At 43.8% G+C, this 115,343-nt stretch carries 101 protein-coding genes and 3 tRNA genes (2 of these 104 running past the window's edge); 51 read left to right on the top strand and 53 right to left on the bottom strand.

Going from position 1 to position 115,343, the window contains the following annotated elements; translation table 11 throughout:
* A protein-coding gene (locus ACXAFJ_RS19080; RefSeq protein WP_475325628.1) for a GGDEF domain-containing response regulator crosses the window boundary here: on the bottom strand, positions 1-615 show its 5' portion. Its footprint begins 345 nt before the window's first position; 615 of the gene's 960 nt are visible here — the first part of the coding sequence; the start codon lies at positions 613-615; its stop codon lies beyond the left edge, outside the window.
* Positions 616-803: 188 nt separating this feature from the next.
* On the opposite strand from ACXAFJ_RS19080, the gene ACXAFJ_RS19075 reads away from it, so the two are divergent.
* Complete coding sequence (locus tag ACXAFJ_RS19075) at positions 804-1,241, top strand: DUF3069 domain-containing protein (RefSeq protein WP_475325626.1); 438 nt, start codon at positions 804-806, stop codon at positions 1,239-1,241.
* A 56-nt stretch (positions 1,242-1,297) separates the two neighbouring features.
* Here the strand turns inward: ACXAFJ_RS19075 and ACXAFJ_RS19070 are convergent, their stop codons facing one another.
* Positions 1,298-2,761: a cobyric acid synthase gene (locus ACXAFJ_RS19070; protein WP_475325625.1), complete on the bottom strand. Its 1,464-nt coding sequence runs from the start codon at positions 2,759-2,761 to the stop codon at positions 1,298-1,300.
* Positions 2,762-2,929: 168 nt separating this feature from the next.
* Between ACXAFJ_RS19070 and ACXAFJ_RS19065 the strand changes: the two genes are divergently transcribed.
* The 4 genes from ACXAFJ_RS19065 to ubiG all read left to right on the top strand — a co-directional run bounded on the left by ACXAFJ_RS19065 (position 2,930) and on the right by ubiG (position 7,864).
* A complete protein-coding gene (locus ACXAFJ_RS19065; protein ID WP_475325623.1) occupies positions 2,930-3,439 on the top strand; it encodes a hypothetical protein in 510 nt (169 codons plus the stop codon).
* 201 nt (positions 3,440-3,640) lie between these two features.
* Positions 3,641-5,542: a sensor domain-containing diguanylate cyclase gene (locus tag ACXAFJ_RS19060; protein WP_475325622.1), complete on the top strand. Its 1,902-nt coding sequence runs from the start codon at positions 3,641-3,643 to the stop codon at positions 5,540-5,542.
* Positions 5,543-5,696: 154 nt separating this feature from the next.
* Positions 5,697-6,911 carry a glucose-1-phosphate adenylyltransferase gene (glgC, locus tag ACXAFJ_RS19055; RefSeq protein ID WP_475325620.1) on the top strand — a complete coding sequence of 405 codons (1,215 nt, stop codon included), beginning with the start codon at positions 5,697-5,699 and terminating at the stop codon, positions 6,909-6,911.
* 224 nt (positions 6,912-7,135) lie between these two features.
* The gene (gene ubiG / locus ACXAFJ_RS19050; protein ID WP_475325618.1) at positions 7,136-7,864 is read left to right on the top strand and encodes a bifunctional 2-polyprenyl-6-hydroxyphenol methylase/3-demethylubiquinol 3-O-methyltransferase UbiG; all 729 of its coding nucleotides are present in this window, start codon (positions 7,136-7,138) and stop codon (positions 7,862-7,864) included.
* 193 nt (positions 7,865-8,057) lie between these two features.
* On the opposite strand, the gene ACXAFJ_RS19045 is transcribed toward ubiG, so the two are convergent.
* Entirely contained in the window at positions 8,058-8,942 is an 885-nt protein-coding gene (locus ACXAFJ_RS19045; RefSeq protein WP_475325616.1) for an AraC family transcriptional regulator, read from the bottom strand.
* A gap of 128 nt (positions 8,943-9,070) precedes the next feature.
* Here ACXAFJ_RS19045 and ACXAFJ_RS19040 point away from each other — a divergent pair, with 128 nt between their 5' ends.
* Positions 9,071-10,219 carry an iron-containing alcohol dehydrogenase gene (locus tag ACXAFJ_RS19040; protein WP_475325614.1) on the top strand — a complete coding sequence of 383 codons (1,149 nt, stop codon included), beginning with the start codon at positions 9,071-9,073 and terminating at the stop codon, positions 10,217-10,219.
* 63 nt (positions 10,220-10,282) lie between these two features.
* On the opposite strand, the gene ACXAFJ_RS19035 is transcribed toward ACXAFJ_RS19040, so the two are convergent.
* Positions 10,283-10,816 (bottom strand): GNAT family N-acetyltransferase, encoded by a 534-nt coding sequence (locus ACXAFJ_RS19035; protein WP_475325613.1) that lies wholly within the window; start codon positions 10,814-10,816, stop codon positions 10,283-10,285.
* 233 nt (positions 10,817-11,049) lie between these two features.
* Between ACXAFJ_RS19035 and ACXAFJ_RS19030 the strand changes: the two genes are divergently transcribed.
* The gene (locus tag ACXAFJ_RS19030; RefSeq protein WP_475325612.1) at positions 11,050-11,505 is read left to right on the top strand and encodes a methylglyoxal synthase; all 456 of its coding nucleotides are present in this window, start codon (positions 11,050-11,052) and stop codon (positions 11,503-11,505) included.
* 28 nt (positions 11,506-11,533) lie between these two features.
* Here ACXAFJ_RS19030 and helD read toward each other — a convergent pair whose 3' ends face one another.
* Positions 11,534-13,681 carry a DNA helicase IV gene (helD, locus tag ACXAFJ_RS19025; RefSeq protein ID WP_475325610.1) on the bottom strand — a complete coding sequence of 716 codons (2,148 nt, stop codon included), beginning with the start codon at positions 13,679-13,681 and terminating at the stop codon, positions 11,534-11,536.
* Between the two features lie 121 nt (positions 13,682-13,802).
* Here helD and yccS point away from each other — a divergent pair, with 121 nt between their 5' ends.
* The 3 genes from yccS to ACXAFJ_RS19010 all read left to right on the top strand — a co-directional run bounded on the left by yccS (position 13,803) and on the right by ACXAFJ_RS19010 (position 16,603).
* The gene (gene yccS / locus ACXAFJ_RS19020) at positions 13,803-15,986 is read left to right on the top strand and encodes a YccS family putative transporter (RefSeq protein WP_475325608.1); all 2,184 of its coding nucleotides are present in this window, start codon (positions 13,803-13,805) and stop codon (positions 15,984-15,986) included.
* A gap of 102 nt (positions 15,987-16,088) precedes the next feature.
* Complete coding sequence (locus ACXAFJ_RS19015; RefSeq protein ID WP_475325606.1) at positions 16,089-16,271, top strand: hypothetical protein; 183 nt, start codon at positions 16,089-16,091, stop codon at positions 16,269-16,271.
* 44 nt (positions 16,272-16,315) lie between these two features.
* Positions 16,316-16,603, top strand: a complete 288-nt coding sequence (locus ACXAFJ_RS19010) for a hypothetical protein (RefSeq protein WP_475325604.1) — start codon at positions 16,316-16,318, stop codon at positions 16,601-16,603.
* Here ACXAFJ_RS19010 and ACXAFJ_RS19005 read toward each other — a convergent pair.
* The 6 genes from ACXAFJ_RS19005 to ACXAFJ_RS18980 all read right to left on the bottom strand — a co-directional run bounded on the left by ACXAFJ_RS19005 (position 16,600) and on the right by ACXAFJ_RS18980 (position 22,772).
* On the bottom strand, positions 16,600-19,152 hold the full coding sequence (locus ACXAFJ_RS19005) for a LuxQ periplasmic sensor domain-containing protein (protein ID WP_475325603.1): 2,553 nt from the start codon (positions 19,150-19,152) through the stop codon (positions 16,600-16,602). The genes ACXAFJ_RS19010 and ACXAFJ_RS19005 overlap by 4 nt on opposite strands.
* A gap of 9 nt (positions 19,153-19,161) precedes the next feature.
* The gene (locus tag ACXAFJ_RS19000; protein ID WP_475325602.1) at positions 19,162-20,289 is read right to left on the bottom strand and encodes a substrate-binding domain-containing protein; all 1,128 of its coding nucleotides are present in this window, start codon (positions 20,287-20,289) and stop codon (positions 19,162-19,164) included.
* Positions 20,290-20,312: 23 nt separating this feature from the next.
* Positions 20,313-21,464 (bottom strand): conjugal transfer protein TraF, encoded by a 1,152-nt coding sequence (locus tag ACXAFJ_RS18995; RefSeq protein ID WP_475325600.1) that lies wholly within the window; start codon positions 21,462-21,464, stop codon positions 20,313-20,315.
* A 79-nt stretch (positions 21,465-21,543) separates the two neighbouring features.
* Positions 21,544-21,840: a GIY-YIG nuclease family protein gene (locus ACXAFJ_RS18990; protein ID WP_475325598.1), complete on the bottom strand. Its 297-nt coding sequence runs from the start codon at positions 21,838-21,840 to the stop codon at positions 21,544-21,546.
* Positions 21,840-22,481 carry a YceH family protein gene (locus tag ACXAFJ_RS18985; RefSeq protein ID WP_475325596.1) on the bottom strand — a complete coding sequence of 214 codons (642 nt, stop codon included), beginning with the start codon at positions 22,479-22,481 and terminating at the stop codon, positions 21,840-21,842. The genes ACXAFJ_RS18990 and ACXAFJ_RS18985 overlap by 1 nt, the downstream gene beginning before the upstream one ends.
* Before the next feature lie 99 nt (positions 22,482-22,580).
* Complete coding sequence (locus ACXAFJ_RS18980; RefSeq protein WP_475325595.1) at positions 22,581-22,772, bottom strand: hypothetical protein; 192 nt, start codon at positions 22,770-22,772, stop codon at positions 22,581-22,583.
* Positions 22,773-22,941: 169 nt separating this feature from the next.
* Between ACXAFJ_RS18980 and ACXAFJ_RS18975 the strand changes: the two genes are divergently transcribed.
* Positions 22,942-23,271 carry a DUF496 family protein gene (locus ACXAFJ_RS18975; protein WP_475325593.1) on the top strand — a complete coding sequence of 110 codons (330 nt, stop codon included), beginning with the start codon at positions 22,942-22,944 and terminating at the stop codon, positions 23,269-23,271.
* A 250-nt stretch (positions 23,272-23,521) separates the two neighbouring features.
* Positions 23,522-23,770: a hypothetical protein gene (locus tag ACXAFJ_RS18970; protein ID WP_475325591.1), complete on the top strand. Its 249-nt coding sequence runs from the start codon at positions 23,522-23,524 to the stop codon at positions 23,768-23,770.
* Positions 23,771-23,859: 89 nt separating this feature from the next.
* Here the strand turns inward: ACXAFJ_RS18970 and ACXAFJ_RS18965 are convergent, their stop codons facing one another.
* The 3 genes from ACXAFJ_RS18965 to ACXAFJ_RS18955 all read right to left on the bottom strand — a co-directional run bounded on the left by ACXAFJ_RS18965 (position 23,860) and on the right by ACXAFJ_RS18955 (position 26,810).
* Positions 23,860-24,390, bottom strand: coding sequence for a GNAT family N-acetyltransferase (locus ACXAFJ_RS18965; protein ID WP_475325589.1), 531 nt, complete (start codon positions 24,388-24,390; stop codon positions 23,860-23,862).
* A gap of 48 nt (positions 24,391-24,438) precedes the next feature.
* Positions 24,439-25,956, bottom strand: coding sequence for a glycerol kinase GlpK (glpK, locus tag ACXAFJ_RS18960; protein ID WP_475325801.1), 1,518 nt, complete (start codon positions 25,954-25,956; stop codon positions 24,439-24,441).
* A gap of 299 nt (positions 25,957-26,255) precedes the next feature.
* Positions 26,256-26,810, bottom strand: a complete 555-nt coding sequence (locus ACXAFJ_RS18955; RefSeq protein ID WP_475325587.1) for an N-acetyltransferase family protein — start codon at positions 26,808-26,810, stop codon at positions 26,256-26,258.
* Positions 26,811-26,991: 181 nt separating this feature from the next.
* Between ACXAFJ_RS18955 and ACXAFJ_RS18950 the strand changes: the two genes are divergently transcribed.
* Positions 26,992-27,477, top strand: coding sequence for a DUF192 domain-containing protein (locus ACXAFJ_RS18950; protein ID WP_475325585.1), 486 nt, complete (start codon positions 26,992-26,994; stop codon positions 27,475-27,477).
* Positions 27,478-27,549: 72 nt separating this feature from the next.
* Here the strand turns inward: ACXAFJ_RS18950 and ACXAFJ_RS18945 are convergent.
* Both ACXAFJ_RS18945 and ACXAFJ_RS18940 read right to left on the bottom strand, forming a co-directional pair.
* A tRNA-Gly gene (locus ACXAFJ_RS18945) sits at positions 27,550-27,624 on the bottom strand.
* A 508-nt stretch (positions 27,625-28,132) separates the two neighbouring features.
* Positions 28,133-28,588, bottom strand: coding sequence for a GNAT family N-acetyltransferase (locus ACXAFJ_RS18940; protein WP_475325584.1), 456 nt, complete (start codon positions 28,586-28,588; stop codon positions 28,133-28,135).
* Positions 28,589-28,671: 83 nt separating this feature from the next.
* Between ACXAFJ_RS18940 and ACXAFJ_RS18935 the strand changes: the two genes are divergently transcribed.
* Positions 28,672-29,061 (top strand): MerR family transcriptional regulator, encoded by a 390-nt coding sequence (locus ACXAFJ_RS18935; RefSeq protein WP_475325582.1) that lies wholly within the window; start codon positions 28,672-28,674, stop codon positions 29,059-29,061.
* Between the two features lie 112 nt (positions 29,062-29,173).
* Positions 29,174-30,727, top strand: coding sequence for an OpgC domain-containing protein (gene opgC / locus ACXAFJ_RS18930; protein ID WP_475325580.1), 1,554 nt, complete (start codon positions 29,174-29,176; stop codon positions 30,725-30,727).
* Positions 30,728-30,779: 52 nt separating this feature from the next.
* Here opgC and ACXAFJ_RS18925 read toward each other — a convergent pair whose 3' ends face one another.
* Both ACXAFJ_RS18925 and ACXAFJ_RS18920 read right to left on the bottom strand, forming a co-directional pair.
* Positions 30,780-32,114 (bottom strand): helix-turn-helix transcriptional regulator, encoded by a 1,335-nt coding sequence (locus ACXAFJ_RS18925; protein WP_475325578.1) that lies wholly within the window; start codon positions 32,112-32,114, stop codon positions 30,780-30,782.
* A 120-nt stretch (positions 32,115-32,234) separates the two neighbouring features.
* Positions 32,235-33,713 carry a transporter substrate-binding domain-containing diguanylate cyclase gene (locus ACXAFJ_RS18920; RefSeq protein WP_475325576.1) on the bottom strand — a complete coding sequence of 493 codons (1,479 nt, stop codon included), beginning with the start codon at positions 33,711-33,713 and terminating at the stop codon, positions 32,235-32,237.
* A gap of 440 nt (positions 33,714-34,153) precedes the next feature.
* On the opposite strand from ACXAFJ_RS18920, the gene ACXAFJ_RS18915 reads away from it, so the two are divergent.
* Entirely contained in the window at positions 34,154-35,398 is a 1,245-nt protein-coding gene (locus ACXAFJ_RS18915) for an L-lactate MFS transporter (RefSeq protein ID WP_475325575.1), read from the top strand.
* A gap of 96 nt (positions 35,399-35,494) precedes the next feature.
* On the top strand, positions 35,495-37,138 hold the full coding sequence (locus ACXAFJ_RS18910) for a VRR-NUC domain-containing protein (protein ID WP_475325573.1): 1,644 nt from the start codon (positions 35,495-35,497) through the stop codon (positions 37,136-37,138).
* Positions 37,139-37,151: 13 nt separating this feature from the next.
* Here ACXAFJ_RS18910 and ACXAFJ_RS18905 read toward each other — a convergent pair whose 3' ends face one another.
* Positions 37,152-37,823 carry a M23 family metallopeptidase gene (locus ACXAFJ_RS18905; protein WP_475325572.1) on the bottom strand — a complete coding sequence of 224 codons (672 nt, stop codon included), beginning with the start codon at positions 37,821-37,823 and terminating at the stop codon, positions 37,152-37,154.
* A gap of 242 nt (positions 37,824-38,065) precedes the next feature.
* Here ACXAFJ_RS18905 and ACXAFJ_RS18900 point away from each other — a divergent pair, with 242 nt between their 5' ends.
* The gene (locus ACXAFJ_RS18900) at positions 38,066-38,251 is read left to right on the top strand and encodes a hypothetical protein (RefSeq protein WP_475325571.1); all 186 of its coding nucleotides are present in this window, start codon (positions 38,066-38,068) and stop codon (positions 38,249-38,251) included.
* Positions 38,252-38,260: 9 nt separating this feature from the next.
* Here ACXAFJ_RS18900 and ACXAFJ_RS18895 read toward each other — a convergent pair whose 3' ends face one another.
* From ACXAFJ_RS18895 to ACXAFJ_RS18885, 3 genes are read right to left on the bottom strand one after another with little or no spacing between them, the layout of a single operon-like run.
* Complete coding sequence (locus ACXAFJ_RS18895; RefSeq protein WP_475325569.1) at positions 38,261-39,523, bottom strand: sigma-54-dependent transcriptional regulator; 1,263 nt, start codon at positions 39,521-39,523, stop codon at positions 38,261-38,263.
* On the bottom strand, positions 39,513-41,897 hold the full coding sequence (locus ACXAFJ_RS18890) for an ATP-binding protein (RefSeq protein WP_475325568.1): 2,385 nt from the start codon (positions 41,895-41,897) through the stop codon (positions 39,513-39,515). Before ACXAFJ_RS18890 ends, ACXAFJ_RS18895 begins: the two co-directional genes overlap by 11 nt.
* Positions 41,898-41,905: 8 nt before the next feature.
* Positions 41,906-43,240: an ABC transporter substrate-binding protein gene (locus ACXAFJ_RS18885; RefSeq protein ID WP_475325566.1), complete on the bottom strand. Its 1,335-nt coding sequence runs from the start codon at positions 43,238-43,240 to the stop codon at positions 41,906-41,908.
* Between the two features lie 321 nt (positions 43,241-43,561).
* Between ACXAFJ_RS18885 and ACXAFJ_RS18880 the strand changes: the two genes are divergently transcribed.
* The 3 genes from ACXAFJ_RS18880 (at position 43,562) to msrB (ending at position 47,753) form a co-directional block, all read left to right on the top strand.
* Positions 43,562-44,938: an MFS transporter gene (locus ACXAFJ_RS18880; protein WP_475325565.1), complete on the top strand. Its 1,377-nt coding sequence runs from the start codon at positions 43,562-43,564 to the stop codon at positions 44,936-44,938.
* Positions 44,939-45,003: 65 nt separating this feature from the next.
* Positions 45,004-46,485, top strand: coding sequence for a pyruvate kinase (gene pyk / locus ACXAFJ_RS18875; protein WP_475325563.1), 1,482 nt, complete (start codon positions 45,004-45,006; stop codon positions 46,483-46,485).
* Positions 46,486-46,679: 194 nt separating this feature from the next.
* On the top strand, positions 46,680-47,753 hold the full coding sequence (gene msrB / locus ACXAFJ_RS18870) for a peptide-methionine (R)-S-oxide reductase MsrB (protein WP_475325800.1): 1,074 nt from the start codon (positions 46,680-46,682) through the stop codon (positions 47,751-47,753).
* A 74-nt stretch (positions 47,754-47,827) separates the two neighbouring features.
* Here msrB and folE read toward each other — a convergent pair whose 3' ends face one another.
* Positions 47,828-48,481, bottom strand: a complete 654-nt coding sequence (gene folE, locus ACXAFJ_RS18865) for a GTP cyclohydrolase I FolE (protein WP_475325562.1) — start codon at positions 48,479-48,481, stop codon at positions 47,828-47,830.
* Positions 48,482-48,721: 240 nt separating this feature from the next.
* On the opposite strand from folE, the gene ACXAFJ_RS18860 reads away from it, so the two are divergent.
* Both ACXAFJ_RS18860 and ACXAFJ_RS18855 read left to right on the top strand, forming a co-directional pair.
* On the top strand, positions 48,722-49,012 hold the full coding sequence (locus ACXAFJ_RS18860; protein WP_475325561.1) for a hypothetical protein: 291 nt from the start codon (positions 48,722-48,724) through the stop codon (positions 49,010-49,012).
* A gap of 54 nt (positions 49,013-49,066) precedes the next feature.
* Positions 49,067-49,903, top strand: a complete 837-nt coding sequence (locus ACXAFJ_RS18855) for a sulfurtransferase (protein ID WP_475325559.1) — start codon at positions 49,067-49,069, stop codon at positions 49,901-49,903.
* A gap of 69 nt (positions 49,904-49,972) precedes the next feature.
* Here ACXAFJ_RS18855 and ACXAFJ_RS18850 read toward each other — a convergent pair whose 3' ends face one another.
* Positions 49,973-51,283, bottom strand: a complete 1,311-nt coding sequence (locus tag ACXAFJ_RS18850) for a glycoside hydrolase family 18 protein (protein ID WP_475325558.1) — start codon at positions 51,281-51,283, stop codon at positions 49,973-49,975.
* 153 nt (positions 51,284-51,436) lie between these two features.
* Positions 51,437-52,414: a sugar-binding transcriptional regulator gene (locus ACXAFJ_RS18845; protein ID WP_475325557.1), complete on the bottom strand. Its 978-nt coding sequence runs from the start codon at positions 52,412-52,414 to the stop codon at positions 51,437-51,439.
* 339 nt (positions 52,415-52,753) lie between these two features.
* Here ACXAFJ_RS18845 and tal point away from each other — a divergent pair, with 339 nt between their 5' ends.
* Together tal and tkt are read left to right on the top strand one after the other, a co-directional pair.
* Positions 52,754-53,704: a transaldolase gene (gene tal, locus ACXAFJ_RS18840; RefSeq protein WP_475325555.1), complete on the top strand. Its 951-nt coding sequence runs from the start codon at positions 52,754-52,756 to the stop codon at positions 53,702-53,704.
* A 130-nt stretch (positions 53,705-53,834) separates the two neighbouring features.
* Positions 53,835-55,826 (top strand): transketolase, encoded by a 1,992-nt coding sequence (gene tkt / locus ACXAFJ_RS18835; protein ID WP_475325554.1) that lies wholly within the window; start codon positions 53,835-53,837, stop codon positions 55,824-55,826.
* Between the two features lie 76 nt (positions 55,827-55,902).
* On the opposite strand, the gene ACXAFJ_RS18830 is transcribed toward tkt, so the two are convergent.
* Positions 55,903-56,526 carry an OmpA family protein gene (locus tag ACXAFJ_RS18830; RefSeq protein WP_475325553.1) on the bottom strand — a complete coding sequence of 208 codons (624 nt, stop codon included), beginning with the start codon at positions 56,524-56,526 and terminating at the stop codon, positions 55,903-55,905.
* A gap of 140 nt (positions 56,527-56,666) precedes the next feature.
* On the opposite strand from ACXAFJ_RS18830, the gene ACXAFJ_RS18825 reads away from it, so the two are divergent.
* The 10 genes from ACXAFJ_RS18825 (at position 56,667) to ACXAFJ_RS18780 (ending at position 66,775) form a co-directional block, all read left to right on the top strand.
* Positions 56,667-57,281 carry a thioredoxin domain-containing protein gene (locus ACXAFJ_RS18825; protein ID WP_475325551.1) on the top strand — a complete coding sequence of 205 codons (615 nt, stop codon included), beginning with the start codon at positions 56,667-56,669 and terminating at the stop codon, positions 57,279-57,281.
* A 14-nt stretch (positions 57,282-57,295) separates the two neighbouring features.
* Positions 57,296-57,772, top strand: coding sequence for an FKBP-type peptidyl-prolyl cis-trans isomerase (locus tag ACXAFJ_RS18820; RefSeq protein WP_475325550.1), 477 nt, complete (start codon positions 57,296-57,298; stop codon positions 57,770-57,772).
* Between the two features lie 202 nt (positions 57,773-57,974).
* Positions 57,975-59,738, top strand: a complete 1,764-nt coding sequence (locus tag ACXAFJ_RS18815; RefSeq protein ID WP_475325549.1) for a methyl-accepting chemotaxis protein — start codon at positions 57,975-57,977, stop codon at positions 59,736-59,738.
* 182 nt (positions 59,739-59,920) lie between these two features.
* Positions 59,921-60,817, top strand: a complete 897-nt coding sequence (locus ACXAFJ_RS18810; RefSeq protein ID WP_475325548.1) for an ROK family protein — start codon at positions 59,921-59,923, stop codon at positions 60,815-60,817.
* Between the two features lie 204 nt (positions 60,818-61,021).
* Positions 61,022-61,906 carry a Fe(3+) dicitrate ABC transporter substrate-binding protein gene (locus ACXAFJ_RS18805; protein WP_475325546.1) on the top strand — a complete coding sequence of 295 codons (885 nt, stop codon included), beginning with the start codon at positions 61,022-61,024 and terminating at the stop codon, positions 61,904-61,906.
* A complete protein-coding gene (locus tag ACXAFJ_RS18800; protein WP_475325545.1) occupies positions 61,906-62,943 on the top strand; it encodes a FecCD family ABC transporter permease in 1,038 nt (345 codons plus the stop codon). Before ACXAFJ_RS18805 ends, ACXAFJ_RS18800 begins: the two co-directional genes overlap by 1 nt.
* Positions 62,936-63,913, top strand: a complete 978-nt coding sequence (locus tag ACXAFJ_RS18795) for a FecCD family ABC transporter permease (protein WP_475325544.1) — start codon at positions 62,936-62,938, stop codon at positions 63,911-63,913. The genes ACXAFJ_RS18800 and ACXAFJ_RS18795 overlap by 8 nt, the downstream gene beginning before the upstream one ends.
* 5 nt (positions 63,914-63,918) lie before the next feature.
* Positions 63,919-64,728: an ABC transporter ATP-binding protein gene (locus tag ACXAFJ_RS18790; RefSeq protein ID WP_475325542.1), complete on the top strand. Its 810-nt coding sequence runs from the start codon at positions 63,919-63,921 to the stop codon at positions 64,726-64,728.
* A 166-nt stretch (positions 64,729-64,894) separates the two neighbouring features.
* The gene (gene ylqF, locus ACXAFJ_RS18785; RefSeq protein ID WP_475325541.1) at positions 64,895-65,839 is read left to right on the top strand and encodes a ribosome biogenesis GTPase YlqF; all 945 of its coding nucleotides are present in this window, start codon (positions 64,895-64,897) and stop codon (positions 65,837-65,839) included.
* Positions 65,840-65,917: 78 nt separating this feature from the next.
* Positions 65,918-66,775: a ribonuclease T2 family protein gene (locus ACXAFJ_RS18780; RefSeq protein ID WP_475325540.1), complete on the top strand. Its 858-nt coding sequence runs from the start codon at positions 65,918-65,920 to the stop codon at positions 66,773-66,775.
* Between the two features lie 15 nt (positions 66,776-66,790).
* On the opposite strand, the gene ACXAFJ_RS18775 is transcribed toward ACXAFJ_RS18780, so the two are convergent.
* Positions 66,791-67,759 carry a CobW family GTP-binding protein gene (locus ACXAFJ_RS18775; protein ID WP_475325538.1) on the bottom strand — a complete coding sequence of 323 codons (969 nt, stop codon included), beginning with the start codon at positions 67,757-67,759 and terminating at the stop codon, positions 66,791-66,793.
* Positions 67,760-68,366: 607 nt separating this feature from the next.
* Here ACXAFJ_RS18775 and ACXAFJ_RS18770 point away from each other — a divergent pair.
* On the top strand, positions 68,367-69,323 hold the full coding sequence (locus ACXAFJ_RS18770; RefSeq protein ID WP_475325537.1) for a TDT family transporter: 957 nt from the start codon (positions 68,367-68,369) through the stop codon (positions 69,321-69,323).
* Between the two features lie 13 nt (positions 69,324-69,336).
* Here ACXAFJ_RS18770 and ACXAFJ_RS18765 read toward each other — a convergent pair whose 3' ends face one another.
* From ACXAFJ_RS18765 to ACXAFJ_RS18755, 3 genes are all read right to left on the bottom strand, one after another.
* Positions 69,337-72,387 carry an AAA family ATPase gene (locus ACXAFJ_RS18765; RefSeq protein ID WP_475325536.1) on the bottom strand — a complete coding sequence of 1,017 codons (3,051 nt, stop codon included), beginning with the start codon at positions 72,385-72,387 and terminating at the stop codon, positions 69,337-69,339.
* A gap of 7 nt (positions 72,388-72,394) precedes the next feature.
* Positions 72,395-73,525 (bottom strand): exonuclease SbcCD subunit D, encoded by a 1,131-nt coding sequence (locus tag ACXAFJ_RS18760; RefSeq protein ID WP_475325534.1) that lies wholly within the window; start codon positions 73,523-73,525, stop codon positions 72,395-72,397.
* A gap of 133 nt (positions 73,526-73,658) precedes the next feature.
* Positions 73,659-74,744, bottom strand: a complete 1,086-nt coding sequence (locus ACXAFJ_RS18755) for a beta-ketoacyl-ACP synthase 3 (protein WP_475325533.1) — start codon at positions 74,742-74,744, stop codon at positions 73,659-73,661.
* Positions 74,745-74,904: 160 nt separating this feature from the next.
* On the opposite strand from ACXAFJ_RS18755, the gene trxC reads away from it, so the two are divergent.
* Positions 74,905-75,339 (top strand): thioredoxin TrxC, encoded by a 435-nt coding sequence (gene trxC / locus ACXAFJ_RS18750; protein ID WP_475325532.1) that lies wholly within the window; start codon positions 74,905-74,907, stop codon positions 75,337-75,339.
* An 82-nt stretch (positions 75,340-75,421) separates the two neighbouring features.
* Here trxC and ACXAFJ_RS18745 read toward each other — a convergent pair whose 3' ends face one another.
* A complete protein-coding gene (locus ACXAFJ_RS18745; protein ID WP_475325530.1) occupies positions 75,422-75,667 on the bottom strand; it encodes a nitrite reductase in 246 nt (81 codons plus the stop codon).
* Positions 75,668-75,817: 150 nt separating this feature from the next.
* Positions 75,818-75,891, bottom strand: a tRNA-Cys gene (locus tag ACXAFJ_RS18740).
* Between the two features lie 263 nt (positions 75,892-76,154).
* Here ACXAFJ_RS18740 and ACXAFJ_RS18735 point away from each other — a divergent pair.
* The gene (locus ACXAFJ_RS18735) at positions 76,155-77,027 is read left to right on the top strand and encodes an NAD(P)-dependent oxidoreductase (protein WP_475325529.1); all 873 of its coding nucleotides are present in this window, start codon (positions 76,155-76,157) and stop codon (positions 77,025-77,027) included.
* A 58-nt stretch (positions 77,028-77,085) separates the two neighbouring features.
* Here the strand turns inward: ACXAFJ_RS18735 and ACXAFJ_RS18730 are convergent.
* From ACXAFJ_RS18730 to ACXAFJ_RS18710, 5 genes are all read right to left on the bottom strand, one after another.
* Positions 77,086-77,172 (bottom strand) — tRNA-Leu (locus ACXAFJ_RS18730).
* Positions 77,173-77,471: 299 nt separating this feature from the next.
* Complete coding sequence (locus ACXAFJ_RS18725; protein WP_475325528.1) at positions 77,472-79,373, bottom strand: beta-N-acetylhexosaminidase; 1,902 nt, start codon at positions 79,371-79,373, stop codon at positions 77,472-77,474.
* 241 nt (positions 79,374-79,614) lie between these two features.
* Positions 79,615-81,504 (bottom strand): diguanylate cyclase, encoded by a 1,890-nt coding sequence (locus tag ACXAFJ_RS18720; protein WP_475325527.1) that lies wholly within the window; start codon positions 81,502-81,504, stop codon positions 79,615-79,617.
* Between the two features lie 117 nt (positions 81,505-81,621).
* On the bottom strand, positions 81,622-83,079 hold the full coding sequence (gene viaA, locus ACXAFJ_RS18715; RefSeq protein WP_475325525.1) for an ATPase RavA stimulator ViaA: 1,458 nt from the start codon (positions 83,077-83,079) through the stop codon (positions 81,622-81,624).
* 9 nt (positions 83,080-83,088) lie between these two features.
* On the bottom strand, positions 83,089-84,747 hold the full coding sequence (locus tag ACXAFJ_RS18710; RefSeq protein WP_475325524.1) for an ATPase RavA domain-containing protein: 1,659 nt from the start codon (positions 84,745-84,747) through the stop codon (positions 83,089-83,091).
* A 304-nt stretch (positions 84,748-85,051) separates the two neighbouring features.
* Here ACXAFJ_RS18710 and ACXAFJ_RS18705 point away from each other — a divergent pair, with 304 nt between their 5' ends.
* From ACXAFJ_RS18705 to ACXAFJ_RS18695, 3 genes are all read left to right on the top strand, one after another.
* Entirely contained in the window at positions 85,052-85,582 is a 531-nt protein-coding gene (locus ACXAFJ_RS18705) for an NUDIX hydrolase (RefSeq protein ID WP_475325523.1), read from the top strand.
* A gap of 72 nt (positions 85,583-85,654) precedes the next feature.
* The gene (gene ltaE, locus ACXAFJ_RS18700; protein WP_475325521.1) at positions 85,655-86,671 is read left to right on the top strand and encodes a low-specificity L-threonine aldolase; all 1,017 of its coding nucleotides are present in this window, start codon (positions 85,655-85,657) and stop codon (positions 86,669-86,671) included.
* A 319-nt stretch (positions 86,672-86,990) separates the two neighbouring features.
* Positions 86,991-88,844: a 5'-nucleotidase C-terminal domain-containing protein gene (locus tag ACXAFJ_RS18695; RefSeq protein WP_475325520.1), complete on the top strand. Its 1,854-nt coding sequence runs from the start codon at positions 86,991-86,993 to the stop codon at positions 88,842-88,844.
* Between the two features lie 92 nt (positions 88,845-88,936).
* Here the strand turns inward: ACXAFJ_RS18695 and ppiC are convergent, their stop codons facing one another.
* Positions 88,937-89,215 carry a peptidylprolyl isomerase PpiC gene (gene ppiC, locus ACXAFJ_RS18690; protein WP_475325519.1) on the bottom strand — a complete coding sequence of 93 codons (279 nt, stop codon included), beginning with the start codon at positions 89,213-89,215 and terminating at the stop codon, positions 88,937-88,939.
* 232 nt (positions 89,216-89,447) lie between these two features.
* Between ppiC and ACXAFJ_RS18685 the strand changes: the two genes are divergently transcribed.
* Positions 89,448-90,362, top strand: coding sequence for a chemotaxis protein (locus tag ACXAFJ_RS18685; protein WP_475325517.1), 915 nt, complete (start codon positions 89,448-89,450; stop codon positions 90,360-90,362).
* A 172-nt stretch (positions 90,363-90,534) separates the two neighbouring features.
* Entirely contained in the window at positions 90,535-91,551 is a 1,017-nt protein-coding gene (locus ACXAFJ_RS18680; protein WP_475325798.1) for a GGDEF domain-containing protein, read from the top strand.
* 102 nt (positions 91,552-91,653) lie between these two features.
* Here the strand turns inward: ACXAFJ_RS18680 and ACXAFJ_RS18675 are convergent, their stop codons facing one another.
* Both ACXAFJ_RS18675 and ACXAFJ_RS18670 read right to left on the bottom strand, forming a co-directional pair.
* Positions 91,654-92,586 carry an exopolyphosphatase gene (locus ACXAFJ_RS18675; RefSeq protein WP_475325516.1) on the bottom strand — a complete coding sequence of 311 codons (933 nt, stop codon included), beginning with the start codon at positions 92,584-92,586 and terminating at the stop codon, positions 91,654-91,656.
* A 271-nt stretch (positions 92,587-92,857) separates the two neighbouring features.
* Entirely contained in the window at positions 92,858-93,799 is a 942-nt protein-coding gene (locus tag ACXAFJ_RS18670) for a YdcF family protein (RefSeq protein WP_475325515.1), read from the bottom strand.
* Between the two features lie 325 nt (positions 93,800-94,124).
* On the opposite strand from ACXAFJ_RS18670, the gene ACXAFJ_RS18665 reads away from it, so the two are divergent.
* The gene (locus ACXAFJ_RS18665; RefSeq protein ID WP_475325514.1) at positions 94,125-95,495 is read left to right on the top strand and encodes an L-serine ammonia-lyase; all 1,371 of its coding nucleotides are present in this window, start codon (positions 94,125-94,127) and stop codon (positions 95,493-95,495) included.
* Between the two features lie 107 nt (positions 95,496-95,602).
* Here the strand turns inward: ACXAFJ_RS18665 and ACXAFJ_RS18660 are convergent, their stop codons facing one another.
* Positions 95,603-96,499: an EamA family transporter gene (locus tag ACXAFJ_RS18660; RefSeq protein ID WP_475325512.1), complete on the bottom strand. Its 897-nt coding sequence runs from the start codon at positions 96,497-96,499 to the stop codon at positions 95,603-95,605.
* A complete protein-coding gene (locus ACXAFJ_RS18655; RefSeq protein ID WP_475325511.1) occupies positions 96,496-97,191 on the bottom strand; it encodes a GntR family transcriptional regulator in 696 nt (231 codons plus the stop codon). The genes ACXAFJ_RS18660 and ACXAFJ_RS18655 overlap by 4 nt, the downstream gene beginning before the upstream one ends.
* Positions 97,192-97,369: 178 nt before the next feature.
* On the opposite strand from ACXAFJ_RS18655, the gene ACXAFJ_RS18650 reads away from it, so the two are divergent.
* Positions 97,370-98,056 (top strand): helix-turn-helix transcriptional regulator, encoded by a 687-nt coding sequence (locus ACXAFJ_RS18650; protein ID WP_475325510.1) that lies wholly within the window; start codon positions 97,370-97,372, stop codon positions 98,054-98,056.
* Here ACXAFJ_RS18650 and ACXAFJ_RS18645 read toward each other — a convergent pair.
* Entirely contained in the window at positions 98,053-98,928 is an 876-nt protein-coding gene (locus ACXAFJ_RS18645; protein ID WP_475325508.1) for a LysR family transcriptional regulator, read from the bottom strand. The two genes, ACXAFJ_RS18650 and ACXAFJ_RS18645, sit on opposite strands and share 4 nt — an antisense overlap.
* 106 nt (positions 98,929-99,034) lie before the next feature.
* Between ACXAFJ_RS18645 and ACXAFJ_RS18640 the strand changes: the two genes are divergently transcribed.
* Entirely contained in the window at positions 99,035-99,256 is a 222-nt protein-coding gene (locus ACXAFJ_RS18640) for a DUF2798 domain-containing protein (RefSeq protein WP_475325507.1), read from the top strand.
* 67 nt (positions 99,257-99,323) lie between these two features.
* Here the strand turns inward: ACXAFJ_RS18640 and yjjG are convergent, their stop codons facing one another.
* Positions 99,324-99,998: a pyrimidine 5'-nucleotidase gene (gene yjjG / locus ACXAFJ_RS18635; protein WP_475325506.1), complete on the bottom strand. Its 675-nt coding sequence runs from the start codon at positions 99,996-99,998 to the stop codon at positions 99,324-99,326.
* A 102-nt stretch (positions 99,999-100,100) separates the two neighbouring features.
* On the opposite strand from yjjG, the gene ACXAFJ_RS18630 reads away from it, so the two are divergent.
* Positions 100,101-101,021 carry a LysR family transcriptional regulator gene (locus ACXAFJ_RS18630; protein WP_475325504.1) on the top strand — a complete coding sequence of 307 codons (921 nt, stop codon included), beginning with the start codon at positions 100,101-100,103 and terminating at the stop codon, positions 101,019-101,021.
* Positions 101,022-101,058: 37 nt separating this feature from the next.
* Here ACXAFJ_RS18630 and ACXAFJ_RS18625 read toward each other — a convergent pair whose 3' ends face one another.
* From ACXAFJ_RS18625 to ACXAFJ_RS18605, 5 genes are all read right to left on the bottom strand, one after another.
* Positions 101,059-101,841 (bottom strand): DUF4123 domain-containing protein, encoded by a 783-nt coding sequence (locus ACXAFJ_RS18625; RefSeq protein WP_475325797.1) that lies wholly within the window; start codon positions 101,839-101,841, stop codon positions 101,059-101,061.
* A 74-nt stretch (positions 101,842-101,915) separates the two neighbouring features.
* Positions 101,916-104,027, bottom strand: a complete 2,112-nt coding sequence (locus ACXAFJ_RS18620) for a type VI secretion system Vgr family protein (RefSeq protein ID WP_475325503.1) — start codon at positions 104,025-104,027, stop codon at positions 101,916-101,918.
* Between the two features lie 209 nt (positions 104,028-104,236).
* Complete coding sequence (locus ACXAFJ_RS18615; RefSeq protein ID WP_475322272.1) at positions 104,237-104,755, bottom strand: Hcp family type VI secretion system effector; 519 nt, start codon at positions 104,753-104,755, stop codon at positions 104,237-104,239.
* Between the two features lie 211 nt (positions 104,756-104,966).
* Entirely contained in the window at positions 104,967-105,641 is a 675-nt protein-coding gene (locus ACXAFJ_RS18610) for a class I SAM-dependent methyltransferase (protein WP_475325502.1), read from the bottom strand.
* 91 nt (positions 105,642-105,732) lie between these two features.
* The gene (locus tag ACXAFJ_RS18605) at positions 105,733-106,407 is read right to left on the bottom strand and encodes a hypothetical protein (protein WP_475325500.1); all 675 of its coding nucleotides are present in this window, start codon (positions 106,405-106,407) and stop codon (positions 105,733-105,735) included.
* Positions 106,408-106,851: 444 nt separating this feature from the next.
* On the opposite strand from ACXAFJ_RS18605, the gene ACXAFJ_RS18600 reads away from it, so the two are divergent.
* On the top strand, positions 106,852-107,133 hold the full coding sequence (locus ACXAFJ_RS18600; protein ID WP_475325499.1) for a hypothetical protein: 282 nt from the start codon (positions 106,852-106,854) through the stop codon (positions 107,131-107,133).
* Here the strand turns inward: ACXAFJ_RS18600 and ACXAFJ_RS18595 are convergent.
* Positions 107,125-107,451, bottom strand: coding sequence for a 4a-hydroxytetrahydrobiopterin dehydratase (locus ACXAFJ_RS18595; RefSeq protein ID WP_475325498.1), 327 nt, complete (start codon positions 107,449-107,451; stop codon positions 107,125-107,127). The two genes, ACXAFJ_RS18600 and ACXAFJ_RS18595, sit on opposite strands and share 9 nt — an antisense overlap.
* Positions 107,445-108,251 (bottom strand): phenylalanine 4-monooxygenase, encoded by an 807-nt coding sequence (gene phhA / locus ACXAFJ_RS18590; RefSeq protein WP_475325496.1) that lies wholly within the window; start codon positions 108,249-108,251, stop codon positions 107,445-107,447. The genes ACXAFJ_RS18595 and phhA overlap by 7 nt, the downstream gene beginning before the upstream one ends.
* A gap of 231 nt (positions 108,252-108,482) precedes the next feature.
* Between phhA and ACXAFJ_RS18585 the strand changes: the two genes are divergently transcribed.
* Complete coding sequence (locus tag ACXAFJ_RS18585; protein WP_475325495.1) at positions 108,483-110,489, top strand: acetoacetate--CoA ligase; 2,007 nt, start codon at positions 108,483-108,485, stop codon at positions 110,487-110,489.
* Between the two features lie 75 nt (positions 110,490-110,564).
* Here ACXAFJ_RS18585 and ACXAFJ_RS18580 read toward each other — a convergent pair whose 3' ends face one another.
* A complete protein-coding gene (locus ACXAFJ_RS18580; RefSeq protein WP_475325494.1) occupies positions 110,565-111,134 on the bottom strand; it encodes a class I SAM-dependent DNA methyltransferase in 570 nt (189 codons plus the stop codon).
* Between the two features lie 245 nt (positions 111,135-111,379).
* Positions 111,380-113,740, bottom strand: coding sequence for a Lon protease family protein (locus tag ACXAFJ_RS18575; RefSeq protein WP_475325492.1), 2,361 nt, complete (start codon positions 113,738-113,740; stop codon positions 111,380-111,382).
* A 467-nt stretch (positions 113,741-114,207) separates the two neighbouring features.
* Between ACXAFJ_RS18575 and ACXAFJ_RS18570 the strand changes: the two genes are divergently transcribed.
* Positions 114,208-114,702 (top strand): hypothetical protein, encoded by a 495-nt coding sequence (locus ACXAFJ_RS18570; RefSeq protein ID WP_475325491.1) that lies wholly within the window; start codon positions 114,208-114,210, stop codon positions 114,700-114,702.
* A 12-nt stretch (positions 114,703-114,714) separates the two neighbouring features.
* On the top strand, positions 114,715-115,343 hold the 5' portion of the coding sequence (locus ACXAFJ_RS18565) for an ABC transporter ATP-binding protein (protein ID WP_475325490.1). The gene runs 994 nt beyond the window's last position; the window shows 629 of its 1,623 coding nt (coding positions 1-629); its start codon is at positions 114,715-114,717; its stop codon lies beyond the right edge, outside the window.

Raw genomic sequence — 115,343 nt, 5'->3', positions numbered from 1 at the left:
GATGTCAATCAAACAATGATCCCCTTCCAGGTGACCGAAGGTATCATTGAAGCGCTTAAAATGATCAACGTCCAGTAAGATAAGAGTAAACGGCAAATTGTGACGACCATGAAAAGCGATAAAATCATCGAGTTTGCCATCAATAAAACGGCGATTGAACACCGAGGTTAAGCCATCCAAATTCGCTTTTTCTGATAACTGGCTGTTGAGTTCGCCAAGTTCCCGCGTGGTATTCTTCAACTCTTTTCGCATCAGAGCGATACGTTGCATCGCTTTTAATTTTGCCAACAATACAAGCTGCTCAACTGGCTTCACCAAATAATCATCACCACCTGATTCGATTGCTTTAGCCACCATTTCTGGCTCATCATGACCGCTAAGAAAAACAATAGGAATCCAATCCAAGTTTGAAAGCCGAATCTGCTGCGCAACTTCAAATCCGTTGACGTCGGGCATATTGATATCGAGTAACACCAGCTCTGGTTCGAACTCATAGATAGTAGACATGATGTTCTTACCCGAAGACAGTGCCGTCACCGTATGTCCTTGTTGTTCAAGCCGTATAGTGAGCTGCATTCTTTCGAAGCGCGCGTCATCTACTAACAGAATCTTCATAACTGGTTTGGTCCCTTAACAAACTTGTCGCTGAGTAGTGCACATACCAATATGCACCTAAATGATTATAGTTTTTATTTGTTCACATGGTAGTGACTACCCAAGACTATCAAACCCCCGAGCACTTTGTTGACATTGGCGGGAAACAAACTAGGATGACGGTCGAATAATATTTAGGGAGTCGACCCATGTCACAAGAAACCGAAAACCAAGAGCAAGTAGTTGACCTTGAAACTCTTTCTACAGAGTTACAACAAGTTATTAAATTTGATGATGTCCCTAAAGAGATGTTTGCTATGGTTGCTTCCATTCATGAAGTTTCCGAAGAAGCGGTAAGAGAATCGTGGGATGCGTTACCAGCTAGCGCTCAAAACATTCTTGATAACTTTGAGCAGTTCCATGCTTTAGTATCGGTAAGCCAGGCTTTTGCTGGTGTTTCCGTAATGGAAGAGTTCGAAACCAAAGGCAAACCTGATCACATTTCAGAGGAAGAGTATCAAGACTACCGCGCGAAAACACTCGACAAAGTGCTTTATGACTGCGTTAAAGATATGAGTAAGCAGCTCAAAAAAGCTCGTCGAGAACCGCTTCTGAAAAAAGATTTTACCGACGTTTTTAGCAAGTAAAATTCAAATGGCCGTTGCTCAATCAACATAGCAACGGCCTATTTGTTACCGCGTAACTATATTTTGAGGAATTCCAAGTCTAGGTTAGACTCAACCGCTTCTGCAATCATGTCGATTGCTCTTTCTTTGGTGTCGTTATGGTTTTTAGCCTTTAAGTTGGCTAAACCTGCCCATTCAAAAATCAATTTAGTTGCTTCAACTGTATCAAAAATCCCGTGCAAGTATGTACCAAAGACTTGGTTATCTTGGTCTAGTGCTCCATCGAACTTGTTTGAATCCAGCTTTATTGGAGAAACGCCCTGCACTTTTGATTGACCAACATGAATTTCATATCCAGAAACGTCGCAGGATTTACCATTGAGGTTTAATGTCCCACGAGAGTGGGTTAGAGATTTTTCACCTGTCAATACGGTTTCAATATTCAGTAGCCCTAAACCCTGGCTCGACCCTAACTGGCTTTCAACACCATTGGGATCATGAATAACGGTACCCAACATTTGATAGCCACCGCAAATTCCCATTACCTTACCGCCAAAGCGCAAATGACGGTAGATGTCCTTATCCCAACCCTGTTCTTTTAACAGAGCCAAATCTTGCCGTGTAGACTTACTACCGGGCAAGATGATCAAATCGGCTCCTTGTAACCGCTCGCCCTTTTTGACAAATTTGAGCTCGATGGCAGGATTGACTCTTAGTGCATCGAAGTCGGTATGATTGCTAATTCTTTTAAACACCGGTACTGCGACAACAAATGGGCGCTCAAGCGTGCTATCGGTTGAAACCGCTTGCATTGTCGCTACTGCGTCTTCTGCTTCTAAATGAAATTCATGTAGATACGGCAAAACACCCAGGACAGGTTTGCCTGTTTTTTCTTCCAACCACTTAAGACCTGGTTCAAGAATTTTAATATCACCGCGAAAACGGTTGATTACAAACCCCGCTACCCGGTTTTGTTCAGATTCTGATAACAGAGCTAACGTACCATACAAGTGAGCAAACACGCCGCCTCGATCTATATCCGCAACAATCACTACAGGGACATCAGCGGCTTCCGCGAAACCCATATTCGCAATGTCGTTTTCTCTGAGATTGATTTCAGCAGGGCTACCCGCCCCTTCAACAACGACAAAGTCAAAATCATCACACAATTTTTGAAAAGACTCTAACACGTAAGGCATCGCCTTCTTTTTATAATTGTGATAACTCCAGGCTTCCATATTGCCGACAGAATGGCCCTGAACAATGACCTGCGAACCGACATCTGAATTAGGTTTGAGTAAAATTGGGTTCATGTGAACATTGGTTTCGACGCCACACGCTTGAGCTTGGGCGGCTTGAGCTCGGCCGATTTCACCGCCATCAGCCGTAACCGCACTATTTAGCGCCATGTTCTGTGGTTTGAAGGGGGCAACGCGTATGCCTTTCCTTTTTAACACTCGACATATGCCGGCAGCCAATGCGCTTTTGCCTGCATCCGATGTCGTTCCTTGAATCATTATTGCGCGATTAACTGATTTCATTGATTTGTATTTAGATTCTTCTCGTTGAATTACATTAACTTGTATAGTTAGTGTACATGATGCTCAATTAACCTTCGGTTCGATTACAATAACCAATGGTTAGTTGGAATACATATTGCAGCGCATGTTAGCATTAATAAAAAGAATTCCGGAGTGGAAACCGTGAACATGAATAGAATCGTTGTCTTAGGCGCTTTGCTACTGCCTACCGGCGCGTTAGCAAATAATTTTAGTTATAACTACATAGAGGCGCGAACCGCGATTAACCCTGAAATGTCAGGTACTGAGTTTGTCACCCAGTTTACCGGAAACTCTCATCTGGTGTTTCGTGGGGACAGTCAATTCGACAAAGACTACGACGTGGCAACCGGTGTGGGGTTCAATGGTCCTATAGGTCAGTTCGCCGATATCTATGGGCAGCTTCTAGTGCACAATACCAAGTACACCGAAAAAGACGGTGCTGAGCGTGAAACGGAAATTGAATTTAATCTAGGGTTACGAGCTTGGATTATGGATCAAATCGAGCTCACTGGAAGAGTTGGACGCTTTGATGATGCGTCGATTTTTCATGCCGGAATTCGTTTTCACAGCACAGAGCAACTCTCACTCTCAGCAGAAACGCGTAACAATGGTATTTATGGTCCGCAGATCCACATGTCGGTTCGTTTTCAGTTCTAATTTTGTACCACAATCGTCCTATCACGACTGAAAATAGCCATTTGTCGTTTTTTTGACGCCGCTCTTGAATCTCTGTTAAATAATTGTCAAATCAGCAATAAATTCAGATACACACTATGCAACCTCGCATAGTTGTGTATTATTTGTCCCGTAAAAATACAACAAGCTGAAAATCAACTTTTAACGCTATTTCGAGATAAGATGTTGGCCGAAAAAATCCGCTTACCAATCCAATTCGTCATCGTCTTCCTATCCCTAGCTGTGTTACCTGCTCTGTATTTTATTGATCAATACCAGAGCCTAGAAAAGCAAGCTCGAGAATATGCAGTACAAAACCACGACGCCAACCTAGAATTCAGCCTACGTGAACTACACAGTTTTGCGGGAAGAATGACGCGCTCAGTCAGAGATTTGTCCAACAACAGTGCCCTGCACAACGCGATTGAGTCACCTACGCTTGCCAATTTAACGACCTTGTCTGACTTTTGGACCTTGGTAGCACGCAGCCAAGGTTACTTCTCACAACTACGTCTACTCGATGTCACGGGGATGGAGATTGTTCGAATTCAATCAGACATCACCGGAACAAGTCAGACACCAAAAAGAGAGTTAGAGTCGTTCGCTGAACATGAATTTTTTCAATTCGCAACATCGTTAACATCGCCATCATTGGCCAGTTACGGTATTGATTTAGAGATGGACAACGGAGTTCTGGTTCGTCCTTTGAAACCTACGATCCGGATGATCAAACCCATTTACAATCGTGGTACGCGGGTGGCTTACTTTGTTGCCAATATAAACCTGTTTAACGTCTACCCACAGCTCGCTTACAACCATCAGTGGGAGCTGTTACCCGAAGTCGTCAATGAATCTGGTTACTTTGTATTGTCAAAAGTATCTGATCGGGTCCTAGGTAATATCGCTCAAGAGAATGAGCAAGAAACATTGGCCAATCAGAGCCCTGAGCTATGGCAACACATCCAAAATAATACAGTAGGTGTGTTCAATCACGATGGAGATTGGACCGTATTCAAGCAACTGGTCTTAGATAACTTACCGCAACCTATCACTTTGCATTTAATGCTAAAAGTACCTAGAGAAGAAATAAGCCACGCATTAGAAGCTGAACGACAAATGGTCCTCACTCAAGGTACAACCATATTGGTATTTCTTCTGTTTTTGGCGTATGGATTTGTCATGTGGAATCACAGGCACGAAAAAAACAGTATCGAAAGCGAAATTGCAAGGGCAGCTATTGACGGAATCTCTGCCGTTATCATCACAGACAAGAACAACCGCATTGTTCAGGTCAATAACGAGTTTACCCGTCTAAGTGGCTACAGTGCCGACGAAGTAATTGGTCGTCGCCCGTCTTTTTACGACGCAAAATCCCATCCGCAGTCCTTCTACCTAAGCATATGGAGAACTCTGCACAGAGAAGGTTTATGGCAAGGTGAGGTAGTAAACCATCGCAAAGACGGTGTAAGACTGACTCAAATTCTGCGCATTCAATCGATCAAAGATCGCAATGGGATCGCTCAGTATTACGTTGCCTCATTTGTCGATATAACCGAGCGCAAGGAGCTAGAGAATCGACTTCGCGATTTAAGTGAAAAAGACGCACTCAGCAACACTTGGAACCGAAGAAAGTTTGATGGCGAGCTCAAAGCACTATGCGGACGAATTAAACGCTATGGAAACTTTGAAAATGCGTGCTTGGCTATCTTAGACATCGATCACTTTAAACGCATTAATGATAACCATGGCCACGATGTAGGTGACACCGTGATTCGCGCGGTTGCGGATACACTTTCAGAGTTTGTTCGGGAAACCGATTTTGTTTCTCGAATCGGCGGTGAGGAGTTTGCCATTTTGATGCCTCATACCGAGGTTAATCAGGCTCACGTTATGCTTGAGCGGTTAAGAGAATCGGTTCAAAACAATAGCCCATACCAAGTTACCATCAGCACTGGGTTGACAGATGTTTGTGGGAATAGTGTTGAGACCTACAAACGGGCTGACGTCGCCCTATATGAAAGTAAATCGACCGGAAGAAACAAAACGTCTGTCAACACGAGTCAAGTTGCGCAACGTCTTGCCTAGGGGTTGCTTTCTCAGGTCTGTCTGACAAAACTTACTTCATTGCATTCCAAATCCAAATTCTTGTACTAGTCTTAAATTGCTGTTCAAACAAATATTTATCTATGTCTTGTTCACAAATGAACAACGACTAGCAAAAGGCTTATAGGAACAAGGAATGCAAGATACACTCACCGTTGTGTTGGCTGGTGGTATGGGATCTAGATTGAGCCCGCTAACTGATGACCGCGCCAAACCCGCCGTTCCATTTGGCGGTAAATATCGAATTATCGATTTTACGTTAACCAACTGCCTGTATTCAGGACTCCGTCAAATCTTAGTGCTAACCCAATACAAATCCCATTCTTTGCAAAAACACCTACGAGACGGTTGGTCTATTTTTAACCCTGAACTTGGTGAATTCATAAGTGTTGTCCCCCCTCAACAAAGAAAAGGCGGAAAGTGGTACGAAGGCACTGCAGATGCCATCTATCACAACTTGTGGTTGCTAACACGAAGCTCGGCCGACTATGTGGTCGTGTTGTCAGGCGATCACATTTACAAAATGGATTACGCTGAAATGCTCAGAGAGCATAAACAACACGAAGCCGAACTTACCATTGCGTGTATGGATGTGCCCAGAGAAGAAGCGCATGCTTTTGGTGTAATGGCAACGAACGAAAATGACCAAATCACTGCGTTTGAAGAAAAACCCATTGATCCCCCTACTATGCCAAATAAACCAGATAGAAGTTTGGCCTCTATGGGGATCTACATATTCAATATGTCGTTGTTAAGAGACATTCTTGAGGAAGATGCCAATAACCCGGAGTCTAGTCATGATTTTGGTAAAGACATCATACCCAAACTTATTCCGCGCGGACGAGCTTTTGCCTATCAATTTTGTTGTGAAAGAGGACGGGTCATTAAAGATTGCTACTGGCGAGACGTTGGCACCATTGATTCCTTCTACAACGCCAACATGGACTTATTGCAACCTGTACCTCAGTTTAACCTGTATCAAAAGAACTGGACGATAAGAACCTATGAGGCTCAATACCCACCAGCGCGAACCGTTCCAGCCGCTTCGGGTAACGAAGGTATTTTCATCAATTCAATTATTGCTAACGGTGTGATCAACTCAGGAGGCTCGGTACAAAATTCGATTGTCTCTTCAAATTGTCGAATCTATGACAGCGCCACTATTGCTGACAGCATCCTATTTGACGATGTGGAAGTCGGTGAACACTGTGAGTTGGTTCATTGCATCATCGATAAACACGTAAAGATTCCACCCTACACACAAATTGGAATCAATCGAGAAGAGGACGAGCGACGGTTCAAAATCTCCGAAAACGGTGTCATTGTTGTACCTGAGAGTTATCAGTTTTAGTTACACCCAAGTAACCTCAAGATGCGAGGTGCAGCGAGAGTTAACTAGTCTTCGGACATGGCGTTGATTTGCAGATCTAGTCGCTGTGCCGTTTCTGAGTTTTGCAAGAGCAAAGCTCGGAAATTTTTACGAACATGATCAGTAACACTTAACTCATTCTTTTTTAATACAGAGTCGGTAAATTTCCGTACTATTTCCCATGTGTTATCTAATTGATTATTGCCGTGACAAAATCAACAAATCCTCTCAGAAACCCAGAATCTAAGACAAGTAGTCAATTCGACAGCTTAGCGGATGCATGGCGTGATCCAAATGGTCCTTTTAAACATGTACTAGCTTTCAACCAGTGCCGGTTTAAAGCTATTGAACGCGCACTTGCTAAGCATCAACTACCCTCTCGTCCGATACTATTAGATTTGGGTTGTGGCGCGGGCGTGTTAACTGAAAAATTTGCCAAAATAAACATAGAATGTTTAGGAATAGACACCAGTTCAAAGAGCATTGAAATCGCAAAAACACATGCGAAACAACAAGAGTTGAACAACCTTAAATACGTGTACTCGGCAATAGAAGACTTTAACTGCGATCGGCAATTCGACATCATTTTAAACACGGAAGTCATTGAACATGTCGACGATCCAGAAAAGTTGATTGCCAAAACATCAACGCTTTTAAAACCCGGTGGAGTTTTGGTAATGGCCACGTTAAATCGCACCCCCAAATCCTTCTTGTTTGGCATTATTGGTGCGGAATATATATTGGGACTGCTCCCCAGGGGTACTCATCAATGGTCTAAGTTTGTCAAACCCAAAGAAATGATTAACTGGGCGAAAAATGAAGGGCTAGTTCACTGTGAAACTATCGGTATGAGTTACAACCCGTTTAACGGCAGTTGGAAAGCGAGCACGGATACCGGTATCAATTACGTTAGCCTGTTTATCAAAGATAACTAAAAGCGGAAGCCCCGCAAAAAACTTGCGGGGCTTCACAAAGGAGAGTGACTAATTCTCCTATAGGGGTAACGTATTGTGACTCAGTTTGCATAAAAGAAAAACAGTAATTTGTTTGCAAAGTGTTTCCCCTTTTCATCACACCATGCAGTAACCCAAATTCAGCTATCGCTATAAGCATGACTATAAGTAACGCTTAGTTCTGTATTCCATTTGCGGATTTAGGTGTTACGTTGAACAAACGTTTATATTCTCGACTGAACTGAGATGTGCTGGTGTAACCCACTAATTCAGCGGCTTCGCTAACCCTTCGTTTTTGCCCAATGATTAACTCTTTAGCTCTGTGCAGTCGAACATGCTTAATGTATTGAATTGGTGTACTCGAGGTTGTCTCTTTAAACACTTTATGGAACAGCGACACACTCATACCTGCTTGCTTCGCTAGATGGTCGACTCTTAGCTCCTGAGCGAACTCGGAATGCACCACTTTTAGTGCCTGAGCAATTTTGGCGTAGTTTGAATTCTGCTGAGTTAATTCGAAAAGGACATTTCCCTGATCAGATGTCAGCGTGCGATAAATGATTTCATTAACGATTGACGGACCAAGTAATTTGGCTTCCACAGGGTCACATAGACTTTCGACCAACCGGCTAAATGCATTTTCTGATGATTCAGTATACTTAACAGCACCAATGCTAGACATAGGCTGCTGAGTGAGCTCGGTTAGTTTGATTTGGTCAAAATGCGATATTTGCTCTGCGATACTCGATGTCTTTATATCTATCGCGACACCTAATGCTGGCTTGCCATCTTCCACTATGGCTTCACATTCTAATGGAAGCGGAACACCGAGAACCAAAAACTGATTCTCGTCGTATCTGTACTGGTTACCCCCGTAATATATATTTTTGGCACCTTGCGCTAAGGCAATGATCCCGGAATTATAGTGAAACGGGGAGCGCTCACACCCTTGGCAGCTATGATAAATATAAACACCGGGTACGTATGTTTTGACCACCCCATTGTGGTCATGTAGACCAAACTGGTTTACAAAATTTTCCAAGCTTTGTTTTAGGCTCATTGTGTAGGATTAGGCAAATAATTTGGAGGATATGGACTTATTACTACCACAAACAAGAGTATCATGCATAGACAAGTGAGACAGTTATCACTGATATAGAGACTCCTACACATTAAGAGAGGCACTGAATGAACTTTACCTACAGCAATCCGACAAGGCTTTTTTTTGGACAAGGCCAGATAAAATCTCTTGAAAATTCGGTTCCAGCAGAAGCACGCGTTCTAATGATATACGGTGGTGGATCAATCAAAAACAATGGCGTCTACGAACAAGTAAAAAACGCGTTATCCTCTCACTCTTGGCAGGAGTTTTCAGGAGTTGAGCCAAATCCAACGAAAGAAACACTCGATAAAGCCGTAGAGCTGTGCAAACGCGAGAAGATTGATTTTATTGTTGCTGTCGGTGGTGGCTCGGTAATTGATGGCTCTAAATACGTCGCGGCAGCGGCAATGTATGAAGGTGATGGTTGGGACATCTTAACTCGCAAGCACATTGTCGATGGAGCGATTCCAATCGGTGCTGTGCTTACATTGCCAGCGACTGGCTCCGAGTCAAATCAAGGTGCGGTGATCACCAAGGCAGAAACCCAAGACAAGTTGGCGTTTCTATCTCCTTATGTACTGCCTAAGTTTGCGGTCTTAGATCCAGATGTCGTTTCCTCACTTCCAGAACGTCAAGTAGCCAATGGTATTGTAGATGCTTGGGTACATGTCTGCGAGCAGTACATAACAAAACCACATGGATTTGACGTGCAAGATGGTTATGCTGAGGCGCTACTAGTTGCTCTTAAAAATTTGGCTGACACCTTTGAACAAAGAGATGATGATACATGGCGTGCAAACCTTATGTGGTCTGCAAACCAGGCCTTGAATGGGCTGATAGGTGTTGGCGTTCCACAAGATTGGGCTACCCATATGATTGGACACGAATTCACTGCGCTGTGGGGTGTCGATCATGCAAGATCATTAGCTATCGTGCAGCCTTGGTTATTAAGAAATCAGATAGAACACAAGCGCTCGAAGTTGGAACAACTAGGAGTTCGAGTGTTTGGTTTAGCTGAAACTCCTTACTTAGCAGAAAGAGCTATCGATGAACTTGAAAAGCTTTATCAATCTGTTGGAGTGGAGACAACATTTTCAGACTACACAGGAGAAAAGTCTGACGCAATTTCGGCAGTTATTGACCAACTGCAAGCACATGGCATCACAATATTGGGCGAGAACCAAGCTATTGATCATGCAGCAATTCGAGAAATTTTGAGCCAAGCTATACGCTAACGGTCCATGTTTTTGAAATGAATAAAAACCTAAGCTAGGTGCCAAAACTGTGCCTAGCTTACATCACGCTCGGTCGTTGACCAATAACCGATAGATTAAATCATCGTAAAGTTTACCATTGATTTCATAAGCTTCCGGGTCTCTTTGATAAAGCTCAAAACCTGATTTTTCTAGGACTTTACAAGATGCAATATTGCCATCGGTAACGATAGCCTCTATCTCTTCAACGGGAAACTCATTAGCAATATACTTTACCAACGCGACAAGAGACTCTGTTCCATAACCAAGACCGTGAAACTCAGGTAATAATAGGTAGCCAATTTCCACTTTACTCTGGTCTTCGTCATTTATTCTCAGGCCAGTAACCCCGACTTCACTACCAGTCTCTAACTCAGTAATTGTTAGACATAACCAATGCTCACTTCCCCAAGTCCATTTAGGTAAACGGCTTTCAAATCGTTCTCTTATTTCTTCTTCGGTTGGTTCGTTAAAGGCATATTGAATGACCTTTTCTTCTTGATTTAGTCGACGGAAAAGAGACCAATGTGACTCTTCAATTTGTGCCATTGCCAATCTTGAGGTTTGAATACCATGCATTGCTATTTGCTACGTCAATCTATAGATAGGAGATACGCCATCATGCCTCAACCTTTGGTAACCTTCAAATTAAGCAACAAAAATGTGGAAACCAACCTATGTGAGACCTTCTAGTACGGAGAAATTGATTGTCAAGCTCCCGTATATTGGTCTAATTAACGCATAAAGGATGACACAAGGACCGCATGGCGTTACCTTTGTGAGATAAGTAAGATGTTGAAACTGAGGTCAAAATGCAAAAAACAACTCGCACTATGCCAGCTCACAAGCATGTCGCATTGGTTGCTCACGATAACTACAAGCCTGAACTTCTGCGTTGGGTACAAGAGAATAAAGACAAGCTGCAAAAACACTTTTTATACGCAACGGGAACCACCGGTAGCATGCTAAGCAAGGAAACCGGGTTGGCGATAAAGTCGATGATAAGCGGCCCTATGGGCGGCGACCAGCAACTTGGTGCTTTAATATCAGAAGGGAAAATTGATGTGTTGATCTTCTTCTGGGATCCACTCAATGCCGTGCCACACGACCCTGATGTAAAAGCATTGCTGCGTATTGCTAGTGTTTGGAACATCCCTGTGGCCACAAACCGTGCGACCGCAAAATTCCTATTTTCTTCAGAACTTATTGAAAAAGAAGTCGACATTGAAATCCCAGATTACGAAGCGTATCTAAAAGACCGGACTTAATCTGTCACAAAAGCGCAGATATCCTTGCCTATACAATGTCTGCGCTTGTTGACTCTTTTCCGACCAGTCGTTTCGAATTCTTAGGCTTGTATCTGCCAACCAACTCTTTGTATTGAGCTATTTCACTAGCGAATTCAGAGCCGTTTCCAGAATAGGTAATCCATACCTGTTGTTTTGCTCTTGTCAGCGCAACATAGAATAGTCTTCGTTCTTCAGCATATTCAAAACTGTCTTTGTCAGCCAACATAACATCGCAAAGACTTTGATTCTTTTTCCGTGATGGGAATTGGCCATCATCAACCGACAGTATGATGACAAAATCGGCTTGTTTGCCCTTACTTGAGTGACAAGTCATAAAGTCGATATCGAGATTACTGTATCGCTTAACCCAAGAAGCATAGTCATCAGGCTTGTGATAATGGTTTCTACCCAATAATAAAACTGTCGCGGAATCATCGACCTCTTTCTGTAATGACTCACTTATGTCTAGCAGCACCAACTCGACCTGCTGCGTTTTTGCCAACCAGACCGATTTACCGCGTTTAGATATTTGGTTGCTATGGCTTTCTATCGACTTTTCAATTTGATTGGGGTTCTGCATAACAAATTGACTCGACAACATAGCGATATCATCGTTGAAACGATATGTTGTGGTGAGAGAATGCACACTGGTGTGTGGAAAGCGCTCGACAAAATCTGTTGTTAACGAAACATCTGAACCAGCAAACTGATAGATAGACTGCCAGTCGTCACCCACGGCAAACAACTTCGCCTTGGATTTATTGTCAGAGTCTGTACACAATCCATTTAACAGCGACAACCGGTTCGGCGAGATATCTTGATACTCATCAACCAGAATATGCGTCCAAGGCGAATTAAACCGATTGCGTTTTTGCGTGAGTTTTTTCACAGCCATTTCGATCATAAGATTGAAGTCTAAGGTTCGAGACGCTTCAAGCACAGAAATCCAAGCTTTGTAGCATGGCCATACCAAGGACAGTTCACTGTTTAGACGGCTGTAATCGTCATGCTCAACGATTTGTTCTTGAATTGATTTTTTGTTTAGTCCAGCGCTAGATAGCACATCAATCTGTCTCAAAATCCATTCGATCAACTTAGGGTTTTCAGATTGATGAATGAGTTCATCATCACCGGCAAGATATGCTATTGGCCATTTAATCAGGTGCTTTTGCCAGCGACGGTAATTGGTGCCTATTTGCCAATGGTCTTTCAGCCATTCTGAACACCAATGTTTGCGTTTGTTCTCATCGACTGCCAGCTCGCTAACCGAATAGCCTGATTCTTCATTTTGATTGATAATACGCAACGCCAATTGGTGAAAAGTCATCACCTGCACTCGCTCAGCCTCCAACCCCAAGCGCGATTGCAAACGTTCTTTCATTTCTTCGCAAGCTTCACGCCCAAATGCAAGCAACAATATTTGGTCAGGTTGCGCTAAATGACTTTGGATTAAGTAAGCCACTCGAGCTACGAGAACACTGGTTTTTCCGGTGCCAGCTCCCGCTAGAACTAAGTTGTTATCATCATTAAGAAGCGCTGCAGTTTGCTGCGACTCATTGAGCGGTTGAGGTTCAAGCTGTTCAAACAAAACTCGCCAATTTTCTTTTTCTATGCTCAGCCATTTTTCATTACGCTGTAACAATTTATTTTCGGTATCGACATACCAGTCGCCAACTTTGCCGATTAAATTAGGTAATAGTTGCTTAGCTTCATCGAAGGTGACTTCAGCGGACGTTAACGTTTGCGTTACGTTATCACGCCAGTTGATGATATCTGAATGACACAAATAGCTAGGTAATGTCTCCAGCTGAGTTAGTTCATCTAAAAGACTAGGTATGGCATCAATCAGCTTCGAGGAGACTTGGCCATACCATGTCTCGTAGTACTCGACGTATCGCCTCGCGAAGTCATTGGCATTGGATTTGGAGAAGCCAAATGCTATCCACCTAGTTTCTGATTCAAAGTGGTAAGTGGTGAGCGTGATACTACTCCATAGAAAGCCATGATCAATCTCCACTTTCCCAGCAAGATGGGTATACGGGATATGTTCTTCTATTGAATTAGAGCAGACAACAACGCCTTCAGGATACAAGGTAAGACTGTTAAATTCGTTTTGTACAAAAAAACGGGCCATAGAACTCGCTTTAAACTGCATATGGACTGGTTCTCTAATTGGGTTTTAGCGGTACAAAACCATTTATTATCTAAGATCAGATCGTTACTATAAAAGGAAGTTTATCTTGCCTAAACCCCAATTTCGGAAAAGTTAGCCATACGTGCAAATATTCAAACAATTACGCTTGCTCTGGTCAGTTAACGCGGTCAACTACGGTGCGCTAATTTGCGTCATTTTTACTGGTATTGTAGTTTTCACCAGTTTTTATCAATTAGATTCGTGGATTGTTCCGTTAATCTTGGGGGTAATTGCTGCCGCGTTGTCAGAAAGCGACGATAATTTTTCAGGGCGATTACGTCGAATTGTAGTTACTCTGTGTTGCTTCTCGTTTGCGTCAATTTCAGTCGAACTGCTTTTCCCCTACCCCTGGTTGTTTGCGCTTGGCCTCGCCATCTCTACCTTTGGCTTTGTTCTACTAGGAGCAATTGGTGCTCGTTATGCCAGCATCGCTTTTGGTTCAATCTTGATTGCCATCTATACCATGCTCGACGCTGAAAACAGCACTGCCATTTGGTTTCAGCCAACTCTTTTGATTGCGGGCGCTTCTTGGTACTACTTTATGTCATTGTGCTGGTCGCTACTTTGGCCAATGCGTCCGGTTCAGCAAAGCTTATTTAATGTGTTTGATCTGTTGTCTCGGTATCTAACCGCAAAAAGTGAGCTGTTCCATCCTCGAAACTCGCTTGACCCTCAACCGTATAGACTGGAACAAGCCAAGCTCAACGCCCAAATTGTTAATGAATTAAACCACTGCAAAGGTTTGTTGATTAACCGCTCAAGACGCGGTGTGGCCGATACTACGAAAGATCGATTTCTTAGCGTCTACTTTATTGCTCAAGATATTCACGAGCGTATTAGCTCGACCCACTATCGTTACCAAGAAATGTCTGATCATCTACAGCATTCGGATATCCTATTTCGCTTTAAACACTTACTCCAACGACAAGCCCAAGCTTGTCAAGCGATAGCACACTCTTTGAGGCTTGGAAAATCATTCGACAGTGATTCAAACAACAGCGAAGCAATACATGATGTCAATCATTCGCTAGAACATATAAAACAAGACCAATCCCTCTCGTCAGCGCTAGTGACGCAACTAAGCTTTTTGCTTGGTAACCTGACTTCCGTATCACAACAACTCACCAATGTTTTAAACCCAGATGTTAATAAACAAGAAGATAAAGAGCTTGCCGATTACGAGGCGCACAATCTGAAGTCAATGTGGTACAAAATTCAGGCAAACTTAACTCTACAATCGCCGTTAATGCGGCACGCAATTCGGCTATCTATGGCTTTGTTGTTAGGCTATGGCGCAGTGCAGTTATTGCAATTGCAAGAAGGTTTTTGGGTACTGTTAACCACACTGTTTGTTTGCCAGCCTAATTTCAGTGCGACACGTCAGAAGCTAGTCGGAAGAATTATTGGTACCTTTGTCGGGCTCATCGCTGGCTACGGCTTGCTGTTTGTTTTTCCATCTACTTTGTCGCAACTCTTTTTTATTGTGGTGTTTGGTGTAGCATTTTTCGTTGCCAGAATGGTGCACTACGGATATGCGACGGCATTTATCACTCTATTGGTCCTATTTTGTTTCAGCCAACTAGGACAAGGTATCGATATTATTGTACCGAGACTCATTGATACCCTAATTGGCTGTTCGATTGCAGGCCTTTGTATTTGGTTTATTTTTCCAGATTGGCAAAGCAATAAACTGTCAAAAGTCATGTCAGAAGCCATTTCAGCCAACCAGACTTACCTTGCTCAAGTGATTGGCCAATATCGCATCGGTAAAAAAGACACTCTTAGTTATCGCGTTTCTAGACGAACTGCTCATAATCAGGATGCACTGGTTACTACAGCAATCAATAATATGCTGATTGAACCTGGACGCTACCGCAGTTGCGTCGACGAAAGCTACCGCTTTCTTGCACTTAGCCATTCGATCTTAAGTTACACTTCAGCACTTGGCGCTCACAGAACCCAATTGGACGATGTGCATACACATCAACTTATTTCGCAAGCTCATAGTTTCATTCACCTCGAATTGAGTGAATTAGCAACTGCATTGGTTGATAAACGTGAAACGAAAAATCTTCACGAGCAAGAACGCGGAGAAATTGAAAAAAGATTGAAAGTTTGGCGCGAGGACAGCCCCGAATCAGTAGCTCTCGTACTACAGCAGCTGTATCTAATTTTTAGGCTTTTGCCTGAAATGCATAGTTTAGTATCAAAAATCTCCACCCGAACACGTCTCAGTACTGAGAACAGCACTAATCAAAATCGTTAACATTTGATTAAACCTTGACACATATCGCCCAACCGAATTCAATGGGTTGCATATTTATTGAGCACCCGGACGCTCTAAAATCAATTGCTAAGGATTTGTGTTGTGAATACCGTTGTGACAATGGGAGAACGTTCAAAAGTTGAGCAAGTAATAGACTTGATTAGGGATTTAGATCCCAAGCAAGTCCAGCTTGTTCGTTCGGAAATCGATAAAGTATCACAACGAGAAGCTATTTCTCTTGATTCTGACGAATATCAGTTCCTTCAAGCGCTGTTTACTTCTTGAACTTTGGTGAAAATCAACTAAAGTTTTAATGAGGAGGTACATTTATGTCAGTATCACTCGTCAACAACGGTTCCTCAATCTTGCAGCAGTCATCAAAACTGTATGAGAAAGCTGCGTCTGAAGTTCAACAACAATCCTCAAATCAACCACTTTCAAACCAAAATGATGGACTGGTTAAAACTGAGCAAGTCGAACAAACCAAGTCTAAAACACCTGACTACACTCAGCCTATGGTCACCCTAAGTCAAGCCGCACAATACAACAAAGTTGGAACAACAGTCATGCAGAAGGAGCAAGACATGTTAGGCACTTTATTGGACATTCAAGTCTAATTGAGGGTTTTTTCGCGATTCGCTTTGAAAAACACTAGGGCTTGATTGAGAACTTTTTCTTTAATCGGCTTAACGATGATGTAGTTCGCCCCTACCGAGATAAACTGCTCATGCACTTCTTTCGAACCGTCCGCCGTACAAGCATAGATTGGAATTTCTTTATCGAATTGTTCGCGAATTATCCGAGTCGTATCAATTCCTCCCAAATGAGGGAGCTGATTGTCCATCAACACCAAATCAGCGTGACGATTTTCTTTGAAAAACTCAATAGCCTTCAAACCGTCTTCTACCCAGTGCACAACCATGCCATACTTTTGACAAAAAGCTTTGGCTATAAACGCGTTGGTCGCGTTATCTTCCACCAGCAAGACATGCAGCTCTTCGTCAAACAATTCCTCAGGGTTGATAAAATCAGGCTCTGGTGACTCAGTCGTTTGATTTTGTTTTACCTCAATAGGCAGTGTTAAAGAAAACTGTGTTCCGCTTCCAGGATGGCTGGTGACCGTCATATCCCCGTGCATTAGTTCAACCAAAGAATCCACAATGGCTAAACCTAGACCGCTGCCCCCAAATTCTCGGGTCGTGTTGTCCTCGGCTTGTACAAAGGGTTCAAAAATGTGTGATAGTCTGGAATGTTCGATACCTATACCAGTGTCTTTCACTACCAATTCAAGTAAGTACTCGGAATTTTTTTCATGCAGTTTAATTGTCACTTCAACCTTGCCGCTTGAAGTAAACTTCACCGCATTACCAACAAGATTGAAAAGAATCTGATTTAGCCTCACTTGATCGCCATGCACCACACACAAGTCAGTGACATTGGTCACCATTTCAAATTCAACGTCTTTTTTAATGCACAGCGGCTCGAAAATGCTGCTGACGACGGTGACAATCTCGCGCAATTTGAAATCTTGACTTTGAATGAGGAACTTACCTTGCTCGATCTTTGAATAGTCTAGGATATCATTAAGTACTGCCAGTAAATGTTCGCCACTGCTGCAGAGAACCTCTAAATGTTTTTTGCCTTGCTGACTGGACACATGTTCGCCCAATAACTGAGAAACACCTAAGATCCCATTTAAGGGTGTGCGCAATTCGTGACTCATTTTGGCCAAGAAATCCGCTCGTAACTGTGCATTCTGCTCTGCCTCTTGACGAGCTAACTCACTTTGGCGCTCTGCATTTACATAGCTAGTGACGTCTTGTCCTTGAGCTATGATAGTTGTGGTTCGCCCTTCGATCGTTACGGCGGAAATATTCCAACGGTAGACGTGCTCACCAATTTCTACATTCACGCTTGAAACTGAGTCACTTTGGGCACATTGCCTGACGCTTTCTGCTAAGTGTTGAACTAACAGGCTTTCTACTTCCTGCAGTTCATCAGTCGACTTAAACGCACTTAACGCCGCAGGGTTCATTTGCAACAAGTGACCATTTTTGTCCCAAAGCGTAATTGGAGACAAACTATAGTTAAACAAATCAGAAAACTGTTTCTCTTGTTCGTTGACCCGCATAATTGCTCGTTCAAACGACTCCCCGATCTGGTGAAATTCCTGAATATTAGAACCACCAAAATAGGCATGATTGCGGCTGGAAGATGCTTGATTAGTAAAATCAGTGAGCTTGTGAAGCTCGGACGATACCTTCTTGTTTAACCAATAACGATTAACCAATGCGATCACAAAGATCATAGCAAGTGCAGCCATCACCCATAAATAGTGGCTGCGAACCATCGTGCTCAATCGATTGTTATTTTGAACAGCGTAAAGAGCCACGTAAGTATCTACACCGTTGATACGCAGGTCAGTTTTTGCGACCACTTTATCTTCAGGATCGAGATCATAGGTAAGATGTTCCAGCCATTCAGTGTGTTGATTTGCATCCATTTTTTCGCTGCCAGAAATCACTTGTGACCCAACGGCCATGTAGACTTGATCTACATTGCTGTTACGCTGCAGTGCCTGAACTAGAGCTTGATTATCATTGAGGATCACACCCACATGTAAATGACCAATCAATTCGCCAGTTTGTTGTATGACAATCGGAGTTTTTCTTAGCAGCGAATAACGAATACCAAATACAGAGCTCGTCTGCGTGAGTGTCCATTTTCTAGATGAAGTGCTCGCTAAGTTGGTGCGATGAAGTTCAGGTAGCAGCAACCCATAGAAGTGGTGGTTACCATCATCCCAAACTATCTCATTACGTATGGTGGCAAAGCGAATATCGGGGGATAGGCTTGGATCAATTTGATCATAACTTAAAAAGAACAAATCTAGTGCATCAAAATTCCCGCCTGACATAATCGACGACAGCTGCTCGTTGCGGCTTGTCGCATCCTGACCGATTTCGATACTTTTTAAATGGAATGAGAAAACTTGCTGCAACAAAGCCGACGTTTGCTGTTTAGAGCGCGCCACTTCTTGTTCCACCACCTGTTTGTTTACTTGATAATCTTGAAGTAAAACAATCAGCGTCAGAACACATATCGTAATGTAAACTGATCTGGCTATCAGGGACGCTAGGCGTCTCTTCTTTCGGTTAAGTTTCACATTTACCTTTTATAGGTCAGAATAGCGAAATGCTCGCTTTTTGAGAGCATCAATTCGATTCTTCGAGTCTTCTTTTACCACAACTTCCATGGCGCCCGAGTAAACGATTGGAACTTCTTTACCTTCAAGATCCCAACGTATCGCATCGGCCATCGCAACTCCCGTATCATCGTTCATACGCATCACGGTGACATCCAGCGCGCCTTGTTCTATTGCATCAAGCTCCGCGCTACCTCCACCCCAACCGTTGATGATAATGTCTTCGCGATTAAACTCTTTAAGTGCATCAACTCCACCAAACGCGACATCCGTTGAACAAGCGTAAATCATAGAGACATCAGGATCTTTTTGCAGAATACTCTTTGCTGATTCGTAAGCCAGTTGTCGATCGGCTTTAGTGTAAAAAGCGGAAGTCAAAGAGAATTGATTAGTCTTAGCTAGACTGTCAATAAGTGTATTGCCTCTGGCATCACTTACGTATCCTTGAGAATGGTATAGCACGCCATAACGAATCGCATCATTGTTGTTACCATTGCTTAGCATGGTCTTCTGGTAAAAGTCGCTGAGCATAAGTGCGCCAACCTGATGGTCAAATCCGGTGTACATAAATGGCTGCTTACCATGCCAATCTCTGACAGGTGTCGTAATATTTTGCAGTATCACTTTGGTATCAGTCGACGTGATCACATGCTCGATAAACTTATGATGCCTTGTGGTATTCAAGGTAAAGATCAAATAATCGGTATCTCTGTGAATTGCTTCTAATAAAGAAACGCTTTGTTGGCGAATGTCTATCGTTGGGCGCGTGTGGACTTCATTGATGACATATTCAATTCCCATTTCATCGAGACGTTTCTCAAAGGCTTTTATAACTCTGACCCAATAGTCAGACAGTTGCTGCCCAGGTGTAACCACAGAAATTGAGACGGGTTTAGATTGTTCAACGGATAAGGTGATTGCGTCAGCCTGAACTGATTGATCCAGTGCTTTTGTTAGCGCCTTCTGCTCAGGAAACGCGTCCAAAAAGTGGTCGTACTGCCAATAGCCGTTAAGAACATCAATTTTGTCATCTGCAATAGCAGTTTGAGAACAAAGACTACCAAATATCAAGCTTAAGCTGATGAACCATTTAGTCATGAGCAACGTCCCTTCCCTAATCTTTAAAACGTAAACGCAAGGTTTGCTGAAGCGCCAAATTGATTGTCTCCCGCATAGCTACCTGAAAAATCTAAGCTAAACACGCCAAAGGGGCTAATACCAAAACCGGCGGTAATGGAGTTGTCTAACGTGTCTTGCATTTCGACTTCATACCCTAATCTAAGTTGAGCCCAATCATATGCATTTCCTTCTACACCAAAGCGAAGAAATTGGGTGTCGTCTTTGTTATCCGTAAATCTTGCTTGCTTAGTCAAATCCCAATCGACAGTACCAGTAACATATTGAGTTGCGTATGCGCCTGATATGGTTAGTTGCGTATCAAGTTTGTATTGATTGGCACCATCAAAGGTTTTCAACTCTTTAGAAAACACATCACGCACAACCACGCCTGCTCGAGCCGGGCCGCTCAACCACACCGCGCCGATATCAAGGTTGACAGCATTGTCTTTTGCTTCGCTCTTCTCGTAGTCGTCCAACTCAGCCGTTTTAACATTGATATCGTGTTTGTAGGTCTTAAAGCTTTGAATCTTAGGAGTAATACCCAATGATATTTGCTGACCTTGTAAATCAAAAATTTTTGACGCCGACAATCCCGTTTCGGTGTAACCGAACGCCAAAAAAGAAACTGAAGAATTTTGATAACGGGTCTGAACCGCAGCTGCACCTGAACCGCCATCCGCCGCTATGTTCGCTTGAGCGATAATATCGGCATAACCACGACTCATAAAATTAAGAGAGATTGTTTCTATTGGCAATGCAATCGCTATACCCGCACCTCCGGTTGCGCGGACAGGTCTATCATTTGCAAGCAGGTTTAAGTAGTTATTCATCGTAGCAGCTTGACCCGCGTCAGAACTACCGCCCGCTTCAAAGGCGTCAATGGTATCTTGCAAGTCGTCGAGTGTGCTTAAGGTTTCATCAACATCACTCACCACAACGCCTACGGCAGGAATCAAGAGACCAAAGCGATCATCGGTGGTGTGAATCGCCCCAAGCGCCGGGTTATAGAACGGAGCCAATAGGTAGTCTGCAGAAGTGACACCCGTATTCCCCATGCCGTTACCACGAGCATCAGCAACAACAGCCCCCGCGAATGAATGAAAAGACCAAAAGCATGTAATTAAAACCAGTAAAAAACGCAAATGAGTATTCATCTTCATATCAACCTTATTGCCTAGCCACATAGAAAGGTTAATACAAGATCACTGGTTTTACTGAAATTGTTCAATCTAATCATTCGAAAAGCGATAATGCCAACTGAGTTTGCTGTAAAACCATGTCTTCTTTCTTAAATTTGCTAAATGATTTGATCTTCAGCTCAACCTTACTTGCAAGGGACTTACTCGGCCCAACATTTTGGCTCCACTCAAGTGTGATTGGGCCTTTGCCTCGGAGCGCTTTGGCCCCCGTCCCATCGTTGTGCTGCTTAACTCGCCTGTCCAGATCTACGGTGATTCCGCAATATAAGTGGCCTTTGCAGGAGCGAACGAGATAAACAAACCAATCACTCGCGTGTTTTTCGACTGTCATTATCTCGCTTTCAATTGTTCGACTTCAGCAATAAGTGCCGCAACTTGCGCTTCTAGCTCCGTGACGCGTTGATTTAAATCCGATTGTGGCTCGACTTGAGGAGAAACAGATACAGTCAGATCTTCAACTTGAACATCAGAAAAGAGATGTTGATAACGACTTTCTCGCTTGCCTGGTTCGCGCGCTAGTTGGACGACCAACGCACCATCTTCACGACTAGCCATTTGAGATAGGACGGCTTCCACCTCCCTAACATCAGAGAAGCTGGCAAGGCGGTTAGTTCGCGTTCTAAGTTCACCAGGAGTTTGCGGCCCACGAAGCAACAGACAACAGACAATGGCTTTTTCTTGCTCGGTGAGTTTTAAGTCGCCAAACTCAGTGTTGCAAAAGCGGTGTTGGAATTTGCTTGCGCGGCTGTTAAATCCGCTTTCATCGCTAACTAATCGTCTTGAAATCAAGTCGTCAAGCGTATTCCTAACTTCAGATTCTTCCAGTGCCATCACTGGCTCGCGGTTACTTTTTTGGTTACATGCAGCCGTTAAGCTATTCAATGTTAGAGGATAATAGTCTGGCGTGGTCACTTCCTTTTCGATGAGTGCACCGATTACACGAGCTTCCAATTGAGACAATTTAATTGACATTAGTGCTTCCTCTTTAAACTACAACAACTTTACTGATCTTAAATAGATGTGGATGCGAAGTGAACTACTTAGCTAGTCAGGACAAAAACGGGTTGAATCTCAATGTTCCAACAGAAAGGGAACTCTCACGAAGTTTCCATCAGCATCAATCATCATAATTTTTGAACGACTTAGCTCGACTTCCGTCGCTTCTAATCGAATTCGCTCGTCTTGGTAACCCACCTTAACACGCTCAGAACGATGCTCTTCGGCCGCCTGATTGTTTTTAACAATGATCTGTGACTCTTTCATATGCGTTCAAAGTTAGATACGGGTTCCAGATAGTACCCCTTTACTCAATGGGACTCAATTCAACTACTTGTTGTTTGATGAGAATTCCGTCAAGACAATGTAATGATTGATCTTAATACTGTTATAGGTCGATTCGTTATGGTTTAATCAAAGTCAATTGGTTCTCAATATGGAAAATTCGAAAATGAGTGGTGTATTTGAAATTGTTGCTCAGGCACGTCGCAAGAACAAGCTTAAGCGTGAGTTGGTAGATAACGAGAAGAAAGTCCGCGATAACAATAAACGCGTTGAGCTACTTAGTAACCTACTAGACTACATCAAACCTGAAATGACTCACGATGAAATCGTAGCGATTGTTAAAAACATGAAAGCTGACTACGAAGACCGCGTCGATGATCACATCATTAAAAGTGCTGAGATCTCTAAACAACGCAGAGAAATCAGTAGAAAGATTCGCGAGTTAACAGAGCAAGATAAAAAAACTCAAGGTAAGAAATAGGCTCAATGTTTCTGATCGCAAGCCCGCCAAATTTGGCGGGCTTTTTCGTTTTTATATTTCCAAATCCATAGATTTTTTGGATAAACGTTTGCGTAATCGCTAACCTTCTACCTTTTTAAAATATAGACTTTCATCACGTTTTTGCCGTGTTATATTGTCGCTAGTTTAATTAAGCCACTCGAGGCATGGAGCTCCCTCGTGACTCTCAAGATGAGAAGTGTGGTGCAAGTAGTATCAAGCGAGGTTAGTAATGGAAATGAGTATGGTTGAATTTTTCGGGTATGCGGCATCAATTATGGTAGCGATCTCTTTAACAATGAAAGACATTGTTAGATTGAGAGTTCTAAACTTTATTGGTTGCGCACTGTTTACCGCATATGGTCAGATGATCGATGCATGGCCAGTAGTTTTAACAAACGGCTTTATCGCCTGTGTTAACGTCTATTTCCTCGCCAAAATGTATCAAGAAAAGAAACAACGAAGCCCACAAACGGCATAGTTGCTCTTGATAAGGTATCAATTGAGCGTCAAGCTTGGTTGATACCGACAAGCGACGGCTTAGCTTATTCATTTTGCAATACCTTAAAGCTACTCATCGTTAGCAGTTAGTACTTTCTGCATTCTTACCAGATCCCAATGTGTATCCCCGACCAGATACTTCTCTGGTTGAACATCATAAATTTCAAATCCCAAGGAAAAATAACAATTTTTCGCCGATTTGTTGTGAGCAAAAACTGCCAATGAAACAACATGAGCGTTAAATTCATGCTTAGCTTTTGTTATCAGCAGTTCAAGCATGTTTTTCGAAAGACCTAACCCACGATATTCAGGAGAGACAAAAACGCGACAGACCCGATACTCTCTCACATTAACTTCAAACAATTCACACGTGCCAACAACACTATTATCAACACAAAACACATACGGCTTAGATTGGGGTTTAGAGTAGTGGCTATTAAGTTGACTGGAAGTGAGTGGGAAATCAAAACTTGGCCCACCCCATAATAAGTTCAGCTCTGCCGAATCTATCCATTTAAAAAGCAACGAGTAATTGAGTTCGTTCAAAGGCTTTAAACTGGCCTCACCTCGTAAACGTGCATTGTCAATCTGCAAAATCATTCCCCTAAATCAAAGCTTGAATAGCACCTAGCTAAGCCGCTGAGTGTATCAAACTGCGCTGTCGTCACAACTTGTATTTGCCCAAAACTGAGCAGTCTTAATAGCTCGACGCCAACCTGATAGTCGGGATTTTTGTTTGTCTGGAGATTGTTCGGGGTAAAAGGTAGTAGATATAGTGTTAAGTCCTTGCAGTTCGCTGGCCGATTCCCAGTGACCTATACCAATTCCAGCTAAATAAGCGGCTCCTAATGCAGTCACTTCGATATTCCGAGGTCTATCTATAGCCTTTCCAAGCACATCGGCTTGAAACTGCATTAGAAAATGATTTTTGCTAGCGCCACCATCTACCTTAAGTGTTTTCATTGGTATCCCAGCATCTTCTTCCATTGTGGCAAGAACATCATTGACCTGATAGGCAATACTCTCCAACGTCGCTCTAACAATGTGCTGCTTGTTAGATCCTCTCGTCATGCCAACAAGCGTGCCGCGTGCTTCTTGGTCCCAGTAAGGAGCACCCAATCCGGTAAACGCTGGAACAAGATATACACCATCGCTGCTACTAACCTTTTGAGCCTCATACTCTGAGTCCCTGACGTGCTTAATCAGTTGCAATTCATCTCTCAACCATTGCACCGATGCACCACCCATAAAGACGGAGCCCTCAAGCCCGTAACTTGGTTTACCGTTTCTGTCACAGCAGAGCGTGGTCAACAAGCCACGATTCGAAGTTACTTTTGTTTTTCCTGAATTCATCAACATAAAACAACCCGTACCATAGGTTGTTTTGGCTTGCCCTTTATCTACGCATAATTGACCAAACAATGCAGCTTGTTGATCGCCGGCGACCCCAGTAATAGGTATCTGCACACCGTCTATAGTTGCGAATCCAAAATCACCCGCAGATGGCTGAGTATCAGGAAGAGTTGTCGGAGGAATATCGAAAACGCTAAGCAGGTCAGGATCCCACCTCAAGTCATCGATGTTAAACAAGCTGGTTCTAGAGGCGTTGGTGTAATCGGTAACATGCTTTTCCCCTTGAGTAAGATTCCAAATCAACCAAGTGTCAATGGTTCCAAAGGCTAATTTTCCATCTTTGGCAAGCTCGCGAGCATTTTCAACATTGTCTAATATCCAAGCTAACTTCGAGGCCGAAAAATAAGGATCAAGTAACAGACCTGTTTTATCGGAAATGAGGCGCTCTATATTCTCTTGTTGTTTGAGCACTTGGCAGTATTCTGAAGTTCGCCGACACTGCCAAACTATGGCGTTATATATAGGCTGGCCCGTTTCCCGATTCCAGACCACTGTGGTCTCTCTTTGGTTGGTTATTCCAATTGCTGAAATATCTGATAGAGCAAGATTTGCAGATTCAATTGCAACTTTGATTGTCTTTAGCTGGCTTTGATAAATCTCGATTGGGTCATGCTCTACCCAACCGGGTTTTGGATAAAGTTGTTTTAACTCGATTTGTGCTTCGCCAACTCTTTGGCCTTTAGAATTGAACACATGTGAACGGCAACTGGTTGTACCCTGATCAATCGCCAAGAAGAAACTGTCTGACTCCATCATATTTGTACCAACTTTGCTGAAAATAGGGTTTATACCCAAGTGACGTCAAGATAAAGAAAGTGAGCTCCCAGATGCACTAGGGGCGAGTTTAACGGACTCTCCTACTGTGTTATTGATTCTAGATTTAGAGCGACCACAGCTTCAATTCGATGCCTTGCCTCAAAGCCAGTTAGCTCTCGCTGAAACTCGTACTTTGAAGTTACTTGGGTATATTTTCTACCAGACCAAATGTAATAGATATGTTGGATTTCTCACAAATCGAGTCAGACCTGACTCAATTTGCGAGAAATTTGAGATTAGTTGGCGAAGGACTCGCTTTTGTTCGTAACAGAGAGGCTAAACTTGTTGGCTGACTTCCATAGACAAATCTTGTCTTCTAGAACTACACCTGTTGGTGTATTCCATTGTCTAGATTCACCCAGTTCTGCTCCTAAATGCTGATAAAATTCGATAGCTCGCTGATTGTCTGTAGAAATGCGAGAATAGACACCGCGATCAGAGAAAAACTGCTCAACCCATTTCGCTAACGCACTCAGCAATGCTCTACCGACACCTTGGCCAAGATAATTTTCATCAATATGGAGCGCTTCAATATTTGTACCCAGTTCAAAATCGTGATTACCGAACCCAGCAATAAAACCACAGGGTGCGCCATTTTGATAGGCGATGAGAACTTGTTGATTGATCGGCGGATTAGTAAGTCGCGTTTGCCAGATTGCTAGTTTATCTTCTAAAACATCCTGTTCGAGATATTGCTTATCTAGTATTTGGCTATAGTGATTTTGCCAACTCTCAGCATGAAGTTTGGCAACCACCTCATAATCACTATTTTCTGCTACTTTTATTTCCATATGTAGTCCCTTAAATCTTCCATCAATATCAATTGCAACATTATCTCCAACAATTTGCAAATACTTGAATTTTTCACCTGATAGGCAAAATGTTTCCTTTAGTCATAAGCCTCTAATTCTATTCCTATTTACCTATTCAAGCCTTACTATCTAATTAACTTGTCTTACTTATCCAAATTCAATGAACACTAGAAACCCAAGCTTTAGATATCCTTTATTCGCTCTTTGCATAGCAACTGGATTTCTTCCCTCAACGCAAGCTCATAGAATCACACACACCGCATCGATAGATTGCATTTTATTTGGCTATCAAGAACAAAAATGGCTGGTTGAACATGCTGATACGGATCGAGAAAGAGGGGTTGGTTTGATGAACAGGAGTTCAATGTGTCAAAACTGTGGGATGTGGTTTAGCTTTGAAAAACCTCAGAAACTTAGCTTTTGGATGAAGAATACGCTTATCCCATTGGATATCGCTTTTATCGACAGTAATGGTGTTATTGAGTCTATAAAATCCATGAAACCACAAGACCTGACCAGTGTTCGGTCAAATGGCCCATCTCAATACGCATTAGAGATGAACCAAGGTTGGTTTAAAACCAACGGTATCGACGCGGGTGACAAATTAGGTTTTTCAGTTGGAGAATGTCAAAAGCTCAATAAGTAGGCCGGTCTCAACAGTTAAACACTAGAGAACGCGCGATAGGTCGAGAGGGTTCTTAAAATGATAAAACGAACTTGGAGCGTGCAGCGGGAATCGAACCCGCATCATCAGCTTGGAAGGCTGAGGTAATAGCCATTATACGATGCACGCACATCGCGGAAGCGAGGTCTACTATGCCATAAGACATTTAAAAGAAAAGTCTTTTTTGCCCATCTGAGTCTGAACGCATACAAATCAATCAAAGCGCTGATCATTTGCCCATCGATGTTTAGTTATAAACATTTCTATCAAGCGTTATCGCTTTAAATTCAGTTATCAATTTGAAACAGTTTTCTTCAGAAATTTCAGTCGCAATAAGAGTGTGATCAAATCTCTGTATTATTTATCAGCAATCGAATTTTCACCTCTTGCGCCGATCAAATTTACTGTTTTAGAATCCGAACTGTTGTATTAGTTTCTGTTAAATGACTCATACCAATTGGTTAGTTTTTAACACGTTTTAGACTGAATTGTAGTAAGAAATGCCAAAGAACAAAAAGCACTCTATGAGTTTATGGTTGGCGGTTGTGTACGCTTTTATTATCTTTGCTCCCGCCCTTTGGATCGGTTACGCGCTGGGCTATTAACTTGAATGCAAATTAGACTAGGATCTTTACTGCTAAAGGTCCTTCTTTAACATCACCATGTCTATGCACTGAATACCATTTTCCAGTATCACGTCAGTGTAGTCTTTGAAAAAATCCTTCTTTATCGAATCCATACGAAATCCACATTTTTGATACAAAGCCAACTGGCCCAAACTTGAATTGCCTGTTCCAACAACCATGTTTTTTGCACCAGCAAGTTTTGCCTCTCGCTCTGCGTAGTGAATCATTTGCTTAGCGTGACCTTTACCCTGCTCTGAGTCTGCAACGGCAATATTGCAAAGCTCACATTGATCACCATCTAACGTAATCACAGCAATAGCAATCACTTGTCCATTTTGAATACCTAGGTAAATTTGCCCTTTATTTAAATATTGCTTAACGTTGCCCCAATCAGGATCTGCGTTTAACAGCAAGTCTTTTGATTCTTGCGAAAGAGACTTACTATCGAGTTCGTGAATTATTTTCATAGATTCTCTCAAACTAATTCGGTTCGGGTAAACTACTACAAATCGTATATATTTCAAAAGCTAAAAGTCATTGGATTCACTATATGGACATAGCAATGCTCGCTTCACTCACCAATGTAAAAGTATCTGCGATTCGCTACTATGACGAAATTGGACTAATACAGTCAAATGGTCGTCACGGCTTAAGGCGTCAATTTTCTGAATCAGCTGTACAACAAGTCCAATTCATTAAAGCCTGTCGTCTTGCGGGTTTCTCATTAGAAGAGATTAAACCCATGATGACACTCAATGGAGCAAACGTTGATAAAAGTCTGCTGACCGCAAAAGCGGAACAACTCCAAGCAACCATCTCACAGTTGACCGCTATTAGAGATGGTCTAATCCATGCCTCGAATTGTGATCAGGAAGACCAGTGGCAGTGCCCCAAATTCAAACAGTTATTACGAGTGGCCAATAGAACTTGTTCAGAATAACAGCAGAATAGTAAATACAACCTATTTCACATTTTGCTGAGTCATTGCACTTTTGGTCAGTTTTCAATAACTAAGCCCACCTACTCTTTACTTCTTTAAGTAAGGAGTCGTTATGAATCGAAATCACAGTATAGATGCCATTCGCGGCATGCTTTTAGTCTTAATGACGCTGAATCACTTTATGTGGAATATGCAGGCACAAAGTATATTGCAGCTTTTTACCCTGCAACCATTAGGTCAAGTGAGCGCGGCAGAAGGGTTTATTTTTATTTCTGGTTTAATGGTAGGGCTTGTTTACGCCAGAAAGTCGTTTGATATAGCCAAGAGTAAAATTCTGACCAGAACGTTTCAAATCTATCGGTATCACTTTTTGGCACTTGCGCTCGGCTTTGGTATTGCTTGGGTAGTTGTACAGCTAAATCCTGACTGGATAGGTTTACTCCATTTTATTTTTCCTTTTTTGTATAACTCACCAGTTGAAGCTGTAGCTTGGTCAATACCACTCATTCACAAAGCCCCCTACTATGACATTTTACCCATGTATGTCGCCTTTATGTTGGCAGCGCCATGGGTCATTAAACAATTAAATGCCGGTCGTATAGCGGTCGTCATCGCATTAAGTGTGGCGTTGTGGTTACTCTCTGATTATATCGTTCTAAAAGATCTTTTAACCAAAGCAGGTGCGACAGATTCGATTAACACGGGCTTCTTTAGTTGGTTAGCGTGGCAGTTACCGTTTTTTGCTGGGGTCGCGCTGGGTTTCTACAAAGACAAAATACAGTGGTTTGCTAATAAACTCGTCACTGCTGTTGTTGCGTTGATCGCTGTCGTATTGTTCCTTGCACACCATAACTTTTTTGTAGAATACGGAATTCATCAGGGAGTCTTATTCAATTACGCCGACAAAGCCTATATTGGTTGGTTAAGGCTGCTGAATCTAGCCGTTCTGGTCTACCTGTTTGGTTTTATTGTTTCGGTTAGACCAAGTTGGTTATCAATTCGACCATTGGCACTATTAGGTCGCCATTCGCTGCAAGTGTTTACCTGTCATTACGTTGTAATCATGGCCCTACCGCCACTTGTTGCTATGCTGCCGAGTATCAATGGCCTATTTGAAGTAGCCGTTTTGGCGTCGTGTTTTGTTTTGTTTGTACCAGCACTTTGGCGTGAACGTCAAAAAGTGAAAGCCTTTAAATTTTCTCAAATGTCAAAGCGCAGCGTCGCCTACACAATGTCATTGCCCGTTCTTGCTGCACTAACGATTTATTTAAGCCAAGAAGAGCCATTGCCAGAAATAGCCAGCGATTCGTCTTACGACTTAACTGTTGAAATAGCGCAATACAAACAAAGCGGTGGAACAGTGCTCGCTCAGTTATTTACTGAATCCGACCAGCAAGGACAATTTGGTATGGTTAAGGTTAGTGATCTCGAGAATAATCAGGCATCCGGCATAGTTTTTGAGAATCTACCAGGTGGTTACTACGCGCTGCGTGTATTCCAAGATTTGGATGGTAACCAAGAGCTCAACCTCGATGGGTTTATGCCTCTAGAACCCTTAGGGTTTTCAAACGATCCAGTACTTCAAGGGCCACCTGAGTTCAAAGATATTCGGTTTGCGGTTGACCAAGCCAAAACCGTTAAAGTGACTTTAGTTCACTACAACTAAGTTTCAATAACGCTATGGTCAGTGCCGTGTATTCGGTACTGCCCTTTATTTTTTATCTTTTTCGCGCCGGAATAAGAACCGTAAAGCGCCATTGATTGTCCTCGAATAGTTGCCGGTTGGTAATCCACTCACAGCCCGGTACAAAATAGTGATCTGAATACGGAGCATAAACCAGATGCATGTACTCCCATGCTTCGCCAATTTCGCGCAGAGTACCTAAGAAAACCACTTCAAGAAATTCACTTTGATGAGTGGATTTATTGTTCAGCTGCTCTGTAGAAACGAATCTAAATACAGCATCGTGTTCCGGTCGGTAGTACTCAACGTCACCTTGACCTAATACAAGTACCGGATAGTCATCGGTTTGTGAGAATTTTTCATCGTTACCCAACCATGACAATCGCTCAACGCGACCTAATATACTATCAGGTATGATTTGTTCACTTTCTACATGGTCGGGCAGTTCCTGTGTACATAACGTCTTGCCAATCGACTTTATTGCTTTTGGACGTTTGCACTCATCAACTTCGCATAAATGAAGAAAACCACGTTGAGTATCGCTTTTAGCATCGTATTCCCATATTACTGGGTAAGATGCTTGATGAAGTTGATTTTCAGGAAGAAACACGTTGTATAAGTAACAGTAGAAGCCTGGAACATGATCTCCAGAAGGCAACGAAAACTCGTATACCCAGTTATCACTAAGAGAAATTTGTGTCATTGACTGATTTACTAACTCACCTTCATCAGCATCAATTCCGGCAGCCAATAAAAAGTGAGCATTACTTCCAGAGAAATGGCTTAACATCTCGACCGTATAATAGCGACTGGGTTTTAAGTGCTCCTTGTGCAGAACCTCTTTCAGCTCTCGCCATAGTTGATCAAATTTTGCGTGAAACGTTTGGCCGTCCACGTTCGGTGATGGAAGCGCTGTAAAGCGCGTATGAAGCCGTTTGACCGGGAACTTGGCAAGCTTTGGAGGGTTTGTGTTTATCCACTCAACAAAATTCAAATAAGATTCATCGATATTGTAAGCCCAAGACTTGTAGAATGTCGCCCTCTCCGGGGCTTGTCTAAGGTGCTTAGGCGTAATTCCGAAATACTTTTTGAATGCTCTAATGTAGGACTCTTGGCTTTCAAAGCCTGAATCGAGTGCAATATCTATGATTCTTTTATTCGTTTCAGCTATCTGAGAAACCGACGCCGCCAATCTAACCTGTTTTTGGTAGTTCGCAACGGTTAAACCGGTAAACGTTCGAAATGCGTGTTGAAGATGGGAGCGGCTCACACCGAGTATCGAAGCGAGTTCATTAACTGGAAGATAGGTATTGTTTTTCTGTTTTAACAGTTCCACAACTCTTAAAACTAACGATTTTTGTACTGACATCTTGATAAAAACCCTGGCTCAAAACGAGCAAAATAAACAAGGCTATTCAAGCATATCGATTAAGTTTGATTAACTGGAAGGTAACAAAAAAGTGCGCAATCTCTTGCTGGTTGTATAACTTTATGCAGTATTTGAGACCGCTACCCGAGCGCAGTCAATTTGCTCAACAATCGCTCTGTCCTTACCTTTGCGTTTTGCTTGGTACATGAGCTTATCTGCGTCGGTAAAGTACACTTTATCGTAATTGTTTTGGTAACACGCTCCACCAACGCTCACCGTAATTCGCCCGACACCGGCTCGCGACATATCAATCGCTCGAATATTGGTACAAATTTGATTAGCTAATAGAGCGACAGATTCAAAGTTGGTATTTTTGACCAGAAGCGCAAACTCTTCTCCACCAATGCGAGCACCAATAATGTCATTGGTTTGAAGATCTTTTAACTCTTGTGCGACGGCGGCTATGACTCGGTCACCTGTGTCGTGTCCGTTGGTATCATTGATGTATTTGAAGTTGTCTATGTCCAAGACAATCACACCAACATTGATCCCTAAAAGATCTTTTGATTCAAATTCTTTAACCAATCGTCTGCGATTAATAAGCCCTGTGAGTGGATCGGTTTCACTCAGTACCTTTAGCTCCAAATTCGCTTTTTCTAACTCTCGGGTCTTACTTTTCACCGCGACTTTCAATATCACGATGTAACCAACAAGCAAAATGGTGGCGATGGACACTAACGTCGGCACTAAATAACTGGGGTAGACGGTCTTGATGTGCATCCACCTCGAAAAAATCTGCTCAACATCGTCTTTGGGAATTCTGGAATAACCCCTATCAACAGAATTGAGAATGGTTTGGTTACCCTCGCTGACACCTATCCTTAGTTGCCCAGAATATAAAAATTCCACACTAACAAAAGCGCGATCTTGATTGGATTTGAAAGAGTAATAATTGGCAACTTGCTCGTCAGCGACAAATGCGAAGATTTCACGGTCGAACGCAGCCTTTAGCATCGCTTCATTGTTCGCAAAGGTTGCCAATGTCAGATCCGGATAGTGGCGTTCCATGTACTCTTGTTCATAGGACGCATTGACGACCCCTACTTTTAAGTTTGGTATCTTGGCAACTTCTTGTACCGAAGATTTAAAATGCTCACGCGCAACGTAAAAGTGCGTATCGAGAGCAAGTATAGTTTGCCCATAATCTAGAAATGTCTCCCTGTGTTCTGACCACAATAGTCCACCGTGAACATCAGCGAGCCCTAAAGTGACGGACTCTAGGGATTGATCCCAATCTGTTAATAGAAACGACACTTCCACTTGGTTGTGTATCCCATACGCCTTCCAAAGGTCGATAAGAATACCAGCTGGTTTTCCATCTTCATCGACAAAAGAATAGGGTCGCCAAGCATGAGAATTCGCAATCACAATGGGCTTTTTGGACTGGTCTTGGTAACCATGGGAGTTTGGAGAAAACACCAATAAGAACAGCATTAGTGCAGCAAGCAAGGGGAACATCAACAGCTGAAATACTGTAGTGTTGACTTTAATATCAACGTTGTAAGAAGTGAGCTTCGTTACCAGTGTTTCAATACTCATTGATGCTTAACTACCTTTATGCGTGGACTGTAACGTCCATCTTTCTACTCATTTTAAGTTTTGAGCTCTGACTATTAGGGTCGGTTCTAAGTGCCCAACATGTTCTCACAACCGAGACGGTACTCGAATACTAACGTCATTCCCCTACTTTTGTTATAGGTCACCATACTCATATAGGTGGCGGTTATGATGCTTTTGAGACTTACCTTAACTTTTTGGGAAGACGGTTTCATTTGTTGCAGAGAGCAACCGCTAATACCGCACTTTACCAACCTCACAGCAACAATTTATAACAACTTTAGCTTTTCGTTAAAAAAGAGATTCCAATCACATTTATATTGGCTATAATCCGCGCCGTTGTAGCGTTTTTTGAAAGAGTTAAAAAATAGTTGAGCTCTTAAATGACGTTGAAGTGCATGTCTTAGTAGTTGAGAGAAATAATGAGCAAACTTGATAGAGCCGCAAAAATTCTGGTGGCTGGTTTCTGCATCAATTTGTGTTTAGGTATCCTTTACGCCTGGAGCGTTTTTAACAAAGCGTTAGTAACTGATTTTGGCTGGGATGCAGCGGATGCGTCTGCTCCTTATGCTCTAGCAACCATCACCTTTTCTGTTTGCCTTTTGGTTGCGGGCATCCTTCAAGATAAATTGGGTCCACGGTTAATTCTAATTATGGGCACAACACTAACTGGTTTGGGTATGATTGCTTCCGGTTACGCTGAATCTGTATTAATGCTTAATATTACGTTCGGCGTCATCACAGGTGCAGGTATTGGTTTCGGTTATGCCTGCTTAGCCCCATCGGCTATGAAATGGTTCCACCCGACTAAAAAGGGAATCGTAAATGGTTTGATCGCCGCTGGATTTGGTTTGGCAGCAGTGTTTTTAGCACCACTTACCTCTTGGCTTATTGATTCGATTGGTATTCAACAAAGCTTTATCGTTCTTGGTTCGGGCGTGCTACTCATTGCTGTACCATTAGCTTGCACTATTGTGAATCCACCAGCAGGTTACCAACCAAAAGCACCGAAGTCGCTAGCAAAAGATGCGACGTCCGCTGCTGTCAAACCACGTGATATCAAGTGGATGGCGATGCTAACGACGCCTCAATTTTATTCTCTATGGCTTATGTTTGCCTTCAGCGCTTCGGTAGGTCTGATGATCATTGGCAACATCACCAACATCGCAAGTGTTCAGGCAAACCTACCAAATGCCGTTTATCTTGCTTCTGTCTTAGCAATCTTTAACTCAGGTGGTCGAGTACTCGCTGGCATTTTGTCAGATAAGATTGGTGGATTGAAAACCCTTCTGTTTGCTTTCCTGCTTCAGGCTTTTAACATGGCATTTTTTGCATCATTTGATTCAGATGCGACTCTAATTGTCGGCACCGCTATCGCGGCACTTGGCTATGGTACTTTGCTCGCCGTTTTCCCGTCGATTACCGCTGAATACTATGGCCTAAAAAACTACGGTACCAACTATGGTGTACTTTACACATCATGGGGTGTAGGTGGCGCTATTGGTGCAGCAATCGTGGGAATGTCTATGTCGCAAGGTGGTGATTATAGTCTCGCTTACATGATTTCAGCCGGAATGATGGCTGTGTGTATCCTACTTTCTATCGTCACTAAGCCGATTTCTGAAGCAAAAGCAGCTCAGCTTGCCCCAGAAACGGTAACTGCGTAGAAAAAGCGACTTACCAACATTTTCGAGCCCGGTTTTTACCGGGCTTTTTACATTTGTTACTCTAAATAGTACGTCCTATCGCCTAACCGACTTACTGTGACTATATCAACACCTTCGCCATCAATTACTCTTGCCGATGATTACTATTTAGATAACTTCAGACGTTTGCTTGACCATGCCGTTGACCACTATTTCGATTTGCTAACTGTTGAAGAAAAAGCTTGGATAACTCGTTTTAAAACACAATCAAAAGCAAGCCAGTGTTTGTTAGTTCGGTTATTGTCCCGTAAAGGCGATTGGTTTCGTACCGATAAGCTTAATTACCCTGAAATTGGCAATATCGAATCCTCACTCAACGAACTTCAACAAGATGGATTTGTCGAAATTTCCCCTACGGTGCGGTTAAGCAGCCTACCTTGCTCACTACTTAATAAATCTGAATTATTGATACTAGCCAGAATCAATAACATCGAAGTACCTAACAAACAAATTAAAAAGGAGCCACTTTATACATTGGCGTCTGAATGTCTAGTTGAGCAAGGAACGTTCGAATTCTCCCTAGTTCAGCTCGTAGAACCTGATGTGATTGCCATTCTTCTAATTTTGTTTTTTGGTAACACTCGTCAAGACTTAACTCAATTTGTGCTCAGTGATTTAGGATTAAACAAATTTGAAGATTACCCACTTTCTAAAGAATTGAGGTATTTCCAATCTCGTGAAGATATAAATCAACTGCTCAGGATAACAGCCATAAAAGATGCTCTCACCAATTTGGAGCATAAACAAGTTGAAGGTCTAAGCGCACTTGCCGAAGCAGTTCAAGAGCGTAGCGAGCACAGATATGTCGAGCGACTGAGACAACACGTTATCAATGATATTGCACGAGATTTGGAAAGAGTTGGCGCTTTAGATATCGCCCTACAATTGTATAAAACCACCCAAGTGATCCCTAGTCGCGAGCGACAAGTGCGTATCCACCTAACTAAGGATCAAGCGGAGGACGCGTCAAGCATCTTAGAAACCATGTTGTCTACTCCGCTCAATATTGAAGAACACGAAGTAGCTGAACGACTTTCTTCAAAAGTAACCCGTGCCCTTGGCCACACTGTCAAACGTGTCGCTAAACCCAGTTTCAACGAAACAGCAATGTCTCTAGATTTGTCTCAGCAGCGTGTTGAACAAGCCGTCGTTAATCATTTTAACCACAATGGCTACCAAGCATTTCATTGCGAGAATACTTGGTTGGGCGGTTTATTTGGTTTGTGTTATTGGGACGCGATATACGCTCCGGTAGAAGGGGCATTCATTAATGCTTATCAACATCGGCCGCTAGATTTATACCATGAAGATTTCTTGGAAAAACGTCGCGCCTATTTTGAACAAGCTAACCATCAGCTTCAAGTAGGTGGGTTTGAGGTTTTAAAGCAGCACTACACCGAGAAATTGGGTGTGATTAATCCATTTGTACATTGGGATGTTTTCACGCTAGAGGTGCTTGAGCTGACCGAACAACACCTCTCTATCGAGGAGTTGTATCCGCTCTTTTCCATTCTCCTGTCTGACATCAAGCGGTTCAGAAATGGCATGCCCGATCTTATTGCCTTTGGACACGGTCATTGGCGTTGGATTGAAGTAAAAGGCCCTGGCGACAAATTGCAACACAATCAGGTCCGTTGGATCAATGCGGCGCAGAAATCCGGAAAAACCATTGAAGTGCTTTACGTCAACCCACCGGAATAGCTCTTCTGATTAATTACTGCTGTATCAAAGCGTGCTGAAAGTTTGCTTTAGTAAAGTGCCCAAATACCCATTCAGGGTCGAGATAATCTAATGTAGATGGATGGCGATCTGTGTAACCAGCCGACCAGTTCCCGCGTCCGATTGAAGCATAGTCTGTCTGATGTCCCAACCGGATGGTAAAGTGCAAATGTGGAATGATTCCAATCCCATAGGACTCATTCACATCTGCGACATAGCCTATGAGTTCTCCTTGCTTTACATGTGTTTTGTCAGTCATCCATCTTGTTAATGACAAGTGGCCATACAAAGAATGTAAATTAGTATCTTGATGGTTCACGATAATAAGACCGCCGTATCCGCCGAGCTCACCATTGAAAGAGATTTGTCCGTCGGCAATGGCGTATACTTCTGCACCCGGATGGGCGAAATAGTCCGCTGCTGCGTGAAATTTGTTTGGGAAACGGGAAACCTTACCAAATTCTGCAAAACCTTGAATAATCGAGCGCTGCGCTAAAGGCCAAACGAATCTTTGATTGCCTTGCTCCAGCGACTCTTGCACTTCGGACTGCAATTGCAATTGGTAGGCGTGCGCCTGATCTGCGTTTTTGCGATTGGCTTGGGCGGCTAAAACCAAAATAATGACTGACACAGTCAATACCAATCCAATCTTTACTCTCTTCGCCATCACTTCAGCCCTAATCCAAGTCACACTAATATCTGTTATGGACTCTCAATTATACTGATTCAAAAAATTGCTATTGAGGCCAGTGACAATATTCTGATTTCATTAACAATAATTAATGCTCGACTTAGAATCATAACCTATCCTTTTGTAATTATTGGTTAAATTCAATAGTCCGCACGATATTGTTTCCCGCGAAAGCTTGACTACACTAAAACCAAGCTCGTTGTTTTAGGAGGTGTAGTATGGGAATCCAAGACAGTATTGAAGCGATAGAACAACAAATTTTTGTGGCGTGCTCAGAGGGCGATTACGACACAGTCACCATGTTAGAGCATCAGTTACAAAGCTTGAAACGCCAATACAAAGACGAACATTGGCAAGATGCGTCGTTAAAAAATGGTGACATGTTCAGTGACGACTGGTACTAATAACTAGCATTAGCGAGATTTATAAGCGTCTTTGTCTATGTTGTGCTTTTTCATTCTCAAATAGAGCTTTTTACGCGGAACTTGTAGGTAACTTGCCGCTTCTGTGACTTTACCACTGTGCAAAAACAACGCATCTTCAATGAGTTGACGCTCGTAGGAATCAATCAAGGTATCTAGCGGGGTATTTTGATTGTCCTGCGTGATCACTCGATCACGTCCGGTCAATTTAACAATGCCAATTGCGTACAACTCGGCCACATTTCTTAGCTCTCGCACATTCCCAGGCCAAGTGTAATTTCGTAGTACCTGTAAATAGCCCGAATCGACTTTAGGCACCACCTTGCTGAGTTTTTTACAGCTTAGTTTTAGATAATAGTGAAACAGTGCCGCTATATCGTCTGGGCGATCGCGAAGGCTCGGGACCTTTACCGTTCCTTGGCTGAGAACATAGTACAACTCTGGTAACAAAACGTGTTCTGACAAATAGAATTGTGGGTCGGTTTCCAACACGGTGACAACCCTGACGCAATGTAAGTTCAATCTGGATTGACGTATCAAACCATCAGCCAACAGGCGCTGCTTTTCTTCTGACAGTACTTCAAGCCCATCGACTACCCAAAAGCTGGGGCGCTGCTGTTTAAGTGCATCAAGCAGCCCGTCAATGTCGCCGGATTGAGCGATATCTAAAAACACCAGTTCTCGTGAGTCTTTGCTGCTTTGATGAATAAGACTCGCAATATCATGCCGAGTCGTACCGCTCTCACCCCACAAGGTGATGTGGCAATCCACCAGCCCCAATTTAGCGATGTCTTGCTTGAGAGTTTTACTTTGCGCCGATTGCCCGACTAAAGCTTTATCGATGGTGCTAAAGACCTGCTTTAGATTCTCGACTTGTTGCTCGCGAACTTGGCTATAGCGCTTAATTAACTCAAGTAAACGCGAAGGCTCAACCGGTTTTTCTAAAAATTCACACGCGCCGAGCTTCATGGCATCGACCGCCATCGGAATATCGCCATGACCGGTTACCACAATGACAGGGATTCCATCATCGATGGCTTTAATTTCCTGTAATACCTCTAAGCCGTGTTTTTGTGGCATATACATATCCAAAACCACAACGCCCTGCCAAGACTTATCCAACAAATCACTGACCAAATTAGGGTCGGCGATGGTTCGGCCTCTTAGGTTTGAAATAGTCATTAGGTGCTGATAAGCATCCAGTACATCTTGGTCATCATCGACCAATATTACGTTGTAACTTTTAGTCTTCATTTGGCACATTGTTCATTAGGTTAGGTATTACTAAGACGATCATCGCACCGCCTTGAACATGAGACGCCAAGAAAATCTCGCCGCCGTATCGTTGAATTAGCGATTTACAGATATTGAGTCCAAGTCCAAGACCCACCTCTTTGGTTGAAGTAAATGGCGTAAAGATTTTGTCGACAATTTTATCGTCCCAGCCTGCTCCACTATCGGAAATCAGCAACAGAGTGTCATTCTTCGAGCCAGACCGATTTAGTGTCTGAAGTGTTTCAACTTCAATCCAAGCATCTGAGCTTGGCGTTTGACTCAATGCATCTAATGCGTTGACCAAAACGTTAATCACTATTTGTTCAAGTGCGATCTCATCCGACAACACGGTGCAATCCGATAGCTTTTCAGCCTTAATTTCCACTTGTTGGCGATTTGCTCTTGGACCAAGGATATTAAGCGCTTGTTCGTATACTTTTGAAAGCGACACCGGTTTCACGTCATCATGATTATCGGTTCGCCGCGCAAACTGCTTTAAACTGTTTACAATCTTGGCCATGCGATGCACTAAGCTTTCCACCTTGCTCACGCTGAGCTTGGCCGCCTCGATGTTGGCTTCATTTAGAGCAATATCGGCGCTGTAAAGATAGGTATTCATTGCATTTAACGGCTGATTTAATTCATGAGCCAAACTGGTCATGGCTTGCCCTACGACTGCCATTTTCGCTGTTTGTACCAACTCGTTTTGAGTTTGCAATAAGTGATGTTCTGCCCTTTCTCGCTCATGTATTTCGAGTTGTAGTTGGTGGTTTCTTTGCTGTAAGTCTTGGGTTTTCGCTTCAACTACTTTTTCTAATTCTTGGGCAGTCAAGGTTTGGTCTGTCACATCCGTCACTGTCAACATCACCTTGTTTCGATTACCTTGCTGGAAGCGTCGAAAATCTAGCGCCAAATACTGAACATCTGTGTTTTCAAAATGTTCAATGGTCAAGGTACAACACCCCTTGCTAAACAAAGCGCTCCCTTCACTAAACATTGAAGACAAGGGCGCTTGTTGGTGCGGTTCAAAAAAATGCCAAAGCGGCGTGCCTTGTGGCTCAGTTTTGATCTTAAGCCAGTCTTTAGCCCGTTCATTTGCTGATTCAACCACACCTTGGTTATTGCATATCAATAAACTGGCGGTTGCGTTATTAAGTAAACTGAGCGCGTTTATCCGCTGCATGTGTTTAACTTGACGCCCATACTCCACTAACTTCTTACTGAGTAGCCCTATCTCATCGTCGCCATCAACACGAGTTATTGGTTGCGCAACATCGTTAGTTACGGCGTCGATGCTTGCGCTCAGCCTATTTAGTCTGGCCACAATTCGAATACGGACAAAGTAGTAGGTGACAAACAAGCTAAACAAGACTGAAACAACAAATCCGGCCAGTAACAACTGGTTGCCGAACGAAATGATTTTCTGGGTATCTTTTTTGACTTCGACAAATTGACGGTCAGCCCAAGAAACCATGTTACTCAATTCTTGGTTGATCACACGCAACTGGTGCGACACATCCTGCTCCCGCTTTTCCATCTCTACTTGTGCGTCCAACTGAGTTAAAAGGTGTGTTTCAAACTCGCCCCCTGCTCTCAGTGCCTCCGATAATTCTTCCAACATTTGGTTGAAGGCAATCGCCGATGGCTCTTGTTTGAGTAACTCAGCGACATTAGCGAGTTCAGCAAGACGAAACTCAATCACCTTTAGTGCATTTTCAACCACAGACCTTTGCCGATAAGTCAGTACTTCTTGCACTAATTGATACAATTCAAGTTCGCGATCAATGACTCGTTGAATGGTCTGCAGCCGTTTTAACACTGTATCTCTGGGGGTTTGTATGCTGTTAAGTTGCCATTGGTATTCATCGCGAAGTGGGGTGAGCTCTGTGTGTATATCTTGGTGTAACCAATCTATCTGCTCATTGGAGGCTTCAATTTTTCGCTCCAACTGAATAAAGTGCGCCACCGCATCTCTAAGCCCATTCACATCCTGTTTTAGTTGTTGATATTGGGAGCGCAGCGTCTGACTTGATTGATGCACCACATTGATGCTGTCCTGCGTATCCAACATCATTAATACTTGATCGATTTGTTCTTGAATCGCATCGTTCGCTTGGTCCAACTCAACCAGATTTTCTGCGTTGCGAATGCTGTGAATACGCTGCAGGATCTCATTGCCTCGTCCTTCTAACACATAGCTGGCGTTATACGTTGGTACATTGTCAACCAAAACACGGTTTACTTGTTGATCGAGTTGGCCCCAAGTAAACCACGCGATGACACTGACCAATAACAATAAAAAACTGCTGGCTGAAAATGCCCATACTAAACGCGAGCCGATGCTGTTTTGCATCCGAAACCTCATCGTTCTTCACCTCGCATTAATATGTGTAATTCACGATTCACATGGCTCAAGTTGGCGCTGAGTGTCTGACTCAGTTCATGGCTAAACTCAGCCAAAATCAGCGGTTTATTCTCGGATGTCATTTGTTCGTCTAATCTAGCCATGCGCCGCTGCCAGTTTGCCAGTTCATGTTCAGTCACTGGCACCTTAAATAACTGCTGTTTTAACTGGTCAAGTTTGTTGATAACTAACGCATCATTTCGATAGTGCTGTTTTAATGTATTGAGTCTGAGCCACGCGTCTTGCAGCTCCGGTAAACGACGGGTCACCATAAGATCGTATATATCATTAACCAAATATTCGCGCGCCATGAGCTGCGACAGATCTAAATTGGGCGTGTTATCGCTATACAGGGCATCATCGGTAATTGAGTGCTTAGCAAGTAAAGAGTCAGCAAGTTGATTTTGTACTAATGGCCGTCGTAATAAGCTCATTAGCTTTTGTGCCAAGTCTGCGCGGCCATAACGCGTTACGGCAATATAGGTTGGCATCAATGTTAGGTTGGCATCATGGACAAATTGCAGATGCGGAAAGTCTCTTTGCAACAACAATGCATAACTGTCTATTGTCGGTCCTATGCCATAACGCCCTTTCGCCACATAATCGCTCACAGTAAAGCTACGAGACGCAATAGAACCCAAATTGGCACCCAAATTACTGATAATCTGCCAACCTTTTTGCCAACCGTATGTCTTTAATACACTTTCAACCATCAACTGGGTGGTACCAGAACGCGCTGGAGTGCTCATGGTAATGTGCCCAAAATAGGCAAACTGAGTCAGGCTCTCAAAGCCGTTTGGCGTTTCGAGTTGATGGCGTGCTAGGTAATCACGATTCCAAATCAGACCCGCTCCGGAATACCCAAACGGCAGAGCTTGATTTGGCTTGATAAGCACGTAGGGGGCTAGCCATTCAGGAGTGGGATAACGTTGGTCGATCTGTTGTAACTTTCTTTGCTCGGCCAAATGCTGCAAGAGATAAGGCGAGGATGTGAGTACCAGATCCACTTCATCTAAATAGCGTTTATCTAACATTTGTCGAATCGAACGAGTACGACGATGCAAAATTCGCAACTCGATGTTTGGGTGCGCCTCCTTAAAAGACTCCGCGATAGTTTGCGTCGGCTCTCTGGAAAACGTCGTGAGTATCACCAACTCCTCTTTTTCAATACTTTGATCACGCAATGGTTCAGTGCCTTTGTCAGCCTCCACAACTTGACCAAGGCTAAGCCCGCTTACCAAAACCAGTAGGACCAACAGTACACGTAGAAAAGAGATTCGGTTAGCAGTCACAAAAACCTCACATATTGTGCGTTATATCAAAAGTCTATCAGATAGCGAAAAAACCGCTTAAGCCTAGTGTGAGTCAAACTTGACGCAAACCGCGCAGCTCAGGTGTGAATTTTATCAATGTCGGCATTCAATACGAGTTGGAAATGACACACTTTTCACACCGTTGGTTTTGAAATTGAGTCAGTTTTGTCTCAAATCGACTGCTTTGCCGCGCCGCACTCCAAAAGTCATAGTCCTTTCCGCAACGCACGCAGCCAATGTCAACTCTGTTGTCCTTTGCTGAATGTATGCCCTTTTAAATGACAGTTTTGGAGAGCAATCATGCTTAACTTTTTCAAAACGCGTCCCGATCTGCCGTTATCGGATGGATCCAAAGACGCGATGCAAGCCCGCTTTAAACGCTATCAGTGGCAAGTATTTTTAGGATTGGTATTTGGATACGCGGTATTTTACGTGGTCCGAATGAGCCTTGGCGTCGTTAAGAAGCCAATGCTAGATGCTGGTATTGTAAGCCTAGAAGAACTTGGCCTGATGGGCTCAGCCTTCTTCCTCACTTACGCGATTGGTAAGTTTTCAAACGGTTTCCTTTCGGACTATGCGAACATTGGTCGCTTTATGTCGATCTCGCTCATCCTATCGGGTTGTACTGCCATCGTAATGGGCATGAACACGGCCGCGCTGTTTTTTGTACTGCTGTGGGGCTTAAACGGCTGGTTCCAATCGGTCGGCTCAGCACCGTCTTGCGTGTCTTTGTTCCAATGGTTCTCACCAAAGCAGCGCGGCAGCCGTTACTCGGTATGGGGCGGTTCACGTAACATCGGTGAAGGTATCACTTGGATCTTAACGGCAACCTTAGTTAGCTACCTAGGCTGGCGTGCTGGTTTTATCGGCGCGGGTATTGCCGCTATCGCTGCTGGCCTTTGCATGCTGTTAGCACTAAAAGATCGTCCTCAAACCTACGGTTTGCCTGACGCTGCAAGCGCGTTTGACGAAGAGCCTGAAATTAAGAAGAAAAACGATCCAAAAGAAACTCGTCGTGCACAGTTGTTTATTCTAAAGCAGCCCGCAGTATGGTTAATTGCAGCGGCGTGTGCGGCGATGTACATCTCTCGCTACGCAATGTCTTCTTGGGCGGTGCTTTACCTACAGGAGACCAAAGGTTATTCGCTGATTGACGCTGGCTTTGCCATGTCTACCTACCCAATTGCAGGTCTGGCTGGTGCTATTTTATCCGGCATCATTTCAGACAAAATCTTCGGCTCAAACCGTCACATTCCAACCTTGCTATATGGCATCGCCAATATTGCGGGTATGTGCTTGATGTTCTTCGGCCCTGACAATCGCGTCATTGATGCAGTAGCCCTTGGTCTAATCGGTTTTGCCATTGGTGGTTTGGTTGTGTTCCTGGCGGGTCTTACCGCGTGTGACCTAATGCCTAAAAACGCGGTTGGCGCGGTAAAAGGCTTTATCGGTTTGTTCTCTTACATTGCTGCATCCGCGCAAGAAGTAATCTCTTCAAAATTGATTGAAGTGACTCAGGTAAACGGTGTCGACGTGTACAACTTCGCATCGGCTCAGTACTTCTGGCTTGGTGCGAGTGTCGTCTCACTGGTTCTTGCCCTAACCGTTTGGAACGCTAAGAAAGTGGTCGATATTGACCCTGAAGCAGACACCAATCTCAAAACGCAAAACGCGTAATACCTAATCTGAGCAGGACCCTGTCCTGCTCATCCCATTTTTCGTTTATTTTTATAGGTAAGAGTATGTCAGGTACAAAAATCGTCGCCACCATTGGTCCGGCTAGTCAAGACAAGGCAACGCTGCGTAAACTGATTCAATCTGGCGTTAATGTCGTTCGGCTCAACTTCTCCCACGGTGAAGCCCATGAACACATCGAACGTGCAAACTTAGTCCGCGCCATTGCTGCTGACCTCGACACGCATGTTGCAATTCTGGTGGATTTGCAGGGACCAAAGATTCGCATTTCAACCTTCCAACAAGGTTCTGTGGACCTTAAACAAGGCCAAGCCTTCGTATTAGATACCAAACTGGGTCCTAAACTGGGTGATGTGCACTCAGTAAGCCTCGACTTCCCACAACTCATCGAAGACGTTAAAGCAGGTCATACCCTGTTATTGGATGATGGTCGTATTCAATTGCTCGTTGATCAGGTCGATCACGAGCTAGGCCAAGTTCAAACCACAGCTCTTAATAGCGGAAAATTATCTGATAGAAAAGGAATCAACCTACTAGGTGGCGGTCTATCGGCGCCTGCATTGACAGAGAAAGACAAAGCAGACATCAAAACTGCTGCCGCGCTAGACGCTGAATATTTGGCCGTATCATTTCCGCGTAACGGCGCTGATATGGACTATGCGCGAGAATTAGCCCGAGATGCAGGTTGTAACGCAAAACTGATTGCCAAAGTGGAACGTGCGGAAGTCGTCGAATCGGACGAGTCAATGGACGATATGATTCGCGCTTCTGACGTCATCATGGTTGCGCGTGGCGATTTGGGCGTTGAAATCGGTGATGCTCGTTTACCACTGGTACAAAAACGCCTTATTGCTCGTGCAAAAGCACTGTGTACACCTGTTATTACCGCAACACAAATGTTGGAATCGATGATTTCCAATCCACTACCAACGCGTGCCGAAGTACTCGATGTCGCAAACTCAATACTAGACGGCACAGATGCGATTATGCTGTCGGCGGAAACCGCCGCTGGGTCTTACCCCGTCGAGTCGGTTCAAGCGATGAAACGAGTTGCCAACGGTGTGGTGTCAGAAAGGCAGAAAGTCTGCTGCTCCGTTGATAAAGCCAGTTTCCAAATTAGCTCACTCGAGGAGCGACTGACACTCAGCACTGTGCGCGCCCTAGCTGAACTCACAGAGCACCAGCAAGACTTAGCTATCGCGGTACCAGTTACCACAGGGCGCACAGCAACTCTGGTTTCAAGAGTATCCGGTGGTATCAATATTTACGCATTGGGAACCGATAAAAAGCTCTTGGCGCAATTGGCACTGTTACACAATGTCACTCCTGTATTGCTTGATACTAGCGGGCTGAATTCGGCAGAGGTTTGTGAACGACTAAAACAGCGTAAAGATCTTGGCGCTGTGCAAAAAATCCATGTCACCAATCGCAATGGGCACGGACAAACACTGTGCGCCCGAACATCAATCTCCAAGGGCACACGAGTTGCTAAATCTGTCGAAACATCAGGCTCTCCGATAGTCGCTTAAAAGCCAACAACAACCAAATCACCTCCCCCAACCCTACGCTCCACTAGGGTATCCTTCGGGATTTTGGCCTGTCTTAGGACAGGTCTTTTTTTGTCTGTTATTAGGGCGTGTTGAAATTTATTGCGTACAAATACTGTCCTATCAGTATCAGGTTGCAAAATTGGAGTTATGAAATGAGACTCGGCCTACTTTTAATGTTTACTAGCTTGCTGATTTCCCCATTGGCGATGGCGCAAAAAGACAGCCATCAAGTAGCGACTTTAGCAGGTGGTTGTTTTTGGTGCACAGAAGCTGACCTTGAAAAGCTAGACGGTGTAATCGACGTGGTTTCTGGCTATTCTGGTGGTACTTTGGAAAATCCCACCTATGAACAAGTCGCATCAGGTAAAACCAATCATGTTGAAGCGATTCAAGTCTTGTTTGACCCTGAAATCGTCAGCTACCAAGGCGTTCTTGACCAACTGTTTCGCCATATCGACCCAACCGATGACAAAGGGTCCTTTGTTGATCGTGGCCCACACTACCGACCTGTTATTTACTACCACGATGCACAGCAAAAGCAGATCGCAGAACAGTTCCTAGCGGACGTTGAAAAACTCGGTGTATATCAAAAGCCGCTCAAAACCGAGCTGACCGCCTTTAGTTCATTTTGGCTCGCCGAAGACTATCATCAGGACTACTACAAACGTAACAAAATCCGTTATAACTTCTACCGTTACAACTCTGGCCGTGACCAGTACTTAGATAAGATTTTTGGTGAGGACCGAGTCGAAAATCCGATCACGTTAACCAGCATGATTGCCGAGATGAAAGGCAAGCCAGAATTGCAAAGCTATCAAAAACCCAGTGATAGTAAGATAAAATCTATGCTAACTGAGCTGCAATATTACGTTACCCAAGAAGACGGTACAGAACGCGCTTTTAGTAATGAGTATTGGGATAACAAACAAGAAGGCATTTATGTGGATATCGTAACTGGAGAGCCGTTGTTTTCATCGACCGATAAATACCGCTCGGGTACTGGCTGGCCAAGTTTTACCAAACCAATAGATGAGCGTTACATTGTCACCAAAACCGACTACAAGCTTCTCTACCCAAGAACCGAAGTCCGCAGTCGATTTGCCGATTCTCACTTAGGCCATGTGTTTGACGATGGTCCGGCTCCGACTGGCTTGCGTTACTGCATGAACTCTGCCGCAATGCGATTTGTACCGGTGGAAGATTTAGAAAAGGAAGGATACGAATCCTATCTGTATCTGTTTAACTAACCCAAACCCTTCGGCATAAACTCTCTGATCAAAAAAGGCTGCTCAGGCAGCCTTTTGTTTCTTCTCAGAAATAGTTATCGCAATCCATGAAGAAATTCGTGTCGAGTAGCTGGGTTAGACTTAAAAATACCACCCAGCGCCGTTGTCGTAGTTTCACTGGTTGCATCCATCACGCCACGTGATTTAACGCAATAATGCGTGGCGTCTATGGTGACCGCTACGTCATCCGATTCCAGCAGGGCTTGTAATGCAACCAAAATTTGCTGGGTCATGCGTTCTTGTACTTGAGGACGCTGGGCAAAAAAGCGAACGATGCGATTAATCTTCGAAAGACCGATAATTTTACCGCGAGGAATGTAAGCAACAGCAGCTTTACCGTCAATGGTTACTAAATGATGTTCACAAGTGCTGGTCACAGTGATGTCTTTCACTCGAACCATTTCACTCACGTTCATCTTATTTTCAATCACAGTGATCTTAGGGAAGTTTTGATAATCCAATCCAGAGAAAATTTCGTCCACGTACATTTTGGCGATACGTCGAGGCGTTTCTTCCAAACTGTCATCAGTCAGATCGAGTTCCAAGAGAGTCAAAATCTCTTGCATGTGCTTTTCAATCTTTTGTTTTTTCTCTTCTCGAGAAAATTCATTGGGTGACATCGGTGTTTCGAGTCCGCGCTTTTCAAGGGCTTGTTTTACCACCAATGCCGCTTCACTCAAACCTGACATATCCATCCTCAATTACGACAACTAAAAATCGGGTCAAGGATACTCGTATTTGTAACCAATTACATCCCCAAATTGAGTGCGGTGTCTTGGTGATTCAAACGTTTGATGTTAAAACAATCCAATCGATTGCTGAGTTTCTGCTGTCCAGAATCGAGCAGAGTTTTTAGTTTAATAGATGGAATTGCTATTTTAATGAACAAGGCGTCCGTATTTCTTAGTTGTTTGTTTGTGTGCTTTTGTGTGCTTGTAGTTCTTATCAAGCTCAAACCCGTACACAGTGAGCCTATACCAGCCAAGGTGATTGAAGAAACACTCACTCAATCGCTCGATGGTCATCGACGCTACTTTAGTATTGAAATAGCAGAGCTATCCGAGCGCGTTTTAATCAGTGCTCCTATCGCTTTTCGCTGCCATATCGATCAACCAATTCAAGTGACTCGTCACCAAACATGGTTCAGCCGCGAAACCCGCTATCAATTTAAATCGTGCGCGATAATTGAACCCGCGAGTGACGCAAATAAGAGTGAATAGTACTTTCTTGTCACAATATTGAAGACCTTCAAACCATAACAATAAAGGCCCTACATGACTCCAATTGTCTCCGTCCATTGGCTAAATGAAAATCTAAACAATCCAGACTTAAAAATTTTAGATAGCAGTATCGCGTTTCAGATACCGTCCGCCAGTAAACCTGACTTGAACAATAAGATACCTGGCGCTCTTCGTTTTGATTACGACTCCGTTTTCTGTGACCCCTTCTGTTCATTACCACACACCATGCCACCCGAACACCGATTCAACTATTACGCAAGTCAATTGGGCTTGGACAAAAATAAGTCGATTGTGGTTTACGATAATACTGGAACCGTTGCATCACCGCGCGCATGGTGGATGTTGGTTTCCATGGGATACGACAATGTTTATGTATTAGATGGCGGTTTGTCGGAATGGAAAAACGCAGGCTATCAACTGGTGACTGAATATTCACAGGCTTCTGATATTGTGGCCCAAACCAATCGTTACTCGGCGTTATCTTTTGTGGATACGGATTACGTATTCAATGCGATTGAAAATGACGAGTCGCTTACGCTGGACGCGCGCTCTACTGACCGTTTTCATGCTCGAGTCAAGGAGCCTCGAGAAGGTATCCGCTCTGGCCATATTCCTAATTCGGTATGTCTTCCTTATGCGGACTTACTTAATGGCAACAGTTTAAAAGGCAGAGGCGAGCTCGAAACAATATTTCACAACATAGTGCCGGATAAACAAACCGAACTTATTTTTACCTGTGGTTCAGGGGTCACCGCGTGTATATTGCTGCTGGGCGCATGGATTGCGGGCTATCGAAATCTTCGCGTGTATGATGGCTCTTGGACAGAATGGGGACAGACTCATCATTTGCCGATTGCGACGGGAAATTAAACCCATATAAAATTCGTAAATAAAATGAGCTCGGCGAATTACCGAGCTCTTTGAAACCAGTTATTAACGCTATTTTTTTAACTCGTTGGCAATGACTTCCACTAACTCACCACTTGGATCGCCGGAAAGCTCCCAAGTAAATACTCCACCCAAATTGGCATTTTTAGCCCACTCAGCTTTGGCTCTAATAGAGCGTGCGTCTTCAAATGAAATAAAGACTTTCTCTTTCTCATTCCAAAGGTATGGAGCTTGTGCTTCTTCATCGTAGTTGTATGCGTAGCCCTGCTCGTTTCCATAGTTCTTGATAATATCCCAGAACATGAAATAGCCGTTTTCACCGGTACCAAATGGTGCTCCACCATCAGAAACCAATTCTCCGTTGGGTAAACCACCATCGTAATTTTGCGTCCCTTGCCAACCACGTCCGTAAAACGCTGCGCCTAAAACGATTTTTTCACTTGGCATTCCGAGCTCAATCATTTGATTGATAAACACATCCGAGCCCATGCCCCACCAGCTGCGTTCAGTAGCATGCAGATTGGTAGTGTGTCCGGTTTGCTGTCCCCAGCCCCCCAAATAGTCATAGGTCATGGCAAACATGTTGGTCAGGTAAGGCTCAGCCGCTTTCCAGTCAATTTGTGCGGCTTTTGCACCCACACCGACTGCCGTAGACAACTCGTATTCCCGCCCAGTCTGTTTTTGAAGTGCATCCAAATCAGCGCGAAGTGTTTTCACCAAGGCAGTGAACGCTTCACGCTCAGCTTGTTTTTGCTCATCTGACATTTTGGTGGCAGGATTCCACGGAGAAGTAGTTAAGCCGCCCCCCCCCGGGTATTCCCAATCCAAATCAATACCACCAAAAAAGTCGTATTTTGCAATTAGCTCAACGGCGGTTTTTGAAAAATGCTCAATCCCTTGCTGAGTTTGCACCATAGAGTGAAACGGTTCCGACATCGTCCACCCGCCAAACGACGGTAAGATCACCAAATCAGGATGCTGCTTTTTAAGTTGAGCGAGCTGTGCGAAGTGCCCTTGGTAGTCGACGTTAACGTCTACTGAACCAAAATCTACTTCGAGCGCTGCGGCGCTATCAACGATTACCGCTGTATATGGCTCTTTTCCTTCACACGCCGTGGCAATTTGCGCTTGAATTGCTTCACTGGCACCAGTATGCGGACCACACATAGATAAGAAAGCATAAATAACATGGGTCAGGTTGTCCGCGGGAATGTCGGCGACAGTATAAGGATTGTCTTGGTTGCGATATTGCCAGTCAGCAAAATAGCCGGCGACGACTTTATCGGTTGTAGAATTTGCAAACGCATTGGGAGCGACAGCCGTTGTCGCGGCCAACGCTAGTGTCACGATGGTTTTGTTCATTGCTATCTCCTTTTTGTCCAATGTACGCTAAAGGAGATAGAATCCGATAAAAGATATGCAATTGTGAGAGCAAGATAGCAAGGTAACTCGTTAACTCGCATCGGTTACAAACTGGGAAGGAGCAAGATCTCGCTCCTCCTCAAAAACTGTGAACTAACGCCGCATTTGTTCGTCCAAGTTCAACACTGTCAAAGCATTGCTTACACTGGTCGCAATCACATCTACCGCGCCAGTTCGCAGTGCCCCAAGGAGTGCTAGTGGTTTACTGTTTTCTGCCGCTATAGCAACCACATTTGAAATCGAGCGAAACTCTTCAATTCCCAAGCCAATTACTCGATCATTCATAACCGTGTCAGTTACGTTGCCATGTACATCGAAAAAGTCGTAACCAGCAAAATCACCGACCACGCCTTGCTGCAACCGAGACTGGACTACTTCATCCGCCGAAAACCAACCTAGATCGACCATATAGCTGTTTTCACTCATATCTCCGATACCAATTAGCGCCAGATCGGCTTTGCGCGCTAAGTCGAGTGTTTGTTTAACTGTGGCATTTTCCATAAAAGCCAGTTTTTGCTCTCGGTTTTCTGCGTACGCAGGCGCGTATAAAGTCTCTGAACTGCCTCCGTATTTTTTAGCCAGCTGTCGACAGATATGGTCGGCGTTATACATACCGCCACGAGGGTGAATGCCACCGATCCCACATACAAACTTACAGTCTCGTTCAGTGATCACCCCAATATGATGCGCCACAGAGGAAACATTGCGTCCCTGACCTACGGTTATCACGTTGCCGTTTTTTAAAGTTGCATTGAGATAATTAGAGACTAGGCCCGCAACTTGATGACGTTGCAGTTCTTCCGTGGGTTGGTCCAGTGCCACCAGCGCCCGTTTTACGCCAAAACGTTCAATCAGTCTTTGCTCGATTTTGGCACTAAACACCGGGTGGTATTTAACGGTTATCTCAACAATCCCTTCATCGCGAGCTTGTTTGAGCAATCGTCCCACTTTGGCACGTGAGATAGAAAATTTCTTGGAGATTTCTTCCTGTGTCGCCCCATCTTGGTAATAAGACACAGAGATCTCGGTTAACAGATCGGTACTATCAATTGCTGCGTCAGTTTTTCTCATTCACTACATCGCCTTTGCCAATTCATCGACAGTTTAAACAATACAAATGTTCACAACAATGACATTTTCTCACGCACAGTTAAGCTAGATTTACGCCTATTGGGCACTAAGCAAATTCGGAGCAAACGGTTGTTTCGAACAAAAATCATCAGTTCACTTAATTAAAGCGAAAAAAGAACGCTTTCACTCTGCTCTTCCGTTGACTTTTATTTTTGATGCGATAAATATGGACAAATCAATTATTCACTGATGTAGCATTTGTTCAACACGGTGTTGCATCGGACAATTCTCATGGTTAATTTGGGCATCCAGCCCAGCCAATGCAACAGGATGATTAGAATGAGCAACAAGTTAGAGCAACTTAGAAAACTGACTACTGTCGTCGCCGATACTGGCGAAATCGAAGCGATTAAAAAGTACCAACCTGAAGATGCAACAACCAACCCTTCTTTGATTCTAAAGGCAGCTCAAATAGCTGAGTATGCGCCACTGATTGACCAAGCTGTTGAATACGCAAAAGCGCAAAGCAACGACAAAGCACAGCAAATCCAAGACGCTGGCGACATGCTAGCCGTTAACATCGGTAAAGAAATTCTTAAGTCTATCCCGGGTCGTATTTCTACTGAAGTTGATGCACGTTTGTCATACGACACTGAAGCAAGTGTGGCTAAAGCGCGCAAGCTTATCAAAATGTACAACGACGCTGGCATCAGCAATGATCGTATCTTGATCAAACTGGCTTCTACTTGGGAAGGTATTCGTGCCGCTGAAATCCTAGAAAAAGAAGGCATCAACTGTAACCTAACGCTATTGTTCTCTTTCGCTCAAGCGCGCGCTTGTGCCGAAGCTGGCGTATTCCTGATTTCACCATTTGTTGGTCGCATCATGGATTGGTACAAAGCAAAAGAAGGCCGTGATTTCGAAGCAAGCGAAGATCCAGGCGTGTTATCGGTTTCTAAGATCTATAGCTACTACAAAGACTACGGCTACAAAACTGTTGTTATGGGAGCTAGTTTCCGCAACATCGGCGAGATCCTTGAATTGGCTGGTTGTGACCGATTAACTATCGCTCCAGCATTGCTAGCTGAGCTAGAAGCTGCAGAAGGTGAAGTAGTTGAAAAACTTGTGGATTCAAAAGGCTCAAATGAGCGTCCTGCTGCAATGACTCACGCTGAGTTCCTGTGGGATCACAACCAAGATGCAATGGCAGTAGAAAAACTTGCTGAAGGCATCCGCAACTTTGCCGTTGACCAAGGCAAACTTGAGACAATGTTGGACGCTAAGCTGTAAAACTAGCCTAATTCATGAGCAATGTATCGTAAATGCATTGCTCATCAGCTTTTTCCCTTCATTTTGTATGAATTCTGTTTAAACTTGATGGATTCCTTTCATCAGTGAACTTTTATTGAGAAGCAATATTATGGATCGTAAACATCTCGCGAATGCTATCCGTGCGTTAAGCATGGACGGTGTACAACAAGCAAACTCTGGCCACCCGGGCGCACCTATGGGTATGGCAGACATTGCTGAAGTATTATGGCGCAGCCACTTAAACCACAACCCGAGTAACCCAGATTGGGCAGACCGCGACCGTTTTGTACTGTCAAATGGCCACGGTTCAATGCTGATTTACTCACTACTACACCTAGCAGGTTACGATCTTCCAATCGAAGAATTGAAGAACTTCCGTCAACTTCACTCAAAAACGCCTGGCCACCCTGAGTACGGCTATGCACCAGGTATTGAGACGACGACAGGTCCACTTGGTCAAGGTATTACTAACGCAGTTGGTATGGCTATCGCCGAGAAGTCACTAGCGGCTCAGTTCAACAAAGAAGGCCACGACATTGTTGACCACTTCACCTACGTATTCATGGGTGACGGCTGTCTGATGGAAGGCATCTCTCACGAAGCCTGTTCGCTAGCAGGTACACTTGGCCTAGGCAAGCTGATCGCGTTCTGGGACGACAACGGCATCTCAATCGATGGTGAAGTTGAAGGTTGGTTCTCTGACGACACGCCTAAGCGTTTTGAATCTTACGGTTGGCACGTTATCCCTGCAGTAGATGGCCACAATGCAGAAGCGATCAATGCCGCAATCGAAGCTGCTAAAGCGGATCCTCGCCCAACTCTTATTTGTACTAAAACCATCATCGGCTTTGGTTCTCCTAACAAGTCTGGTTCACACGACTGTCACGGTGCACCACTAGGCCACGATGAAATCGCTGCTGCACGTGAGTTCCTAGGTTGGGAACACGGTCCATTTGAAATCCCTGCTGACGTTTACGCAGAATGGGATGCCAAAGAAGCAGGTAAAGCGAAAGAAGCAGCTTGGGATGAGAAGTTTGCTGCTTACGCAGCAGCTTACCCAGCAGAAGCGGCTGAGTTCAAACGTCGTGTAAACGGTGAGCTTCCTGTAAACTGGGAAGAGACAGCCAGCCAAATCATCGCTGATCTTCAAGCAAACCCAGCTAACATCGCGTCACGTAAGGCGTCTCAAAATGCACTAGAAGCTTTTGGTAAAGTACTGCCTGAATTTATGGGCGGTTCTGCTGACCTTGCACCTTCTAACCTAACAATGTGGTCTGGTTCTAAGTCGCTAACGGCTGAAGACGCAAGCGGCAACTACATTCACTACGGTGTACGTGAATTTGGTATGACAGCTATCATAAACGGTATTGCGCTGCACGGCGGTTTTGTACCTTACGGTGCAACCTTCCTTATGTTTATGGAATACGCTCGCAACGCAATGCGAATGGCAGCATTGATGAAAGTCCAAAACATTCAAGTTTACACTCACGATTCTATCGGTCTGGGTGAAGATGGTCCAACTCACCAACCTGTTGAGCAAATGGCGTCACTTCGCCTAACTCCAAACATGAGCACATGGCGTCCATGTGACCAAGTTGAGTCAGCGGTTGCTTGGAAACTGGCTATCGAGCGTAAAGATGCACCTACGTCACTTATTTTCTCTCGCCAAAACTTGGCGCAGCAAGAACGCGATGCAGTGCAAGTTGCTAACATCGCAAAAGGTGGTTACGTTCTTAAAGATTCAGCGGGCACACCTGATTTGATTCTGATTGCCACTGGTTCTGAGGTAGAGCTAGCGGTTAACGCAGCTGCTGAAATTGAGAAAACGGGCAAGCAAGTTCGCGTAGTTTCTATGCCTTCAACAGACGTCTTTGACAAGCAGGATGCGGCCTACCGTGAATCAGTATTGCCATCTGACGTAACTGCACGTATTGCGGTTGAAGCAGGTATCGCTGACTTCTGGTACAAGTACGTAGGTTTTGACGGTCGTATCATTGGTATGACGACCTTCGGCGAATCTGCTCCAGCTGGCGAACTATTCAAGATGTTTGGCTTCACGGCTGAAAACATTGTTGAAACCGCGGGCGAGCTTCTCGCTTAAGCGTTTAAAGCATTTTTAAATCAAAAATCCCCGCAGATGCGGGGATTTTTTTATTCGCAATAAATGTGTTTAAACATTAATTTTTGGAGACGATAAATAATACTTCAACACGTCGGTTACACGCCTTACCGGACTGGGTATTGTTATTACAAGCTGGCACATACTCGCCATAACCGCGTGTATAGATGTTGTCTTTTTGAACTCGATTGTTCATCAAAGTCTGTTTAACCGCGTTGGCTCTTTTAAGTGACAAAGAATCATTGAGACTGCTTGAACCAACACTGTCAGCGTGCCCGTCAATTACAATATCAATGTTTGGCTCAGACGCCAGAAACTGCCCCATCACATTTAGCCAATATTGACTGTCCGGAGAGACATTAGAAGACCCGGTTTTGAATCGAATAGTATCAGTAAGCTTAACCATGACATGGTTACCCGGCAAAACTTCGTGCTCAATACCATTGCTGAGCAAAAACTTTTGCAACGATGAGTATACTTGGGTGCGCATTTGTCCATAAGGTCCTTGCACACCAGCAGACATGTCGGTGTGTTCGATTCCCCATTCTGGGTAAAGAAGGTCACCTTCTGATTTTGGCGCCGTATCTAACATCCTTGGTTTAGCACCCATCATGGTTTCAGTACCCAACGAACCACATCCAGTCAACACAACAGCAATCCAAATCAGCCATGCCTTTCTCATCGTTTAACTTGCCCTTTTCTTTCCATTAATCTGTTATCGGCTGAAAATTCATTTCTTTAATAACAAATAGCGCTGTACGTATGAGCCAGTTAACAATATTCTCTACTCATAACGACCATACAACCAAGGATGCATTCTCTATGCTTAGGTTTATTTTAGTACTGTTTGGCTCAATATTTTTGGCGGCTTGTGGTGAAGGTGCCACTACCAAGCCAAAAGCTGGTGAACACTATATTCTGCTTGAAGAGCCTCTCGAGCTAAGCAAACCAATAACTAAGGTGTTCTCGCTAACCTGTCCCCACTGTTATTCGATGGAAGCCCACATTCAAGACATTGAAAGCGCAACTGGGCATTCGGTTGACAAGTTACACATTGCTTTCAACCAAAGTGCGGAATTGGCGTCCATCATCTATTACTCTGCACTTCTCCAAAATGGTCAGGCACTAGACAAAACAACGACAAATAAACTGTTTGAACTGTTACATTCGCAACAAACGACGTCAGAACAAAAACAGCAACAGCTCAATCAACTGTTTGCCAATCAAGGTTGGAACAACCCGTATCAGCTTACCGAGCAACAGCAAAAAGACGTGTTAGATCAGGTACGCTCTGCGCATCAACAAAGCGTAAAATCGAAGATCAACTCAGTTCCAACGTTCATCGTCAATGGTAAGTACCGAATTGATATGTCAGCTCACAAAGACATGGCTGACGCTATTGCTACTATGAATTTTCTCCTTAATACAAAGCCTTAAATTGGATACAAACAATGTCAAAAATCATTTTCCCCGTTGTTATTTTACTGGTTGCTCTTTTCCTAGTTTATCTAGCTTGGTCGAATGGTAAAGCTGCCGATGAAAACATACAGAAAGGCCAACTGTTCCTTGAAGAAAATGCGACTAAAGAGGGTGTGATCACCACTGAATCCGGTTTGCAGTATCAAGTTCTAGTGCAAGGGAACGGAACCGAAAATCCAAATGCAACGTCTAAAGTCAAAGTGCATTACCACGGTACCCTAATCGATGGCAGTGTGTTTGATAGCTCAGTAGAGCGCGGCGAACCCATCAGCTTTGGATTAAATCAGGTTATTGCTGGTTGGACTGAAGGTGTACAAACCATGGTCGAAGGACAAAAGATTCGTTTGTTTGTTCCTAGCCATCTAGGGTATGGAAATCGCGGCGTCGGTTCAATTCCGGCTGGCTCTACACTCATTTTCGATGTTGAGTTACTAGCTATCGAGAAGTAAGGCCCCAAAAATCTCTCTGTAACTGTGTGTTCATCCTCTCAGTTATCAGGGAGATTTTTCATTTTTTTCTGTATTTCAATCAAATAGGCTACGACGACCAAAATTTTAAAAACATCTCTATCTGCGTATTGATACATATAATTTTAGCGTCTACTATTCTTACTATAACAATAATAATTTTATCATTTACTCAGGTAATCTCATGAATATTAGAAATAAAATATATTCATTGGGTGTCGTTGCTATTGTAAGTTTGGGTGCGCTATTATTTGCCAATACCCAATTTGCCCGCACCAGTGAAGATTTAAACCAAGCTACTCTACTTGTTGCTCAACTCGAAGTTCGTCTACTAAATCTACGGAGAAATGAGAAAGACTTTTTGCTCCGTATGGACAATAAATACCTCACGCGCTTTCAAGGCAATATGGAGTTGTTCCTTGAACTGGAGTCCAACCTTAGTACTCTATTAAAACGCAATGACTTGAATATCCCTAATACGGTTCGACAGGATATCGTCGCCTATCAAAATGGATTTGTTGAGTTAGTGCAAGCTTTTGAAAAGTACGGACTAAACAATGAATCTGCTTTATGGGGCGAATACGCGAAGCAAGTCATTGAGGCCAAAAGTAAGCTCTCCAGTGATCAGTTAGTCCAACTGTTTTTGTTCGACAAAGCGGTACTATCTGGGATCTACGATGAAAAGTTACTGGCTGGAATACAAAATCAACCGCTTAAAAAAGCAGCCATCGCGCTAACGGAACAACACAAAATCATTGGCTTGGTGTACAACGAGGGTCTGCTGGGTAAAGCACGCGGCTTGTCGCACAAAGTAGAAACCCAATTTAAAGATTTTGCCAAAAACTTAGGCCCAGAAGTACAACAAATACAAGCACTGCAATCCCGATTCCAACAAATCGCGTCCTTTGCCGCTGTGATAGTGATTCTTGGATTGATTTTTTACATTTCTCGTAATTTTAATCGCCAAGTAAATAGCCTGACCACTAGCATCAAACAAATCACAGAAAACAGAGATTTCAACATACGTGCTGAACTCAAGGGACAGGACGAATTCTCCTTACTGGCTGACTACTTCAATCAGCTGCTTGATAACCTTGCAACTTTGATGTCAGGCACGAGAGATAAGTCGATACAGCTCAATCAAAGCACAGAAACCATGCACGCCGAATTAGAAGCGGTTATTGGTAAATTTAACCGACAGGTCAACTATACCAGTGACATGGAAGGTTCTGTTAGTGAGATGGCATCGACCATTGCTGAAATTTCGGATAATACGTCCAATGCGGTCGAAGGTGTTAAGCAAGCATCTAACAATGCACAAACCGGCAGAAATTTGGTCGATGTGACTGTGGAAAATATTGGTCAACTAAGCGAAGCGTTAGATGAAAGTCAAACCTCAATCAATTCACTTAGCGAAAATGTCGACCAAATTGGTCAGGCGGTAACCATCATTCAAGATATTGCGGAACAAACTAATTTGCTAGCACTTAATGCAGCTATTGAAGCGGCTCGCGCTGGCGAACAAGGACGAGGGTTCGCAGTGGTAGCCGACGAGGTTCGCGCTCTTGCCAGTCGTACCCATCAATCGACAGAAGACATCACGAATGTGGTCACAGCTATTCAATCACAGATGCAAACGGTAGTAAGTCGGATCCAAAGCTCTAATGAGCAAGGCAAACAAACACTTGAAACCTCTCAATCTTTGGATTCAAGCCTGCAGCAAATAATCACCGATATGCAAGACATCGAAAGTCGGTCGCAACGTATCGCTGGAGCCATCGACTCACAAAATGGTTTAGTGCAACGAGTACGTGACTCTCTTGATGAACTTAATGGTTTGTCTTCTGAGAATCTATCTTCAGCGCAGCAAGTTTTGGTCGAAGTAGACAGTGTCTCTGAACAGGCTAAAAATATGGAGCAAACTGTCGCGGACTATCAGGCGCGATAATTAGTTTTCTTTATGATATTGATAGGAGCCGTAATGGCTCCTTTTGTTTTTCTACTTTTTACAATAACTCAATCAGATTATCCTTACTAAATCGTTGTCATATTTGATAAAGCTCTCATCTATCAACGCAACGAATTGTTAACATTATCGACTTTCTAATGACAATAATAACGAGGTTTGACATGCTCGTCGGTCTAGATATAGGCGGTACTAAGATTGAAGGTGTCCTACTGAACCCTAAAACTCTCGAAGTAGAAACTGTCTTTCGTCACCCTACTAACAAAAATTCCTATTCAGATTTTCTAAATGCGGTCGTAACCGTTATTGAAAAACTTAAAGAAACACATGACTTTTCGGCCATTGGTATTGGTTGCTGTGGCTCTATCGACCCAACAACAAAGCGAATGCAAGGCGCAAATGTGCAAGTGTTAAATGGCGAGGATTTCCTCGGTGATTTAAACAAGCATTACGATGTCCCGATAAAGTTAGCTAATGATGCCGATTGCTTGGCACTATCTGAATTCAAGTCAGGCGCAGCAAAAGACGCCGAAAACTCTTGCCTTGCTGTTATTATTGGCACCGGATGTGGTTCGGGTGTGATCGTCAATGGGGGCTTAGTCACCGGACTTAACAGTATTGGAGGGGAAATCGGACACAACCCATTACCTCACTATACCCCCGAGAAAGACGGCAACACATTTGACTGCTACTGCGGTAGCCAAAATTGTTGTGAAGGGTTTGTTTCTGGTACTGGATTTGGTCGTACATTTTCAGACAAGTACCACAAGGCAGACGCTAAACAGATTTTTGAATTGATTGAACAAGGCGACCAAAACGCCATCAACCACTTAGATCTTTACAGTGACCAATTGGCTAGATTGTTGGGTTCCGTCATCAACGTTATCGACCCAGAAGTAATCGTATTGGGCGGTGGTCTATCTAACCAAGAAAAGATCTATCCATTGGTACAAGAAAAATTAATTCGATACACCTTTACACAATCACTGCAAACCAAGGTTGTTAAATCAGTTCATGGCGACTCTAGTGGTGTTCGCGGTGCAGCCATGCTAAACCTATAAACATTTCTCTGTATCCAGATATGGTCGTAAGTAATTGTCTTATTACTTACGACTTCCCAGTGAATTAACATATTTCATTTTGTTACAAATTAAGTTGATGCACATCAACTTAATATTAATGCATTTGATATTTATTCTCATTGTTATTTGTGTCATGTAATTTTTCTGTGATAATCCGTTCGTTTTTATTACGGATGGAATCTTATGTTTAAGAAATCAATCGCGCTACTGGCCACTCTTGGTCTCGCTTTCAGCGCTAACGCTAAAATCACTGTTAAAGACGAACTGGGCGAGCTAGTCCTAGATTCGGTTCCTCAAAAAGTTGTCGCGCTTGAATTTTCTTTTGTCGACGCACTAGCAAACTTAGACATCAAACCGATTGGCGTTGCTGATGATGGCGACAAAACTCGTGTTATTGAACCAATCCGTGCACGTATCGGTGACGATTGGACCTCACTTGGCAAGCGCTCACAACCAAGTCTTGAGGTAATCGCGTCTTTAAAACCTGATTTGATCATTGCTGACCGCGAGCGCCATGAAGCAATTTACGAAGACTTAAAGCGCATCGCACCGACGTTGATTTTAAAAAGCCGTGGCGAAACCTACGAGGACAACTTGAAAGCTGTCGTTAAAGTCGCAGCAGCATTTGACCGCGAAGCAGAAATGCAAGAATTGGTAAAAGCACACAGCGCTCGTATGGATGACTATGCAAAGAAAATCAGTTCGGACGCATCAGTATTGTTTGCAGTATCAAGCTCACGTGGTGTAACAATGCACACACCTAAAGCGTATGCAGGTGGCGTAATCAATCGTTTGGGTCTTAACTCTCCTGTTCCAGAAGAAACTGAGAAAGCTTACGTTCGCGTTACTTTGGAACGTCTATTGAAAGCAAACCCAGACTACTTCCTTGTTGGTGAATACGGTGACGAAACCGCTATCGACGAGTTCAAGAAAAACGGTCTTTGGAAAGTTATGACCGCTGTCAAAAACGACAAGTACGTAGAGACTGACCCAAGACTTTGGTCACTAAACCGCGGTATGATCGCCGCTGAGATCATGGCTGAACAAGTGATTGACTTGGTCCAGTAATGTCTCAACTCGTCTTGTCTGCGCCAGTTTCCAACTGGCGCTTTTCTATTTTCGTCCCTCTTATCTTAAGCCTGCTCTTTTTAGGGTTTGGATGGTCTCTGTTTGTTGGATCTGATTTTGATATGGGCTGGATTGACGTGTGGCACTGGTTATCAGGCGCTACAGGTAATGAAATCCATCAACATATAATCAAAGAAGTTCGCTTACCTAGAGTCCTCTGCGCAATTGGTGTGGGAGCCAGTTTGGCAGTAGCCGGTCTCTTGATGCAGGCATTAACTCGAAATCCAATTGCATCTCCCTCTGTTTTTGGGGTGAGTGCTGGTGCTTCATTCGCCTTCGCGTTTGCCTCTACCGGCCTAATATCTTGGTTCTCAGCACTACCAATATTAGTGGTTACCTTTATTGGAGCATCGGTTGCGGGACTTGCCGTTTTCTTCCTCGCAGGTTTACACCAGCATCAAGTCAATCCCGTGCGTGTGGTGTTAGCAGGTGTCGCGCTCAACTTTTTGTTTCTCTCTTTGACTCGCGCGGCCGTTATTCTTGCCGATGAAAGTGCCTATGGTGTCATGCATTGGATTACTGGAACCATTGCCAATGTCGATTGGACTCATGTTCAAGTTTTGTATTGGAGTTTATTGGTCGGTCTAGTCGCGGCTCTTTATTTAAGTTTCCAATTGAATCTGCTCGCACTAGGTGAATCCATGATGAAAAACTTAGGCGGTAAACTCGCACTGGTTCGAATCGGAACCAGTTTGACATTGATTTTGTTGATTGCTGCATCGGTTTCCGTGGCCGGTCCAATAGCCTTTATCGGTTTAGTTATCCCTCACGTGTCCCGTTTTTTAGTTGGTCACGACTTACGAATTTTGGTGCCGATATGTGCAATTTTAGGTGCGAATTTGTTGGTTTACGCAGATGCAATCACTCAGCTACTGGCTCGAGGTTCAGAGAGCCCGGTTGGTATCTTAACCAACTTTATCGGCGCGAGTTTTTTCCTACTTCTCGCAAAAAATCAGGTGAAAAAGCAATATGCCTAATGCCATTAAAGTTTCACTTTCTCTTTTCATCGTTTGGCTGTTGTTCGCTCTTTGGCATGTCGGAGCAGGTGCTGTGAATATCTCTCCAACCGAAGTTATCCATACATTAGTGGGCAGCCAGTCAGAAAATGAATTCATCATCATGGGTTACCGCTTGCCACGAATGTTTGTCGCAACACTGGTCGGGGCATGCTTGGCACTATCCGGTTTGCTGGTACAAGGTATCGTTCGAAATCCACTGGCATCGCCAGACATTCTAGGAGTGACGACGGGAGCAAGCCTTGCAGTGGTTGCCGTCAATGCCATGTTCCCTGATGTCTCAGCTCGGTTATTCCCCTTTATCGCGATGGCCGGTGGTGGCATCGCGACATTAATCTTGTTTTCAATTGCGAAGAACGTACTCAATCACGCAGCCGCACTAGCGCTTATTGGCGTTGCTTTAGCTGCCCTGTTCAGTGCTGGCGTCGATTTTCTGTTATTGGCGTTTCCGATGGAGATCAACGTCTCCATGATCTGGCTTACTGGCTCGGTATGGGGACGAAACTGGACTCACATTCCTTACTTGGTAGGATTTTTGTTGGCCCTGCTACCCGTCGCAATTGCACTCGCTTACAAACTCGATTTGTTTGCGTTAGGCGATGACACGGCACAAGGCTTAGGCATTAATATCAACAAAACACGTCTTCTCACATTGTGTGTTGCAATCACGTTGGCATGTGTCGCGGTATCGGTCTGTGGCAACATCGGATTTATTGGCTTAATCGCGCCACACGCTGCCCGCTTCCTATTGGGTAACAACCACATTGCCTTAATACCGGTGTGCATGTTGATTGGAGGCAGTTTATTGCTAAGTGCCGATTTGTTCGCTCGTGTGCTGATGCCTCCGACAGAATTACCCGCAGGTGTGATGACGGCCATGATTGGTGGCCCCTACTTCATATTCCTATTAAGCCGCTACAAACATTGGTAATGAAAATGAACGCAATTAATATTCAAGACCTTTCGGTTAGTTATGGCGATAAGCTTGTTTTAGACACGGTAAGCTGTGCTTTCAAACACAACCACTTTACCGCGTTAATTGGCGCCAATGGCTGCGGAAAGTCCACGCTTCTAAAAACCATCAATGCCAATATTCGCGCACAATCGGGAAAAATCACCTTGGCAGATGGGCAGGACACCTACCAAATCGATACCAAGCTATTGGCGAAACGGATTTCCATGTTGCCACAGACGCCTATTACCCCAGAAGGCGTAACAGTAGAACAGTTAGTGGGTTATGGTCGAGCGCCCTACCTTAACTTTCTCGGTCAATTGGGCGAAAAAGACAAAGAACACGTCAGAAACGCAATGGCCCTTGCGGATATCTCGGATCTCGCAAAACGTCCCGTTTCCGCCCTTTCCGGTGGTCAAAGACAACGTGTTTGGATTGCCATGGTGTTAGCACAAGATACCGACATCATCCTATTGGATGAGCCGACAACGTATCTCGATATGTCTCACCAATATGAACTGTTGGATATCGCCCGAGATTTGGTTGATTTGCACGGTAAAACCGTTGTTGTGGTGTTACACGATTTGAATCAAGCCTGTCGCTACGCTGATCAACTGGTTGTAGTACACAATCAAAACATCTACACCCATGGCACACCACAGCAGGTGTTCACCGAAACCATGCTCTCTGAGGTCTTCAGTTTGAATGCAAGAGTTATCCAAGACCCTGAAAGCCAGACTCCTATGGCGATTCCAAGAGCCACGCGACCGATAAGTTCGGCGCTCTGTGCATAGCTATAACCTAGCCCAAGAAAACGAGTAGTCTTTACTACTCGGTTTTTTTAATCCCGAATAACTTCTGGCCAACTAAACGGTTAGTTTTTTCACGGAGGTAATAAGATGATAAACTCCCGCCATTGATATAACTCTGACTCTGTCAGGGAAGACCTATAGGCGTTACATGGTAAACAACAACATTCAATGGTTTCCGGGCCATATGCACAAGGCTCGCAAAGAAATTGAAGAAGCCATACCCAAAGTCGATGTCATTATCGAAGTCCTTGATGCTCGCATTCCGTTTAGTAGCGAAAACCCAATGATTGCAGAAATCAAAGGGGAAAAACCTGTCGTCAAAGTTCTTAACAAACGCGATCTTGCCGATCCCGAGATGACCCAACTTTGGATTGATCATTTAGAGCAAGAACGCAATGTAAAAGCGATTGCCATCACCACAGAAAATAAAAACGAAGTTGAGCTAATCTTGGAGTTGGTGAGAAAGTTGGCACCACACCGCGAAGAAATTGGCAAAAATATTCGCACTATGATCATGGGTATCCCTAATGTGGGTAAATCTACTATTATCAATTGCTTAGCCGGTAGAACTATAGCTCAAACGGGTAACCAACCTGCTGTGACCCGTCGCCAACAAAGGATCAACCTGCAAAACGGCGTGGTACTTTCTGACACGCCTGGGGTGCTATGGCCAAAAGTTGAAAACCCTCATAGTGGTTTCCGTCTCGCGGCTACCGGCGCAATTAAAGATACCGCTATGGAGTATGATGAAGTCGCATTCTACACCGTGGAATATCTGGCCGACAGTTATCCTGAGCTGTTAAAACAGCGCTACAACATCGACGATCTTCCAGAATCAGATTTAGAGTTGATGGAAGAGATAGGCCGACGTCGCGGAGCCCTGCAATCAGGTGGCCGTGTTAATTTGCACAAAGCATCTGAAATCCTATTACACGAACTACGCGGCGGCACCATAGGCAAAATCACCCTTGAAAAACCGGAAATGATTACGGAAGAGTTGGTGCAAGTTGAGTTGGAAGCTGCCCAACGAGCAGAGCAAAAAGCCAAGAAAAAGGAAGAACGACGTAAACGCTATTTGCGTAATAAACGTTAGATTCTTTAATACTTGTTCAACGACACGGTCATGGCTACTGAGCTATCCTAGCCAGATGTCCTTGACCGTGAATTCTTAATGCCAATTCTTTCTAGACTGTTTTTCATCTTGTCGATTCCACAACTTGCTTGGGCAGGTTGTGAACAGCATCTCAGCGATTCATTCGACCAGTACAATGCCCAAGTCAAATCAAACCAAGTCAATAATATTCCAACTGAGTATTACGTTTTATCCTATTCTTGGTCACCTGACTTCTGCGAACGTTTTGAGTCCTCATTGGTACCACAACGCAACGCTCTGCAGTGTGAAGAACCTTCTCGATTTGGCTACATATTGCATGGCTTGTGGCCACAGGGTCAGCTGAATGGCCAAGGCGGTTATCCAAGAGCTTGTGAAGGTGACCAACCCAAAATTTCTTCCAATATTCTCGACAACTACTTATGCATGACACCCAGTCGCTCTTTGCTCCAGCACGAGTTTGAGTATCATGGAACCTGCATGCACGATGAGAAACTAGAAACGCCAGAACGTTACTTTCAACTTGCCTTTGCGCTACACAAGTCGATGAGATTGCCCACAGACAAGCTTCAGTATTCAGAAAGTAATGTTCAATGGTGGCTAGACCACAACCCGCATCTTGTTGCTGGCTCAGTTAAATATTGGCATAAAGGAAATGAATGGCAGTTTTGCTTGGACACCGATTTCAATAGCATGGCTTGTCCGAGTCATCAATCAGAGCCCACTGTTTTTGCTAGTACTCCAATCAGCGACTGCCCGATTAAAGGCAATATCTCCAAACGTTCAGGGAAACGCTGGTTTTTTACACCAGAACACCGCAATTACCAATCCGTTGTGATTGATAAATCAAAAGGTGATAAGTGTTTTGAAAATATCAAGCGAGCCCTTGCCGCTGGCTGGAAAAGGGCTCCTCAATAGGTTTATCTATGCAGGCTAGAGCTGCGCTTTAACCAGGTTTCTCTCAATGTCATCCCAACTTAATGGGTTTTCGGAAATCACTTCAAGCCTAGATTCAAAGCCTTGTAGCGACATTTCATTAACACTAAGAATCCCAGAGTTTGAATTGAATGCAAAGCAGCCTTTATCCGTATTAACTACCGCTTTTAGGCGCTCAGCTTGGATGCCATTGAACAGTGTAAAAAGCTCATCAAAGTTGAAGTCTATTTCGGGCGCAAATATCCAACCACAGCTTACAAATCCCTGTCCCTTATTTTCTTTGCGAAGCATGGTTTGATCTGGTGGAAGTTTCATCTGAGGCTGTTCAAGATGATGATGGTGGTGATGTCCGGACTCAGCGGGTGCTTCAGAGACAATTCTCGGCATATCCAGTAGCTCTGAGGGTATGTCACCTTGAGCGACAAGTTTTGAGAATGCTTTGCTTGGCGACTGGTCGGTAACCCAATCGTTAAACGCGTCAATGTCGCTCGAGTGACACAAATCTACTTTGTTACCAATCACGATATCCGCAACGGCCAGCTGGTCATTAAAGTTCTGATTTGAGGTGTAACGTTCGTTACTCAAATTACGAGGATCAACCAAAGCAATGGTTGCTTTCAGACTGATGTATTTGCCAAGCTCTCCAGACGTTAACGTTGCAATCACTTCTCGTGGGTGGCCTAACCCGGTTGGCTCAATTAATAATCTGTCTGGCTGTTGTCTTAGTAAGGTGTTAATTCCGACGCTCATGGGCAGGCCTGCGGTACAGCACATACATCCGCCCGGTACCTCTTTAATTAGTGCACCGTTTTCACTCATTAACGCGCCGTCTACTCCAATTTCGCCAAATTCATTGACCAGCACGGCCCATTTTTCATTTTGTGGTTTGTTGGCTAGTAAATTCAAGATAGAGGTTGTTTTACCAACGCCCAGAAAGCCTGTGATGATATTGGTAGGAGTTGTCATGCTTGTTACCGATGAAATATTTGATTCCATTTATAAACTAATACACGTAACTAGCAAACGTAAAATTTCGGAATCAATGTGATTCGGTTGAAAAAGTATTCTTTCAATCACTTATTCGTCTGAAAACAAGGCATAAATTTATTAGATAACTGCTGATTTTGCGCTATTTACACTAGATAAGTTAAAGGCGCACTAAAAGTGCGCCTTATACCTCGGTCTCAATACGTGAGTTTGCGGGTCAGCGAGCTAGTAATATCTCAACTGATGGGTTCCGAAGTGTTCCTATCGACTTGATAAGTCTATCCAAATTGTCAGCAATCGAGTGATTCCTCCATGTGAGTCCGTACTACCCGTTTGCTCTTTAATAATGGTTCAAATTTATACAATTTCAAGTTTAATAGAGGTTGTGACACGAAAATCGATGGTACTTTTTTGCCTTTTCGTGCCTTGATCACGTAATTACTTAACCAAATAAAAAATCAGGAAGTTCATTGATGGACAACAGGTCTTTTCAATTTGCACTAATTGACTTTGCGACATACGCTTAACTCATTGATTTAAAGCTGATATAGTCTGCCACCTTGATTTTAGGTAACCGAATACAACGATGAGACAACTGTTTGCACGCGTGCCACCAGCATTGGCATCACTCTCTCTAGGCTTGATTGGTCTGGGATATGCTTGGGGATTATATTTGCCAAACATTGCTAAGTTCATCGTTCCCTCTCTTGCAGGCATGGGGGCTATGTTGCTTTTACCTGTTCTGCTCAAATACGCATTAAACGCAGACGTGTTTATTCGAGATCTAAAAAACCCATTGACTGGCAGCTTGATGGCACCAATGAGCATGGCACTATTGGTTCTGTGCGACTATTTGGCCGTAATCAGTCCTGAGATAGCCAAACCGGTCTGGATGGCTTCTTTCTCCCTGCATTTTTCAATGATGGTTATCTTTTTTAGTTTTCAAGTTAGACGCTTCAAAATGACCGATATCGTACCGAGCTGGTTTTTGTATCCAGTTGGTATCATTAGCAGTGCGCTTGCTGGGCACAAACTCGGTTACGTTTGGTTATCTGAGTGGCTAATGGATATCTGTATCGCTCTGTATTTTATATTGCTGCCAATCGTGTTGTACCGACTGGTGTTTTATTCGATGGTTCCGCGCCGGGCTCGACCAACTTTAGCGATTATGGCCGCGCCAATTAATCTAACCTTGGCAACTTACCTGGTGAATACTCAATCCCCTGATCCGATTTTGACAGGAGCGTTAGCCGGAGCTGCGGTTACCATGACTTTGCTGATCTATTTGTGCTACATCCGCTTGCTACAACAACCTTTCCAGCCCCCAATTGCGGCTATCACATTTCCATCCGTAATAAGTGCGATCGCCATGCATCACTTAACAAATCTATTTGGTGCCGAATACCCGCAGTGGTATTGGCTACACCAATTCGGTTGGTTTGAGCTATCCCTTGCAACAGGGCTCGTCGGCTGGGTTTGCTGGGGCTACCTAAAAGCGCATTTGCAAGGGACGTTACTGATCCCACCCGCTATTCAAAAGTAAGTAGTTTTAGAAGTTACCTAATTCCGTTTGTTGCCAGTTTTATTTCACTACCGAGCTTGCTTGCCACTATGTCGATACGATTCGACATCTGTTCTTTTAGCTCGCTTACGTGGGAAATCAATCCGATTGTGCGGCCTGAAGATTGCAAATCAATCAGGGTTTGCATCGCCAAATCTAACGACTCTGGATCTAGTGACCCAAAACCCTCGTCAATAAACAATGTGTCTAACCGGATCCCGCCGCTGTAGGACTGCACCACATCAGAAAGACCAAGAGCGAGCGATAACGCTGCCATGAAAGATTCACCCCCAGAGAGCGTTGCCACATCTCTTTGTTTACCGGTGTAGCCATCTTCAACAATAAGGTCTAACCCTCGACCGGCTGCACCTTTAAAGCCCTCTGTTTTCCGCAATAAGATGTAGCGTCCTTTACTCATTAAACTCAAACGCTGTGAGGCCTGAATCAACACGTCATCGAGCAACACCCCAAGTACAAAGCGATGTAAACTAACTCGACTGCCTGTTTTACCACTCGCCACATCGTATAAAGTGCCGAATATCTTGTACTCGTTTTCTAGCTCGACATTCTTTTGGTGTAGCGCTGAGATGTCAGTACATACCTTGTTAATTCGCTCATAAACAGAACGTGTTCTGTCTAACTCAGCGCGCGCTTTTTGATAACCAATTTCGACCTCTGCAAGTTGCTCGTTGAGTGCCGCCATGTCTGGTTCGGTTTGCCCATGCAAGCTCTCATTCAAGTTATGTACTGTCTGCTCGAGTTTGATTTGGGTTTGCTGGTAGGTTTGTATCTCGCCCTGCCATTGCTTTAACTCTTGTTCGTCCACTTTTGCGGAAAGAAATGCTTCTTCATTGGTAAACTGACTCTTTTCCAACGCCTGCTGCCAAGATTGATGGTTATTGTTAAGTGCCAGCGCCAGTTGTTCGCTGTGCTCACTGAGCGTTTTCACCTGCCCTTCTATCTCTGAGTATTGATTAGAGCAGATTTGAAATTGCTTCTGCGCCAGATCGTAAGCCGCATTGATGCCGTCAATACGTTGCTTTAGTTGTCCCAAAGCGTGCTCGACCGAACCGACCTCTTGGTAGGTTTCACCTATTTCTTTAGCTAAACCAGCAGACTGCTGACGTAACCCATTTAACTCTGCTTGCGTGGCAGACATGGTCTCTTTGAGCTCAGCAATCTTACGCTCGCCATTTTCACTGCGCTGGATAAGCTCTTTAACGACTTGCTCCATGCTCACTAAGTCCTGGGACTCGATTTCTTTAAGTTTGCTCTCATAAGATTTCAATTCTGCTTCTAGCGCCACGTGGTCTGCTTGAACCAGTGTTCCCAGTTCTGCAACAGTCTCGGCAACTCGCGTTTCAGTAGCAGCGATCAGCGACTTCTGTTGCTCGAGAGTGTTCTTTGCCTGCTGTTGAGTGTGTAACGCTTGTCGCTCTGCTGTGCGGGCCTGCTCAACCTGCTCTTTGGTAATTTCTTTACCGTCAAAACGCGCTGGATCTGGATGATCCTCGCTGCCACATACTGGGCACGGTAAGTTTTCTTGAAGCTTTTGTGCTAACACCGCTGCTTGTGCGCTGTGCCATGCCAGTTCCAGCTTATCAGCCTGTTTCGTGGCATCAGATAGGGCTTGATTCGCTTTAACCAACTGAGTCTCTAATGGCGTGAGCTGTTTTTGTTGGCTAGCAAGTTCGCTTTTGAGTTGGGCAAACTTCTGCAGATCCGACATCGTACGCTGTAAACGTACTATCGTCGCTTCAACGGCGGGCTTCTCATGCTGTTGCTGCCGTGCCAGCTCAAATTTGGCTTTGCCCTGCTCTGCTTGCTGTTCGAGGCTCTGTTTATGAGTGAGATATTGTGTAAGCTTCAACTGTTGCTCGGCGGTGAGCGTTTCAACTGATTTGCACTGCGCATCAACCTGCTGTTTCTCCAACAGCTTGGTTTTAATCGTTTGCAATGCATAAAGCTCATCGTTTAGCTTGGGTGTCGTTGCGACCTGCTCTGCTGCGAGTTTTTGCTGGGCCACAGAACTCTCTAATTCTTTCTTGATGTCAGCCAGCTTCTCTTTTGCTTCAGCGAGTTGTTTGACTGCCTGCTCAGACTGAGTAATACCTTGCTGCCATTGGCTATGAACTAACGACAATGCATTGGCGGCTAACGCGTTATCAACCTGATGTTGCTTTGTTTTAAAATGTTCCGCCGAAGTTAGGTGTTCAGCCAATGACTTAGAAGCGGCGTTTAAATCCACAAAATGCTGTTGGAGAACTTGGGCTTGTTGCAAAGCCTGTTTTTGCGTTTGAAGCTGCGCAGCAACTTCTTGCTCCACTGTTGTGGCCTGTGCTAGCGCCGTTTTTAATATGTCTTGTTGTTCATAAAGATCAGATTCAGTATCAACTTCCGCTACCTGTAGCGCACCACGAATTTGATTATCAAAATCGTTCTTCGCTTTGCTTATTGAACTGGCCTTGTCTTTCAATGAATACTCGATCCGTTTGTAGATATCGGTTTGGAAAAGCTGGCCAAAGATCTCTTCACGTTCTTTTGAACTAGCCAGAAGTAGCTCTCGAAATTTACCTTGAGGCAGTACCATGACCTGACGGAACTGAGTTTCGTTCAAACCCAAGAGGTCAGTGACTTCCGTTTTCACTTGTGCCGTTTTACTGGTGATTAATACTTCTGGCTCGCCAAGTTGATACAAAGACGCGGTGTGCTTTCGTGTCGTCGTCCCTTCTCCGCGAGCTTTTGGCGCTTCTTGTTCAGGAGAGCGTGTCACGCGGTAGGTATTACCCTGCAACGCAAAGTCTAATGTCACTTCAGTGGGAACAGTAAGCGGCGCAAGATCACTCCGCATTTGTATGCCTTGACGCTCATTTCCCGTCGTTTCGCCATACAAGGCAAAGCAAATTGCATCGAGAATTGAGGTTTTTCCCGATCCGGTAGGTCCATTGATGAGAAACAGCGGATTTGATCCCAATTGAGTGAAGTCTATTTCTTGCTTTTGAGCAAATGGACCAAAAGCTTGTAGTAGGAGTTTAATTGGTTTCATAGAGCGGTTACTGCTTTGTCAGTTGCTTGAGGATGTCAGAGAGTGCGCTTTCTTGTTCATCACTCAGTGATGAATCTTGTGCTTCTAAATAAAAATCACGAAACATGTCCATTTCACTTCGCGCTAACCTAGCTTTGGCCATTTGCTGTTCAACCCCCACCAGCATCCCGGGTTTCTCAAGATGCAAGACGTTTGGATACACCGCACGTAGTTTGTCCATTGGATTAAGAATCGCGTGTTTATCGAGTAAACGAACCATTAGATAATCATCAAACTTTGGATCAGTTTTGCCAGTAGCTAGCAGATCTTCCATCTCGCCCTCTACAATACGCATCTCATGAGGGGCTGTTAGGTCAATGTGGGTAGACTGCTTGAAACCCGCCTCGTCAAACTCGACCAACGTCATACCTTTATTTTGATGCTGTTCAGAGAAACTGTATTTCATTAAAGAGCCGGAATACCGAATATACTCTTCACCCTTTTTTTGTGGCTGATGAAGATGCCCAAGGGCAACGTAATCAAATGAAGTGAAGTGCTCATGGCTGACGCGATCCGAACCGCCAATAGACAAAGGACGCTCTGAGTCTGATTCAATGGCGCCATCAACAAAGCAGTGGCTAATCAACACGTTTTTATGCGATGGCTTAAATTGCTGACAGATTTGCTGGGTAAGTAGTCGATGAGCCTCGTCGTGTGTCGACACTGGCTGCTTGAAGTAATGACGAACTTGCTCTGGATCGCTATAAGGCATGCCGTAGAAGGCAACTGGCCCATTGTCAGACTCAACAACAACCGGCGTAAGCATTTGCTCAAAGTCGGACAGAATGTGTAACCCTGCACTTTTCATTCGTCCTGAACCAAAACCGAGTCGCTGAGCGCCATCGTGGTTACCCGGAATTAGGATGACAGGCAAGTTTAAGTCACCACACACTTGATTGACGAATTGGTTCATTACCTCTATCGCAGCAGTCGGTGGAACCGAACGATCGTAGATATCCCCAGCGACGACTAATGCATCCACCGGATTTTGCTTGATGTAATCGATGATTTGGTTGAGAACAACCACCTGATCATCAAGTAACGAAACGTTGTGGAACTGTCGGCCTAGGTGCCAATCCGAGGTGTGCAGAAACTTCATGAACGCCCTTGATCATTCTTATGATTTGGCCTCTATGGTACTGTCTTCTTTACAGTTATGCTTCCGCTTTTTGTCCATTAGATTGGAAAAAGCTGGAATTGATAAAAGGCTGCGGTTTGATAGCTAAACTATTTTACGTAACACGGCTTCGACAACACTCGATAGCCGTTTCCAATAGTTCTATTGCGCTTTTATCGCAATCAGGTAACACCGCGTCACTTTGCGCAATTGGCGTCACTCTGTCACCCCATCGAATATGACTGGCTCCCCATGTGAGACCGGCACCAAATGCGGCAAGCAGCAAATTGTCACCGGGCTTAATTCGACCCTGTTCCATTGCTTCACATAATGCGATTGGTACTGTTGCCGCAGACGTATTGCCATAGTGTTGAATATTGATAAACACTTGCTCGGAATTGAGCTTGGCGAGGTCAGCTAGGGTTTGAATGATTCGGATATTGGCTTGATGCGGAATCAACAAGTCAATCTGCTCCATCGGCAGTTGACTCTGTTTTAGTACACTTTCTAGCGCTGAACCCATGCCTTTGACCGCGCGTTTAAAAATCTCGCGTCCTTCAAAGTTAAATTGCCAATACCCGTTTGCAGGATCAAACCTATCCATACAAGTACCAAATTTTGGTACAGCTAAAATCTCACGACCTTGTGAATCACAGCCCAATTTCGCGGATTGCAAACCAACGGTTTGCTCAGTCTTACTAAGAGTGACGGCCCCGGCACCATCTCCAAATAACACAGCGGTATCACGCAATGTCCAATCTATATAGAAGGACAATTTCTCCGCACCAATTACTATTGCGTGTTGGTATTGACCCGCCTGAATTAGACGTGTCGCAGTTTCAAGTGCGTAAACAAACCCAGTGCAAGCAGCATTTAGATCGAACGCCGTCCCACCGACAACACCAAGATTTTGACTAACTTTTGAGGCAATATTGGGAATTAAAGAATCCGGAGAGCATGTTGCGACAATGATTAAGTCGATGTCTTCTGGCTGTAACCCCGCGGTCGCCATTGCATGTTTGGCGGCAACAGTTGCTAAGTCAGATGTATTAACATGGCTAATTCTACGTTCACAAATACCTGTCCGGGAGCGAATCCACTCATCAGAGGTATCTAAGAAAGTACTTAAATCCGCGTTGCTCAATTTCGCTGGTGGTAAACATTTTCCCCAACCCGTGATATCCGCGAAGTACTTTGTCATAGCTCACCCATTGATTTTATTGCACACGACCTTATTTATTAGTTTATACCTAAGTGATTGCAGAGCGCATATTCGAAAGTTTGATAATCCGCTTTGGGTCACTAGGATCTACCAATAAAAACAAAAGCGCTTCGTTGCGCGAAAATTACAAGTGAGTCATATGTCAACTTTCAATACTCGATGCCCACACTGCTCAAGTGTCAACCGCGTACCACTCGAACGAATCGACGAAACGCCAACCTGCGGGAAGTGCAAACAGCCACTTCTTGACGGAAAACCCATTGAAGGTACGACACAAAATTTGTCGGCACTGCTGAATAGCAAAACACCCGTTGTTATCGATTTTTGGGCTCCTTGGTGTAACCCTTGTGTCGGGTTTGCTCCGGTATTTGAAGACGTCGCTGAAGAAATGTCCGGCGAGGTACGTTTCGTAAAAATCAATACAGAACAAGAACAGATGCTTGCCGGTCAATACCAAATCAGGAGTATTCCGACAGTAATGGTATTTAAAGGCGGTAAACGTGTTGACGTAATCAATGGCGCATTGCCAAAAGGACAATTTACTCAATGGCTGAATGCAGCAGTCGCCAAATAGTAATAACTTGGCCCTAAGTGCAACAATGCCTCCCTAATTGGGAGGCATTATCGGTACTATTTCAAGTTACACTTCTAGGGAACTAGAGTGCATTAATTTCTTGTTTAAGGTCGAACTTCTGGTCGGTAACGATTTTTTCCAAAACAATCACACGCTGTTCTAGTTTGTCGATTTTGTTTTGCATATCTTGTTTTTCAGACTTCCACTTGCCTTCGCCATTGGTAACTTCCATAGCTTTCATTTCTTTTTTGTGATTAAGAACTGCTTTAACGATGCTAAAGCCAAATACAGCCGAAAAAATGACAACAATAGTTAAAAAATCAAACATAACACCAACCCTATAATGATAAAACTATTGTGCTAGGGTATTAAAATTTGTGCTATTTCGGTACTTAAAAGTCTGTGTGCAATAAGAAAGATGTGAGTTGGGTTTTACTTAGTGATGCTGGATTTTAGAACAGGAGAAAAGAAGAGAAAATGGAGGCGCGTCCCGGAGTCGAACCGAGGTCCACGGATTTGCAATCCGCTGCATAGCCACTCTGCCAACGCGCCTCTGAAAACACAGCTTTGCCGTGAGAACGAGGCGTACTTTAAATCATTCACTCTTAGAGTCAACCACTTATTTTCACACGACATTCTAAGTGGACAGTTTTACTTCGTTTTGCCTGTCAAATAGTCAATATTGGTCACTGCCTCTTGTTTCCCAAGCTTTGGCTCAGTAATCTGAGTTTGGCCATTGGGATTTTCGGCCTCAATAATCAAAAAAACTAGAAGTACTAATTCAAACATCACACATCAAACAACTAGGTATCACAATGACAACGAATGTTGCTTTTATTGGACTTGGCGTAATGGGTTATCCGATGGCTGGCTATCTCAGCAAAGCCGGTCACAATACACACGTCTACAACCGTACGTTTGCTAAAGCTCAAAAATGGTCAGTGCAGTACGCCGGCACGGCATTTGACACACCTAAATCTGCCGCAGCCGGACAAGACGTTGTATTCTTGTGTGTGGGTAATGACGACGATGTCAGACAAGTCACCTTAGGTGCCGACGGAGTTTTGCAATCAATGCAACCCGGTAGCGTACTTGTCGACCACACAACAACGTCAGCAAATTTAGCAGAAGAGTTAGCGGCAGCTTGTGCAAAGCGTGGTATCTCATTTCTTGATGCACCAGTGTCTGGCGGGCAAGCGGGCGCAGAAAACGGCGTACTAACCGTAATGTGTGGTGGTGACCAAAAGACTTTTGACACTGTTCAACCCATTATGGCTTGTTATTCCAAGCAGGCTGATTTAATTGGCACACACGGCCAAGGGCAACGATGCAAGATGGTCAATCAGATATGTATCGCAGGTGTCTTGTCAGGGTTAAGCGAAGCATTATTGCTGGCTGAAAAAGCTGGTTTGGATATCGAACAGGTGGTGAATGTTATCAAACACGGTGCGGCAGGGTCTTGGCAGATGGAAAACCGCGCTGTAACTATGTCTCAAGACAAGTTCGATTTTGGCTTTGCGATTGATTGGATGCGAAAAGATCTGGGATTTTGCCTAGACGAAGCCAATAAACTCGGTGTTAAGCTACCTCTGACTGAAAAAGTCGATAGCCAGTATCAACAACTTCAAAACAAAGGTTTGGGTCGTATGGATACGTCGGTGCTTATTAAATCGCTGAAGGAAGACTAAGGCTAGTAATAGCTATCGAAAGTAAAAAATCGAGGGGGTATACATTGCTGAAAAGTGATGGTGCCCCGGGCCGGACTTGAACCGGCACAGCGCGAACGCCGAGGGATTTTAAATCCCTTGTGTCTACCAATTCCACCACCAGGGCAACGCAATTAAGCGATGGTGACACCATCTGTCCTTGAGGACGAGCGGTAATTTACAACAAATCTGTGCTTAGTCAAACGTTTATTTTCACAATTGTTTCGTTTGGCTAAGTAACCAACGTTCTGATTAATAATCCAAGTTCTATAGTTTGGAATTTACACACCTGTTTTAAGGCTCATTAACTAAAAAGCCCAACCCGACGATGTCAGGCTGAGCTAACAGTGTTGCAAACCTGTAGGGTTATCTTTGCTTATCTTTGATTATCTTTGCTTATCTTTGATTATCTTTGATTATCTTTGATTATCTTTGCATGGCGCGGTAATTGATACCTTGACGATCTAGACGGTCGATCTGATGCACCACACGTCCCAAGAAATTGTTCCAATCTTTGTGCTCAGCTAGAGTCCAAGCCGTTTCCGCCACCGCCATAAGACGTGGGAACAACAAGAACTCGACTTGATCTTTGTTCTCAACGTATTCACACCACAATTGCGCTTGAATACCTTTTATCTTGGGCTTAGCGTGTTCTTGTAAATCACCGTTCACTGGCTCGTAGTCATAACATGTCTGTAGCGTGACATTACCACCCCAAAGCACACCGTATTCATGAATATCGCGATTCCAAGCAAGATCTAAGTAAGTGTATTTTGCTGGTGTCATCACCACATTGTAACCTTTGTTGGCCGCTTCGACGCCGGCCTCGACTCCACGCCACGAGAAGATAGTCACATCTTTTTCAAGCGTATCTCCTTGAATGGCCTCTTCCCAACCCAGCATATCTCTGCCTTTCGAGCGAAGATAGTCTTGAAGCTGACGCATAAAGTACCCTTGGAGCTCTCGCACATCAGCAAGTTGTAATTCCTTCGCTAAAGCTAAAGCAGCAGGCGATGACTCCCAGACCCCTTCAGGCACTTCATCGGCACCCATGTGGATTGCCTTGGAAGGGAAAATCTCACACACTTCATCAAGAATGGTTTTTAGCACTGCCATTGAACTCGGTAATGCAGGGTTGAGCACGTTATCGCGGTACTGTTGAATCGAGATAAATTCCGACTCGTCGGCATCTTCAACCAATAGTTCGGGTAGCGATTTGATCAAAGCTCTGGCGTGTCCAGGAACATCGATTTCAGGTACAACGACAATACCTCGCTGCTCCGCATAGGCAACAACATCGCGCATTTCGGCTTTAGTGTAATATCCACCGTAACGTCGAGGCCCGGTACCAAATTGCGGGCAGAGTACTTCATCGTCTCCACGCCACGCACCAATTTCTGTCAATTGAGGATACGCATCGATTTCTACGCGCCACCCCTCATCGTCGGTCAAATGCCAATGGAACCGGTTGAGCTTCAACCACGCCATTTGGTCAAGGATAGTTTTTACGGTATCGATACTGTGGAAATGACGACAGCAATCTAACATCTGACCTCGATACCCGAACCTCGGCGCATCTTCAACGTCCATGCAAACTAACTGATTACCCTGTTGTTGAATCAATTGGGCAAGCGAAACCAGTGCGTACAAGAAGCCGTTTTTGCTTCCGGCCTGAATCACAATGTTCTGGCTGTTGATCTGCAATGAGTAGGCTTCATCTTCTTGTTCAGTTAATGCAAACTCCAACTGATTTTCAGAATCTTGTACAAGCTCAGTGGTTCCTACTAGCTGTTCATTAAACCAAGCAACTGAGCCACTAATATCTAAACCTTCTGGTACTGAAAATCCGAGAGAATTCGGCAATGAGAAGAAACCGTCTTTCACAACTTGCTTTTGAGGCTTTGGTACAACCCCAAGCTCAGCTTGTGGCAACGTTTGTTCTAGTAGGTCTAGAGGCGAGAATTGCTGCAAATTGTGCTCTGTCAGCTCAAGGGGCAAGTAGCCTGTGCTACCTGTTAGATAAATGGCAATCGGCATCTCAGCCATGTTTTGAATACGACCTGTTGGACTTTTTATGCGAAACGCCCATTTTTCGCCAGGTGCTAGTTCTTGGCCTTCTAGTAATGAAAATACGCAATGCGAGCCTTGTTGGCTAACAAGAATGGCATTCTCCACTGAGTCTCGCATTACTTCACGAGAGAAGTCGAAATTGAGCTCAAAATCTTTCAACGTCTGCTCAGACTGATTGACCAATATAAACTCAACCCTTGTATCACCGGGCACATTAGCGATGAAGTTAACATTAAACTGGATGGATTTTTCACTCATATTCATCATATTCCTATAAGTTACAACACAAACTGGTTTCACTCAGTTATTCGTGTCGACATCAGATTTGATACAGGCAGTCTACGAGTAACAACAAAGAAAAGTAGCCAGAAATCTTGCTAAAACTTATGCAAAACTCTCATTTGCTAACTAAGTATGATAGAGCGCACATTTGGCGAGTCAGATTAAAAGTGAACCTAAGATAAGCATGCTTGCAGCACTATGAGGAGCGAACAGCTATTTATTTGAGCTCCGGTTTGGATTTGGGAAAAGGGATAACCGGATTGTTGTCGTTGCAGACATGAACACAATTTCGCCCGTCTTGTTTAGCGCGATAGAGCATATTGTCCGCTTCTTCTATGACTATTTTTAGGCTTGATGAAGGATAGTACACCGACACCCCAAAGCTAGCGGTAATGTCTTTTAAGCCTGCAAATTCAGAATTGTAAATCATCAAACGAAGCTTATTGGCAAGAATGGCTGCATTTTTCACATCGGTTTCAGGACAAACAATTAAAAACTCCTCACCACCCCAGCGACCAACCAAGTCAGTTTTACGAAGGTGGAATTTCAAAAAGTCGGCAAACGCAACAAGCACTTGATCGCCAACCAGATGACCGTGTCTATCGTTAATGTGTTTAAAATAATCGATATCGATAATAATTACCGAAAATACGCCACCGTAACGCGTTGTTCGGTTGCTCTCTTCAAGCAGCTTCTCATCGAGCTTCATTCGATTGGCGATGCCGGTGAGAGCATCAGTTTGTGCCATTCGCTCTACGGCTTTTTTATCGGTGATATCATGGCCTATACAGGTAAATCCCCCTTCATCTAGTTGTTCTAGGTCAGCAGGATGAATCCATGTTCTAAGCCAAATTGAATTGCCTTGTTTGTCTTGAATTTCAATCTCACCACGCCAATTACTCTCAGTATCAATTTGGTGCCACATACCCTTAACCAGTTCTTCTGATACATCAGGATGAAAAATGGAGGTAAGGTGTCGGTGACTTAGATCTTGAGTTTGAAACCCCGTTAGAGTGGTGAAAGCCTTACTGATATCTACGATGTACCCGCGAAAATCAAAATGTATGGAGGGAATGGTTTCATTAATAAGTGATAGGTAGTGTTCGTTACTATTTGCTAGCCGAACCAATTGTTTCTCTGATCGAGCAGCTCGCAACGCCATAAACACACCTAACGGAATAGCCACAAGTGACAGAATGCCCGCGACGAACAATGTGTTAATCAAATCTTTACTTAGCCCAGAACTCGCCTCACTAGACGGCCTTACCAGCAAATACAGATATTGATCTGAGTATTCACTCTGAAAAATTGGAAACGCGTTTCGACTATCCCCCTCTAACAAACTCGCCAAACTTTTCATATAGATATCTTCAACACGAAATGCTGAACTATTGTATTTCGACCATCTTAGTCCTGCCTCACTGGAATAGATGAAGTAACCAGACGCATCGACCAAATCGACATGATGTCCTGTAAGGCGCGTGACGGAATCCAGTAAACCAGTGACGTCCAAGTTGACGACAACGATACCCGAGAACTGCATCCCTTGGTATAACGGTGAGCTCATACGCAATGTTGGCAGATAAGGAATCTGTATCTGACCATTTTCAACATTCAAAACAATATCCGAAAACCAAAATACATTTTCTGGCAATAAACGTGTCGTTTGGAAATAGTAGCGAGCACTTTTGTCTTGTAACTTTTGGTTTGGCTCAGCAAATCCTTGATGCTTGGCTATCTTAACCATTTCCATGCCCTGTTTATCTAACAACCGAATCTGATAAATAGACGAATGCGAGTTGGCAAGGTCGGTTAGAGTTTGTTGAATCTGCTCTAGTTGTTCTGGGTTGTTTCGGTCATTAAGAAATGCTTTCAGCGTGGTACTTTTTTTGAGGCTTTTGAGTGTATTTAAACCCGGCATCATATATACGTCATATGCAGAGCGAGCTTTGTTTAAATGGCTCTTAACATATTCCTGGGTTAGCTGTTGCTCATTGGTTTTGGCTGCTTGAAAAAATAGAATGGTCGAGACCAAAGCGATACTCAACCCAAAAAGCATAAAAGATAAGACGTATTTCATTTGAATACGAATTGAAGTGTTTTTCACATTATCTATCTGCTCGCAACCATACTTAAAGCGTAGCCTTCACGGTCACAGATGCAAGGTCATAGACTCGGTTAAACTAATGATGTGCTGGCAATTTTTTGCCCAGTGATAACGCTATCAGGATTTGTCTTTGGTTCGATTGAATAATCGTCCCATCAAGTTCGGATGGTAGGACCAAGTAAAATCAAACATGCTCATAGCTTTAGGGTTACCATATTTGGATAAACTGACCGCATGAAAGCGATTGTGTTTGAGTTTGAGTTGCTCGACAGAGGACAAGATCTCATCTGACTGTTTCGGTACGATGAAATCTGAAATAACGACGAGATCTGCGTTGCGATACACATCTCCGTTCATTAGTTCCAAAGACTTCAATAACACAGGCTCTAGATCGGTCCCACCATGAAATGTATAACTGAGAAAATCGCTGGCTTCTTTTAGACCATCTTGTTTGGTCAATTCATAAGTGATGTACTCCGTTGAGTACAAAATGACGTAACAATCTCTTTCTTCGGCTAACGCAATTTGCATTAATGCATAAGCCATTGCTTTTGCGGCTTGCTCTGGGAATCCGGCCATAGAACCTGACGCATCAATACAAACAATAAACGGCCCTTTCTCAATTTTTTGCTCATTGTCTTTCGGTTTTGCAGCCGTGACCTTTTTAACCGTTCGAGCTTTGCCCTTGGTTCTGTAATTCAATAATCGTTTGTCAGCCAAATGCTTGTAGAACACAACTTCAAGCTCCGGGTAGGCCAAAAACATGGTCTCGTTAGGTAACATGCGATTAATATCATCGCTTTCGTGAATACCGACGATATCGTCTGTCGCCTCATCACTTTGCTCTTCAACCAAAACCACATTGTCTTGGGTATCTATTCTCAGTGAAGGATCGTCCACTTGAGAAGCCATCCTGCCAAGTTTTTCAGCTACTTCAGTAATATCAGTGTGCTTTTTCAAAAATTCTGCATGAGCTTGCAGCGTTGAGATATCATTTTTCGACAATTTGGCTGCTGCCATATCCCACAAGCGCCCAATCTTAGACACATCGCCTGTGCTGGTCACATCATCAATAGTACGCATGGTCTCCATACGCTGATACAAATCTGCCAGTACTTTTTCTTTTCGACTTTCCAGTTCAGTAAGTTGCGCTTCTTGAATGGCATCGGCTAAGGAGTTGTACCACTGGTCGCAAAAGTAATGTGGGAACATAGGGTTAGTTAACCCTTTGTTTTTGTCTAGCATTCGACGGGCTTGCAAATAGAAAGCAGAGTGCCACTCTAACTGTTTGACGACACCATCAATTTTTTGAAAGAACTCATCTTCCGTCCAGTAGATCACTTCTTGGTACAGTTGTAACTCTTGTTGAAAGCGTTCCGTTTCACAGACATCCGTTAATTTTGTCTTCACCTTGCCACGCCACTTATTTAAGTGGTTTTTCACAGAGCGTTTCATCGCCTTGTTTTCGATACCAGGGATGACTTGAGTTCTCGACATAACTTCGTTCACGGCCGCATCGATGACGCCCGAGTCGGCTAATGCCATTGCTAAACTAAGTCCGTCAACACCTAACATAACACCAACCTATTGGTAGTAATTTGGTAGCTGGCTAAAGCGTTGGATCACGCGTTCACACTCAGCTTTCACGGAGTCAAGCTGCGATTGCAGCGCCTGAATACCATTTTCTAATACACGGGGAATATCTTGATCTAAGAAGTTATGAGGTAATGCACTGTGGAATGACGCCTTAGCATCTCTTAGAGACACTTCAGATTGTGATACCAATTCCAGCGCACCTTGCGCTTCCACCAACCATTGGTCAAATTCGGTTTGGTCCCAAATGTTTTTGTCAACCGCCGCCGCTAATACGCTACGGTTTGCGATGTCTTTGACAACTAACTGCTCGCTAGCATCAATATCAAAGTGAATTTTGCATAAGGTGGTATTTTGGTTAACGTAACCATAAACATCACCACCACCTTGTTGAATAACTTTAGCCAGCTCATTTTCAGGGACATAGATCCAGCGCGTGTCACCTTTTTCGATCTCAGAAACCGACATATTGCTTTGCAACAAAACCAACTTAACTAAATTAGGAGTTGGCCCAACTTTGTATTTATTGGTTGTGCTTAAATCAAACGCATAACCAGATTTTTTAAGGAGACCACTCGCGCTCTCATGAACGAGTGTTATCGCAAACTTGTTCTCTATTTTTTCTTGCACATCGTTGAGTCGCTCTTGGCTTTCAGCTAACTTCTCGGCAACCAGCTTTTGGTCAAAGGCATAGTTCAAGGCAAAGTCTTTAATAACCTGACTGACCACCTCTCTAGACGCTGGGCTATTCCACAAGCAGTCTTGGAGAAGCAGCAGGTCAAGCGGATTAATTGAATCTCGTCCGTTAAAAAACGCGCTGGCTTTAAGCAACCTCAGAGACTTTTTCCAACGGCGGTCAGAAACATAACACTCATCTTCAGACAACTCTCCGTGTTGACTCGCGCTAAGTTCTAGCATGGTTTTTAACTGGTACAGTTTTTCGAAAAGCTCGTCCGTCAACGGAACAGAGTTCAGTTCTTTAAGCCAGGTGAAATATTCGTCATCACTAATTGCTAGTTCTTGTGGCACCTGTGCCTCAAGCTCAGTACCAACACTTAACATTGACTTGAAGTTCTGCTTGTTTTGAATTCGATTGACAAATAATCGAACCAGCATGCGATCATAAAGCGCTTCTAGCCCACTATCTTCATCAGGAAGTTCATTAGAAGCAGACACGAGGAGACGCATTGGCACCTGTTGCTGTTCACTGCCGTTTTTGAATGTTTTTTCATTCACCACAGTCAAAAGCGTATTTAAAATTGCTGGTCCTGCTTTCCAAATTTCATCTAAAAAAACCACTTGAGACGTTGGCAAGTAGCCTTCAGTAAGTCGAACATACTTGCCGTTGTCCTTGAGTTCTTGGATACTCAATGGACCAAACACTTCTTCAGGTGTGGAGAAACGCGTCATCAAATATTCGAAATATGAAGATTGTTCAAACGCTTGAATCAAGCGCTTTGCAATTAAACTTTTTGCGATCCCTGGTGGCCCGAGTAAAAAGACACTTTCTCCTGATAACGCCGCCAACAAACACAGTTTTATTGGAATTTCTCGCTCATATACACCTTCAGACAAAGCGTTGGCTAGCTTGTTGATTCGCTCTGACAACAGGGCTTTTTGAGAATGGGACTGTGGATTGGCTGATATCATAGACGCGATTTCTGGTGTTGTTATACATTGACAATCTAATTGTTATTATCATGTTACTATGTATTTCAAAATGCTACAAAGGCGCATTTATAGCAAAGGTGAGCTACCTACATTGCATCGAAAACTTTGTTTGCACTAATGAGAGTTAGCTCACAATCGCTAAGCGAAGTATTGATGCCTTTGAGTTATGCCTTTTTTTGCGTATCAATTGTCGCTAAGGTTGTGGCCCGTCAAACGGTCGTTGTAATGTGATGCCACACCGTTGTTTTGTGGTCTGTTGGCCAGGTATTAATAACTAGAAAAAATGTCTGTAACGTCTAAAAAAACCATCCACCGCTGGAAAAGACACATTGAGTTAACTGAATCTGAAGTGATCTTACCAACCGGAAAATCTATTAATCATACGTCTGTTACTCATCCAGGAGCGGCGGTTATCCTTCCCATTGATGCTCTTGGCAACATATTGATGATCAACCAATATCGCCCTTCCCTAAATCAATGGCTACTTGAACTTCCCGCTGGCACCATCGAAGGCGACGAACCTTCACTGTCTTGTGCTAAAAGGGAACTAGAAGAAGAAACGGGCTACAGTGCGAAGTCTTGGAAAGAATTGGGAAGCGTCGTCCCGTTGCCAGGCTTTTGTTCTGGAATTCAGCATTTGTATTTGGCAACTGATCTTGAACACACTAACCGCTTTGTTTGTGATGAAGACGAAGTCATTGACGTGCAATTGATTCCCACAGCCAAAGTCGAACAAATGATCACCGACGGCACGATTTGGGACGCAAAAACATTAGCCTGCTTGTTTAAAGCCAAGTTACTTGGATCGCTTTAACAATTGTTCACTACAACATTTAAGCAGTAACTTTTCCTACATCTAAATAATTGCCACACCTGGGAGAAAAACATGGACTTTCGTTCTGATACTGTGACAAAACCAAATCATGAGATGCTCCAAGTAATGTTAGCTGCCGAAGTAGGTGATGATGTTTACTCAGACGATCCAACTGTAAATCAGCTTGAAACTTGGGCGGCTGAAAGACATGGCTTTGAAGCAGCGATTTTTGTTTCATCGGGTACCCAAGCAAATCTCATTGCGCTAATGGCACATTGTGAACGCGGTGATGAGTATCTATGTGGCCAGCAAGCCCATAACTACAAGTACGAGGCTGGTGGCGCTGCGGTATTGGGATCGATTCATCCGCAACCAATCGAAAACGAACCGGACGGCACCATCTGTCTCAGCAAGCTAAAGGCCGCGATCAAACCCAACGATTTTCATTTTGCGCGAACAAAACTGGTAAGTCTTGAAAATACCATTAACGGAAAAATACTCCCACTTGAGTACTTGGCAAGAGCGCGTCAGTTTTGCAGTGAACACGAACTGCAATTACATCTTGATGGTGCAAGAGTCTACAACGCAGCGGTCGCGCTCAAAATTAATATTGTCGAGATAGCAAAATATTTTGATAGCATGACAATTTGCCTTTCCAAAGGTCTCGGTGCGCCAATAGGCTCACTACTCCTTGGAAATGCCGAACTAATCAGCAAGGCCAGAAGGCTTAGGAAAATGTTAGGAGGTGCGATGAGACAGGTAGGTTTCATCGCTGCCGCTGGTAGATATGCCTTGGAACAGGGTCCTAAACAACTTGCCAGTGACCATCAAAACGCGAAACTTCTAGCACATAAACTAAGTCAATTAGACGGCTTTCAAGTTAATCCGCACCATGTGGCTACCAACATCGTATTTGCGAAGATCGACATCGACTATCCATTAGACTCATTGGTGTCTTATCTGACTGATCAAGGTTTCAAGCTTTCTGCAGCGAGGCCAATGCGGTTTGTCACTCATAACGGCATTAACGAGCAAGATATTCATAAACTGATTGACGCTATTGACCGTTTCAACCAATCCAATCGATAAGCCCATAGCCGAGCAACTTAAGATCTCTTTAAAACAAATGATGAACAGCAATTATACAAGGTTAATGCTGCTCATCATTTTATTCACTGTAAGAATATGAAAGCGCCTTCATTCGCTTAAAATTACTATCGGACAATAAGTGTTCGACGCATATCACTTGGTTATTCACGCCCTTTCACATTTTGTTCGAACATCAGCCGCCGCAACCGATTGCGTTCTCAAAAGTGTCATATCAATGCAAGATCGAGGTCATTTCAAATCTATAATCTGAACCTCTGAAAAAAGCCAACTTCTAACACAGTAATTATAGGGACTGAAAATGAAAAAAAGCCCATTGGCATTAGCCTTGTTATCGGCCGTGGTTGCTTCGGGATGTGCTAAGGACAATTCGAATAACGCCCCATTTGACCTAACTATCCTACATATCAACGACCATCACTCGCATCTAGAGCCTTCTCGTCAGAAGCTAAAACTTGGTGGTGAGACAACTTACGCTCAAGTAGGTGGTTTCCCTGCGGTAGTATCTGCGCTGAATGCTCGCGCTGAAGCTAACACTAACGTGCTTAAGCTACATGCTGGTGACGCGATCTCTGGTACGTTGTACTACGCGCTATTTAAAGGCGAAGCCGATGCAGCGATGATGAATCACGCATGTTTCGACGCGTTCGCGTTGGGTAACCATGAATTTGATGACGGTGACGCAGGTCTTGCTCGCTTCCTAGACTGGATGAACGAAGGCAACTGTTCAACAGAAGTACTAGCAGCAAACGTTATCCCTGAGCAAGGTGTATCGCCTCTAGCTCAGGACTCAGCGAATGATTACTTCAAGCCATACACGGTAAAACAGTACGGTGACCAAAAAATTGGTATTGTTGGTATCGACATCGCTAACAAAACAATGAATTCATCAAACCCTGATAAAACCACTCAGTTCCTTGATGAAGTTGAAACTGCTCAGAAATACATTGACGAGCTAGTGTCTCAGGACATTTCTAAAATCGTTCTTTTGACTCACTACCAGTACAACAACGACCTTCAGTTAGCTGAAAAACTGACAGACGTAGACGTGATCATCGGTGGTGATTCACATACTCTGCTTGGTGATTTTGAAGCCGTTGGCCTTAAGAGTGATGGCGCGTACCCAACGCTAGTGACCAACAAAGATGGCGACCGAGTGTGTGTAGCGCAAGCTTGGCAATACTCACAAATCCTAGGCGAGCTTTCAGTTTCATTTGATTCAGAAGGCAAAGTAGCAGCATGTGGCGGTACGCCTCACCTACTACTTGGAGACACTTTTACGCGTAAAGACGACAGCGGTAAGCGTCAACCTATCTCTGGTGCTGCACTAGACGCAGTTATTGCTGACATCGAAGCGCAACCAAACTTAATCCAAGTTAAGCCAGACGCAGCGACGCAAGAAACTTTGTCTTTCTACTCTAAGAAACTTGACGAGTTGAAAGTTCAAGAGATTGCACAATCTTCAGAGCTTCTGTGTTACGAGCGCGTTCCTGGTCAGCAAAAGCACAGTGGTGCAGACGGCTGTGATAATCACACTGACAAGCACGGTTCTCAAGTTGGTGACCTAGTTGCACAAGCTTTCTTAGCGCAAACTAAACGTGCTGACGTTGCCATTCAGAATGGTGGTGGTGCTCGTGCCAACATCACTCAAGGTGTATTCACCGCAGCTGACGCGACTAAGGTACTACCATTTAGCAACACCATGGTTAACCTAACTATGACAGGTGCAGAGCTTAAAACAGTTCTGAACCAAGCTGTAGATACCGCTTACGCTGAATACGTTGACGGAAGTGACAAAGGTTCTGATGGTGCTTACCCATACGCAGCGGGTATTCGCTACGACGTAGACTTCAACCGCCCTGCTGGTCAACGCGTTCACAACTTTGAAGTGAAAGCAAAAGGTGATGGTTCTTGGTCTTCACTTGCAGATGACCGTGTCCTAGTTGTAGTAACAAACGACTACATCGCACGTGGTAAAGACGGTTACATTACGTTTGGTGAAGTATCAGCTGACAAATCTCGCTACGAGAACACATTGAAGCTATACACTGAAACCTTCATTGATTACGTTCGTGAATTGACGGCAAATGGTCAAAAGATTGAGCCTGTCGCTGCTGAAGACCGCAGTACTCAAACTTTCACACCAAAAAAGTAAACGACGTTTAAACGTTCACTATTTAAATGGGCCAAGCTTAACGCTTGGCCCATTTTTTGTTTTCCTTCTTCGGCACATTCCAACTGATGGTCTTAAGTCCGGTATAACACCTTAACCACATGCCAACCAAATTTGGTTTTTACAATGTGAGGCACGAGTGTTTCGCCGCTAAAACAAACTTTGTCGAACTGAGGTACCATTTGACCTTTTTTGAACTCGCCAAGGTCGCCTCCTTTTTTACCTGATGGGCATGATGAGTATTTCTTAGCGAGAGTTTGAAACTTCGCGCCTCGCTTAAGCTGCTTGACGATGTCTTCTGCTTGCTCTTTATGCTTGACCAATATGTGCAATGCTGCTGCGGTACGAGCCATATTCTTCCCCAACGACTTCAATTTGTCGCGATTATAATAAATCTATGACTAACGTCATTAGTCTTTTTCAAATTAGCACTAAACTAAAGTAGAGCTTATAAACTGTAACCAGTCGTTTAGGAAAACCCTAAATCAACAACTTATCTATTAGAAATGTCGATACTGGGTTTGGAGTTTCTGAGGGATAAGATTAAAATTTGTGTTGTAACAATAGTGATCACTAAGGTAACCCATGGCTAAAACTGTCAGTAAAGCAAATCAATCACAAGGCATGTTGATGTTCACGCTGAACACTCAGAAGCAATTATTCGCGATTGGTACACTGAAAGTTCGTGAAATCATTACCTATCTGCCAACCACACAAATCCCGTATTCGCATCATCATGTTATTGGCACGGTTACGGTTCGTGATCTGACCGTACCGGTAATAGATATGGCTGCCGCCATTGGCTTCCGCCCTATCCAAAAAGAAGAATACGAGTCTTGCTATCTGATCGTGACCGATTGCTTGCGCACTGTTGTGGCCTTCATGGTTCGAAGTATCGAAAAGATCATTGAATGTGACTGGCGAACCATAGAATCAGCCCCAGAGTCAGCGGGAAACAACATCTTTGTCACTGGTATTACCCGGCATGAAGACAAAATTGTGCAGATGCTAGATGTGGAATTGTTGCTTTCGAAAATATACCCACAATATGAATCCACCAAAATTCCTATGCTCACAGATATCGAGCGAGAAAGATTGAAAGCGCTCAACATCATGCTTGTGGACGATTCCTCAATCGCCAGAAAACAGCTTTCCGATGCCTTAGATAGTATTAATATTCCTTACTACTTGTGTAACAACGGGCATGACGCCTTGGTCAAAATGCGAGAGCTTTCTTCTTTGGGACGTGGTATTGATTTGCTGGTAAGTGATATTGAAATGCCGGGACTTGATGGTTATGAGTTGGCCTTTGAAACTCAAAATAGCCCGGATCTAGACAAAGCCTATGTGATTTTACATACCTCGCTCTCTAGTGAAATGTGTCTAGACCGAGCGCACCAAGTAGGTGCTAAGGAAGCCCTTGAAAAGTTTAATGCAGCCGAATTGATCGAAGCTATGCTTCGAGGTGCAAAGATACTGGAAGAGCCAACGCCAGCTTAGGCGTGAACCAACCAATTTGAATTGCATAGTTTTACGGTTAACTATGCAAAAACAAGAATAATCAGTGGTTTCGAGCAACAGTTTGTCTGAAGATTAAAAAGTGACATCAAATAACAGATATACGACCGCTTATACACTAGGCTTAAATGAGAATCGGGTAACACAGAATAATATGGCCGACGACGAGTTCAGAAAATCCACCGCTAACTTACGCAAAGCGGTTCCATTAATGATGAAGAGTCAAGTGGCAGCTACGCCAACTAACTATGCGCTCTGGTATACCTATGTCGACAACGCCATCCCGAAATTGACACAAGAGATGGACGACCTCATCAAGCTCAATGGGATCTGCCCACCAACACAAACTCAAAAGCTCTACGACAACTATGTTGCCACAAAAGCGGAAACCGACGCCCGTGAGCTCAGAGAAAGCATCGAACTACTGGTAAATGAAGTCGCCAGTTCAATGACAGATACCTTGTCCGACACCTCTCAATTTTCGGACATGATAGACAAAAGCTTTTCCAAATTAGAACAAGTTGAAGACGAAGGACTATCGATTGAAGAAGTTATGTCAGTGGTGCGTAATCTGGTCAATGAGTCTCGTGAAATCCGTCACTCAACCCAGTTTTTAAACAACCAACTGTCCAACGCTTCGGATGAAATATCCAGACTGAAAGCACAACTCGCTGAAGCGCAACATGACGCTTTATTCGATGGGCTCACTGGATTGTATAATCGAGGTGCATTCAATCAAGACCTAGCTGTACTGTCTCAAGGCGAGCAGGTACTTAGCCTAATTATCTTGGATATTGACCATTTTAAGTCCTACAACGACGATTATGGTCATCTATTTGGCGATGCCGTCATCAAGGCCATTGGCAAGCGTCTTCAAAGCGCCGCTCGTGATGGCATTTCTGCATATCGATTTGGTGGAGAAGAATTTTCTTTGATTGTTCCCAACAAATCGTTGCGTTTAGCAAGGCAAATGGCGGAGTCTTTGCGACGGGCGATTGAAAGAATCACAGTGAAAGACAGACGCACCTCCAAACACGTGGGCCAAATTACCGCGTCATTTGGTGTTGCAGAGCTAAAACACGGTGAGTCGCCTGAAGACCTAATTCAACGAGCAGACTCCCTACTTTACGAAGCTAAACAACTAGGACGTAATCGAGTCATGCCGCTCTGATTCAGAAATACTGTCATACCTTAAAAAAAACGAGCCATATGCTCGTTTTTTATTAAGTTAAGGCATTTAACTAACGGAGTGACTTAAACCCATTACCCGCTGTTAACCATCTGTGGTAATCGCAGTAATCAATTCCCGTTGCACCTTATCCGCTTGTTCAACGGAAATCTGACATGTTCCGGCTGCTTTATGGCCGCCACCACCATATTTCAGCATTAACTCGCCGACATTGGTTTTGGAACTGCGGTCAAAGATGGATTTGCCGGTTGCAAATACGATATTTTGCTTCTGGAAGCCCCACATCTTATGGATCGAGATATTACACTGAGGATATAGCGCATAAATAATAAAGCGATTACCCGCGTAAATAGTCTCCTCTTCGGTAAGATCTAGGAGCACTAAGTTGTCATGAACCGTACCACAGCGCATAAGCTGCTCTTTAAACATGGTTTCATGCTGGCGGTATAATTCGATGCGCTCTTTTACATCAGGTAGAGCCAGAATCTCATCGATAGAATGATTCTTACAGTAATCAATCAGATCCATCATAAGTTGATAATTTGAGATTCTAAACTCTCTGAAACGTCCCAATCCTGTGCGAGCGTCCATCAGAAAGTTCAACAAATTCCACCCCGTGGAGTCGAGCACTTCATCTCGATTGAACTGTGCGGCATCTCCCTTGTCAACTGCTTCCATCATATCTAACCAAGACTCAGGAAAAGAAGCTAACCCACCGTAGTGTTCCCAAACCACTCGAGCAGCAGAAGGCGCATTTGGATCAATCACGTGGTTGGGGCGCTGTCCCTCATTTCGAATGGTTTCCGACAAGTGATGGTCAAACACCATGTGTGCGCGCTCTACGTACGGCAAATTCGTGACGATGTCTCGTTCTGTTATCTCAATTTTTCCATCCTGCATGTCTTTTGGATGGACAAATTTAATGTCGTCAATGAGATTAAGCTGCTTAAGTAAAACAGCACAGACTAGTCCATCAAAATCACTGCGGGTTACTAGTCGATGTTGTTGCTGAGTCATCCGAATTTCCTTACTGGATTCTTGCATTGAAGTACTGATTTCAGTGTAGTCAGATTGCGTTCTTTCTCAACACTCTAACCAGTTTTTGTCGCAAAGCTGTGAGCTTCATAAGGTGCTGATTTGTTTAATCTCTGAGATTGAGAGTTAGGTCAATTACACTATTGATACGTTTACTTTCCAAACAAGCGTTTCAGCAATGTTTTTGTTCAATTTGGCTATGCGAAAGTGCTTACTCAATCGATTTAACTAGCCGACCAATCACTCAATAAAATCAAACTAAGCCAGTGCAATTACTACTAAGATCAGGATCTAAGCGTCGGTTTAGTTCAACCAAGGTTTCACTGAACTGCGAGTAGTAACATCTCAATTGTTCTGTGTTTTTTGCCACTAAGCATTTTTCAATTAGGTTATCTAAATCACTAAACTGCGTCACAATTTGACCGTATTCGTTACTATTCAGCTGAGAGAGAATAAGAGTTGCCTGTTTGACTGTCTCTTTGGCTCCTTCAAACAAGGTAAGGTCTGTGTTGGAAAAACAAGTCGCGTTATTTAACTGATCTGGATCTACTGACTTTGCTTGTAGTTTGCTCTCCAACAACACCCTAAATAGGGTCAACTGGTCGCACTTTAAAAAAAGCTCATCCGTTAGTGTTTCAGGGACAAAGGTAATCGCAACATGATCATCCACTGAGCGAGACAACTGAATCTGCAAACCCAACTCACGGCATTTTTCTTCAAAAATAGCTAGCAACCCTTGTTGAGGAAGTCGCTTTTGTATTTCAAAAATGCGTTCCAAATGATAATCAGTTGATAACAAAACTAATTTGAGTGACTTGGTTTTTAATTGTTGCGCTATGTCAGCCAAGATAGGTGCAGAAAAAACAAAGTTCTCGATTGTGGTCAATGATTTTGATTCGTTGTGGATTCCTAATGAATACATACGAGAGACAACGTCAGGTTCAGAGCATGTACGCTTCGCCTCCCTGTTTGTAAATTCTTTAGTAAATAGGGACGCCATTAGGTCGGACTCTGTTGTACCGGGAAACAGATCGTCACTGGCACCACCCGAAAAGATAACGTCTGTGTTTGTGTGACGATGCTCTTCAAGCCAAGTCAACAATCCCTTAACACGCCGCACCGCCTCTTTTGTTAACATTCCATTAACTAACCGTTTCCCGAGTACAAGAATTACTGTCTTATCTGTATTTTTCACACCGAATATTTCCTATTGGAAACGTGAATTCACTATAATCACGTGATCCACCGCTTATTTTTAAAACTTTGTTAACATTCAAACAACCCATCTATTAGATACTTGAAATCTAGTAATAATCACTACTTTTAGCGCGTTTTGCCTTGTGCATGTTGCAGTTTGACGTCAATCCCCGTGGTTTAACTGTGTATTAACTCAAAATGCATTATGTTAATCTCGCGCAAAACCGCGCTAGTCGGTTGAACAATAATACACTCCGCTCACTAAGAGGAGTGACTATGATTACACTGTATAGCGGTCGAACCGCTCCGTTGTAGGTAATGATATGCTGTCCATATTCGACATTTACAAAATTGGCGTTGGTCCCTCAAGTTCTCACACCAATGGGCCAATGATTGCTGGATACAACTTTGGTAACCTAATTGAAAATAATATTCACCTGGTGGAACGTGTTCAGGTGGACTTGTATGGTTCTCTGTCGTTAACAGGTAAAGGTCACCATACCGATAGAGCGGTGATCCTAGGTCTGCTCGGTAACCGCCCAGACACCATTAAAATATCTAGCGCCAATGAAGCAATGCGAAAAGCCATTGATGAAGGTGTTCTCAAACTGGTTGCGAAAAAAGACATCCCATTTAATTACTCAGAAGATCTACTGTTCCACAAGAGTAATTTACCACTTCACGAGAACGGTATGACAATCACCGCTTTCGATCAACACGGTGTACAAATCGGATTTGAGACCTATTACTCAATTGGTGGTGGCTTTATTGCTACTGCTGACGAGCTCACCAATGGTATTCAAGAGCAAGACGTTAAGGTCCCCTTCCCCTTCACTAACGCCGATGAAATGTTGCAAATGGCAGAAGACAACGGCTTCAGCTTGGGTGGCATGGTCTTACAAAATGAGCTGTGTTTTAAACAGTCACAAGAAATTGATGATAAAGCTGAGCAAATATGGCGCGTCATGTTGCGTTGCATGGAACGTGGCTTCGAAACAGAAGGCATTTTGGAAGGCGGGTTGAATGTTACTCGACGTGCTCCGAACCTCCTAAAAAAGCTTGAGGCAAACAAAGCGGTTGAATCTGATCCAATGGAGATTATGGACTGGATCAACTTATTCGCATTCGCAGTCAGTGAAGAAAACGCCGCCGGTGGGCAAGTCGTCACCTCACCTACCAATGGTGCTGCAGGTGTTATCCCTGCCGTTTTAATGTATTACCACAAGTTTGTGAAAGAGCTAGACACCAAACAACTTAAGGATTTCCTGGCGGTTTCCGGTGCAATTGGCATCTTGTACAAAACCAATGCGTCTATTTCTGGAGCAGAAGTCGGTTGTCAGGGCGAAGTCGGTGTATCTTCTTCCATGGCGGCGGCAGGTCTTACAGCGCTTCGCGGTGGAAGCAACGAGCAAATTTGTATTGCAGCTGAAATTGCCATGGAACATTCATTGGGAATGACCTGTGATCCTATCGGTGGTCTGGTTCAAGTTCCTTGTATAGAGCGAAATGCAATGGGTGCGATGAAGGCAATTAACGCCTCGCGAATGGCGCTTAAGCGTACCAGTAAGTGTTTAATCTCCTTGGACAAAGTCATAGATACTATGTACCGAACCGGTAAAGACATGAACAAAAAGTACCGTGAAACGTCGCTTGGTGGACTGGCTATGATTCATCTCGCGCCACCTTGTGAATAGCCTTAAATACAGTGAATTGAACAACTGACCTAAAGCGCCACTTGTGGCGCTTTTTTCAGAGCTACACAATACTCGTTTTCTTGAGACCGAATCTATATAACACTGGTCTATACGACTATATATAAGCCGCTCAATATCAAGCCTACCCCCATTGTCCGAGGCCAAGACCATTTCTCACCTAAGAACTGAATTCCAAGTAGCAACCCGAACACGATACTGATTTGCCTTAGCGCGACGATAAAACTGACGTTATCAGTCATCGACATAGCAATAAGAACCAAAGTGTAAGTGCAAGCCATGATGGCGCCAGCAGGACCAGATTGCTTAACGTGAGCAAATGACTTTTTAATATCTTTTGGTTTTGTTAGCAGCAGCCAAATGAGTAGCAATGAAACAATAAACCAAAACTGAACACCCAAGAAAAACATTGCAGTAATCAATAAGTGAGAACCTTGTCCTGTACTGCTTATTAGTATGGTTAGCGCTTCTTTGTCTAATACAGAATATGCTGCAGTCCCGAGTGCCGCTATGCTCGCCGCAACAATCGCCACGCTTTTATAGTCACTAAGACGGAACGCTCTAATGCTGCGCATCGGAACCAACAAACAGCCGAGTGTCACTAATGTAAATCCGACCCACTCAATAGAGGTAATTGTGTATCCCAATAAAAAGGTAACAAAACCCACAATGAGGACGGGCAACGCTCGAGCAAAAGGATAGATAACACCGATATCCCCGTGCTGGTAGGCCTTTGAAAGAGCCATAAGATAAATCAGTTGTGCAAAAGCACTCACAAGGATAAGTAACCAGAATTGAGATGGAAGACTGAAGATATTGAATTGATTGCCGTAATACAGCACCCAAGGTGTTGCAACCAACGCCGCGGCACTACAACTCGACAGGAAAAAAACAGGTCCAGACAATTGAGATTTTTTACCCAGTACATTCCAACTTGCGTGCAAAACAGCAGACACAAGCACTAAAACGATAGCCAAACTCGTCAAAAGTTCACCTCTATCGAAACCACATCTTGCCGCCAGTATTCTGTGTTGACGACAACGGGTTCCCCAGCACTGTTCGCCCAAATCGTTTCGATGATCAAACAAGGACTTCCCGGTGTTGCGTTTAAATATTTGGCTATGTCACCGGTTAGTGAGCTAGGTTTAGATACAAACTTTTTTAAACTCAGAGATTGGTCTCGATTTAGCACGTTCAGTAAGCTTTGGTTTCCAATTTCACTTAGGTCATTCTTTGTCCACTTTGAGTTGATACAATGTGTTGACCAGACAACGCGACGCCCTTTGTATTGGTGGATTCGCTGTAATTCGACAGTTTCCCCAAATGGTGGGAGATGGAGTAATACTGCAGTTTGTGCTTTAGCTATCTGCTTTTTTACGCTAACCGTATTGCTAACAATCGGGTTTTCTAAACCAATATCTTCATTTGGCCTTTCACAGATATCTTTAAGTTCATTAGGGTTGTAGCCTATTCGTTCGCCAGAGATAAACCAACCTCGACGATCCTCTCGATAAATTAGTCCATCCGACTCCAAAGCTGACAACGCTTCTCTCAATGTGACTCTTGTTGTTGAGAACGACTCAGCCAGTTGTCTTTCGGAAGGAAGTTTTTGTCCTGTAACAAGCTGACCATCGGTAATCTGGGTACGAATGATGTTGACTATGTCGAGATACTGCACACTAACCTCGCCGAAAAATGGAGTTTCGCTCGAACCAATAAATGGACGTGAATTGCGGAAACGCACTCATCACAAGGGATAAGTCATCAATTTCCATGCAAACAAGACGTTATCACGTTGATCAACCAAATCCAATCTGAGTATTATTCGGATTGCATTTGTTTTAGGTAGAGTTTCTATGAATAAATCTGAACGTTTACTTCAATTAGTCACCTTGTTAAGAAGTAAAAGATACGCAGTGACCGCTCAAACTCTGGCAGAAACGTTAAATGTAAGTGAACGCACTATCTACCGAGATATTCAATCTCTTGTCAAATCGGGGCTACCTATTGAAGGTGAGGCCGGCGTGGGTTATTTGATGCAATCGAATTCTCATCTTCCGCCGCTAATGTTCGACGAAAATGAATTAGTCGCCCTAGAGCTTGGCATGAGAATGGTTGAAACTTGGGGTGATACCGAACTCTCACACGCATCAAAAACGGCTGCGACTAAAATTCGCTCGATACTTACCGACAAGCTAAAACAACGAATCGAAAACTTTTCATTACTTGTCCCAAGTTACTGCACACAAAGTACCACAGCAGATCGAAGCCAAATACTTCGTCATGCAACAGACAAGCACCGCAAGATACGCATCAATTATCAAGATGAATCTTCAAAAAAAACAACGCGTTTACTTCAACCTTTGGGCCAAATGTATTGGGGACAAGCTTGGACCTTACTGGCATGGTGCGAACTTAGAAACGACTATCGAAGCTTTCGCATTGACAGGATTGAAACTGTCGAAGTACTTGATACACACTTTGAGACGTCAAAAACCAAGTCTTTAGAACACTATATTGCTAATTTGGCTCGATTTGGCTAGCTCCGCTCGGCCCAATCTGTGACATACTTTTTGAATAACTTTCCACGCTTTGACAACAATCTACCCGATGGCCAAACCAAATAAATTGGCCTGGCCGGACCTTGCCACTCTGGGAGAACTTGGGTTAGACGACCCGCGCTCAGGTCAGCTTGAATATGCGAGTCAGGTAACAAACTAATACCGTTTGAATCTCTCGTTAAAGAGGCAACTATTTCTAGGTCATTGGCAGTTGCACTAAATTTAGGCCGAAGGCTGACAGATTGCTCGTTGTTTTTATGTAAGTCCCATTTACTCAGTTGTTTGGCTCCTATTAAACGAGCTTCTTTCAATTGAGATGGATGGGAAACAGCAGGTATTTTTTCTAAATAGTCGGGAGAAGCAACCAACAATGTTTGCACAGTGCCAATCCGAATTTGTGTTAAAGATGACGTAACTTGGGGACCAACCCTGACCGCCAAATCAGCTTTCTTTTCGGCGATATCAACTAAATCGTTGCTCAGTTCTAAATCAATTTCAATCTGAGGAAAATCAGTAGCGAAAGCGGGCCACAGATCTCTAAGCCACGTGTTCGCGAGGTTGGTAGGCGCTAAAATTTTGAGCTTGCCAGAGGTCGTTCCTTGCTCCCTACTCAGCATCAACTGCGTTTCATGCATTTCTGCAATAAGCGTCTCGTAGGCTTCGAAGTGTCGCTCCCCCTCATGAGTTAAGGAAAATTTATGAGCATTTCGGTTAACCAACTTGAATCCGAGCTTTTGTTCTAAACGCTGTAAACGTCTAGTAACCGTAGCAGGAGGAATGCCAAGTGCCTTCGCTGCACTAGACAAGCCTTGACTATGAACAATCTGAACAAAAACGGATAAATCATCAAACATAGTAGATTGCAATTACGGAATCATTATTTATTAAAATCAGTCTATATTGCAAAAAGGTAAATAGCTAATCTCATGTCTATCGATACAAGAGATAGAGGTACTAAAAATGAAACGTCGATTTGTCTTCGCTGTAATTATGGCAACATTACTCTCAATTTTTATGACAGCATGGGTCACATTTATAAATATTGGACTTGATACAAACTATTTACCAAGTTGGCTTAAAGCCTTTGCCCTAGCATGGCCGGCGGCGGTATTAATTTCTTTCTCTATTGGGCCCAAAGTGAATCAGATGACTGACAAATTAATGGCAATTGGTGCTAAATAAACAGCAATAGCGCAAGCTGCTGACTATTGCTGTGTGGATTATAGTTTTTCTAGTAGATTTATCGTAGCTAGTTAAGTAACAGGGTTTCTAGCTGCGACAATTTCGAAATGGTATAGGTAGGCTTAAAGTCCAGCGGATTGCTCTTCGCGCTTTCATTTAACCAACAGGTATCGAAGCCGAAACGGTGTGCGCCTAGTATGTCGGAATCTGGGTTATCACCGACCATCAAAACTTTTGATTTGTCAGGCCTACCTGCCTTGACCCAAGCTGTATTAAATATCGCCGAATCAGGTTTTGCTACTCCCTCTTCTTCAGAAATTACCAAGAAGTCAAAGATTGCTTCTAAACCCGTTTTCTCAAGCCTTACATGCTGGAGGTCAACAAAGCCATTAGTGATGATCGCGAGCTTTGCGTCCTTGCTCAATTTCTTCATTAGATTTTTAGCTCCCGGTAACGGCGTGCAAATCTCGGCCATCGATTCTAAGAACAGACGGTTCAGCTCCAATTCTGATTTTCCAGTTGATAATGACAAGCTAGCAAAGCGCGCAGTTTTGATTTTGTCGGCGTCTATCTGTCCATCTTGATAGGCCTTCCAAAGCGGTAAATTGATTTCTTGGTAGGTATCAAAATCTTGTTTGGAAAATTCTATCCCGAATCTTCCCATCATGTTTCGTAAGCCAGCAAACGAATCAAACCGAAATAACGTTTCGTCTGCATCAAAAAAAATCCACTGATACTGCATAGATGCTCTCTCCTTTTTTCTTATTCTAATTGCTAGACTTTTACTAAATCAATGGACACAATGTTCAACATATTGTTTCCAAAATCTAACTCAAAGACCGTCATGAAAGAGTTTCATTCAATCCCGGCATTTGTCTCTGTTGCTGAAACTGACAGCTTCTCGCTTGCAGCACAACAGCTTGGAGTCACAAAGTCAGCTGTCAGTAAACGTGTACGATCATTGGAAGAAGAACTTGGTGTTAAGTTACTGCAACGAACAACTCGTACCGTACAACTCACTGAAGCAGGAGAGCGGTACTTTCTGTACGCAAAACAAGCGACAGAGCTTGCTCAACAAGCTAGTGATGCAGCAAGTGAACTACAAGGTGAAGCGACCGGATTATTGAAAATCTCTGCACCAATGTCTTTTGGTGTGGTTCATCTAGCTCCGATATTATCCGAGTTTATGCAAGCCAATCCGAACATAGAAGTACAAATGGCTTTAGAAGACAGGCTAGTTGACCTTGTGCAAGAGAAGTTTGATTTGGCAATTCGAATTGGTGAACTCAAAGACTCCACTCTCATCGCCAAAAAGCTCGCTCCTTGTTATTCGGTTCTTTGTGCTTCACCAAACTACCTTCAAAAGAATGGCGAGCCAACTAGCATCGATGACTTGGAACATCGTAATTGCCTAAAATACAGCTATTTCCAAGGCGGAACAGAGTGGAAGTTTTACCGAGAAAATTCCGAGTACCGTATGACGCCAACTGGCACTCTGACCGTTAACAATAGCGAGGCAATACGACGCGCTGTGATTTCAGGGTTAGGTATTGCACAGCTACCAACCTTTATCATTGGCAAAGATCTGGCGAATGGGACCTTGCAACGCCTATTACCAGAGTTTTCCCTTCCTACTCACGGTGTTTATGCCATTTACCCAGATAGAAAACACTTACCGCTTAAGGTTCGGTTATTTGTAGATTTTCTCACTCAAAAAATAGGCTCCGACAAGCCATATTGGGATTTCGATTTATCGATTACTTAATGTTGGATTTACAATGTAAAGTACATTCTCTTTCGATTTATACGTGTTTTAAAATGCGATTCGCTTCTCGCTGAGCTTGTTCAATTCTCTGTTGCGGCGTACATTGCGACTTTTCGTGTATTAGTTGATAAATACTAGGATAGTGGTTTGTTGTAACAGCTTCTTCTCCGAGAATGCCAATCACGTTAAAGTATCCAAAAATCTCGCTTTGTGTACTAAATCCTTTTTGCCGTGCATGCTTAACATGGTTTTTTAACCATTTTTTCGAATCGATCAGATCTTGTTCAGGAAAGTTATCTTTAAGATGTTGGGATAGCTTATCCAATGTATTTTGAAAATAAATTCCACCCAATTGCTCCCACTGAAAATCTGTAATAACTAATCGATCTGATAAATTGCAAGAGTGGGATTCAGACAATGGTTTTTCTCGAAACTTCCAACCATTACGAGTGGGCAACCAAACGCTAGAGACCATTTGCCAGAAGTGCGGAGAATCCGATTGATAGAAAACCCATGCCGTTTCTGAATGCGCCATTTTTATAAATACTTCTGTCTTGAAAGGTGTAACGGCAGTGATTAAGGCTCTAAATTTTTCAGCTAGTGTACTGATATCGAGTCGAGATGAAACAAAATATCCGATATTCTTTAAGTCGAGCTCAAAAAAGAACTCTATTATTTTGTGATTGACCAGAACCAAACATGGAGAGACTTCTCTCAGAGCATCATAAGGCGGATGTAAATAGATAGGTTCTAGTTGCAGACTGGTGTCAATTGAATACAGCTTGATAAAAAAGTCATTCACTCGCCCTGCGTCGATCATCAAATAAAGTGATTCTCCTTCCTTTGGCTTTAAATGATGACCGCTCTCTTTGAACTTCCGATATAAGTTCGACTTCATGATTGCTGCTCTTCACAGACCTGACATACAGGGTCATCTTGCTGTAAAGCAATTATTTGACGATTAATAATGTCTGCATTTTTCAGTAGCGGCTCAAGCGCTTGTTCAGTCGCATCTATAGTTAGGGCCTCTAATTCTGAAGGCGACTCCACCATATCAACAAGAAGTGGAGGCTCGGCGATTTGCCCCCCATAACCACTACCGCTTCCGGCGCTGCCTCCAGAGTTGAGATTAATAGCAGGCCCAACAACATGAGTGCCCGAAGGATCCAGTTTTACTAGCGAGCCACCGGCCGTTAATGTGATTTCTGTGCCTGCCTCAATTACCAATTTATGACCCGCTTTGATATGGACCTCGTTAGCGGCATCAATAATGGCTTTTGAACCCACTTTTTGATGTAAACCTTTGTCGCTGTCTAGAGAATTGTCGGCTGTTACTTTGCTTCTTTGCTCACCATCCACAGTAAGATGTTGGTTGTTTTGGATGTGACTGAACTCGTCGTTATCAACCGTTAGGTGCTGATCGTGTTTAATGTGGCTAATGCGGTCGTTTTTAACTTCTGTGTGCCAATCTTTTTGCGCGTGCAGGTAGATTTGCTCTTCACCAGATTGGTCTTCAAAGGTGAGTTCGTTAAACCCTTCACCTTGATGACTTTCACTGCGCCACGTGGTCTTGGTCTTGTGCTCTGGCAGGGCATAAGGCGGTGTATTGTTGGCATGGAAGGTGCGACCTGTGATGATGGGCTGGTCTGGGTCACCGTTTAGAAAGCTGACAATGACTTCGTGGCCAATTCGTGGAATGGCCATCATGCCGTATTGCGCCCCGGCCCAACCTTGTGACACTCGCACCCAACACGAGCTGTGCTCGTCAGCATTGGAGTAGCGGTCCCAGAAGAAGTGGACTTTGACTCGCCCATGTTCATCGCAGTAGATTTCTTCCCCTTCGGGACCTACAACGACTGCCATCATCGGGCCATCGACTTGCGGCTTGGCTTGGGGATTGGCCTGCCAAGTGCGAGTGGAAGGGATGACGGTGAATTGGTTAGCGTAGGTGGTGGCACCATGGTTGCCATGCTCTTCCAAAGCTTGCGGCTGGCTGCCTTGGTGATTAACTTGCACCAGCAGCCATTCTTGGTTGGACGTCGGGTCTAAATGGTCTTGCAAGGTAAACGCGTAACCTGCTTGCAGCGCAGGTTGATTACTTTTGCCAGTCGCGGTGTGAGTGTCACGCGTTAAATAGTTAAGCCGTATTTGGTTGTACGCTTGGCCATTGCCATCGTCTTTAAATCGTCCCGGATAATCAAAGTGCTCGTAGTCACTGCGCTGATGCTCGATATGAGAGGAGGTTTCGTTTTGACTCAGCGGCGCAGTTGGCTTTTTGAAGCTGTAGTCTTTAAGTTCACTGTGGCTTGGGGCAATTTTTTTGTGCTGAGTGAAGGTCGACACATAAGGCACATGGATAGTGCCCCCTGACATGGCATTGTACGGAATGGGTGTGTCGATTCTGGGCAAGCTGTGAGTTTGGTCGGTTATGACTAAGGTATGTTTACCGTTGTCATGAACAAAGCTGTAAATCAGCCCTTCTTCAGCGGCCAGACGGTGGAAGAAGTCTAAGTCGCTTTCTCGATACTGAACACAGAATTCTCGTTTGGCGCACTCACGTTGGACCGCAAAGCCGTAGTCGGTGATGCCCATCTCTTGAAGTAAGACAGACAAAATTTCTGGCACCGTTTGGGTTTGGAAGATGCGGCTGTTTTGGCGAAGGCCAAGACGTTCAAGTGACGGGACTAAGGTGAGTTGATAAAAAGTATGGTGATGACCCGTGTCGCCCTGCTCAAAGGCTTTAACAATACCATGCACTCGCTGAACCACTTCACCATCGAGAAACACGGTAAGCTCCGCGCCTTTATCCACGATGTCATCGGCCAATAAATCCGACTGACGACTGGCCAGGTCAATTTCATAGCGATAACCAAAACAGGGTTGTCCAGATTGGCGACCTTGAGTAATGAGATGATTGGATAATGACTCGACGCCATCGTAGCCCCTCACCACTAAGGTCTCGTCTTCCCTGCCCTCTAACGTCAGGTTGTACTGCAGCTGTGCCATGTGCTCTCCCACCCCACTTATTCCATCCTAAGCGGGTAATCCCTACAATCTATCAAGCAGCGGTTTTTTTAAACAAAGATGCTCTCAACCACCAAAACCTTAAGGCTCTATCGCAGTCTTTGAGTCCAATTAAAGGAGTTCGACTGAATAGAGCACTTAAGGTTTTGGCTCTGGCTGATGGCACGCCACCAGCCAGATAATCAAGCAAATTACGCTTCGATAGGCTTACGCCAGTCGTCGGCACCTGAAGTACCTGCGTTGACGTGGTCCCACGTCACTTTACGGTAGGTCAGAGCAACGGTGAGGTTTTGAGTAAAGTCAGAGAAAGATGGGTCTTGGCAGTGTGGCATTTCACACACAATGTCGACGATTGAGGCGTTTTCTAGCTTAGTGGTGAAGAAGTTTTCTTGCTTGCCTTCAATTGACGTGCGGTACCATTTCAGCTCCACGTTTTTCAGTTTTTCACCCGAAGTCAGTGCGTTGTATAGCAAAGGTACGGCTTTGTTTAGGTTCACGGTGAACTTAAACGGCTTATGCACACGCTGACCTGCAGGTTGGCCCGATTGTGGGTCAGTTGGAACGGTTACAACGTGGTCAAACTGCTGAACCAGCATTTCATCTTCGTGACCTTCTACGTACGCATCACCGATAGAGTCCGCTGTGCACGCGCCTGCTGTAATTAAGCCTTGAGTTTCTCCTTCGATGGAGATGTAACATGGAGTTGGCATCTTAAATGTCCTTGTCTGTGAGCACCCGGCGCGATTCGACCGAGTATCGAGTTCAATATAAGTGAATTGCAATTCGGCAAGGACTAGAGCAAGGGAGATGCCAGAAAAAATAGTTAATAAATTTAGACAGATAGAAAAAACCGAGCAAAGAATTGCTCGGTTGTCTGCAAGGGTTTGGTGGCAGAAGTGAAAACCTTCGTCGTTTTTGCCACTACCTCAATTCAAATATTTCGTAGTTGTTGAAGGGTAGAAAATCGTGGCTGGCCACATGAGTAGAGCCTGCTTGCAGCATTTCTTCATGAATTTGAGGAACGTGAATACCATGAGGAATGACAAAAGACGGCGTCCCTTCTTTGGTATCTAATATGGCAATTCTAGAACCCGGTTTTAAGTTTCCTTTTAGACGCTCAAAATAAGACGTTCTGTTTTCAATGTGATGGTAGGCGTTCATCAAAAACACCAAATCGACAAACCGGTCACCTAGATTTGGCGTATCTAACCCAGCAAGTATCGTCTCAACTTGAGGCAGATTCGCTAAGGCTGCATGCTGCTTAACTTTCGAAAGGGCCGCTCCGTCTATATCCACAGCTAAGACTTTACCTTCAATACCCACACTTTCGGCTAGAAGAAGACTAAAATAGCCGTCTCCGCTGCCCAGGTCGACCACGGTATTACCAGGTTGTATATCCAGTAGCTCTATAACTCTATCAGTATGATTCCAAGCTTTGCGATCAAATAAATTGGTGTAATCTATCTTAGTAATCATTTCACAACCCGCTAATACAAAACCTGCTAACACAACGGCAATGGAGTTAATGATGGTCCTACCAAGCCTTTGATTTGCCATTGATGGTTTGGTTGGATGGTTTGAATTACTTATCGACATAGTCACTTCTCCTGATGTAAGTGACTGAGATGATGCGATGGCTGGTCGAGAACTAAATTAACAGAGGCTAAAAATTACAACTTTTACAAATTTACTGATAGAACACTTCGCCAGTTTGAACGTCTAAATAAATCTTATTGGCCTGTTTCAAACCACCGCAATAAATGAAATATACGTCTCGCTGCTTATAACGAACGGACTTTACCCACCCACCAAGTTCATCAAAATCCTCTGGAGTGCAAGTTCGATCATGTAAAAGCTGATCTGTCGTATTGATGAAGGCTTCGAAATGAGTTTTAAAGTCATCAGATTTTTCAACATAGCGCGAAATGGTTTCAACTTTTTCTTCTTCCGTAATGATAGGAGGAACTTCCAAGAGTTCGTTCATTGGAACCCATTCCGCTACTTCAACATCACTCTCGTCATAGACGTAGTAAAGCGATATCCGTCCCCAACCATCTTTGGTCTCATATACGTGTAATCGATCACCACGAAAGACGAAACTCTCAATAAAAGCCTCTGTATTGGGGGCTTCGCGAACACCTAAGCGTTCTGGGTTAACGTAGTATTCGGTTCTAGGCGGTTCAGGCTCTGGTTCTGGCTGTTTAAGCTCCATGATTGGCGCAACGGCTTGATCTTTTTTTTCCATTTCCGCTAATGCGGCGTCGAGAGCATCTTGCTCAGGCTTCATCACAAAGATGTAATAACCACCGCCAGCACACGCAATACCGATCAACAACATCACCACCATTAGTAGTTTTTTCAAGATTTCTCTCCTTTAGGCAGTGACAGTAACAATATTGTGGATTCAAAACGCACAACCGACAGTTGCTATACTCAAAATCAACACATACTAAAACCTAGCACCGATATGACACCAGAGCTGGCGAGCAAGGCCAACATTAGTCAGAAAGTGATTTTCATCGCCAGACTAATACTGTCGGCATGCTTACTGATTTCTTTATCCTTTCCGGTTAAAAGTGCTAGCTGTGTAATAAAAGATTGGAACCAACTACTAGCAAACCAGCACAAGATTGAGTCTCAGTATAATCAAATCGTTTCCGACTATAACCACTTTCTAAAAACCCACCAGAATGCGATATTTCTTCAACGACAATATGACCACAAAACTATTGTATCTTTCTGGTCTCCGCAAAAGAAATTTCTGCATCAGCAAATGAACCAACAAATAGCGCATAGCAAGGCTATTGTGAGTCAAAATCAAATTGATATTGCATCGCTTGATAAACTGAAAGCCGAAGCGACAGACTTGAATACAAGGTGGCGATTAATGATGTCGCATTGTGCCGAGTCGGGATTCGACACGAATACAGAAGCAGCGCATTATTATGTTGAAGTTAACCGAACGCTGAAAAAAGATATGGCATCGTTGCAGGTCAAACTCGAAACGGTAATGCAGGTCTATCTCACCGAATATGCAACGTTAGTTCACTCCAGCCCAATTAAGCAACAAACCAATGAGTTACAATAGGTCACACTTTGCGGCGCAAACGAAATCATTTTCATGTAAGCCTTTAATGGAGTGGCTCCACCAAACGACTGTGACTTTCCCCCACTCTAAAGTGATAGATGGATGGTGGAACTCTGTTTCCGCCAGTTCTGAAACTTTGTTGGCAAACGCCCAAGCAAGCTTGTAGTTTTTGAACTTATAGCTTTTTATCAACTGCGGAATGCCATTAACCAGTTCTATAAGCCAGCCATCCAATTCTTGTTGCAGTTTGAGGTATTGTCCTTCATCTAACGCCACAGCGTCTAGACTGCAAGAAACACATTTTTTCTCAGCTAACATTGAATTTCCTCCTGATTATTTTTCGTTTTTTGTTCAAACTTAGCCGGCAATAAACCGAGTTTCATGGCTTGATGGACGTGCTTCATTAGGTCCAACTTACTCAGTGCAAACAATTCAGAGATATCTTCAAGTACAAAATAAATCGGTTGCATGATATCTATACGATACGGTGTTCTTAGCACAGTTTGTAGGTCAAGCGATTGCCTTTCCGGAACGTCACTGTCCAAGGCATACAAGGATTCACCGGGTGATGACAAAATGCCGCCTCCATACACTTTTAGCGCACCGCTTTCTTTAACGAGTCCAAACTCTACCGTAAACCAATAGAGCCTAGCCAAATACACACGTTCTTTGCTGTTGGCTTGCAGCCCCAATTTGCCATAGGCTTCAGTAAATTCAGCAAAATCGGAATTAGTCAGCATCGCGCAATGACCATAAACTTCGTGAAAAAAGTCAGGTTCTTGAAGATAATCAAATTCATCACGATTGCGTAAAAAAGTTGCTACTGGAAACTGTTTGTTCGCCAAAAGTTTGAAGAAATGATCAAAATCGATAAGTGCTGGAACCGGCTGAACACACCATCCGGTTGTACTCAAAAGAACTTGGTTAATTTCGTCAATTTGTGGGGCGCGATTGGTAGGCAATTTTAGAAGATCTAAACCATCTAAATAGGCTTTACATGCCTTTTGTTTGACCAGTTTTTGCTGTCTTGCAACCAAGTCACTCCATATCTGATCTTCATTTTCATCCCATGCGATTTTTCCTCGCTCATCGAGAGGTTTTGACTGATAGTTCGACATGTCGCGCCTCCTATTTAACAATTACGCTACATTTAAAGGCTACCCAGTCATCTCGCTTGTGCCAAACAATTATCGGATATTCACTCGCCCACCGATGTAACATTTTCTTTACAATTAAGTTAATTTATCACGTTGAAAGATAGTTGGATTTCGCAATTCTCGTTGAATTTGACAAATATCCAATTGAATCCAAGACTTAAAGTAGACGACAACTGGCAAAGAGAATGCATTTTGAGCTCAAATATCCCGATTTGGCAACCTGATGCGCAGCGAATACAACAGTCGCATCTGTTCTCTTTTCAGCAATTTCTCAAAACTCGGGAAGAACCCGTAAAAACCGACAACTACGCCATGCTCCATCAGTGGAGTGTTGAGTACAGCAAAGAGTTCTGGCAAGCCATCTGGTCCTACTGTGATGTGATTGGATTTCAAGGTGACTGTTTACGAGGGGAAGGCAAACCTAAATGGGGAAAATACCAGCCGAATCGAGACACGGTTTGGTTTCCGCAGGCCCGGTTAAATTACGCAGAAAACTTGCTGAGCTATGCCTATCAAAAACCAGATGGTATTGCTATCTGGTTCAAAAACGAGCGCGGTCAAACACGAAAAATTACATGGCAAGAATTGTGCGACAAAGTGTCCTGCGTCCAACAATGGTTAGTTCAGAATGATGTTAAGCAAGGGGATGTTGTCGCCGCTTATTTACCTCACATACCAGAAGCAGTCATTGCCATGTTGGCGACCACTAGCCTAGGAGCGATTTGGACATCCACTTCTCCCGACTTTGGTGTCGACAGCGTTGTTGAACGTTTTCAACAAGTAGGACCTAAAGTCATGTTTTGCTGCGATGGCTATTGCTTTCGAGGTAAAAGTTTTTCGCTCACTCATAAAAATATCGAAATCGCTAGCAAGCTGACCAGCTTGACCAATGTATGTCAGATTGATTATTTGCAAAGTCATGCAACCGACATATCTGGTTACGAGCATTTTTCTCTGTGGCAAGCAATCATCTCAAGCTACACACCGACTGGACTCAGTTACGCACGAGTCAATTTCAACTCGCCAGTCTTTATACTTTATTCTTCAGGCACAACGGGAAAACCAAAATGCATCGTGCACTCTGTTGGTGGCACACTTTTAAACCATCTCAAAGAGCATCAACTTCACTGTGACGTAAAACCCGATGACCGGGTGTTCTATTACACTTCATGCGGGTGGATGATGTGGAACTGGCATGTTTCAGCACTTGGCAGTGGTGCTACATTGGTCATTTATGATGGCTGTCCAAGTACACCAATGCCCAGCGTACTTTGGGAACTGGCAGAAGAGGCTCAAGTCACCCTATTTGGAACCTCCGCAAAATATTTAGAATCAATACAGCAGCAAGGGTTTGAGCCCGGCCATTATTTCGATTTACATCAACTAAAAACCATTTGCTCAACGGGTTCGGTTTTATACCCAGAACAATACGATTACGTATATAGCCATATACGTGCTGATATTCACCTTGCATCCATCTCTGGTGGCACCGACATCTGCGGCTGCTTTGTACTGGGCAACCCGATATCTCCGGTCTACCGCGGCGAAGTACAGGGCGCTGCGTTGGGCTTGGATATTGATGTTTATGCTGAGTCAACACTGCCACAAACAATGAATAGCAATATGGAAGTTCGTGGAGAACTGGTGTGCAAAAACAGCTTCCCTAACCAACCACTTGGTTTTTGGCATGACGATGGGCAGAAGTATCACAAGGCCTACTGGTCAAAATTTGAGGGGGTATGGCACCACGGCGATGAAGTCACATGGACTCAAAACAAGGGGATGATTTTTTATGGCCGCAGCGACACTGTGCTTAACCCTGGAGGCGTTCGTATTGGCACAGCTGAGATCTATCGGTGTGTTAACGCTATTCCTGAGATAACGGATTCCATAGTTGTGGGGAGAGAAATACGCAGAGACGAGCACATCGTCCTATTTGTTCAAGTTGAAGCTGGCCAACCATTATCTAAGCATTTAGAAGACAAAATAAAACAAAAGCTCAGACTGGAATGTAGCCCAAGGCATGTGCCAAAAGAGATCTATGCGGTAACAGGCATACCGAGAACACGTTCAGGAAAACTGGTGGAGCTCGCCGTTAAACAGCTAATTCACGGAAACCAAATCCAGAACGAATCTGCTATCGCTAATCCCGAGACTCTCAGTGAATTTTTAAACTACAGTCAGCCTGTCACGCTGTAAGTTTAGTCGATGACAAAAAAGCCAGCTTAGAAGCTGGCTTTCTGACGTAAAGGAGTGACGTAACGTACGTCACTGCTATTTCTTTGCGATTGCCATTAACACGGTTTGTTTTTTGTTATCAACATCAATGCTGAATGGCAGACTTACCTGAATATCTTTGAAACCGACACTCGATAGCACACTTGTGACGCGTTGCTTTGTCATACCGTCGTCTTCATTTTCCGCTAGCCAGTCCCATTGAACAAAGTGGCCTCCACGGTCTAACAAAGAATAGATAATGTCCGTTGTTTCGGAATAATTGTCCAGAAACGCACAAACTGATGAAGCCACAACCAAATCAAACTGTTTTCTGAAGGCTGGGTGCATAGCGACCAAACCCCGCGATAATATATCGACCACTGGCTCTACGTTTGCTAGCTCTTTTTTATCCAGTTGTTCAATCATGGATTCGGAGCTGTCTATTGCCACGACGTCTTTCACTCGCGATGAAAGTCGCTGACTAAGTAGACCGGTACCACAACCCAAATCTAGGACATGACTGCCATTAAGATTTAGCGATTGATCCAGTGATTCAAATGCCTTATCTGCAAATGTGATGACGGCTGGATTTGATTCCCATTGCCCTGCGTGGTCATCCCAATTCATCCGCGTTTTCTCCCTGTAATGGTTTACCTTGCCCGTAACCGATTGAGTATCTTAAACTCAGGGGTAACGTTTGAAACATCGCAAAGGGTAAACCAAAAAGCCAATTACTTCATAGTGTTTCGTTTCACAAACCGATATTTTCTAGATTCAAAGCCACTTTTATCATTCTATGCTCGCTAAAGCGTCGATATTTCGCTTTAAATCTCGGTCGATCACCGAATAACTGTTTTACTTAACGAGTGAGATTACTTGCGTAACGCATTCAACCTTGCCTGAGCTAACCCAAAAATGGTGTCAATTGGATAACTGCCCTCATTGGATAGGTCACCTGCCGGTTTACCAGTAAACAACTCAATCGCTTCACTCACATGTTCTATTGCCCAGATGGTGAATTCTCCTTTTTCCACCGCAGTTACAATATCTGATCTAAGCATTAGATTATGGACATTGGATTTAGGAATGATGACACCTTGCAAATTGTGTCTGCCTTTAATTGCACAGACATCATAAAACCCTTCAATTTTTTCGTTTACACCGCCAATAGGCTGAGCTTCGCCAAACTGGTTCATCGAGCCGGTAATCGCTATGTCTTGTCGATTCGGATATTTTGCAATTGCAGAAACAATGGCACAGAACTCCGCCATGCTGGCACTGTCACCATCGACACCACCATAAGATTGTTCAAACGTGATGGTGGTATTGAGAGGCACCTTGGCTGTTTTGCCAAACACGGATGACAAATAAGCAGAAAGAATCATGACACCTTTCGAGTGAATACTTCCGCCCAAATCCACGCTTCTTTCGATATCAATCACTTCGCCTTCACCATAGCAGGTCGTAGCTGTGATTCGGTTTGGGACACCAAACATGTACTCAGTGGTACTCAAAACCGACAAGGCATTAACCTGACCAACCGCTTCTCCATCGGTACGGATAAGAGTTGTACCATTGACGAAGCCTTCCATCACACTGTCTTTAAGTCGACTTACTCGCATTTCTTGATTCGCCAGCGCTTCTTCGACATGGCTTGACCGAATCAGGTTGGCATTGGCGACTTTAGCGACGTAGTTGGATTCACGAATAAGGTTGGCAATATGCGCTGAATTTAACGAGATCTTATTCTGATCACCAGATAGACGTGAACTGTATTCAATGACCCTGGCTAGTGCTTTCTTGTCGCAATGAAGCATGCCGTTATCGTGAACTACGCTAGAAATAAAACGAGCATATTGCAGTTCTGATTCTTCTGAACGGCGCATCTCATCTTCAAAATCTGCAGTTACACGGAACAACTCGCTAAAATCGGGATCGTAGTGCTGTAGAAGCTGATAAGTCCGGTAATCGCCAAATAAGAAGATTTTTACATCGAGCGGAATCGGCTCTGGATCGAGTGACACGGCTCCCGTTAAAGTGACTTCTTTCTCTAGTGAAGTAAAACTCAGCTGTTTAGCTCTCAAAGCACGCTTGAGTCCGTCCCAAACATAAGGTTGCTCGAGTACTTTTTGCGCGTCCATTAATAGCACGCCACCGTTTGCTTTATGCAGGCTACCGGCTCTAATCAAAGAGAAATCGGTAAACACAGTGCCCTTGAACGTTGCTGTCTCTACGTGTCCAAATAGACTGTGATAATTGGGGTTGTCTTCGACAATGATCGGAAAGACATCATCCTTTCGAGATACCAATACATTGATGCGATAACGTCTTGGTAGTTTTTTATCGAGTGACGCTGTTGCTACTTCCGCTTGTTCACCAGTTTGTTCTAGGAAAATATCCGCATTCTCGACAATATCTTTTTGCAGGTCATTTAAGTAGGTTTTGATTGCTGGGTAAGTACTGTAGTCTTCTTTAAGTTGCTTAATAAAATGAGCAATAACTTCAAGCGTTACCTCCTCATTTAGTTTGCGAATCTTTTCACTATAGGCTTCTTCCCACTCGGTAAGCTGCCTTACCATGCCCCTTAGCTTGACTTCCAGCTCATCGATTACATTGCCAAATTCTTCTTGCTCTTTTTTGGTTAGGGCGTCAAACGTTTCTTCGGTGTGCTCCTCTTCACCATTTAAGGCAACAAACTGGTAATCTCCCTGAGCAGTAATTGTCAAGCTGACACTTCGCTTTTTTGCCTCTTTACTGATGCTATCAAGCTCGGCTTGTTGCTTGTTTGCCAATTGATTTTTAAGTTTGTCTGCTCGGGAGTAGTACATTTCATTGTCGAATGCTAAAGGCATAGCATTGAGCAACTTAGTGATCATTTTTTCCATATCATGACGAAACTTGGAACCAATACCAAAAGGCAGCTTGAGAACCTTAGGTTTTCGAATGTCGTCAAAATCCGCGACATAACACCAATCAAAACAGTTATCAGTGTCTTGCTGATGACGATTCAAATAACGTAGCACCATGGTGCGTTTGCCTAGGCCATTCTGACCCAACGCGTAAATGTTATAGCCCTTCTCACGGATAGACATGGCAAATTCTACCGCTTTCTGCGCCCGCTCTTGGCCGACAATCTCGTTGATAGGCTCTAGTTCTTTAGTAGATTTGCTCTCGAGTAAATTAAGCTCTGACGTTTTGTAGAGCTGGTTTGCAGCGAGTTGTTGGATAGTCATTCCCTTTACCCCGACTCCTGAATCTTGTTATACAGCTATACCCAAGTGACCTCAAGATGCGAGGTTCAGCGAGAATTAACTAGGCTTCAGACAAGGCATTGATTTGCAGTTCTAGTCGCTCTACATCAAGAATCAATAACGCAGTATGAAGCCTAGTTAAACTCGCCCTTGGGAGCTCATATTCTGTCTCATTTCTTCGTCAAAGAACTTGGAAAGGACTCGTCATTCCGCTGCGTTCTCTTCCTTGAACTGAACCAGAATATGTAGCTCTGAATTCTGCATCTTGAAGTTACTTGGGTATAAGTCTAGTTTAATTTTTCTTACAATTTAGTGACTTAAAGTCAAAGTCAAATCAACCGATTAAATATTAAGCGAAATGTGCACACAACAATCATTTAATGATAACCATTTGCATTCGTAAATGAATTGCATTCTAATACGGTTTTTGTTTAGTTGGGGACTGATTTATGGACTTACAGCAGTGCTGGCGTCATTTTTTAAAGGCTGAAGAATTGCTTGAACAAGGACATTGGCCAGAAGCACATTATCTGTATGAACATGTTCTCTCGCACCTACCCAATCACATAGAGCGTGCAGCTCAAAGTGAAGAGACCAAACCGTGTCAATTTAGCTGTCTATTGGCTGGGTTACGAGATAGCGCCGTCCACCAATCTGAGATCCTAAACAAACTCGGGCAACAGCAACGCGCTTTTGAAGCGCTCAACCAAGCCTATGGGATGCTGCAATTTTTGTCTCTTGAAGAGTCTGATCTGATCGAAGCCACAGCAAATTCGTTGTGCAAACACAGTGACGACTTGCTAAGACATATTGAAGCGTTTTGCTCCGCACAACGAAGTGCGGAATGGATGCTAGAACTACAAACACTACATAAAGCACATCAACATTTTGCTTCGTTAAAACATTTCGAAGTCAATTCTCACACTGGATATGCAATAAACTGATAAGGATGCAGTATGTCTGAATCTCCTATTCTTAAAGTCACCAATTTATCGGTGAGTTTTACTACCAATGACGGCATTGTCGACGCAGTTAAGAACGTTAGCTTTAACCTGTTTAAGGGCGAAACCTTAGCCATCGTTGGCGAGTCTGGCAGTGGCAAGTCCGTCTCGACTAACGCCATTATGCAGCTGTTACCTAATAACAGTATTGTGCACGATTCAGCGAAAATTGAATTCGAGGGAAAATCCCTGCTTGAACTTGATGACAAGGCAATGCAATCGGTACGCGGCGACCGAATTGGTATGATTTTTCAAGAGCCGATGACCTCTCTCAATCCCTATATGCGCGTTGGAATCCAAGTAGCGGAAGCCATCATGTGTCATCGACCAGTATCGAAATCTCAAGCTAAAGACAAAGTGATCGAGCTGTTTAACTTGGTGCACCTGCCAGAACCAGAAACGGCTTACAAAAAATTTCCGCACGAGTTTTCTGGTGGTCAGCTGCAACGTATTATGATTGCAATGGCACTTATCAATGAGCCCGACATTCTGATAGCAGACGAACCAACAACGGCATTGGACGTTACCGTCCAAGCAGAAGTGTTGGACCTCATCAAAGAAATTCAAGCTAAGTTGGGTATGGC

It is taken from the genome of Vibrio sp. ABH4_348 (genome assembly GCF_056159765.1).
Note: the sequence above shows the minus strand (reverse complement) of the source record. Positions and strands in the feature narration are given on the sequence as shown.

Bases quoted from the DNA above. Each gene is read 5' to 3' on its own strand.
- ACXAFJ_RS18650 (WP_475325510.1), top strand. From the start codon at position 97,370: ATGAATAAATCTGAACGTTTACTTCAATTAGTCACCTTGTTAAGAAGT.
- ACXAFJ_RS19045 (WP_475325616.1), bottom strand. From the start codon at position 8,942: ATGAGCCTAAAACAAAGCTTGGAAAATTTTGTAAACCAGTTTGGTCTA.
- ACXAFJ_RS18995 (WP_475325600.1), bottom strand. From the start codon at position 21,464: ATGAATACTCATTTGCGTTTTTTACTGGTTTTAATTACATGCTTTTGG.
- tkt (WP_475325554.1), top strand. From the start codon at position 53,835: ATGGATCGTAAACATCTCGCGAATGCTATCCGTGCGTTAAGCATGGAC.
- ACXAFJ_RS18820 (WP_475325550.1), top strand. From the start codon at position 57,296: ATGTCAAAAATCATTTTCCCCGTTGTTATTTTACTGGTTGCTCTTTTC.
- ACXAFJ_RS18665 (WP_475325514.1), top strand. From the start codon at position 94,125: ATGCTGTCCATATTCGACATTTACAAAATTGGCGTTGGTCCCTCAAGT.
- ltaE (WP_475325521.1), top strand. From the start codon at position 85,655: ATGGACTTTCGTTCTGATACTGTGACAAAACCAAATCATGAGATGCTC.
- ACXAFJ_RS18765 (WP_475325536.1), bottom strand. From the start codon at position 72,387: ATGAAACCAATTAAACTCCTACTACAAGCTTTTGGTCCATTTGCTCAA.
- glpK (WP_475325801.1), bottom strand. From the start codon at position 25,956: ATGGAGTCAGACAGTTTCTTCTTGGCGATTGATCAGGGTACAACCAGT.
- ACXAFJ_RS18755 (WP_475325533.1), bottom strand. From the start codon at position 74,744: ATGACAAAGTACTTCGCGGATATCACGGGTTGGGGAAAATGTTTACCA.
- ACXAFJ_RS18890 (WP_475325568.1), bottom strand. From the start codon at position 41,897: ATGCAAAACAGCATCGGCTCGCGTTTAGTATGGGCATTTTCAGCCAGC.
- ACXAFJ_RS18990 (WP_475325598.1), bottom strand. From the start codon at position 21,840: ATGACAGTCGAAAAACACGCGAGTGATTGGTTTGTTTATCTCGTTCGC.
- folE (WP_475325562.1), bottom strand. From the start codon at position 48,481: ATGTCAGGTTTGAGTGAAGCGGCATTGGTGGTAAAACAAGCCCTTGAA.
- helD (WP_475325610.1), bottom strand. From the start codon at position 13,681: ATGCAGTTTAAAGCGAGTTCTATGGCCCGTTTTTTTGTACAAAACGAA.
- ACXAFJ_RS19070 (WP_475325625.1), bottom strand. From the start codon at position 2,761: ATGAAATCAGTTAATCGCGCAATAATGATTCAAGGAACGACATCGGAT.
- ACXAFJ_RS19065 (WP_475325623.1), top strand. From the start codon at position 2,930: ATGAATAGAATCGTTGTCTTAGGCGCTTTGCTACTGCCTACCGGCGCG.
- ACXAFJ_RS18695 (WP_475325520.1), top strand. From the start codon at position 86,991: ATGAAAAAAAGCCCATTGGCATTAGCCTTGTTATCGGCCGTGGTTGCT.
- ACXAFJ_RS18825 (WP_475325551.1), top strand. From the start codon at position 56,667: ATGCTTAGGTTTATTTTAGTACTGTTTGGCTCAATATTTTTGGCGGCT.
- glgC (WP_475325620.1), top strand. From the start codon at position 5,697: ATGCAAGATACACTCACCGTTGTGTTGGCTGGTGGTATGGGATCTAGA.
- ACXAFJ_RS18950 (WP_475325585.1), top strand. From the start codon at position 26,992: ATGAACACTAGAAACCCAAGCTTTAGATATCCTTTATTCGCTCTTTGC.
- ACXAFJ_RS18645 (WP_475325508.1), bottom strand. From the start codon at position 98,928: ATGTTTGATGATTTATCCGTTTTTGTTCAGATTGTTCATAGTCAAGGC.
- ACXAFJ_RS18815 (WP_475325549.1), top strand. From the start codon at position 57,975: ATGAATATTAGAAATAAAATATATTCATTGGGTGTCGTTGCTATTGTA.
- ACXAFJ_RS18770 (WP_475325537.1), top strand. From the start codon at position 68,367: ATGAGACAACTGTTTGCACGCGTGCCACCAGCATTGGCATCACTCTCT.
- ACXAFJ_RS18805 (WP_475325546.1), top strand. From the start codon at position 61,022: ATGTTTAAGAAATCAATCGCGCTACTGGCCACTCTTGGTCTCGCTTTC.
- ACXAFJ_RS18955 (WP_475325587.1), bottom strand. From the start codon at position 26,810: ATGGAAATAAAAGTAGCAGAAAATAGTGATTATGAGGTGGTTGCCAAA.
- ACXAFJ_RS18850 (WP_475325558.1), bottom strand. From the start codon at position 51,283: ATGAACAAAACCATCGTGACACTAGCGTTGGCCGCGACAACGGCTGTC.
- ACXAFJ_RS18710 (WP_475325524.1), bottom strand. From the start codon at position 84,747: ATGATATCAGCCAATCCACAGTCCCATTCTCAAAAAGCCCTGTTGTCA.
- ACXAFJ_RS18900 (WP_475325571.1), top strand. From the start codon at position 38,066: ATGGGAATCCAAGACAGTATTGAAGCGATAGAACAACAAATTTTTGTG.
- ACXAFJ_RS19040 (WP_475325614.1), top strand. From the start codon at position 9,071: ATGAACTTTACCTACAGCAATCCGACAAGGCTTTTTTTTGGACAAGGC.
- ACXAFJ_RS18800 (WP_475325545.1), top strand. From the start codon at position 61,906: ATGTCTCAACTCGTCTTGTCTGCGCCAGTTTCCAACTGGCGCTTTTCT.
- ACXAFJ_RS19010 (WP_475325604.1), top strand. From the start codon at position 16,316: ATGTCAGTATCACTCGTCAACAACGGTTCCTCAATCTTGCAGCAGTCA.
- ACXAFJ_RS18935 (WP_475325582.1), top strand. From the start codon at position 28,672: ATGGACATAGCAATGCTCGCTTCACTCACCAATGTAAAAGTATCTGCG.
- ACXAFJ_RS18905 (WP_475325572.1), bottom strand. From the start codon at position 37,823: ATGGCGAAGAGAGTAAAGATTGGATTGGTATTGACTGTGTCAGTCATT.
- ACXAFJ_RS19075 (WP_475325626.1), top strand. From the start codon at position 804: ATGTCACAAGAAACCGAAAACCAAGAGCAAGTAGTTGACCTTGAAACT.
- ACXAFJ_RS18620 (WP_475325503.1), bottom strand. From the start codon at position 104,027: ATGGCACAGCTGCAGTACAACCTGACGTTAGAGGGCAGGGAAGACGAG.
- ACXAFJ_RS18795 (WP_475325544.1), top strand. From the start codon at position 62,936: ATGCCTAATGCCATTAAAGTTTCACTTTCTCTTTTCATCGTTTGGCTG.
- ACXAFJ_RS18775 (WP_475325538.1), bottom strand. From the start codon at position 67,759: ATGACAACTCCTACCAATATCATCACAGGCTTTCTGGGCGTTGGTAAA.
- ACXAFJ_RS18975 (WP_475325593.1), top strand. From the start codon at position 22,942: ATGGAAAATTCGAAAATGAGTGGTGTATTTGAAATTGTTGCTCAGGCA.
- ACXAFJ_RS18925 (WP_475325578.1), bottom strand. From the start codon at position 32,114: ATGTCAGTACAAAAATCGTTAGTTTTAAGAGTTGTGGAACTGTTAAAA.
- viaA (WP_475325525.1), bottom strand. From the start codon at position 83,079: ATGTTAGGTGTTGACGGACTTAGTTTAGCAATGGCATTAGCCGACTCG.
- ACXAFJ_RS18625 (WP_475325797.1), bottom strand. From the start codon at position 101,841: ATGATCGACGCAGGGCGAGTGAATGACTTTTTTATCAAGCTGTATTCA.
- ACXAFJ_RS18640 (WP_475325507.1), top strand. From the start codon at position 99,035: ATGAAACGTCGATTTGTCTTCGCTGTAATTATGGCAACATTACTCTCA.
- ACXAFJ_RS18570 (WP_475325491.1), top strand. From the start codon at position 114,208: ATGGACTTACAGCAGTGCTGGCGTCATTTTTTAAAGGCTGAAGAATTG.
- yjjG (WP_475325506.1), bottom strand. From the start codon at position 99,998: ATGCAGTATCAGTGGATTTTTTTTGATGCAGACGAAACGTTATTTCGG.
- ACXAFJ_RS18920 (WP_475325576.1), bottom strand. From the start codon at position 33,713: ATGAGTATTGAAACACTGGTAACGAAGCTCACTTCTTACAACGTTGAT.
- ACXAFJ_RS18725 (WP_475325528.1), bottom strand. From the start codon at position 79,373: ATGAGTGAAAAATCCATCCAGTTTAATGTTAACTTCATCGCTAATGTG.
- ACXAFJ_RS18915 (WP_475325575.1), top strand. From the start codon at position 34,154: ATGAGCAAACTTGATAGAGCCGCAAAAATTCTGGTGGCTGGTTTCTGC.
- ACXAFJ_RS18970 (WP_475325591.1), top strand. From the start codon at position 23,522: ATGGAAATGAGTATGGTTGAATTTTTCGGGTATGCGGCATCAATTATG.
- pyk (WP_475325563.1), top strand. From the start codon at position 45,004: ATGTCAGGTACAAAAATCGTCGCCACCATTGGTCCGGCTAGTCAAGAC.
- ACXAFJ_RS18985 (WP_475325596.1), bottom strand. From the start codon at position 22,481: ATGTCAATTAAATTGTCTCAATTGGAAGCTCGTGTAATCGGTGCACTC.
- ACXAFJ_RS18705 (WP_475325523.1), top strand. From the start codon at position 85,052: ATGTCTGTAACGTCTAAAAAAACCATCCACCGCTGGAAAAGACACATT.
- ACXAFJ_RS18780 (WP_475325540.1), top strand. From the start codon at position 65,918: ATGCCAATTCTTTCTAGACTGTTTTTCATCTTGTCGATTCCACAACTT.
- ACXAFJ_RS18575 (WP_475325492.1), bottom strand. From the start codon at position 113,740: ATGACTATCCAACAACTCGCTGCAAACCAGCTCTACAAAACGTCAGAG.
- ACXAFJ_RS18845 (WP_475325557.1), bottom strand. From the start codon at position 52,414: ATGAGAAAAACTGACGCAGCAATTGATAGTACCGATCTGTTAACCGAG.
- ACXAFJ_RS18685 (WP_475325517.1), top strand. From the start codon at position 89,448: ATGGCTAAAACTGTCAGTAAAGCAAATCAATCACAAGGCATGTTGATG.
- trxC (WP_475325532.1), top strand. From the start codon at position 74,905: ATGTCAACTTTCAATACTCGATGCCCACACTGCTCAAGTGTCAACCGC.
- ACXAFJ_RS18855 (WP_475325559.1), top strand. From the start codon at position 49,067: ATGACTCCAATTGTCTCCGTCCATTGGCTAAATGAAAATCTAAACAAT.
- ACXAFJ_RS19000 (WP_475325602.1), bottom strand. From the start codon at position 20,289: ATGACTAAATGGTTCATCAGCTTAAGCTTGATATTTGGTAGTCTTTGT.
- ACXAFJ_RS18830 (WP_475325553.1), bottom strand. From the start codon at position 56,526: ATGAGAAAGGCATGGCTGATTTGGATTGCTGTTGTGTTGACTGGATGT.
- ACXAFJ_RS18580 (WP_475325494.1), bottom strand. From the start codon at position 111,134: ATGAATTGGGATGACCACGCAGGGCAATGGGAATCAAATCCAGCCGTC.
- ACXAFJ_RS18630 (WP_475325504.1), top strand. From the start codon at position 100,101: ATGAAAGAGTTTCATTCAATCCCGGCATTTGTCTCTGTTGCTGAAACT.
- ppiC (WP_475325519.1), bottom strand. From the start codon at position 89,215: ATGGCTCGTACCGCAGCAGCATTGCACATATTGGTCAAGCATAAAGAG.
- ACXAFJ_RS18895 (WP_475325569.1), bottom strand. From the start codon at position 39,523: ATGAAGACTAAAAGTTACAACGTAATATTGGTCGATGATGACCAAGAT.
- ACXAFJ_RS18810 (WP_475325548.1), top strand. From the start codon at position 59,921: ATGCTCGTCGGTCTAGATATAGGCGGTACTAAGATTGAAGGTGTCCTA.
- ACXAFJ_RS19060 (WP_475325622.1), top strand. From the start codon at position 3,641: ATGTTGGCCGAAAAAATCCGCTTACCAATCCAATTCGTCATCGTCTTC.
- ACXAFJ_RS18745 (WP_475325530.1), bottom strand. From the start codon at position 75,667: ATGTTTGATTTTTTAACTATTGTTGTCATTTTTTCGGCTGTATTTGGC.
- ACXAFJ_RS18735 (WP_475325529.1), top strand. From the start codon at position 76,155: ATGACAACGAATGTTGCTTTTATTGGACTTGGCGTAATGGGTTATCCG.
- ACXAFJ_RS18615 (WP_475322272.1), bottom strand. From the start codon at position 104,755: ATGCCAACTCCATGTTACATCTCCATCGAAGGAGAAACTCAAGGCTTA.
- ACXAFJ_RS18980 (WP_475325595.1), bottom strand. From the start codon at position 22,772: ATGAAAGAGTCACAGATCATTGTTAAAAACAATCAGGCGGCCGAAGAG.
- ACXAFJ_RS18680 (WP_475325798.1), top strand. From the start codon at position 90,535: ATGGCCGACGACGAGTTCAGAAAATCCACCGCTAACTTACGCAAAGCG.
- phhA (WP_475325496.1), bottom strand. From the start codon at position 108,251: ATGTCGAACTATCAGTCAAAACCTCTCGATGAGCGAGGAAAAATCGCA.
- ACXAFJ_RS18760 (WP_475325534.1), bottom strand. From the start codon at position 73,525: ATGAAGTTTCTGCACACCTCGGATTGGCACCTAGGCCGACAGTTCCAC.
- ACXAFJ_RS18610 (WP_475325502.1), bottom strand. From the start codon at position 105,641: ATGTCGATAAGTAATTCAAACCATCCAACCAAACCATCAATGGCAAAT.
- ACXAFJ_RS18880 (WP_475325565.1), top strand. From the start codon at position 43,562: ATGCTTAACTTTTTCAAAACGCGTCCCGATCTGCCGTTATCGGATGGA.
- opgC (WP_475325580.1), top strand. From the start codon at position 29,174: ATGAATCGAAATCACAGTATAGATGCCATTCGCGGCATGCTTTTAGTC.
- ACXAFJ_RS18675 (WP_475325516.1), bottom strand. From the start codon at position 92,586: ATGACTCAGCAACAACATCGACTAGTAACCCGCAGTGATTTTGATGGA.
- msrB (WP_475325800.1), top strand. From the start codon at position 46,680: ATGTTTACTAGCTTGCTGATTTCCCCATTGGCGATGGCGCAAAAAGAC.
- ACXAFJ_RS18790 (WP_475325542.1), top strand. From the start codon at position 63,919: ATGAACGCAATTAATATTCAAGACCTTTCGGTTAGTTATGGCGATAAG.
- ylqF (WP_475325541.1), top strand. From the start codon at position 64,895: ATGGTAAACAACAACATTCAATGGTTTCCGGGCCATATGCACAAGGCT.
- tal (WP_475325555.1), top strand. From the start codon at position 52,754: ATGAGCAACAAGTTAGAGCAACTTAGAAAACTGACTACTGTCGTCGCC.
- ACXAFJ_RS19030 (WP_475325612.1), top strand. From the start codon at position 11,050: ATGCAAAAAACAACTCGCACTATGCCAGCTCACAAGCATGTCGCATTG.
- ACXAFJ_RS18940 (WP_475325584.1), bottom strand. From the start codon at position 28,588: ATGAAAATAATTCACGAACTCGATAGTAAGTCTCTTTCGCAAGAATCA.
- ACXAFJ_RS19035 (WP_475325613.1), bottom strand. From the start codon at position 10,816: ATGCATGGTATTCAAACCTCAAGATTGGCAATGGCACAAATTGAAGAG.
- ACXAFJ_RS18965 (WP_475325589.1), bottom strand. From the start codon at position 24,390: ATGATTTTGCAGATTGACAATGCACGTTTACGAGGTGAGGCCAGTTTA.
- ACXAFJ_RS18595 (WP_475325498.1), bottom strand. From the start codon at position 107,451: ATGTTAGCTGAGAAAAAATGTGTTTCTTGCAGTCTAGACGCTGTGGCG.